Source organism: Herbidospora cretacea (assembly GCF_001570605.1).
GTDB lineage: Bacteria > Actinomycetota > Actinomycetes > Streptosporangiales > Streptosporangiaceae > Herbidospora > Herbidospora cretacea.
Genome location: NZ_BBXG01000003.1, coordinates 335,252 through 449,365, shown reverse-complemented (window position 1 = coordinate 449,365; position 114,114 = coordinate 335,252). Strand labels below are relative to the sequence as shown.

Sequence of the window (114,114 nt, the reverse complement as noted above, 5' to 3'; positions counted from 1 at the left end):
ATGCTGCGCTCCCGGCTGGACACGGCCGTCGCCGACAGCGACGACCTCGCCGCCGCGATCGGCGCGCCCACGCTGGGCGTCATCGGGCGCGACCGGCGGCAGCCCCTGGCCGTCACCGAGGCGTTCCGCGCCCTGCGCACCAACCTGCAGTTCGTGGGGGTGGACGGGCGCCCGCGCTCGCTGCTGGTCACGAGCAGCGGGACCGGCGAGGGCAAGTCGACCCTGGCGATCAACCTGGCGCTGGCCGTCGCCCAGACGGGCCGGCGGGTCGCGCTGGTCGACGCCGACCTGCGGCGGCCCTCGATCGCCCGGTGCCTGGGCCTGGAGCCTGCGATGGGGCTGACCGACGTGCTGGCCGGCTCGGCGCGGCTGCCCGAGGCGCTGCGGCGGTGGCGGGACGTCGACGTCCTGCCGAGCGGCCGGATCCCGCCGAACCCCAGCGAACTGGCGGGTTCGCCGGGGATGCTCCGGGTGATGTCCGACCTGACGGCCGACCACGACCTGGTGATCGTGGACGCGCCCCCGCTGCTGCCGGTGACCGACGCGTCGGTGCTGGCGACGGTGTGCGACGGGGTGCTGCTGGTCGCCCGCGCCGGGCGGACCCGCCGGGACGCGCTCACCCAGGCGACCGGGCAACTCGGGCGGGTCAAGGCGCGGGTGGTCGGCGGGGTGTTGAATTTCGCCCCGGCACGGCCGCGTTCGCCCTACCCCGAGAGCCGGATGACGTTCCGGTGAAGAAGAACTCCACGAGGGCCCGGACGAAAAGCGCGAATATATTCCCGACGGAAATCAACGGCGCATTCTCCGGCCGCGTGGCATGCGGCCGGAGAACGGCGTCTTCGTGGTGCGCCCTGCGTCAGGGAGTGGCCAGGCCGCTGTCGAGCCTGCACCCGTCGGGCGTGCGGCCGTTGTCGCACCTGTTGAGCTGGAGGGCGTCCAGCGCGTAGGCGAACGACTGCCCCGCCGGGCTCACCACCGAGGCCTGCACGCTCGCCGCCCCCGCCGGCGCGACCGCCGACACGTTGTACTCGGCCCAGTCGGGGGTCAGGGCGCTGAGCGCGCCGTCACTGCTCGACAGCGCCACGCCCGCCGCGTTGTACCAGGTCAGCCGTAACTTGACCGAGCCCGAGCCCGTCGTCGTCAGCCGGGCGAAGAACTTGTACCGCCGCCCCGGCGTCACCGCCGGCCTACGGGTGACCGACAGCACCCCGTCAGCCCACGACTGGACGTTCATCGTCAGCGACCGCCGCCCGTCGTAGTAGCGGGCCGACACCGCGTTCTCCGGTCCGGGCGGGGTGACCTGCATCCATCCCCCGCCGGACACGCCGAACCCGGTCGGGTAGGCGTAGGGGGCGTCCGCCTCGACGGTGCGCTCCTGCGCGGTCAGCAGGTCGTTGCTGTAGCCGACGTCGCAGCAGACCGGCGCGGTGAGCATGGACCAGGTCGCCAGGTTGGCCCTGCGCTGGTGCGGATAGCTGCTCGTGTAGAACAGCGCAGTGAGCTCGCTCGGGTCGTAGTAGTTGTTGAACTCCTGGTCCACCGACCAGGTGTGCCAGGGCGTCGACATGACGTCGGCGTCCTCGTGCAGGACCGCCTCCGTCACCTTGGCGTGGTCGACGTCGAACAGGTGGATGAACTCGTGCAGCATGGCGGCGCTGTCCCATTCGTCGGTCACCGCCACGCAGAGCACGTCGCAGTGGGCGACCGCCCCGCCTTGGAAGTCCTCGAAGACCATGTAGGTCCGGTTGCCGGGGTCGTAACCGGCCGCCACCAGGTCCTGCTCGATGACGTGGGCTGGGGTGTCGCCGCCGATCACCGCGTTCTCGATCTTCTCGGGGACGACCAGGGACCGGGCGAAGTCGGCCTGGCCCGACCGGCAGCTCAGCTTGACGTGCTGGTCGTAGTCGGTCGACTGGTCCAGCGACCAGTCGACGCGGTCGACGATCGTGGCGATCCGGTCGGCGAACTGGTCATAGCGGTTGCCGAACTCCTCGCTCCAGGCGTAGACGACCTGGACCGCCGGGGTGCTCCCGGTGGCGACGGCGGGATCGGTCAGGGTGGTGACACAGCCCGGCCGGGGCACCTGCGCGTCGGCCGGCTGGGCGTGGGGGACGAAGGGCTCGTCGGTGACGGGGCTGAAATCGGCATGTGCCGGATTCGCCGTCGATGTGATGGAAATCACCGCCAGGAATGCAACAAACAAATGCATCGCTCGTACGCGCACAGTTTCCTCCCATAACGGAATCGAAGCGCCTCGAAATGAAAGAAAAACAGTCCCCGGTTTCGGCGTCGTTGCGTGTCGATCCTGGTGTTGATTGCGTACCGGCAACCATGGGGCCCGGGCGTTAAAGGGAAATGACGAAAATTGTCCATGTACGACTACGGGCAACCGGCGGGTAAAAGGGCGCGGTACGGGGCTCCGGCAGGGGTCACCGTGCGGGAATGGGGGCGCCGCTCCCGCGAAGGAGACACCGTGAACACCAGATTCAGAGCCGTCTCGCTCGTCATCGCCCTGGCCGCCGGGCTCGTCGTCGCGGGCGCGGGCCCTTCGTCGGCCGACGTCCCCGGCCGCGTCACGGTCAGCGAGGTCAGCGACAGGAATTCCGACGACAAGGGCGCCGAGGTGCACTGCCCGGACGGCACCCATGTGATCGGCACCGGGGCCGAGATCACCAGCGGCGGCGGAGCCGTCGTCATCGACGAGGTCATCCCGACCGCGTACACGGTCAGCGCCTACGGCGTGGAGACCCTGGCCGGCACGAGCGCGGAGTGGACCATCCGGGTGTGGGCCGTGTGCGGGAACCCGCGCACGAACACCTACATCCGCTACCAGACGACCGCGTCACACCCCAACCCCAAGACGCTCGCGCTCGCCTGCCACGAGGGCGACTGGCTGGTCGGCTCCGGCTACCAGCTGGAGGGGGCGCGGGGCAACGTGAGCGTCACCGGGCTGATCCCCACCCTCCACGACGTCTTCGTGGAGACGAAGGAGAACCACCGCGGCTACGGCGGCAACTACTACCTGCGGGTGTTCGCGATCTGCGTCGAGGACGCGCCCTCCGGGCTCCAGGTCGTGTACGAGGAGAGCGACGAGAACTCCGTGGACAAGGGCGCCGTCCGGCCCTGTCCCGAGGGGAAGCAGACGCTGAGCGCGGGATTCTCGATCCCCGGCGCGGCCGGTGAGACCATCCTCACCTATTTCATCCCGACCAACGAGACCGCCATCACGTACGCGCACGAGCTGAGCACCACGAGCCGTGAGTGGAGCGTCCGGGCGTACGCGACCTGCGCGAACGAGTGAGAGAAGGACAGAGCCCGCCCGGCCGAACGGAGGGGGGAAGCCGGCGGGGCGGGCTCTGCCGTTGAAGGGGATGCCGTCAGCGGCCGACGTTGGCCGGGTGGCCGATGGACAGACCGCTCTCGACGTCGAAGAAGTGCAGGTTGTGGGTGTCCACGACCAGTTCGATGTTCTGGCCGGGGCGCACGTGGCTGCGGGCGTTCACGCGGGCGGTCCACAGCGACTTGTCGCCCGAGAGCGGCAGGGTGGCGGCCTCTTCCTCGTCACCGTCGTTGGCGGCCGCGACGGTGTCCTTGTGCTCGACCGGCGGGGCGTCGATGGTGAACAGCACGTTGATCTCGGAGCCGAGCTCCTCGGTCACGTTGGCCTTGACGGGCACGCGGGCCCAGCCGGCGGAGGAGCCGTTCGCGGCGACCGCGTCCTCGAAGTCGGAGGGGCGGATGCCGAGGATGATGCGCTTGCCGATGTAGCGGTCGAGACCGGCCTTCTCGGCGAACGCCGAGTCGGGCACCGGGAGCTTGTAGCCGGCGAAGGCCACGGCCGCGCCCGCGCCGTCGCGGACCAGCTCGGCGTAGGCGAAGTTCATCGACGGGGAGCCCATGAAGCCGGCGACGAACAGGTTGACCGGCTTGTCGAACAGGTTCTGCGGGGTGTCGACCTGCTGGAGGATGCCGTCGCGGAGCACGCAGACCCGGTCGCCGAGGGTCATGGCCTCGACCTGGTCGTGGGTGACGTAGACGGTGGTGACGCCGAGGCGCTCGTGGAGCTGGTTGAGCGAGGCGCGCATCGACACGCGGAGCTTGGCGTCGAGGTTGGACAGCGGCTCGTCCATGAGGAAGGCCTGCGGCTCGCGCACGATGGCGCGGCCCATCGCGACACGCTGGCGCTGACCACCGGAGAGGGCGGCCGGCTTGCGCTTGAGGTACTGCTCCAGGCCCAGCATCTTGGCGGCCTCGTTGACGCGCTTGGCGATCTCGGGCTTGCTCATCTTGCGGAGCTTGAGGCCGAAGGCCAGGTTCTCCTCGACCGTCATGTGCGGGTAGAGGGCGTAGTTCTGGAACACCATCGCGATGTCGCGGTCCTTCGGCGGGAGGTGGTTCACCACCCGGTCGCCGATGACGATCTCGCCGCCGCTGATGTCCTCAAGGCCGGCGATCATGCGGAGGGCGGTGGACTTGCCACAGCCCGAAGGGCCGACGAGAACCATGAACTCGCCGTCCTTGATCTCCAGGTTGAGGCCGTTCACGGCCTTGACCCCGCCCGCGTAGATCTTGTCGACGTTGTTCAGAACGATAGATGCCATGCCCGTCCTTCGCGCTCCGGAAGGCACGCGCGAACCCCGGCGCCGCCTCCCCATTGAGGGAAATGTGGATACGTTTTCATGCATCTCACCCGAACCGGACATCTGTGTCAAGCGACTCGCCCGGTTTCCGCTCGTCATCGAGTGTCGCGTTATCGTTCCGAGACTGGCCGTGACGATGGAATGATGATGGAATCGTTTCCATGAGTACTCCTGGACCGCGCCGGATCACCATCAAGGACGTCGCCGAACTGGCGGGAGTCGGGGTGGCGACGGTGTCGCGGGTGTTGTCGGGCGGGTCGGCCAGCGCGGAGACCCGGGAGCGGGTGCTCGACGCGGCGACCAAGCTCGACTACCGGCCCAGCGCCCTCGGCCGCAACCTCCGCCAGCAGCGCAGCGGCGGGGTCGCGCTGCTCGTCCCCGACATCACCGACGGCTTCTACGCGCGCCTGTGCGACGGCGTGCTGTCGTGCGCCCGGTCCTACCGCGAGCCGGTGACGATCGGGGTGACCGGCGACGACGCCGAGCAGGAGGCCGACCTGGTCGGCGGCCTGCTGGAGCAGAGCATGGACCGGATCATCGCGGTGCCGAGCGGCGACGGCGAGATGTGGGCCAGCGCGGTGCGGGCCGGGCTGAACGTCGTGTTCGCCGACCGCCGCGTGTGGTCGCCCGGCAGCCACGCGCGCACCCTCGACGAGGTCCCGGCCGTGCTGTCCGACGACCGCTCCGGGCTGCGCACCGCCATCGAATACCTGACCGGGCTCGGCCACCGCAAGATCGGCTTCCTGGCCCGGCAGGGCATGAACCAGCGGGTCGCGGCCTTCCGCGAGGCGATGGGCGACCTGCTCGACGAGGACCTGGTGGTCTTCGCGCGGGCCAGCCGCGACTCGGCCTACGCAGCCGCGGCCGGGCTGTTCCAGCGCCGGGCCGACCTGACGGCGGTGATCGCCGGGGGGAACATGCTCGGCGAGGCCGCCGTGCTGGCCGCCCGCGAGCTCTATGTGCGCATCCCGCGCGACCTGTCGCTCATCATGTTCGACGACGTCCCGTGGGCGGAGCTGTGCTCGCCCCCGCTGACCGTGATCGCGCAACCGGCCTCCGACGTGGGCTACCGCGCCGCCGAACTGGTCCTGCGGCACGGCCGCAGGCCCCGGACGGTGTCCCTGCCGACCGAGCTGATCGTCAGGAGCAGCTGCGGTCCCCGTCGCTGACCCCGGCCGTGACACCGGTGGTGATCACGGTCCGCTGCGGCTTGGCCATCGGCTGCTCCGGCACGACCGGCGCGGCCGTGGAGGCGGGCTCGGCGATCCGCAGCTCCAGCGTCCGGGTCGCCCCGGCGGCCAGGTCGAGCGTCGTGGAGAAGACCGGGTGGCCGTGCTCGACCTCCTCCTCCAGGTTCGCGACCTTCCCGTCGAGGTAGGCCTTCTCCAGCCGCGACCCCACCGAGGTGAACACCGAGACCCAGACCTTCCCGTCGCCGTCGCCGTTGCGCAGCGTCGCCGAGACCGTGCTGCCGCACTCCGGGGACACCCGGTACTCGACGGTGCGGTCGAGCCTGCGGCCGATCCCCTCGCCTCCGGCGTCGTTGACGACGACGTACGCGAACGGACCGGGGGCGGGCGTCAGCGTCCCGGCGAGCGGGGTGCGCTCCAGCAGCCGCTGCCGCGCCGGGTCGGACGCCCAGATCCGGATGTGCCCCTGGTCGATGACCCTCATCAGGCCGGGCAGCCCGGCCAGGCCCGACAGCCGAGCGAGCGTGGCCGCGTCGGCGCCGATCACGCCGTCGACCGGCAGCCCGTGGTGGGCGGCCCAGACGCGGGCGGCGTACGGGAAGTGCGGTGACCGGTTCGACGACGCCAGCTCGCGGGTGGCGTCGGTGCCGTAGCGGGCGGCGTAACCGGCCCCGAGGTCGAAGGCCGGGCCGGGGGGCTCGTTGGGGACCTGGCGGACCGGTTCGACGGTCCAGCCGGTCGGCGCGATCGTGACCACCCCGAACCCGCGCACCACTCCCCCGGTCGCGCGGGCCCTGTCGGGGCTCTGCACGGCGACCAGGAACCGGCCGCGCAGCCCGGCCAGCGCGGCCAGCGTGTCGACCCGGCGCAGCGCGGCGACCTGGGGCAGCGCGGCGCGGGCGGCCTGGAGGTGGGTGAGGGCCTGCGGGATCCGGGCCTGGTCGTGCTCCAGCAGCAGTTCCAGGCCCGTGGCCAGGTCGAGCGCGGCCCGCGCGTAGGTCCTGGCCGTCCTCGCCGGCCCGCCGGAGAACGGGAGATGGGCCAGCAGCGCCCAGTCACGGCCGGAGGTGTACCGCATCGCGGCCTCCGCGCTGCCGCGCGCCTCGCGGACCCGGGCGGCGACCTCGGGACCGGGCGGGACCAGCCGGGTGGAGTCGGCGAGCCGCTTGAACGCGGCCCTGGCGTCGGCCAGGTGCCGCCCCGCGCAGACCCCGAGGTAGACGGGCCAGGCCACGCCGATCGTGGTGGCGGTCAGCGCGGTCGCCGCGACGGAGGTCCGCAGCCAGCCCCTGCGCTTCCAGCCGAGGCGGGCCCAGCCGACCCGCGCCCACCTCACGTCAGCCGCCGCACGACGGCCCGCCTGCGGCGGCGCGCCCCGACGGCCAGCAGCACGCCGGTCAGCGCCAGCCCCGACGCGGCGACCCCCAGCGCCTCCAGGGGCGCGCCGGTGAACGGCAGGTCGTCGCTGACGGGGCGGTGGGGGCCCGCCGGAGCGCCCCATCCGTCGAAGAACTCGACCGTCGCCTGGTCACCCGTGACGAACGTGTCGGCCACGTCGTGCCGGACCGGCGCGGCGGCGGCCAGACAGGTCCACAGAAGCCCTGCGCAGGCGAGGGCACGCGCCGCGACCATGGCCCTCCCCCGGAAAGATCAGCGGACTCCGGCCGCTGGGAAGCTGTCCCGAAGAGGTCGGGCCGGTGCTCTCTTCCTACGAGGACGGCCGGGCGGGCCCGCCCGGCGGCGCGCCCGCATGACCGAAACTTGCCGTTCGCCCTACAGGTTCTTCTCGATGGCCGCGACGACCTCGGCCGACTCCGGCTCGATCTGGGGGGCGAACCGGGCGGTCACCTCGCCGTCGGCGTTGATGGTGAACTTCTCGAAGTTCCACTTGATGTCCTCGCCGTCGCCGACGAGCGCGCGGTAGAGGGGGTGGCGGTCCTCGCCGTTGACGTCGGCCTTGTCGAGCAGCGGGAAGTCGACGCCGTAGGTGACGGAGCAGAACTCCTGGATCTCCTCGGCGGTGCCGGGCTCCTGGCCCATGAACTGGTTGCACGGCACGCCGACGACCGTGAAGCCACGGTCGGCGAAGGACTCCTGGAGCCGGACCAGGCCGGTGTACTGCGGGGTCAGGCCACACTTGGACGCCACGTTCACGACCAGTGCCGAACGCCCCTGGAGGAGGTCGCCGAGCGTCGTCGCCCGGCCGTCGAGGGTGGTCACGGGGATGTCGAGATTCGTCATGGGCCGACTCTACCCAGCGTCACATTCGTCCCGGTCACCACGTGGCACCCGCCTGAAACCCCAGGCCGCGGGCATTTCCCCGTCAACGGGACACCTGCCGTGCGACCTGCCGGGCCAGCGCCGGGCCGTGTGATCGCCGGGGCTTGGCACGGGGTCGGCAAACAACCGTCCCCGGAGGGTCGAAGACGCGGCGGCGCGGTCGTCCGGCGTACTTCAATCCGCGCTAGAGAACGAGACGAGGACGGCCGCGGGCCGGTCGCGTCTCGCGTCGTGAATCTGCCTGGAAGCAAACGTCGCGGTGCCCGCCGGGGGTCGGTCTGTTGATCCCGGCCGGGCCGCGCGGACCGGTGCGCGCGAGCCATGGGCGTACCGGAGTCGGGTCTCGAGAGACCCGGAGCCGCACGCGACCCGATGACAAGGACCGATTTGGACAGCATCAGCGCACGTCGCGGCACCCTCGCGGCCATGCTCACGTTCGCCGCGCTCGCCGGGGCCGCCCCCGCCTCCGCCTGTGTCGGCGAGCACGACGGCCACACCTGGAAGAAGCGTGGCTCGACCAAGGCGACCAGCAAGATGTACGCCCACCGGCTGATCACCCGCCGGGACTGGGCGCGCCGGGAGTTCCGCTGCCTCGACAGCCTGTGGACCCGTGAGAGCAACTGGAACCACAGGGCGCGCAACCGCTGGTCGGGCGCGTACGGGATCCCGCAGGCGCTCCCCGGCGACAAGATGGGCCGGGCCGGCTGGGACTGGCGGATCAACCCGAGGACCCAGATCCGCTGGGGCATCGGCTACATCAAGGGCCGTTACGGCTCGCCGTGCGGGGCGTGGGGTCACTTCCAGAGCCACAACTGGTACTAGGGGGTCAACCCCCTGGCCGGGCAGGTGATCACGGCCCAGACTGCCGGGCATGGACGGGATCATCACGGTCTGGCCGAGTCTCGAACTGAGGCGGCGCGGCCGGTCGCTGCTCGTCCTGGCGCTCCTCGTGGCGTTCGGGACCGCCACCGTGCTGACCGCGGTGGCGGGGGCCCGGCGGGGTGACGGCGCGGTCGACCGCCTGCTGGCCGTGACGGCTCCGGCGACCGCCGTCGTGCTGCCCAACCAGGCCGGCTTCGACTGGCCTGGCCTGCGGGCGTTGCCGCGGGTGGAGGCGGTGACGACGTTCCCGGGGTACAGCTCGGTGCCGGTGGCGGAGGACCCGGGCGACGACGCGCCGTCGGCGTTCGTCGCCGCCGACACCGAGGCGATGAGCGCGATCGAGCGCCCGGTCGTCCTGGCCGGGCGGCTGCCCGATCCGTCGAGCCCGAACGAGGCGGTGGTCACCCCGGCCTTCGCTGCCCGGGGCTTCGGGGTGGGCCGCCGGGTCACCGTGCTGCTGCCGGCACCGCGGGACCTGGCGAGCGCGATCGTGGGCGCCCGCCCCGCTCCGCCGGCCGGCCCGCGGGTGCCGGTCACGATCGTCGGGGTGGTCCGCTCGTCCTGGTACGTCGACGAGCCCGGCGGACGAGGCCGTCTCATCCCCTCACCCGGCCTGGTGGCCGCGTACCCGGACGAGATCCTGGGCCCCGAGCGCCAAGTGCCCCTGAACGGGCTGGTCCGGGTGACCGGCGGCGGTCTGCCGGCGCTGCGGGCGTGGCTGGCCGGGCGCGGCGACGTCGAGGTCATCGAGCGCGCGGAGTCGCTGCACCACGTGCGTCAGGTGATCGGGTTCGAGAGCGGCTGCCTCCTGGTCTTCGCCGTCGCGGCGTTCCTCACCGCGACGGTCCTGGTCGGACAGGCCGTCTTCCGGTACGCCACCACGTCCGCCGCCGACCTCCGCGTGCTGACCTCGGTCGGGATGACCCAGCGTCAGGCCGCCACGGCGACGGCCGCGGTCGTCGGCCCCGCCGCGTTCCTGGGTGCCGGGGCCGGGATCGCCGCGGCGATCGTCGCCTCCCAATGGCTGCCCTACGGGACCGCCGCCCTCTACGAGCCCTCCCCCGGCCTCGACCCCGACTGGCTGGTACTGCTCCCGGGCTGGACGCTCGCGACCGCTCTGGTCACGGCGGGCGCGGCGATGGTCACACTCCTGCCCGCGCCGGCGGTGGCACCCCGCCGGTCGGGACTGACCCGGCTCTCCCTGCCCGTGCCGGTGACCACCGGCCTGCGGTTCACGCTCGGACCGGGCAACGGGGTCGCCCTCCTGGGCGCGGTGACCGGTGTGCTCGGCGTGGTCGCGGCGGCCACCTTCGCGGCCGGGGTGGCCGACGCGGGGAGCCGGCCCGAACGCTTCGGCCAGCACTACGCCCTCATGGTGGTGTTCGGCCACGACGGCCGCGACTCCACGCCGTCACGGCCGGCGCTGCGGTCGATCGCGGCCGTGCCGGGAGTGGCCGGGGTGCTCGACCTCCGGGTGGCGGCGGGCCGGTCGGGCCAGGTCAGCGTGGTCTCCCACACCTACGACCCGGTGGGGGCGCCGGTGCCGCTCGTGCTGACACAGGGGGCCGAACCCGTCCACTCCGACGAGGTGGTGCTCGGTCTGACGACCGCCCGCGAGCTCAAGGCCGGCGTCGGCGACCGGATCCCGCTGACCGGCGACTCGGGCACCCGGCTGCTGCGCGTCAGCGGTCTGGGCTTCGCGGTCGAGAGCACCACGAGCGACTACGACACCGGCGCGTGGATCACCCCCGCTGCCTATGACGCGGTCTTCACCGGCTTCAAGGAGCACGGCGGGCTGGTCTTCGTCGAGCCGGGCCGGGACCCCCTGGAGGTGAGCGCCCGGATCGTCGAGTGGTCCGGCGGCCGTCTGCTGGTGTTCCCGCCGTTCGCGCCGCCGCAGCGGGCCGAGATCCGCAACGTCGCGGTGCTGCCGGTCGCCCTGGGCGGGTTCCTGACCGTCCTGGCGCTGGGGGCGACCGCGCACGCCCTGTTCACCGCCGTCCGCCGCCGGGGCCGTGAGCTGGCGGTGCTGCGGGCGCTGGGCATGACGCCGGGCCAGACGCGCGGCGTCGTGGTGGTGCAGGGCGTGGTGACGACGGTGATCGGCCTGGTCGCGGGGGCGCCGCTGGGGCTGGCGCTGGGCCGGGCGCTGTGGCGGCTCGCCGCGGGGATGATGCCGCTGCAGTACGTCCCGCCGTCGGCCGGGCTGGTGTGGCTGGCCCCGGCCGCCCTGGTCGCGGCGCTCGGGCTGGCGCTGTCCCCCGGCCGCCGCGCCGCCCGGCTCCCGCTCGGCGCGGCGCTGCGGGCCGAATGATCAGCCGGTACGACCGGCGAGCCGCCCCGCGATGGCCGCGATCAGCAGGTCGAGCCCGAAGTCGAACTCGGCGTCGTGGTCGCAGGTGGACAGGTGCGGCGCCAGGGCGCCGATCTCGGGGAACAGCTCCGGATCGATGTCGTCGGCCCGGATCGCCCCGTGGACGGGGGCGAACGTCGGGGTCACCCCGACCTCCCGCAGGAGCGACCCGACGACGTACGCGATGAAGACCCGGAAGATCCGCACCGCCTCGTCCTCGCCGAACCCCGCGCCGCGCAGGGTCGACAGGGCCCGTTCGACCGGCAGCATCCCGGCCGCCGACTTGAGCTGGCGGCTCACCACGACCATGGTCGACCGGGGGTGGGAGTGGGCGATCTGGCGGAACGCGCGGGCCTGGAGCCGGACCCGTTCGGTCCACGGCGCGGCCGGGTCGTCGGTGAACTCGATCTCGGACAGGACCGCCTCGGACACCGCGTCGAGCAGCGCCGACTTGTTCGGCACGTGGTTGTAGAGGGACATCACGCCGACCCCGAGGTCGGCGGCGATCCGGCGCATGGAGACCGCGTCGGCCCCCTCGCGTTCGATCAGGTCGATGGCGGCGGCGACGATCCGGTGGCGGCTCAACGGTGGCACCTGACCAGTATTGACCGGCGGTAAGCTGCGTGTCACTGTCGAGACGTACAGCGTACGTACGGGAGGCCCACACGTGTCGACGCACGAGCTCTACACCATCCCCGCGGAACTGCGCACGTGGGACGTCCAGATGGCCGGCTCAGCCCGGTTCACCTGGGAGTACGACGAAGGCCGCGACCGCATGCTGGCCCTTTACCAGAAGGGCAAGGACAAGCAGTGGGACTCGGTGAAGCGCGTCGACTGGGGCCTGGAGGTCGACCCCTACAACGTGCTCGGCCTCCCCGACGAGACCATCGCGATCTACGACTCGCCCCTGTGGCACCGCATGGACGAGCAGACCCGCAAGGAGGTCCGCCGCCACGGGGCCGCCTGGCAGTTCTCCCAGTTCCTCCACGGCGAACAGGGCGCGATGATCTGCTCGGCCCGCATCGTGGAGTCCGTGCCGGACCTGGACTCGAAGTTCTACGCCGCCACCCAGACCATGGACGAGGCCCGCCACGCCGAGACCTACGCCCGGTTCCTCCAGGAGAAGGTCGGCCTGGCCTACCCGATCAACCCCTACCTGAAGTCGCTGCTCGACTCCACGCTGAGCGACTCCCGCTGGGACATGCCCTATCTGGGCATGCAGGTCCTCATCGAGGGCCTGGCCCTGGCCGCCTTCGGCGTCATGCGCGACATGACCACCAAGCCGCTCCCCAAGCAGATCCTCGCCTACGTCATGCAGGACGAGGCCCGCCACGTCGCCTTCGGCCGCATGGCGCTGCGCGACTACTACGCCGGCCTGACCGACGCCGAACGCCGCGAGCGCGAGGACTTCGTGATCGAGGGCTGCTGGCTGATGCGCGACAGGCTGCGCGGCCGGGAGCAGTGGGAGGCCCTGGGCCTGTCGAAGAACGAGGTCGAGGAGGCCCACAAGCTCGTCGACCAGTCGCGCTACCTGCAGATCTTCCGGTCGCTGCTGTTCAGCCGCATCGTCCCGTGCGTGAAGGACATCGGGCTGTGGAGCCCCCGGCTCCAGCAGGCCTACATGGACATGGGCGTTCTCGACATGGCCGGGCAGAACCTCGACGACCTGATGCGCCAGGACGAGGAGATCGCCGAGAAGCTCGACGAGGAACGCTTCGCCAAGGAGGAGGACGAGCGGGCCGTCGAGGTCGCCGAGACGATCGCCGCCGCCACCTCCGACTGACGTCATCGGCTAGCGCGTGACGACGACCTTGCCGACCGCCTTGCCGTCCGCGACGAGTTCGTGGGCCCGGCGGAGCCCGGCCGCGCTGAAGTCGGCGATCTCGGTGCCGAGGGTGGTGCGCAGGCGGCCCTCGTCCAGCAGGCGGGCGGTCTCGTCGAGCAGCCGTCCCTGGGAGGCCATGTCCGGCGTCTGGTAGATCGCGTGGGTGAACATGAGCTCCCAGTGCCAGGCGATGCTCTTCGACTTGAGCGGGAAGACGTCGACGTGGTGGTCGTCGATGGCCACGACGTGCCCGAACGGCTTGACGATCTCGGCGTAGGTCTCGATGTTGCCCTCCGAGAAGGGCGAGAACAGGAAGTCCACCCCGTCGGGCGCGACGTCCTTGACCGACGCGGCCAGCGAACGGTGGTCGACGGTCGCGTCGCCGCCCAGGGCCAGCACCCGCTCGCGGGTCTCGGGGCGGGAGGCCGTGCCGATCACCCGCAGCGACGTGAGCTGCTTGGCGAGCTGCACCAGCATCGACCCGACCCCGCCGGGCGCCCCGACGACGAGGAGGGTGCCGGTCGTGCCGGCGTCGGCCCCGAAGTGGGTGAAGAGCGACTCCCAGGCCGTGATCGTGGTCAGCGGCACGGCGGCGGCCTCGGCCATCGACAGGTTCCCCGGCTTGTGCCCGGCGATCCGCGCGTCGACGGCGTGCAGCTCGGCGTCGGCGCCCTGACGGGTGACGTCCCCGGAGTAGTAGACCTCGTCACCGACGGTGAACCCGGTGACTTCCGGTCCGGCCCGTACGACGGTCCCGGCGGCGTCGAAGCCGAGGATCCGCCGCTCGTCGCCGGCGCTCGCGGCGATCTTCACGTCGACCGGGTTGACCGAGACCGCCTCGACCTGGACGAGGAGGTCGTGTGGGCGGAGCTGGGGCTCGGGCACGTCGACGTCCACGAGCCCGGAGCCGCTGGTGGAGATGGCACGCATATCCAGCAGGCTATGGACCCGACCGTCACCGCCCGGCAAAACGGTCAGAAAACCACGAAAACGATGCCGCCGGCCACCGCGGCCAGCACCCCGAACCACAGGGTCAGCGCGTCGCCGCCGTGCTCGAACGGGCGCTGCTGGTGCAGCGCCTCCTGCACCCGCCGGAACCGCCGTCCCGTACGCAGCAGCGTGACCGCCCCCAGCAGCGCCGCGACCCCGAAGAACGCGACGGCCGCGGCGGGCCCGGAGTCCCGGGCGACCACCCCGGCCCCGCCGAGACCGAAGGTCGCCAGCGCGGTGGCGGTGCGGACCCACGCCAGCCGGGTCCGCTCACTCTGCAGGCCCGGGTCCCAGGTGCCTCTATCCGACAAGGATCAGCACCAGGGCCAGCACGGCGACCCCGGCGACCCCGTAGCCGAACAGGGGCGCGAGCCTCGGCGGCGGGAGGGGTTCGGCGCGGCGCAGGGCCGTCTGGACCCGGCGCCAGCGCGGATACGCGAACGCCGCCGCCACGGCCGACAGCAGCACGAGGACGACGGCGAGCGTGGTGCGGACCCAGGGGACGAAGAGGTGGGGCGGGACCGCCGCCATGGCGACACCTCCCGCGCACAGGGCGAGGGAGGTGCTCAGCCAGGTCAGAAAGGTACGTTCGTTCGCCAGGGTGAACCGGGGGTCCGGTTCGTCTCCGTCCATAGCAAAAAGGATATTTCACAACAATTCCGGCATGAGATGCCGGAATGCTACTCCCCTGAGGTGCAGGCGGCGCTGAGCGTGTCGGCCCACTGGAGGGAGTCGGTGGCGAGTTTCTGGAGAGCGTCGACGGCGTCGTTGGCGTCCTGGACGTCGAACGCGTTGAGCTTCGCGGCGACGTCGTTCGCGGCCTCCTGCAAGGTCGTGTTGGCGGCGTCGTTGGCCAGGGTCTCCAGTTTCTTCGCCCCGTCGGCGAGGGCCGTCTCGACCGCCTGCGGGTCGCTCGCCAGGCCGGTCACCTTCTCCACCGTCTCGGTCACGATGCCGACGGCCTGAATACACTGCTGCGTCTTGTCGATCGCCCCGGTGATCTCGTTGATCTCACCGCAACCGGTGAGCAGAACGAGCGACAGGGGGACCACGGCAAGAGGGAGGAGTCGCATGGCCTGGAGCCTAATGCACGAAATCCTGCCCTAAGCGCCCCATCACAAAGGGGCAGGTCGGATTGTGCCGGATGCGGAGTCGTACGATCAAAAGCATGGGAATGTGTGAACATCTGGAGATCGCGGGCGACCCGGCGCCGACCTCTCCGCAGGGGTGCGAGGAGTGCCTGCGCGAGGGCACCCGCTGGGTCCATCTGCGCAAGTGTCTGGACTGCGGTCATATCGGCTGCTGCGACTCGTCGCCGCGCCGGCACGCCACCGGCCACTTCAAGGACACCTCTCACCCGGTGATGCAGTCGTTCGAACCGGGTGAGACGTGGAAGTGGTGCTTCGTCGACAACGTGATGCACTAGGGGGACGCGTCAGAGGGACGCGCTAGTCGCGTTCGAGGGTCGCCTCTTCGAAGTCGAGCTCCGACATGATCCGGCGCAGCACCTCGTCGTCGATCCTGCGCTGGTCGCGGAGCCGGATAAAGACGGCCCGCTCGGCGGCGAGCATCTCCCGGCGCAGTCGCCGGTAGACGGTCGCGGGCGTCTCCTCGCCCTCGGGCCCGGTGCCGCCGCCGAGCCGCTCCCACGCCATCCGCGCGACCCGTTCGGACCGGTCGCGCAGACCCTGCACGACCTCTTCGTGGATCTCCAGCACGCCCTCGGCCACCAGCTCGTCGAGCCGGGCGGTCGCCGCCGCCGCGGCGGCCTGCTGGGCCGCGGCCTCGGACAGATCGTCTTCGAACCGCTCGCGCTCGTTGGAGATCCCGAGCTTGCGGATCAGCCAGGGGAACGACAGCCCCTGGACGACCAGCGTCCCGATCACCACGGCGAAGGTCAGGAACAGCAGCAGGTCGCGCTGCGGCACGTCGGCCGGCAGCGCGAAGGCCGCCGCCAGTGACACCACGCCCCGCATCCCGGCCCAGCTCAGCGTGACGACGTTCTGCCAGGGCACCTTCTTCTCCCTGGCGCGGATCTTCTTGGACAGGATCCGGGGCAGGTAGATGCCCGGGACCATCCAGATCGCCCGGGCCGCCACCGTCACCAGGAACAGCACGAGCGCGTACATGACGACGGTGGCGGGGTCGTAGCCCTCCAGCCCGGCGATCAGCGGCAGCAGCTGCAGGCCGATCAGGGCGAAGACGATGCCTTCGAGCAGGAAGTCCATGATCCGCCACACGGCGGCCGACAAAAGCCGGGTCCCGTACGAGGTCCGGCTCATCTGGTGGCCCAGGTAGATGCCCACCACGACGACGGAGATCACGCCCGAGGCGTGCACGACCTCGGCCGCCAGGTAGGCGCCCCACGGCACCAGCAGGGAGATCGAGTTGGCCACCAGGGCGTCTTTGATCCGGGTCAGGATCTTGCCCGCGACGAAGGCGATGGCCAGGCCGATGGCCAGGCCGACGCCGGCCGCGAACAGGAACTGCCCGCCCGCGGTGAGGAACGTCACGCCGCCGCCGGCGATCACGCCGATGGCGACCCGGTAGGCGGTCAGCGCGGTGGCGTCGTTGAACAGGCTCTCGCCGATCAGCACGGTCATGACGCGGCGGGGCAGCCCGAGCTTGCGCCCGACGGCGACGGCCGCGACGGCGTCGGGCGGGGCGACGATGGCGCCGAACGCGATGGCCGCCGGGATCGTGAGCTCGGGGACCAGGAGGTAGGTGACCCATCCCACGACGGCGGTCGTGAACAGCACGAGCCCGATCGAGAGCAGCATGACGGGCCGCTGCACGTCGCGGAGCCGCAGGTAGGAGCTGTCGAGGGCGGCCGAGTAGAGCAGGGGAGGCAGGAACACGAAGAGCACGATCTCGGGGCTCAGTTCGTATTCCGGGACGAACGGGAGGATCGACGCGATCAACCCGGCGAGTACGAGGAGGAGGGGAACATTCCAGTCCATCCGCCGGGCGAACGCCGACACGGCGAGCGCCCCTGCGGGGAGGGCCAGCAACTGCAGTACGGTGATCGCTTCCATCAAGCGGTCATCGTATGTCTCCTAGCTCCAATCACGCCTCTCGTCGACCCCGTCGGGACGCACCCGCTCGCCCGTCGCGTACATCTGCGGCGGCTGCTGTCCCTCCACGTAGGGACGCGAGACCGGGCCGAGGCCCAGCGGGTCGTTGGGGTCGACGCCCTGCTGCTGCGGCGGCTGCGGCTGCTGGTAGCGGGGGTCGGCGTACTGCTGCGGCGGGTACTGCTGCGGCGGCGGCTGGAACGAGGGGTCGGTCGAGTAGACGGCGCCCTGGGCGTAGCCCTGGGGATATCCGGGCTGCTCCGACTGCGGGAAGGGCGGCGGGGCCTCGACGAGGTGGGGCCGCTGGGGCTCCGGCGGGAAACCCTGGTACTGCTGCGGCGGCATCGGCGGCACGTGCTGCGGCATCTGCGGCGGCATCTGCTGCTGCGGCGGCATCGGCGGCTGGTAGCTGCCGGTCTGGTAGAGGTTCGCGTCCGGCTGGTAGGGGTCGGCCGCGAAGTGCTGCGGCTCGGGCTCCGACTCCGGCTCGAACTGGTAGGCCGGGCGGCCGGGGATCGGCGACGGGAACTGGTAGACCGGCTCGGCCGGGACGGGGCCGTCGATCGGCGGGAAGTCCTGGGGCGGCGGGGCCTGGCGGCGCGGCCGCTCACGCGGCGGGGCCTGCTGGTCGACGGCCACGAGGCGGTCGCGCGTGGGCGCGCCCCGGGCGACCAGCACGTCGTTGGGGCCCAGCGCGGCCGGCGCCGCCGGGGCGGGCTGGCCGTAGGCGGGGGTGGCCTCGGGGTACTCGGGATAGCCGCCGGTGTCGTAGCCGCCGACGGGCATGGGCTGTTCCTGCGGGAACGGCGGGTACTGCGGCTGCTGGACGGGGGCCGGCTGCTGCTCGGGGGCCGGCGGGCGGGAGTACTGCCCCGTGCCGGGGTATTCGCCCGGGTAGTCGCCGAGGTCGGGAACCGGGAACGGGCCCGTGCCCGGCTGGTCGGGGTGGCCCGACGCCTGCCCGGTGGCCTCGGCGTAGCCGATCTGGAGGGTCTCCAGGAGGCGGCCGACGTCGTCCATGGGCATGCGGAAACTGGCGGTGCACATCTCGCCCCGCCACAGGCTCAGCACGAGGGTCCCCTCGTGCCAGGTCACCCGCAGAACGCGGTCTTGACCTCGGGCGTCAAAGAACACCTCGCCAAAGGATGGCAGCGGGACGACTTCCGACATGACAGACATAGTGCCTTTACCTGCCCTTATCCGTCCACTCGACCTCAAGAAACCCTACTGAAACGCCCGTCTCGGATTGTTCGGATCTACTCCGTTTGCCCGAGGTAGATCGTCTTTGACCCAGCGCCCCGTGGGGCCAGTGTGCCACGGGAACTCCCCTTCGCACCCCCGAACTCCGGGATGTGGTCCGACGGTCACGGTCCGATAACAGCACCCCGTTGTCAGTGGGTGGCGCTAGCCTTCGGGGGTGCCGAAATCCGACCTGCCAACTGTAGAAGAGCTGCTCACGATCGCCGTCACGGAGCTCGGCGGCGCCGAGAGACCCGGGCAGGTCACGATGGCGAAGGCGGTGCAGAAGTCGCTCGACAAGGGCGACCATCTCGCAGTTCAGGCGGGCACCGGCACCGGCAAGTCGCTGGCCTACCTCGTGCCCGCCATCCGCCACGCCGCGATCTCCGACAGCGCCGTCGTCGTGTCCACCGCGACCATCGCGCTCCAGCGCCAGCTCGTCGACCGCGATCTTCCCCGGCTCGCCGACGCCCTCGAAAAAGAACTCCCGCATCGCCCCGATTTCGCCATTCTTAAGGGGCGTCGCAACTATCTGTGTAGATACAAGTCAACTGTCGGCATGCCCGAAGACGAACAGGACCAGCTTTTCGACGCCCGTGAGGTGAGCGCCACGGGCCGCATGGTCCAGCGCATCCAGGAGTGGGCCGAGGAGACCGAGACCGGCGACCGCGACGAGCTCGTGCCGGGCGTCAGCGAGGTCGCCTGGCGCCAGTTCTCAGTGTCGGCGCGCGAGTGCCTGGGGGCCCAGCGCTGCCCGAGCGGCGGCGAGTGCTTCGCCGAGCTGGCCCGCGAACGGGCCGGCATGTCCGACGTGGTGGTCACCAACCACGCGCTGCTGGCCATCGACGCGATGGAGGACTTCGCCGTCCTGCCCGAACACGACGTCGTGGTCGTCGACGAGGCCCACGAGCTGGTCGACCGCGTCACCTCGGTGGTCACCGACGAGCTCTCCGAGGCCACCGTCGGCCTGGCCGCCCGCCGGGCCGGCCGCCTCATCGAGCAGGCCCTCGCCGACCGCCTCCAGGAGGCGGCCGAGGACCTGGGCTCCCTCCTCCTCGCCGCCCCTCCCGGGCGCGTCGACGACCTCCCCCAGTCCCTCGCGATGACCCTCGCGCTCGTACGTGACGCGGCCTTCACCTGCATCACCGCCCTCGGTTCGAGGAACGCCGACAAGGACGACCCCGAGGGGTCGGGCGCGAAGAAGGCGGCGTTCACCGTCCTCGACGACGTCCACGACACCGCGCAGCGCATGCTCGACGCGTTCGGCGCGGAGTCGGAGGTCGACCGGGCCGAGGTGGTCTGGCTCGACGAGGCCAACGGCCGGATCCCGCCGACCCTGCGGGTCGCGCCGCTGTCGGTGGGCGGCATGCTCCGCGACAAGCTCTTCGGCGACCGGACGGTCGTATTGACCTCGGCCACCCTGGCGCTCGGCGGGACCTTCGACGGCATGGCCGCCCAGTGGGGCCTCGGCAAGAACGACGACTGGAGCGGCCTCGACGTCGGCTCCCCCTTCGACCACGCCAGGTCGGGCATCCTCTACGTCGCCAAACACCTCCCCCAGCCCGGCCGCGACGGCCTGCCCGAGGCGTACATCCAGGAGATGGTCGAGCTCGTCGAGGCCGCCGGCGGCCGGACCCTGGGCCTGTTCTCGTCGATGCGCGCCGCCAAGGCCGCGACCGAGGCGCTGCGCGAGCGGCTGTCGGTGCCGCTGCTGTGCCAGGGCGACGACTCGACGTCGCTGCTGGTGAAGCAGTTCGCCGCCGACCCCGAGACCTGCCTGTTCGGCACGCTGTCGCTGTGGCAGGGCGTCGACGTGCCCGGCCCCTCCCTGACCTGCGTCATCATCGACCGCATCCCGTTCCCCCGGCCGGACGACCCGCTGACGTCCTCGCGGCAGCGCCACGTCGCGGCCAAGGGCGGCAACGGTTTCATGTCCGTCGCCGCCACCCACGCCGCGCTGCTGCTGGCGCAGGGGGCCGGGCGGCTGCTGCGGTCGATGGACGACCGGGGCGTGATCGCGGTCCTCGACCCCCGGCTGGCGACGGCCCGCTACAGCGGGTTCCTGCTGAACTCGCTGCCGCCCTACTGGCGGACGACCGACCCTCAGGTGGTGCGGTCGGCGCTCAAGCGCCTGGCGTCGGGGTGACCCGGTCGCCGACGCGCAGTTCGCCGGAGTTCTTGGGGACCAGGCGGATGCCGAACCAGGTCTTGCCGTCCCACCGGTGATGCCTGGCCAGGCTGCGCAGGGGTTCCTTGCCGCGTTCGCGGGTCTCGGGGTCCCAGAGGGTGACGAAGCAGCGGTCGCAGAGTTCGGACACGCGGAAGTCGACGTCGCCGATGCGGACCCACGCCCAGGTCTCCTCCTCGAACGGCTCGAAGCCGTCGACGACCACGTTGGGCCGGAAGCGGGCGACGTCGAGCGGGCCGGGGGGCGCCTCCTGGCGCTGGAGTGCGTCCTCCAGGATCCAGTCGTCGAGACGGCGCAGGGAGTCCTTCGTGACCAGGAGCAGCGGGGCGTCCCAGGCGAAACTGGTCACCTCGCCGGGCAGGCCGTGGTGCTCCTCGACGATGCGGCGGCGGGTGGGGTCGTCCAGCCAGACGAGTCTGGCGGGTTTCCCCAGCAGCTTGGTGAACCATTCATGGGCGGCGTCGTCGGCGAGCATGGCCTCGTCCAGCCCGTGGAAGCCGACGGGGACCAGCGGACCGGCGGCGGGCGGGACATGGAGTTCGTCCAGGCCCGGGGCGGTGAGGATCAGGCCGCCTTCCGGCGTGATGGCGGCCCGGACGGCGAGGTACTGAGGATGCTCGCCTGACCAGTAGACATCTCCCTGCGGGTCGACCACGCCCCAGCGGCGATCGCCTTCGAGACCCCAGGGCAGGACCTTGGCCCGGTCGAGACGGATGCCCGCCACCGATTTGACGGGGTAGATCCGGATGTCGGAGAGCTCCATCGCCTCACCATACGAGAAAGCGCTCTCTCGGGCATCCGGCCAATCACCCGGCGGCCCCCTGACGTCTTCGCCGGACCTCGACCTGCCGGGCCGCCCTGGCCGCCAGCGCATAGTGAATGCGGACAGCCCGATATCGCTCACCTTCTGTAACGTGATCGGGCAGATTCTCCCGGTTCGTCCCCGCGCCCGCCTCCTCCTCGCCGTGGAACTCGACACGGGGATCAGGAGCGACCGTGACCTCGAGATCGTCGGCCTCCACGTCCGCCGACACGACGATGTCGGCCTTCGCGATGTCGTCGTCGTGGGGGCGTCCGGTCACGGGAGCCTCCCCAGCCGCCGCAACCCGGCCAGCAGCACCGCCCGGCGCAGACCCTTCAACGCGTCACCCAGCGACTGACCGGCCCGATCCGGCCGCTCGGGCAGCGCGTCACCGGCCTTCCTCACGATCCGGCCGGCGCCCTTCAGCTTCGCCGCCGTGCCCCCATCTTCCGGCTCCGCAGCCTCGCCTTGTCCGCCTGACTCTTCACCCTCCTGTCCGCCTTCCGGCGCCTCACCTCCTCCGCCATCTCCTTTCGGCTGATCAGACCCACCACCGCTTTTCGACCCCCAAGGCAGGGCCACACCCTTCGACCCCTCAGGCCGATCGACCACCGAACTCTCGGATTCGTCCTTGTCCTCAGACCCGTCAGAGCCCTCGGACCTCTCGGCTCGGTCCTCACCAGGTGCTTCCTCGGACTGGCCCTCACCCACGGGCTTATGAGGCTGCCTCTCACCGACCGACGTCTCGGGCTGTTCCTCACCCACCGACGACTCAGGATGACTTTCACCCGCCCCCGTCTCGGAATGACCCTCATCCGCCTGGGTCTCGGGATGACCCTCATCCGCCTGGGTCTCGGGATGACCTTCACCCACCGGTGACTCAGGAGGATTCTCGTCCGTGGACTTCTTCGGCTCCTCCTCGCCCGTCGGCGTCCCGGGCCGCTCCTCATCTGAGGGTGTCTCTCGGCGATCCTCGCTCCCGAGGCCTTCAGGCTGGTCTCTGTTCTCTGGCTGCTCGGGCTGCTGTTCGCCACTGAATGGCTCTTCGCCCGTAGCACGCTCGGACCGAGCATCTGCGGGTTCTTCTGACCGGCCTTCGGCTTCCGCGCGCTCAGGTTGCTCGCGCTCGTCCTCAGATTCCCCGGATTGGTCCTCATCCGTCGGCTTGCCGGGCCGATCTTCGGCCTCCGGCACCTCGGCCTGAGCGTCGCCCGGGGACGATTCAAGTACCCCTTCGCCCGCAGCCCTCTCGGACCGAGCATCTGCGGGTTCTTCTGACCGGCCTTCGGATTCCGCGCGCTCAAGTTGCTCGCGCTCGTCCTCGGATTTCCCGCATTGGTCCTCATCCGCCGGCTTGTCAGGCCGATCTTCAGCCTCCGGCACCTCACCCTGCGTGTCGCCCTGGGGCGATTCGAGTTCCTCTTCGCCCGTAGTGCTCTCGGACCGAGCATCTGCAGGTTCTTCTGTCCGGTCCTCGGCTTCCGCGCCCTTGGATTGCTCCTGCGTGTCTCCCGGTTCCTCCGATTGGTCGTCATGAGGGGACTCATCACGCCGGGCCCCTGCCTCGGGACCTTCAGGCTGGTCCTCTCCCTGCGGCTGCTCCGTCTCAGCGCTCTCGGGTCGCTCCTCGCCCGTCAGGTTCTCGAGCTGCCGCTCGCTCTCCGGTGTCTCGTCATCCTGCGGTCGAGCGGCCGGGGCTTCGCCCTTCGGCTGCCCCTCGCCTTCTAGCTGATCATGGCCTTCTTCGGCCACACCTCGGCGAGAACTCCGGGGGGCCGCCGCAACCGCGGGCTGGCCGGCTTCTCCGTCCTGGACATCGGCTTTCTCCGGCTCGCCTGGGCCGGTCTCTGAGGGACTCTCGGCTTCGGCGGTTCGGGGAACGCTCTCTCCGTTGACGCCCTTCCCTCGGCCTCCGGTGGGACCGCCAGAGCGCGACCGGTCTTCGACCACTGTGCCGGTGAGCACCTGCCCCTGATCGGGGCCGTCACCTGGCGTCGGCCCTGTATCGGGCTGATCCGTGGCCTGCTGTGCCACCCCATCGGCTTGGTCGTCACCCGCCGCAGCGCCGCCTCGGCCAGCACCTTCACCGGCCTGGTCTGCCGTCTTACGGGCCCCCTCGCCGACCTCTCCGGTAGCCTCGCCGACACCCTGTCCGGCACCTTGACCGACCTCACCGGCCGCCTGACCAGTGCCTTCGCCGACCTCTCTGGCCGCGTCACCGGCACCGGAGCCAACGTCGCCGACCGCCTGACCTGCGCCCTGGCCCACGCCGCTGACGGCGTCGCCCGCGCCTTCCCCGACCTGCCCCACAGCGTGACCGGCTCCCTTGCCCACGTCGCTGACGGCCTCGCCCGCGCCCTCGCCGACCTCGCCGACCGCGTGACCGGCGCCCGAGCCCACGTCGCGGACCGCTTCGCCCGCCCCTGAGCCCACGTCGCTGACCGCGCTGCTGGCGCCCTTGCCCAGTTCGCCGACCGCCTGGCCGGCTCCCGTGCCGATCTGTTCGGTGGCGTTGCCGAGACCTCGGGTCAGGTTCTCCAGGATCTGCGGGTTGTGGTCCAGAGTCTCCAGGACGTCGCCGACGATCTTGGCGACGTTGTCCAGGCGGACCTTCAGCAGGGCCTGGGCCTTGACGCCCTTGATGGACAGGTCGACCTCGCCCAGGGACACGTCCGCCCCGACGTTGAGTTTCAGCAGGTCGAGGACCTCCGCGCTGACGCTGACCCGGGCCTTGAGGTCGGCGACCCGGAGGGTGATCTCGTCGACGCTGAGGTTCGGTACGTCGAGGTAGACGTCGGGGTCCTCGTCAGCCACGTCCGCTCACCTGGCCCTCGGGGACTCTCTCCTCCTCGCTGCCCTCGGGTTCGGGCTCGGTCTCCTCCGGCTCGGCGCTCTCCTCTCCCTCCTTCGGCGCCTCGGGCTCCTCTCCCGAACCGGGCGGGGGCGCTTCCGGGGCTTCGGTGTCCTGCTCGGCCTGCTCCGCCTGCTCGGCCTGCTCCCTTTCGCGCTTCTCCTGCTCGTCCTTCTCCTGGTTGCGCTCCCTCGATCCTTCGACGACCTCGCCGTCGTGGATCTCGCCGCGCCAGCCCTGGAGGTCGTCGGGGGCGCGCAGGAGGGTCTGGGTCATGACGTAGCGGCGGAAGTGCTTGAGCTCCAGCCGGGCGCGGCGGCCCTGGGCGCGCCAGATGTTGCCGGTCTTCTCGAACAGGCCCTGCGGGTGGTACTCCAGCGTGACCAGCACCCGCGTCATGTTGGGGGCCAGGCCGCTGAAGGACACCGCGCCGTCGACGTGGCCCTTGGCGCCGTGGGAGCGCCAGATGATGTGGTCGTCGGGGACCTGGTCGATGATGTCGGCCTGCCAGGTGCGGTGGGACCAGAAGACCTGGGCCTTCCAGGTCATTTTCTGGTCTTCGTCCTGGCGGACGCTCTCGACCTTCTTCATGAAGGACGGGAACTCCTCGAACTGGGTCCACTGGTCGTAGACGGTCCGCAGGGGCGCGCCGACGTCGATGGCCTCGACGATGTTGACGACCTTCCGGCCGCCCTTGCCCTTGCCGCCCTTGCCGGTGATGGCCTTGAAGATCTCCGAGACGCCCTTGATGCCGTGCCCGATGCGCTTGAAGATGCCTTCCTTCTTCTCCTCGCCCTCCTGACCTCCGCCCTTCTTCTCCTTGCCGCCGCCCAGGCCCAGGCCCGCGAGGCCGCCCGTCTCGCCGGTGGCGTAGTTGGTCAGGCGGTCGGTGAGGTCGCCGACCTTGTTCTTCAGTTTTCCGGTGACCTTGCCGGTCAGCTTGTGGACGCCGCGCTTGCCGGCCGCGCCGACCATGCCGCCGACCTCTCGGCCGAGTCTGCCGAGCGGCGACCCCGTCTTCGTGTCCGTCATGAGTCTTCCTCCCCGGTGTCCCCGGTGGGGGTCTTCTCAGCGGTCTTCGTGGACGTCTTCTTGCCGAGCGGGTCGCGCAGCCGCTCCGCCTTGTCGTGGATGCGGTCGCTGAGCTGGTTGATCGGGCCGGTGGTCGCCGCGTTGGCGGCGGCGCGGCCGGCCTCCATGAGGTCGGTCTGCAGCTTCCCGGCGAGCTCTTCCAGTTCGGGCGAGCCGAGGCTCTTGAGGCCCTTGCCCAGCAGCCCCTTGGGCCGGAGAGCTCCGGCGAGACCCCCCACGGCGACGGCGGTGGCGAGCGCGAGCTTGTGGTTGCGGCCGAAGTAGTAGCCGAGAGCGATGCCCACGGCGAGTTTCCCCTGACTTGCCTTCATCACTGTCCCCCTTCGGGAATCCCCCTCCCCGGAAAGCGGACAGTGCACCTCAAGGGCATCTCAAATTAGTCGAAAGGCGACAAATCGGGGCGTTTGGCGGTGATCTCGTCTCCGGACGACCTGCCGCGCAGTCGCCGCATCACCCACGGGGCCAGGTGTTCCCGCAGCCACTCGGCGTCCTCGCGGCGCTTGACCCGGGGGTCGACCTTCTCGCGGGGCGGCCAGCTGTAGCGCCATTCCTGGCCGGGCACGCCCAGGACGTCGAGGACCTTGGCGGCGACCAGACGGTGGCCGTGCTCGTTCATGTGGAGGCGGTCGTCGCTCCAGGCGCGCCAGTCGCGCAGGCCCTGCATCGACCACTGGTCGACCAGGTGGCAGCCGTGCAGGTCGGCGATCGAGCGGACGTGCAGGTAGAACGTGGCGAACGTGCCGCGGGCGCGGCGCATGATCGGGGTGTCGCGGGGGTCGACGCCGGTGAAGACGACCACGTCGGCGCCGGTGGCGCGCAGGCTCTTGACGGCGGCGGCGAAGGTCTTGGCCATCCGGTCGGGGTCGCTGCCGGGGCGCAGCAGGTCGTTGCCGCCGGCGCAGAAACTGATCAGGTCGGGACGCATCTCGATCGCCCTCGGCACCTGCTCGGCCACGACCTGGTCGAGCAGACGGCCGCGGACCGCGAGGTTGGCGTACGCGAACGAGGGGTTCTGACCGGCCAGCGTCTCGGCGACACGGTCGGCCCAGCCACGGTAGGAACCGTTCACGCCCGGGTCGCTGAGGCCCTCGGTGAAACTGTCGCCGAGGGCGACGAACGACCCGTACATCTCACATCTCCGCGATGGCTCGCAAGGCCAGGACATAGGACTGGACGCCGAAACCGGCGATCGTGCCGTTGGCGACGGCCGCCACGACCGAGGTGTGGCGGAACTCCTCCCGGGCGGCCGGGTTGGAGATGTGCACCTCGATCAGCGGCGCGGTGCGCTGGGCGAGGGCGTCGCGCAGGGCGTAGCTGTAGTGGGTGAACGCCGCCGGGTTCAGGACGATCGGGGTGCGGGAGTCGGCCGCGCCGTGGACCCAGCCCACCATCTCGGCCTCGTCGTCGGTCTGCCTGACCTCGACCGCCAGGCCCAGCTCGCGACCTGCGGTCTCGCAGATCACCACCAGGTCCTTGAACGTGGTGGCGCCGTAGACGTCGGGCTCGCGGGTGCCGAGGCGGCCCAGGTTGGGCCCGTTGAGCACCAGGACGTCACGCACGGGGGCCTCCGCTCACCGCCCGGTAGGCGGCCTCCAGCAACTCCTCGGACGGGTCTTCCAGCCGGGACGGCTCGGCCAGCGCGTCGAGCACGACGAACCGGAGCTTGGCCCCCCGGGCCTTCTTGTCGAGCTTCATGTGGTCACGCAACCGCGGCCAGGCGTCTTCACGGTAAACCGTGGGCAGCCCGACGGAGGTCAGAATCGAACGGGTCCGCTCCACCAGGTCGGCCCGGCCGGCGAGGCGGCCCAGCTCGGCGGCGTAGACGAGGCCGATCGAGACGGCCTCGCCGTGGCGGATCGTGTAGTTCTCGACCCGTTCGATGGCGTGGGCCAGGGTGTGGCCGTAGTTGAGGATCTCGCGCAGGCCGCCCTCTTTGAGGTCGGCGCCGACGACGTCGGCCTTGATCCGGATCTTGCGCTCGATCAGCTCGCGGGTGTGGCGGCCCTCGGGGTGGCGGGCCCCTTCGGGGTCGTCCTCGACCAGGCGGAGGATCTCGGGGTCGGCGATGAACCCGCCCTTGATCGTCTCGGCCAGCCCGGCGACGTAGTCGTCACGGGGCACCCCGACCAGCGTCGCGAGGTCGCACAGCACCCCGGCGGGCGGGTGGAACGACCCGACGAGGTTCTTGCCCTCGGGGGTGTTGAGCCCGGTCTTGCCGCCGACGGCCGCGTCGACCATGCCCAGCAGCGTCGTCGGGACCTGGACGACCCGCACGCCCCGCAGCCAGGTCGCGGCGGCGAACCCGGCCAGGTCGGTGGTCGCGCCCCCGCCGACGCCGACGACGACGTCGGTCCGGGTCATGCCGTGGCGGCCGAACGCCGACCACAGCGACGCCAGCACCTGGACGTCCTTGGCCGCCTCGGCGTCGGGCACCGGAAGGGCCACCACGTCGTAACCGGCCTTCTCCAGCACGCCGACAACAGGCCCGGCCAGCTCGGGCAGGGTCACCGGATGGATCACGGCGACGGTTCTGGCCTTCTCGCCCACCAGGCCGGGCAGTTCGCCGAGGACGCCGGTGCCGACGACGACGTCGTAGGGGGCCTCGCCGAAGACGGGGATGCGGGTCACGGTCACTCGGCCGCCTCGGGGGCACCGGGGGCGGCGAGGGCGGCCTCGACCTGGTCGACGACCTCGGGGGCCTCCAGGTCGTCGGTGACGACGGTGATGGTGGCGAGGGCCTCGTACAGGGGCCTGCGCTCCTCCATCAGCTTGCGCATCTGGCTGCGCGGGTTGAGCACCAGGAGCGGGCGGGCGGCGGCGAGCCCGACGCGCTTGATCGCGTGGTCGAGGCCGACCTTCAGGTAGACCACCTTCTGCCCGGCGAGGAGTTCGCGGGTGGCCGGGTCGAGGATCGAGCCGCCCCCGAGCGACAGCACCCCGGGGTGTTCGGCCAGCGCCTTCTCGACCGCGGCGGCCTCGATGGCGCGGAACGCCTCCTCGCCCTCGTCGAAGAAGATCTCGCTGATGGGCTTGCCCGCGACCTGCTCGGCGTCGGTGTCGGTGTCGCGGAAGGCGACGCCGAGGCGTTCGGCCAGCAGTTCGCCGACGGTCGTCTTGCCGGACCCCGGCGGGCCGATCAGCACCACGACAGGCATGGTCGCTCCCCCTACTTGATGATCAGCGAGGACAGGTAGCCCGCGACGTTGCGGGCGACCTCCTCGACGGAGTCTCCGCCGAACTTCTCGGCGGCGGCGTCGGCCAGCACCAGCGCGACCATCGCCTCGGCGACGATCGCGGCGGCCGGGACCGCGCACACGTCGGACCGCTCGTGGTGGGCCTTGGCGGCCTCGCCGGTGATCACGTCGATCGTGGCCAGCGCGCGCGGCACGGTCGAGATCGGCTTCATGGCGGCGCTGACCCGCAGCGGCTCGCCGTTGGTCATGCCGCCCTCGATGCCGCCGGCGCGGTTGGTGACGCGGCGGACGCCGCCGTCGGTGTTCTCGATCTCGTCGTGGGCGCGGGAGCCGGGCCGCCGGGCGGTCTCGAAGCCGTCGCCGACGCCGACGCCCTTGATCGCCTGGATGCCCATGAGGGCGGCGGCGAGGCGCGCGTCGAGGCGGCGGTCCCAGTGGGTGTAGCTGCCGAGGCCCGGCGGCAGGCCGTAGGCGACGACCTCGACGACGCCGCCGAGGGTGTCGCCCTCCTTGTGGGCCTTGTCGATCTCGGCGACCATCGCGGCGCTGCCCTCGGGGTCGAAGCAGCGGACCGGGTCGTCGTCGATGCGGGCCAGGTCGGCGGGGGACGGCAGCTCGATCGACGGGGTCACGGCCGACCCGATCGACACGACGTGGCTGACGATCTCGACGCCGAGGGCCTGCTTGAGGAAGTTCTTGGCGACCTGGCCGAGCGCGACGCGGGCGGCGGTCTCGCGGGCGCTGGCCCGGTCGAGCACCGGCCGGGCGTCGTCGAAGCCGTATTTCTGCATCCCGGCGAGGTCGGCGTGGCCGGGCCGGGGGCGCGACCGGGGCGCGTTGCGCGCGAGCCCTTCGAGGACGGCGGGGTCGACCGGGTCGGCCGCCATCACCTGCTCCCACTTGGGCCATTCGGTGTTGCCGATGCGGATGGCGATCGGCGCGCCGAGCGTGCGGCCGTGGCGGACGCCGCCCGAGATGGTCAGTTCGTCTTGCTCGAACTTCATGCGGGCGCCGCGCCCGTAGCCGAGCCGGCGACGGCGCAGCGCCTCTTCGAGCTCGGGTGTGGTGATCCCCACCCCGGCGGGCAGGCCCTCGAGGATCGCGATGAGTTCGGGGCCGTGGGACTCCCCGGCGGTCAACCAGCGCAGCATGGCCCAAGTCTTTCAGATATGCGATGAAGCTCCCGCCAGCAGTGCCGCCAGCGCGCCCGCGATCATAGCGGGACCGAAGGGGAACTCGCTGGTCCGGGTCCCTTTCCGGGTGATAAGCAGGCCTAATGCCCACAGCCCGCCGAGCAGCTGCCCGCCGACCCCGGCGATGATGACGGCGTCGACGCTGACGGCTCCGGCGACGATCCCGATGAGCCCGGCCAGTTTCACGTCGCCGAACCCCAGCCCGGAGGGCCGCCCGAACCACAGGACGAGGTAGATCCCGGCCAGCGCCAGCCCGCAGGCGGTCGCGACCGGCAGCCGCCCGGTCGGGATCAGGGCGAGGAGCAGGATCGGATACGCCGGCAGCGTCACGACGTCGGGCAGCCGCCGGCAGCGCAGGTCGGTCAGCGTGAGCACCACCCCGGCCCAGGCGGCGATCAGCAGCGCCGGAACCAGCTCAGGGGTCGCGGCGTAACGCCAGGCGAGGACCCCGAAGGCCAGGGCGGTGACGCCCTCGACCACGAACGGCCACTTGGGCAGCGGCACGACCCGCACCGCCCGGGCCAGCGCGGCGCGGGCCTCCTTGCGGGTGTCGTCGGGCTCGGGCCCGAACCCCGCGGCGAGCTCGCGCGCGTAGCGCCCCGCGATCAGGCCCACCAGCGCGAGCAGCCCCCAAGTCAGCACCCGGCCGACCCTAACCGCCGCCGCCGCGCCGGGCGTTACGGAGCTGGAAACTCTTCCCGTACGGCCACCGCGGTCATCCCCCGGGTCAGCGGCGCCACCAGCTCTTCTTCTTCGGGGGCGCGGCCTCGAAGCGGGCCACGGTCACGCCCGGCACGTCGACGTCGAGGTTCTTGAGCGCGGCGGCGTCCTCCAGGGCGGCCATGGCGTGAAGCATGGAACCCTCGACGGCGAAGGGCGCGGGCCCCGCGACGTCGATGACGACCGCCGCCGCCTGCTCGTGGAGGGCGGCCTTGCAGACCTGCGCCGCGGACGCCTGGATGGGCCGCGCGTCGGCCCGCCACCGGCTCAGCGCCTCGACGCTCGTGAACGCGAGCACGGCCATCCGCCCGTCCTGCCCGACGAGCTTGGGCAGGGCCATCTCGCTCTCCTTCTCCCGCTTCAGCCCGTCGGGCCCGACCTCGGCCTCGGTCAGCAGCGCCACGACGGGCACCAGCAGCCGGGCCGGGCCCAGGGCGGTCAGCACGTCGGCGACGGTGGTCGCACCGGTCTGGAAGCCGGCCAGCACCCCGGCGAGGGCGGCGTCGGCCCGCCCGTCGTCGCCGGGCACCAGGGGCTGCGGAATCGAAGGCACGAACGGCGAGGATACCCGGCGGCGGGCTCCCCGGCCGCTACCGCTCGTGGCGTCCGCGCACGGCGGGCAGGGCCAGGGCCGCGCCGACCGCGAGGACGGCGACCGTCGCGCAGAGCCAGAAACTGGTCGTGAACGCGGTGTCGGTGGGCAGGCCCTGCGGGGTGCTGTGGGAGCTGATGACCGCCGCGATGACGGCGGTGCCGATGCTGCTGCCGATGGTCCGCGCGATCGTGTTGACGCTGGTGGCCTCGCCGGTCTGGGTCGCCGGGACGCTCTCGATGATCGCGTTCGACATGCCGGCGAACGCCAGGCCGATGCCGGCGCCGGTGAGCAGGCCGGAGACGAGGACGTGCCAGAGCTCGGCGTGGGTCAGGGCGGGCAGCGCGAACGCGACGACGACCAGGACGGTGCCGAGGAAGAGCGGCGGCCTGGGGCCGTACTTCCGGCTCAGGATGCCGGCGATCGGGCCGAAGACGACCATCATCAGGACGGTCGGCAGCAGGAACAGGCCCGACTCCGACACCGACTTGCCGAAGCCGTAGCCGGTCATCGCCGGGAGCTGGAGCAGCGTCGGGACGAGCAGGAACGTGCCGAACATCGCGAAGCCGAGGATCAGCGCCACCAGGTCGGTCGCCCACACGCCCCGGACCCGCATCAGCCTCATCGAGATGAGCGGCTCCGCGACCCGGAGCTCGACCAGGACGAAGGCGACCAGCGCGGCGACCCCGGCGACGAGCAGCACGACGGTCTTCGCGTCGCCCCAGCCCCACGCCTGGCCCTTGCTGATGGCCAGCAGCAGCGCCACGAGCGCCACCGACAGCACGGCCGCGCCGAGCACGTCGAGACGGCCCGGGGTGCGGACCGGGGACTCCTTCATGCCGAACACCACCCCGAGCAGCGCGACCACGACCAGGCCCAGCGGCAGCCAGAACAGCCAGTGCCAGGACAGGTGCTCGACGATCGGCCCGGCGGCCACGATGCCGACGCCCGCGCCGATGCCGAAGATCGCCGAGAGCAGGCCCACGGTGACGCTGACCTTCTCCTGGGGCAGCTCGTCGCGGACGATGCCGATCGACAGCGGCAGGATCGCGCCGGCCGCGCCCTGCAGCGCGCGGGCGACGATCAGCACCATCAGGTTCGGCGACAGGGCGGCGAGCAGGGTGCCCGCGGCCAGCACGACCAGGACCGCGATGAGGACCTTGCGCTTGCCTGCCATGTCGCCGAGGCGGCCGAGGATGGGCGTCAGGACCGACGCCGAGAGCAGATACGCCGTGATCACCCAGCTGGCGTCGCCGGTCGTGATGCCCAGGTCCCGGCCGATGGTCGACAGGGCGGGCGCCACCAGGGACTGGAGCACGGCGAACGCCAGACCGCCCAGCGACAGGTACAGCACCAGCAGTGAGCCGTTCCGGGCACGGCCGTCCGGGACGGCCCTGCCGGTCTCAAGAGTGCTCTGGATCATGACTTCCCTCAGTTGTTCAGCGGAGGTGCCATGCCGGGCGATCCAGACATTTTCGACACCTGTTGGAAACCCTACACGTGTCGGAAATAGCATGGGCGGGTGACCCTACGCGCCCCAGACCCCCGGCCCGGCCGCTCCCGCGCGGCTCTGGAGAACGCCCTGCGTGAGCTCATCGCCGAGCGCCCGCTGGCGCAGATCTCGGTGGCGGACATCACGAAGAGGGCGTGCGTCAACCGCTCGACGTTCTACGAGCACTACACCGACGTGTCGGACCTCGCGGCCAGCGCCTGCACCGCCGTCTTCGACGAGCTGGTCGCCTCCACCTCGCCCGGCGACCGCGGCCGGACACCCCCGGCGGACCGGCTCGCCCCGCTGTTCGCCCACGTCGCCCAGTACGAGGCGCTCTACCGGGCCCTGCTCGGCGACGACGGCACCGTGCGCGTCCACAACCACCTGCTGCGCGTGCTCAACCGCGCCATCCACACCCAGCGCTCCCGGGGCGGCGACCCCGCCCCCGCCTACGACCCGGCTTCCGCCTTCGTGGCGGGTGCGCTGCTCGGCTCGATCGTCGACTGGCTCGACCACGGCTGCCCGCTCTCCCCGCGGGAGATGAGCGCGACGGTGTCACCGCAGCTGCGCGGCGCCCTCCAGGCGGCCAGGGAACGGGAGGCCGGACACGACACGTGACGGCGCTCGGCATGAGCGGCCGGTGAGCGCCGGGTGGCCGCCCGCCGCCGAGGACGGCGGGCGGCGCCGTGGCAGGCGGAGCCGTAACGGAGCGAAAAAAGCAGGAGCCGTGACAGCGGAGAAAAAGATCAGCCCAGGTCGGCGATGGCGATGACGGGGCCGCCGCCGCTGGGGCCCTGGTGGACCGCCGCGACGCTGACGAAGACGGCCGGGTCGCCGGTCACGCTGGCGGCGACGCCGCCCACGGTCGCCTTGATCTGGCGGTGCCAGTGGACGTCGCTGTCGTCGAGCATGATGTTGCGGCGGCCCCGGACGCTGCCCGTGGGGTCGGCCTCGCACTTCATGAACAGGTTGACCAGGCGGCCCTGGAGGTCGCTCGGGTGGGGGCGTTCGGGCAGGTCGATGCCGCTGTCGCGGATGGCCTCCCAGATGCCGTCGGTGTCGAGGGCGTCCTTCATGACCGAGTGGCCGGCGCGGTAGCGGCCGCCGACGCCGCGCACGTTGCCGACGACGACGATCTGGGCCACGTCGAGCTCCACCCCGCTCGAACACGAGGCGACCGACGAGTAGAGGGACAGGTCGCGGTGGATCTGGTCGGCCGACGGCATCTCGATCTCGCCCAGGGCGACGGCGATGCCGAGGGCGGTCGTGGAGTTGGAGATGTCCATCGAGGGGCCGGTGTCCTCGGTGATCACGTCGTGGCCGCGCGACTTGGCGTCGTTGATGGTCGACAGGGTCAGCAGGGGCGTCTTGGTCTGTACGTAGTGGACGTCGCGCGGGTCGTCGATCCCGGCGATCTTCATGGCCTCGCGCACGCCCGCCGCGACCTTCTCGACCATGGCGGGGCGGCCGATGTCCTCGGGGAGGATGACCTCGCTCATCGCGATGCCGACGCTCAGCCTCGGCTCGTCGCTCTGCGGCGCGGTCGCCGGGTCGACCGTGGCGAAGACGGTCGCGTGCGGCGACAGGACGCCGTCGGTGCCGCCCGACCAGACCAGGGGCACCGACTCGGGCGAGGGGTGGCCCTTGGCCGCCAGGACCTCGCGGAAGGCGCGGTCGGCGAGGATGCGGGTGTAGTCGTTGACGCCGCCGTTGCCCTCGGTCTTGCCGATGACGGCGAGCACGCGGGCCGCCTCGATCACGCCGTCGTCGATCAGCTTCGCGAGCCCGGACGCGTCGGTCACGCTCTCGATGGCGACCTTGCGTACCTCGATGGGGTCCGGCATCTAACTCTCCCGGTGAACCGTTGTACCGATATTTCCTGAAATGGCGGCGGCGATGTTGTCGAGTGACGTGATCACTGACCGTGCGCCGCCCTCCTCGACGAACCGCAGGGCCGCCTCGACCTTGGGGCCCATGCTGCCGCTGGCGAAATGCCCTTCGGCCTGGAGTACCCGCATCTCCTTCGGGGTCACCTGGCCGATCGGGCGGGCGTCCGGGGTGCCGTACCCGGCGATGGCGTGCGGGACGTCGGTCGCGATGACCAGGACGTCCGCCCCCACCGCCTGGGCGAGGGCGCAGGCGGCGTGGTCCTTGTCGATCACCGCCTCCACCCCGTGGAGCCTGCCCTCGTCGTCGCGGACGACCGGGACCCCGCCCCCGCCTGCCGCGACGACGGTGTAACCGGCCTCCATGAGCGCGACCGCGGGGGCCGCGTCGAGGATCTCCACCGGCCGGGGCGAGGCGACCACCCGGCGCCAGCCGCGCTCGAACTCCCGCCACGACTGGCCCAGCGCCTGGAATCGTCTGGCCTCCACGACCGAGAAGTACTGCCCGATCGGCTTGACGGGGTCGTGGAAGGCGGGGTCGCCGGGGTCGACGAGGGTCCGGGTGACGACGGTCGCGCACGGGATGGGGTCGAGGGCGTTCATGATCAGGGCGCCGAGGGTGCCCTGGGTCTGCGCGCCGCACCAGTCGAGCGGCACCGGCGGCACCACGTGGGCGGTGAGCTGGTTCTTCAGGAGGATGTTGCCGACCTGGGGCCCGTTGCCGTGGGTGATCGCCACCCGGTGGCCGTGGGCTATCAGGTCGGCGACGTGGACCATGGCGCGCTCGATCGCGCGCTTCTGGTCGGCCGGGGCGGCGGAGCCGTCCGGCGCGGTCATCGCGTTGCCGCCGAGGGCGATCAGAACCCGCTCACCCGTCACACGGCGAAACTATCCGCAGCTCCCGGTCCGGGCATTGGCGACTCTCGCCGTCGAAGGTCATATCCCTGGGCAACATTCACCAAGTGCGCCGGCCGCAGGGCCCGCCCTCGCTGGCCAGCACCTCGCCCTTCTTCAGGTCGAGCTCGACCGTCGCCAGCGTGATGTGGTCGTCGTCGTGGCCGGCCGCCGTGTGGTGGCAGACGCCGCCGGCGTGCCGGGCCATCACCTTGCGGACGGCCGCCGCGTCGGGCCTGCCGGTGTGCCCGCGCAGGCCGCGCCGCAGCTGGTCGCGGCGGATCAGCGTGCCGGGGTGCTGGCGCGGATAGGGGTCGCTCGGGATCACGCGGGGGTCGAGGAAGTGGTTGGTGTGGACGAGCATGCCGTCGTCCTCGGGAACGATCCACCCGGGCCCGCCGGGATGGAGCTCGGCGGTGATGGCGGCGTTGCCGCCGGGGCCGTGGGACACCAGGTTCAGCGAGGAGGAGGCGGTCACCGGGGCCGTGGTCAGCGTGTAGGCGGCGGAGGTCACGGTGTCGCACTCGTCGAGGACGCGCCGCGCGGCCACGTGGACGGGCAGCCCGATGCCGTCGGCGCCGTCGTCGTCGTGGTGGAGGCGGGTGAACAGCAGCCCCAGGCCGGAGTTGTTGACGCCGATCTTGCCGACCACGCCGTATTCGGTGAGCGTGGTGGTCACCCGGCCGTCGGCGAACGGGATGGTCCAGACGAACCAGCCGGCCGCCATCTGGCGCATCCAGTCCCACGTCTGCACGGCCACCGGGGCGGCGTCCTCGTCGTCGCCCAGCAGGACCACGGCCGAGCACTCGCTCTCCCGGGGTTCGCCGAGATAGGAGAGGATCTCGGTCCGGGCGTTGATGGCGGCGATGTCGGTCACCGGGAGACGGGCGCCTTCCGCCATTCCGGTGATCTCCTCGGCGAGGTCGGGCGCCCACGCCTCGATGGCCTTCATCCCGAGCTTGCCGAGCTCGGCCAGATCCGGCCGGCGCCCCCCTGCCTTCCGCCGGAAAACCTCGGTGTAGACGGCGACGGTCCGGGCGATGTCGGCGGAGTGGGCCTGCCCGAATTCATGGCCGCGGTCGAAGGGATCACTGACGGTAGAGGTATAGGCGCGGGTCACAATATCGAGCATCTCATTCCCGGATCGTTCCATCTGGCTCCGAAATGTGATCCTCATCACGCATGGGAAGTTCTCCGCGCCGGATTGATATGGGGTGTTTCGCTAAGCTCCCCCCAAATTCGCCGCTATATAGGAGCCCTGACATGAACGCTCCGAACGTGGACCCGAACGTCCCGCATCCGGCGCGGGTGTACGACTACTGGCTGGGCGGCAAGGACAACTACGCCGCCGACCGGGCCGTCGCCGAGGCCGTCATGGCCGCCACGCCGGGCGTGGTGACCGGCGCCAGGGAGAACCGGGCCTTCCTCGGGCGGGCCGTGCGGTGGCTCTGCGAGCAGGGCGTCGACCAGTTCCTCGACCTCGGCAGCGGCATCCCGGCGTCGGGCAGCACCCACGAGGTCGCCCAGGGGCTCAACCCGGCGGCGCGGGTGGCCTACGTCGACAACGACCCCGTCGTGCTGGTCCACGCGCGGGCCCTGCTGCGCGGCGCCCCGGAGGGCCGCACCACCTACATCGAGGCCGACCTGCGGCGTCCGCGGACCATCCTGGACAGCCCCGAGGTCCGGGCGACCCTGGACTTCTCCCGCCCGATCGCGGTGATCATCGTCGGCACCCTCACGCACCTCCGCGACGAGGACGACCCGTGGGCGGCCGTCCGCGCCTGCACCGACGCGACCGTCCCCGGCTCCTACCTGGCCCTCACCCACCTGACGGCGGACTTCGAGCTCGCCGACGGCTTCCCCACCGGCCCGCTCCAGGTCACCCACCGCACCGGCGAGCAGGTGCTGCGCTTCTTCGACGGCTTCCAGGTGGTCGAGCCCGGCCTGGTCTGGGCCTCCGACTGGAAGCACCTCGGCGCCCTCCCGACCGGCTCGGTCAGGGGCGCCTACGGGGTGGTCGGCCGGAAGATCTGATTCTTCCGTCACGCCTGGAGGGCGCTCAGCCGTTCGACGGCCGCGTCGATCACCTCGTCGCGCTTGCAGAAGGCGAACCTGACGTAGTGGCGGCCCGCCTCGGTGTGGTCGTAGAAGACCTGCGTGGGGATGGCCACCACCCCGGCGAGCTCGGGCAGCCGGCGGGTCAGCTCCAGCCCGTCGGCGAAGCCGAGCGGCCGGATGTCGGTCTGCACGAAATAGGTCCCCGCCGTTCTCAGCACCTCGAAGCCCGCCCGGGACAGGCCCCGCGACAGCCGGTCGCGTTTGGCCTGGAGCTGGTCGCGCAGGCCGTTCACCCAGCCGAGTTCGTGGCGCAGCGCGTGGGCCACGGCGAGCTGCCACGGAACGGCCGAGGTGTAGGTGAGGAACTGTTTCACCGCCGTCACCGCCGACACGAGTTCCGGCGTGGAACAGATCCAGCCCGTTTTCCAGCCGGTCACCGAGAACGATTTACCGGCGCTGGAAATGCGCACCGTCCGCTCGCGCATTCCGGGGAACGTGGCCAGCGAGACGTGTTTCACGCCGTCGAAGGTCAGGTGTTCGTAGACCTCGTCGGTGATCGCGATCACGTCGTTGTCGCGGCAGAACGCGGCGATGGCCGCCAATTCGTCGTGGGTGAAAACGGTGCCGGTCGGATTGTGCGGCGAATTGACGATGATCGCCTTGGTCCTCGGCGTCGCAGTGAGGTCGGCCGGGTCGAAGGTGAACCGGCCGTCGACCGGCCGCAGCGGGACCGCGCGGCGGGCGCCCCCGGCCAGCGCGATCGCCGCCGGGTAGGAGTCGTAGAACGGCTCGAAGACGATCACCTCGTCGCCCGGTTCGACCAGGGCCAGGACCGCCGCCGCGATCGCCTCGGTCGCGCCGACCGTGACGAGGATCTCGGTGTCGGGGTCGTAGGACAGGCCCTGGGTCTCCTTCGCGTGGTCGGAGACCGCCTGCCGGAGCTCGGGGACGCCCAGGCCGGGCGCGTACTGGTTGCGGCCGCCCAGGATCGCCTCGGTCGCCACGGCGAGCATGGCGGCGGGACCGTCTTCGTCGGGGAACCCCTGGCCCAGGTTGATCGCGCCGGTCCGGACGGCCAACTGCGTCATCTCGGCGAAAATCGTGGGGCCGAATTCCCTCATACGTCCAACTAGCACCCGCACAACCTACTCTGTTCGCATGGCCAGGATCCGGGAGCTGGACGCCCTGAGGGGTTTCGCGGTCTGCGGGATCATGTTGGTCAACACCTGGCAGCACGTCGACCCCCGTCCCGCCGAGGGCGCGCGGTTGATGGGGTTCGCCGAGGGCCGGTTCTACCCGATCTTCGCGTTCCTGTTCGGCGTGAGCTTCGCGCTGTTCCTGCGGGCCCACGACGACCGGCTGATCATGCTGCGGCGGCTGGCCGTGCTGGCGCTGTTCGGCGTCGGCCACTGGTGGCTGACGCCCGGCGAGGTGCTGCTCCCCTACGCGATCTTCGGCGTGGTCGTGCTGCTGCCCGCCAGCTACCTGCCGAAATGGCTCAACCCGGTGCTGGGCGCCGTGGTGGTGGCCTGGGCGATCGTCCAGGGGAGCCCGTGGGTCCTCATCGGCGGCCTGTTCCTGCTGGGCCTGGCCTGCGTCGACCACGGCGGCCCCAGGCCGAGCCTGCCCTTCTTCCTGGGCAGCGTGGTCGTGCTGGTGGCGTTCACGTTCTGGGGCGTCGGCGGCTTCCCGGCCGCGCTGGCCGGGGCGGCGGCGTACGCGTCGGGGTTCCTGCTGCTGAGCCCCCGGGTGTTCGAGCCGCTGGGGCGGATGGCGCTGACCAACTACGTCTCCAGCTCGTTCGTGATCATCGCGGCCGGGGCCGGGTCGTTCGTCTCGGTCGTCGTGGTCACCGCCGTGACGCTGGTCGCGCAGTGGGCGTTCTCCACGTGGTGGCTGTCGAATTTCCGGTACGGCCCCCTGGAGTGGGTCTGGCGGTGCCTCACCTGGATGGAAGTGGTCCCCAACAGGCAGACTGGGGCGGGTGACCGTCGTAGCGCTGGGACAGATCCCGATCGACCACGAGCCGAAGAAGAACCTGGAGGCCGTGCGTGAGGCGCTCGCCTCGACGCCGGCCGACCTGGCCGTCTTCCCCGAAGCCACGCTGAGCCGGTTCGGCCGCCACATCGGCGACGTGGCCGAACCCCTCGACGGGCCGTTCGTCACCGGCCTCCAGGAGGCCGCCCGCGAGTTCGGCACCGCCGTCGTCGCCGGCGTCTGGGAGCCCGACGGGGGGCGCGTCGCCAACACCGCGGTGGCCATCGACGCCGACGGGACGCTGAAGGGGACGTACCGGAAGATCCATCTGTTCGACTCGTTCGGGTCGAGGGAGTCGGAGTTCGTCAGCCCCGGCTCCGAGCCGGTCGTGGCCGAGGTGGCGGGCCTGCGCGTGGGCCTGATCACCTGTTACGACGTGCGCTTCCCCGAGCTCGCGCGGGCCCTGGTCGACCGGGGCGCCGAGGTGTTCGCGGTGATCGCCGCCTGGGCGTCGGGCCCGCTGAAGGAGGACCACTGGACCACCATGGTCCGGGCGCGGGCGATCGAGAACACCACCTGGACCATCGCGGTCGGCCAGCCGCCGCACCACGACGGGTTCGGCGTCGGGCACAGCATGCTCGTCGACCCGATGGGCGTGGTGACCAGGGACCTGGGCCCCGCTCCGGGCGTCGCCACCGGCGTGATCGACGAGGCCAGGGCCGAGGCGGTCCGCACGGCGGTGCCGTCGCTGCAGCACCGCCGATTCACAATCGCGGACATTGCCGGGTGAATCCCTCCTAACAGGAGGTGAGGAAGTCAATCACTCGTAAACTGTCCAGCATGACTGAGCCAGGGCAGAGCACGCGCATGCAGAAGGTGATCCCACCGCGCCTGCTCGTGCCATACCTGGCCGGCCGGCGGACCGTGATTTCCGGTTACGTCTACCGGGTGCAGGACTGCGAGCGGCTGACCACCCCCCGGGCGATCGTCGACGCGCTCGACCTCGCCTTCGAGGGGTCGGAGCTCGTCCCCGGCGTGCCGGAGCTCTACATCCTGCGCTGGCTGGCGCGGGAGATCGACACCTACGTCGTTCCCTACGGCCCCCACATGGGCGGCGACTGGAGCGATTCGCCCCCCTTCGCCGGAAACGGCTTCACCGCCTCGCGGGAGCACGTCGTGCCGCAGTTCCACACCATGCCCATGCCGATCCCGGCGGGCGCCGAGATCGTCCACCTCACCCGCCAGGGCGAACGCCTCTTCGCGGCCTTCGACGGCCTGTCGTGGCGGCCGGCGGCATGAGCGGCGAGATCGAACCCGTGGGGCTGGGGTTCATGGCGACCTACCGGGGGCGCAACTATCCCGCGGCGATCGGCCCCGGGGGCGACGACGTGGTCCTGTTCAGCGAGTCGGCCGAGCGCGGTTTCGAGCGCGGGCGCGGCTACCACCGCCTGGCCGTCACGATCAAGGACCTCGACCGCCTGGTGCTGCTCCGGACGGTCGGCGAGTTCGGCGGCGAGCCCTGCCTGATCCTCGACGAGGACGACGGCGAGGACGGCGGCCTGCACATCGCCTACACGGGCCACAGCGGCCTGAAGGCCGAGGCGCTCGGCTACTGGCTCGTCGACCACGGGGCCTACGAGGTCGTGGTGCCCCGTGAGGAGGTGCACTCGATCAGGGTCGAGCGCGTCGCCATCCCGCTGACCTCGGGCTAGCCGCCGAGCCACGCGCGGAAGGCCGACAGGCCCGCCTCGGGGCCGGCGCGGCCGACCCCGACGCGGAAGCGGTCGGCCGGGGTGGGCGTGAGGTCGGAGCGGTAGACGCTCGCCGGCAGCAGCAGGACGCCGGCCTCCTCCACCAGGCGGGCGCAGAACTCCTCGACCCCCTCGGGGCCGAGATACCGGGGGTAGGCGACGCAGCCACCGTCCGGCGCGCGCCACTCGAACAGGTCCGGGAAGGCGGCGAAGAAGGCGTCGAAGACCGGCAGGTTGCGGGTGATCAGGGCGCGGTTGCGGGCCAGGATCGTGGTGCGGGCCTTGATCGCGATCCGGGCCAGCACCTCGCTGGGGGCCGAGTTGCAGATGGTCGTGTAGTGCTTGGCCCGCTCCAGCCGGGCGAGCAGGGCGCGGTCGCGGCAGGCGAGCCAGCCGATCCGCAGGCCCGGCAGGCCCAAGGACTTCGAGGTCACGTTCAGCGACAGCGCCCGCTCGGACAGGTCGGCGGCCTGCGGCAGGGTGCGGGCCGGGTCGCGTTCCAGGCCCCGGTAGACCTCGTCGCTGAACAGGTGGATCCCGCGCTCGTCGCAGATGCGGGCCAGTTCGGCGAAGTCGGCGGCGGGCAGCACCTTGCCGGTGGGGTTGTTGGGGAAGTTGACCGACACCACCCGGGTGTTCTGCCTGATCGCTTCCCTGATCCGGCCGAGGTCCAGGGCCCAGTCGTCGCCGGGGTCGAGGGCGACGCCGGTGACCTCGCACAGCGCCAGCGGCACGGTCTCGGCCGCCTGGTAGTTCGGCGTCACCACGACCGCGTGGTCCCCGGCGTCGAGCAGGACGTTCATCGCCAGGTAGAGGGCCTCCTCCGCGCCCGCGAAGCAGAGGACGTCGGCGGCGTCCACCCGCTCGTAGGTCGAGGCGATCGCCTCGCGCAGGGCCGGGTCGCCGTGGGTGGTGGTGTAGCCGAGGGACAGGTTCTCGAAGGCGGCCCGGTCGTCGTCGTCGGCCAGGGCGAGCAGGTCGCCGAGCGACATGGTCTGGGCGTCGGAGGCGGTCAGGTGGTGCCGCGCGGTGAACTCCCACCGGGAGAAGTAGGTCTCAAGGCGGAAGTCGGGCAGCCGGGTCATCGGGCGTGGTCCTTCGCGTTCGGTGCTGCTCTGAGCTCGGCCAGCAGGCCGTAGAGGGTGGATCGGGAGACCCGCAGGGCGCGGGCGACGACCGGCGTGGCGCGCCGCACGGCGAACACCTCGGCCTCCTCCAGCCGGGCCAGCACCGCGAGGCGGTCGGCGCGGGTCAGCCGCTCCACCGGCCGGCCGCACTCGCGCACGTAGGAGCCGACGACGTGCTGGACGCGCTCGGTCCAGTCGTGCTCGAACAGCGGCTCCGGCCGGGGGACCACCGGGGCGCCGAAGGCCGACAGCACGGCCGCCGCCTGCTCCAGCGGGGTGCGGTCGAGGTTGACGCACAGCACGACCGAGGCCCCGCCGCCGGCGTCGCGCAGGACCGCGCTGACTGACGACAGCCGCCGTCCGTCGGCGAGCAGTTTCTCGTAGGGCCCGAACACGTCGGGGCCCGAGGGATCGAGGGCGTCGAGCTCGCCCAGCAGCGACGGGTCTCCCGGGCCGCGCGAGCTCATCGGGTTCCAGACGGCCAGGATCCGGTCGGTGGCCGGGTCGTGCAGGACCACCTCGGCGTAGGGGCCGAGCAGCGCCGCCACGGCCCGGCACACCGGCGACCAGGTTCGCACCCGGGGGTCATCGTCCACGACTGGACTCTATGTCCATGTTGGACGATCCGTCCAGTCAGCACTTTATCGAAGGGCTGACAATGGGTGTGAGTTTCCCGTAAGTGAACACCTACGGAAACGTCGATATAAAGCTGTGATATTCGACCGGTGAACCGCGCGCGCCCGTGGGCCGTCAACCACAGGATCCTCTTCAGAAACAGAGGACACGCTGTTTTCATCGGAAGGAATTGCAGTGGCTATCAGGTTGCCGGGCGGACGTACTGTCGGGATTTTGACCGTCGGCGCGCTCGCGGGTTCGATTTTCGCCGTCGGAGGCATGGCGACCGCCTCTTCGGCCGCTGACACCGTCATCCACGCCTGTGTCAACAAGAAGACCCGGTACGCGCGCATCGTCACCGCGACGACGAAGTGCCGCCCCACCGAGACGAAGATCACTTGGGGTGGCCAGGGCGCGCAGGGCCCGGCGGGCCTCCAGGGCATGACCGGCGCCACCGGCCCCCAGGGCCCGAAGGGCCAGACCGGCCCGCAGGGCCCCAAGGGCCAGACCGGCGCCGCCGGACCGCAGGGTGTGAAGGGCGAGACCGGCGCCACCGGTCCGCAGGGGCCCAAGGGCGAGACGGGCCCGGCGGGCCCGGCCGGAGCGAAGGGCGAGAAGGGCGAGACCGGCCCCGCGGGCCCCGCCGGCCCGGCCGGAGCCAAGGGCGCCGACGGCAAAGACGGCCGGGACGGCACCTCGGGCAGCGTCACGCCGGTCATCAAGACCGGCACCGAGACCACAGTCGACAGCAGCTCGGACATCGTCCTGACCTCCTGCGACCCGGGCAAGAAGATCGTCGGTGGCGGCCATGAGGTCACCTACGGCGCCGACTTCGTCAAGAACGTGTCCATGAGCAAGCCGACCGTCAACGGCAACAGCACCGGCTGGGCGGTCCGGGTCACGCTCGACCACAACAGGAGCGCCAAGCTCAAGGTCTACGCCATCTGCGTCTGACCCACCCGGGCGAGCCCTTTCGACCGGAAGGGCTCGCCCGTTCGGATCCGCCGTGAACAGGCAATGCGCCGAGCATCCGCGCGCATTGACGCCATTCATTTCCGTGCAGAAATTCGGAGCGTCAGAATTTCGTCGAGCGGAGATTCGCGACGACTTCGACTGCCCGGGAATCCGCTGAGGCGTTCGTCGGCGCGCGTCGTCGCCTGCCGCACCCGGCACACGCCGCGGAAATCCTCGCGTGCACCGGCCGGATGTGCGTCACCCCGTGACCGTCCCCACCGCTCGATAGCGAGCGATCCGGCGGTTCACGCGGTCTCCGGCGGGCTGGGCCAGGAGGGTGGCGATCTCCTCCTCCAGGGCTCTGGCCACGCGCCGGGTGAAGGCCTGCTGCTCGTAGACGGCGTCGGGGCACTCGGCGATGATCCGGTCGACGATGCCGTCGCGCTGCAGGTCCGCCGCCCTGACCCCCTGCGCCTGGGCGATCTCGGGGGCGAAGTCGACCGTCCGGTAGAGGATGGCCGACGCGCCCTCGGGCGGGAGCGGGGACAGCCAGGCGTGCTGGGCGGCCAGCACCCGGTCGGCGGGCAGCAGGGCCAGGGCCGCCCCGCCCGACCCCTGGCCGAGCAGCAGGCAGACCGTGGGCGCGTCGAGCATGACCAGATCGGCCAGGCAGCGGGCGATCTCCCCCGCCAGGCCGCCCTCCTCGGCCGCCTTCGACAGTTCCGCCCCGGCGGTGTCGATGACGGTGACCAGGGGCAGGCCGAGTTCCTCGGCGAGCTTCATGCCGCGCCGGGCCACCCGCAGCCCGGCCGGGCCGATCTTCAGGCCGGCCCGCGCGCCGCGCCGGTCCTGGCCGAGGACCACGGCGGGCGCGCCGCCGAACCTGGCCAGGGCCAGCAGCAGGCCGGGGTCGCTCTCGCCCGCGCCGGTGCCGTTGAGCGGGGTGACGTCGGCGGCGGCCAGTCTCAGCAGGGTGCGGACGCCGGGGCGGTCGTCGCGGCGGGAGCTGACGATGGCGTCCCAGGCGGGGACGTCGGTCCGCGCGGGCGGGGTGTCCTCGGCGGGCGGGACCGGCGGGTCCTTCGGCGCGCAGAGCACGCCGAGCGCCCTGACGGCCATCTCGCGCGCCTCGGCCGCCGGGACCACCGCGTCGACCAGGCCGTGGGCGAACAGGTTCTCCGACTCCTGTACGCCGCTGGGGAAGCGGTAGCCGTACAGGGACTCGAAGACGCGCGGCCCCAGGAAGCCGATCATCGCGCCCGGTTCGGCGGCGGTGACGTGGCCCAGCGACCCCCATGACGCGAACACGCCCCCGGTGGTCGGGTGGCGCAGGTAGACGACGTAGGGAAGGCCGGACTCCTTGTGGGCGGTGACCGCGGCGGTGATCTTGATCATCTGGACGAACGCCATCGCCCCCTCCTGCATCCGGGTCCCCCCGCTGGCGGGCGCGGCCAGCAGAGGCAGCCGTTCGGCGGTGGCCCGTTCGACGGCGGAGACCAGCCGTTCGGCCGCCGCGACGCCGATCGACCCGGCGAGGAAGGAGAACTCCCCGGCGACGACGGCGACCCGGCGTCCGCCGAGCCGTCCCTCACCGGTGATGACCGATTCGTCGTAGCCGGATCTGCGCCGGGCGGCGGCCAGTTCGGCGGCGTATTCGGAGCCGGGAACGGCCGCCTCGGCGGGCGGACGGTCCCAGGAGACCCACGAGCCGGGGTCGAGCACGACCTCGATCAGGGTGCGCGCGTCGGGTCTCTGGGGGGTCACTGCGCCTCTTTCCCCTTGAGCCAGTCGAGGACGGCCTCGGTGTCGGCGCCGAGGGCGGGCGGGGCGGAGTGGTCGCCCGGGGCGTGGGCGTCGAAGCGGAGCACCGGTCCGGGCAGCTCGATCGGGCCCAGGACGGGGTGGTCGACCTCGACGAGGAGCCCCTGGGAGCGGGTCTGGTCCCAGGCGTAGACCTCGTCGATGGTCCGGATCGACCCGGCCGGGACCCCGGCCTTCGCCAGCGCGCCGAGCCAGTGGCCGCGCGTCTCGGTGGTGAGGACCTTCTCCATCTCGTTGACGAGCTGGTCGCGGTTGGCGAAGCGGTCGCGGTTGGTGGCGTATTCGGGCCGGGCGGCGTCGATGCCGAGGAGCTCGGCGACCTTCTGCCAGTGGCCCTCGGTGCCGGCCGCGATCTGGATCATGCCGTCGCCGCAGCGGAACGCGCCGAAGGGGGCGATGGAGGCGTGGTGGTTGCCGTTGGCCTGGGGGACCTGGCCCGCGACCGTCCACTGGGTGCCGTGGTAGGCGTGCACGCCGACGACCGAGGCCAGCAGCGAGGTCCGCACGACCCCGCCCCTGCCGGTCTTCTCGCGCTCGTAGAGGGCGGCGGCCACGCCGTAGGCGCCGTGGATGCCCGCCAGCAGGTCGGCGATCGAGGGCCCGGCGCGGTGGGGCTGCCCGGGGGGCCCGGTGATCGACATCAGTCCGGCCTCGCCCTGGGCGATCTGGTCGTAGCCGGGCCGTCCGGCCTCGGGGCCGTCGTGCCCGAAACCGGTGATCGAGAGCACGACCATGCGCGGGTTGAGCTCCTCGATCCTCTCGGCGGAGAAGCCGAGCCGGGCCAGCACGCCGGTCCGGAAGTTCTCGATGAGGACGTCGGCGTGGCGGATCAGCCGGGTGAGGGTCTCGCGCCCCTCGTCGGCCTTGAGGTCGAGGGTGATCGACCGCTTGTTGCGGTTGGCCGCCAGGAAGTACGTCGAGATGTCACTGTCCGGGCCGACGTGGGGCCCCCAGCCGCGTGCCTCGTCCCCGCCCGAAGGATTCTCGATCTTGATGACGTGGGCGCCCAGGTCGCCGAGCATCTGGGCGGCGTGAGGGCCGGCCAGCGCCCGGGAGAGGTCGAGCACCACGACACCGCTGAGGGGTCCCTGCACGATCAGTCCTTCCGAAAATCGATGGGGAGCCCGCAGGCTACCCGTAGTGGGCCGGCCTGGCACGATCGGGGCATGCCGACCCTCGCCGACCTGGCCGCCCGCATCACGTCGTCGCGACCGTCGTGTGGCCCGGTGAGGCTGGTGGCGGTCGACGGCCCGGGCGGCTCGGGCAAGACGACCTTCGCCGGCCTGCTGTCCGAGGCGCTGAACGGCGCACCAGTGGTGCACAGCGACGACTTTCCCATCCCCTGGGACCAGGGCCCCGAATCCTGGTTCGGGCATCTGCGCCGGGACGTGCTGGAGCCGCTCGGACGGGGCTCGGCGGCGGTCTTCTCCCGGTACGACTGGCGCCGGGCCGCCTACGCCGAGCCGATCGAGGTGCCCCCGGCCGACGTGGTGATCGTCGAGGGCGTGAGCGTGGCGCGGGCGTCGTGCCCGGCGGCGTTCCGGGTGTGGGTCGAGGCGCCCCGCGAGGTCAGACAAGCGCGGGTCATCGCCCGCGACGGCGTCTGCCACACCGCCGACTGGCTGGTCTGGACGGCGGCCGAGGACGACTGGTTCGCCCGCGAACCGGTCGCCTGGGACGCGCGGGTGGACGGCGGGACGTTCGGGATCAGCTGGGCTTGACGTGGGGCCGCAGCCGGTCGGCCAGTGCCCGCGGGTCTGCGACGGTGACGGTGAGGCCGGGGTGGCGCAGCATCCCGGTCGGCTCGCCGCCCGGGACCGGCCGGTGGAATCGCAGGCAGACGCCCTGCCGGGTGTTCGACCCGAAGGTCAGCCCCCGATCGGCGAGCGAGATGCGCGGGCCGATGGCCTTGGCCGCGCCGTAGGGGCCGGTGACCTCGATGCCCGCCAGGTTGTCGAGGCCGGTCATGACCTGCCACGGGCCGAACCTCACCCGGATGCCCTCTTCGGTGACGATCACCCCGCTGGTCTCCGGGCGGATGCCGAGCACGCCCAGCAGCGGCCGGTAGCGGCGGTCGAAGTCGAAGCCGAAGGTTGCGTTCATACCTTCGGCCTGCCCTCAGCCCGGGGCGGCGAACCTTCTCCTCACGGCACCTCGTCCGGGTCCATCTTGCGGGTGTCGCGCGGGGCGACGTAGGGCTCCCGCGACGCGGGCTCGCCCGCCGCGATGGCGCGGCCCCGGGCGATCTCGGCGTCGAACTCCACGCCGAGCAGGACCGCGATGTTGGTGATCCACAGCCAGACGAGGAAGACGATCACGCCGGCCAGGGTCGCGTAGGTCTTGCTGTAGGTGGCGAAGTTGGCGACGTAGAAGCCGAACCCGGCCGAGGCGGCGATCCAGCAGACGACCGCGACGGTGCTGCCGGGGGTGATCCAGCGGAAGCCGGGGTGCTCGACGTTGGGGGCGAACCAGTAGAGCAGCGCCAGCACGACGATCACGATGACGACCAGGACCGGCCACTTGGCGATGTTCCAGATCGCCAGGCCGGTGTCGCCGATGCCGAGCATCCGCCCGGCCTGCTCGGCGAGGGCGCCGGTGAAGACCACGGCCACCGCCCCGGCCGCCATCATCACGACGAGCACGGCGGTGATCCCGAGCCGCAGCGGCAGGGTCTTCCAGATGGGGCGGCCCTCGGGCATCTCGTACATGACGTTGGCGGCCCGCATGAACGCCCCGACGTAGCCGGAGGCCGACCAGAGCGCGACCACCAGGCCGATGACCGTCGCCACCCCGGCCGCGCCCTGGTTCTCCTGGAGCGACACCAGGACCGTGTCGATGATCTCCTTGGCCGGGCCGGGCGCGACGGCGCTCAGGTTCTCCGAGATCGGCTGGGTCGCCGACTGGCCGAACAGGCCCAGCAGGGAGACCACGGCCAGCAGCGCCGGGAAGATCGACAGGATCGCGTAGTAGGTCAGCGCGGCGGCCCAGTCGGTGATCTTGTCTTCCTGGAACTCCCTGACGGTGCGCTTGAGCACCTGCCACCACGAACGTCGGAGCACTTCGGTCGGGCGGTCGGGGGCCAGGCGCTCGTTCATACCGCCCGGCTACCCCGACGTCCCGGGGGCAAGCGCGACTCAGGGCTGCAGAAGCACCTTCACCGCGCCGTCGCGCTTCTTCTGGAACATCTCGTACGCCTCCGGCGCCTGCGAAAGCGGCATCCGGTGCGTGGTCAGGTCCATGACGCCCAATGGGTCGGCGTCGTCGGCCACGAGCGGCATGAGGTCGTCGATCCAGCGCTTCACGTGGGCCTGGCCCATGCGCAGGGTGACGCCCTTGTCGAACAGCTTCAGCATCGGCATGGGGTCGCTCATGCCGCCGTACACCCCGGAGATGGACACCGTGCCGCCACGCCGGACGGCGTCGAAGGCGGCGTACAGGGCGCTCAGGCGGTCGACCCCGGCGGTGGACATGAGCGGCGCGGCGAGCTTGTCCGGCAGCAGGCCCGTCATGGTCTGGGCCATCTTGGCCATCGGCGAGCCGTGCGCCTCCATGCCGACCGCGTCGATCACCGAGTCGGCGCCCCGGCCCCGGGTCAGGTCCAGGATCGCGGCCTGCACGTTCTCGACCTCTGCGGCGTCGACGGTCTCGACGCCGTGGCGGCGGGCCATCTCCAGCCGCTCGGGCACCCCGTCGACCCCGATCACCCGGTAGCCCTTGTGGACGGCGATGCGGGCCGACATCTGGCCGATCGGGCCGAGGCCGAAGACCGCGACCGAGCCGCCGTCAGGCACGTCGGCGAACGCGACGGCCTGCCAGGCGGTGGGCAGCACGTCGGACAGGAACAGGAACCGCTCGTCGGGCGGCCCCTCGGGCACCTTGACCGGGCCGAACTGGGCCTGCGGCACGCGCAGGTACTCGGCCTGGCCGCCGGGGACCTGGCCGTAGAGCTTGGTGTAGCCGAACAGGGCGGCGCCCTTGCCCTGGTCGCGGACCTGGGTGGTCTCGCACTGGGCGTACAGGCTCTGGTCGCAGGTGTGGCAGTGGCCGCACGCGATGTTGAACGGGATCACCACGCGGTCGCCGGGCTTGATGTGGGTGACCTCGGGGCCGACCTCCTGCACGATCCCCATCGGCTCGTGGCCGAGGATGTCGCCCTCGTCGATGAAGGGGCCGAACAGTTCGTACAGATGGAGGTCGGAACCGCAGATGGCGGTCGAGGTGACCTTGATGATCGCGTCGTTGGGTTCCTTGATGGCCGGGTCGGCGACCTCGTCCACGCGCACGTCGCGCTTGCCGTGCCAGGTGACGGCCTTCATGATCACTCCCTTGGATCGTCTCCCCCGCAGGGGACACGGCTGCCCGGAGGCGGGACCCCTAACCGCTCCGCCTGCCCCGCAGGAACTCCTGCGCCTTGGTCTTCACGCCCTGCGCCACCAGGTGGAAGGCGTCGGGGTCGCCCTTCAGCACGGCCTCGGTCACCGACCTGACCTGGTCGAAGGTCGCGTGGGGCGGGATCGGCGGCACCTCCGGGTCGCAGTGGATGTCGAGCACCGTCGGGACGCCCGACGCGAAGGCCCGGTCCCACGCCTCCCCCAGGCGGTCCGGCTCGGCCACCGTGATCCCCTCCAGTCCGAGGGACCGGGCGAACAGGGCGTAGTCGACGTCGGGCAGGCTCTGCGACGCCTCGAACTTCGGCGCGCCGCCCATGGCCCGCAGCTCCCAGGTCACCTGGTTGAGGTCGTTGTTGTGGAAGACGCAGACGACCAGGCGCGGGTCGCGCCACAGGTGCTGGTAGCGGGCGACGGTGATCAGCTCGGCCAGGCCGTTCATCTGCATGGCCCCGTCGCCGACCAGGGCGACCACCGGCCGGTCGGGGCAGGCGAACTTGGCCCCGATCGCGTAGGGGACGCCGGGCCCCATCGTGGCGAGGGTGCCCGACAGCGACCCTCGCATGCCCTCGCGCATCCGCAGGTTGCGGGCGTACCAGTTGGTGGACGACCCCGAGTCGGCCGTCACGATCGCGTTCCCCGGGACGCGCCGCGACAGCTCCGAGACGATCAGCATCGGGTTGACCGGTTTGGCCGCCACCCGCGCCTCGCGGTCCATGGTGGCCCACCACTCGGCCACGTTCCTCTCGATGGCCTCCCGCCAGGCGTTGTCCGGCTTGGGCCGGACCATCGGCAGCAGCGCGTCGAGCGTGGCGGCGGCGTCGCCGACCAGGTTGACCTCGGTGGGATAGCGCATCCCGATGAACCGGCCGTCGATGTCGATCTGCACCGCCCTGGCCTGCCCGAACTCCGGCAGGAACTGGCTGTACGGGAAGTTCGACCCCACGATGAGCAGGGTGTCGCAGTCGCGCATCATCTCGTAGCTGGGCCGGGTCCCGAGCAGCCCGATCGCCCCGGTGACGTAGGGCAGGTCGTCGGGCAGCACGTCCTTGCCCAGCAGCGCCTTGGCCACCCCCGCGCCGGTGAGGTCGGCCAGCCTGCGCACGTGCTCGGCGGCGTTCCGGGCGCCCTGCCCGACCAGGACGGCGAGCCGCTCCCCCGCGTTGATCACGTCGGCGGCCCTGGCGATGTCCTCGCCGGAGGCGACCGAGTGGGCCCAGGCGGTGCCCGGCGGGCTGGAGGGCACCTGCTTGAAGGCGTGCTCGGGCGCGGCGTACTCCTCCTCCTGGAGGTCCGACGGGATGATCACTGCGGTCGGCGCGCGGGAGGCCTCGGCGGTGCGGATCGCCCGGTCGAGCGCGTTGGGCAGCTGCTCGGCCACGTTGACCTCGACCAGGTATTCGGAGGCGACGTCCTTGAACAGCGCCTGGAGGTCGACCTCCTGCTGGTAGCTGCCGCCCATGGCGCTGCGGGCCGTCTGGCCGACGATGGCCACCACCGGCACGTGGTCGAGCTTGGCGTCGTAGAGGCCGTTCAGCAGGTGGATCGCCCCGGGGCCCGAGGTGGCCATGCAGACGCCGACCCGGCCGCTGAACTTGGCGTACCCGACGGCGGCGAAGGCCGACATCTCCTCGTGCCGGCTCTGCACGAACCTCGGCACGTCGCCCGCGCGGCCCATCGCCGCGAGGATCCCGTTGATTCCGTCCCCTGGATAGGCGAACACCTGCGCCACGCCCCATTCCTGGAGTCGCCGCACCAGGTGGTCACCGACGGTCTGAGCCATGAGCGGCGGCGTACCCCTACGCCTTGCCGCGACACGCCCTTTTCGTCCGATTTGAAGGATTCAGCACCATTTGGACATATAACCATAAATACCGGGATGCCAATTCTTTATGGCCGTCCAAATAATCCCGATATCGAGTTTTTGCGGTGATCATGTTCTGCGGCCCGTATGGTGACACATCACCTATGTCCTGAATGTAAAGACATTGCGAGATCGATATGGACGCCGACGAACTGCACCACGGAACCCTCCTCGACTACCGCGTCAACGGGCCGTGGGGACGCATCCTCCTGGCCGACGGCACCTACGTCTGGTTCCACGAGGAGATCGCCTTCGCGGGCGGCGAGAAAGTCCCGGCGGGCGAGAAAGTGGAGTTCAGGGCTCGCTACCAGAGCAAGTCGGAGGCGTGGCAGGCTCACCGCGTCCGCCGTCACGCCGGTCCCGTGGAACCGGAAGAGAGCTCCTCCGTGCTGGGCAAAGCAAAGTGAACAAGTACAACGGCGAACGCGGTTTCGGGACAATACGTCCAGCCGATCCCCGGCTGCCCGACGTCTTCGTCCACCACTCGAGAATCCTCGGAACCGGGTTCCGTCACCTTCTCCCCGAAGAGCCGGTCGAGTTCGAGATCGAGGAGAACACCGCGAAGAACCGGCTGGAGGCCGTCAACGTCCGACCGCCCGCCCACCGCAAGAAAGGCAGGGTCCGGACGTTCGACCGCCCGAAGGGCTACGGCTTCATCACGCCGGACGACGGCACCGCCGACCTGTTCTTCCACCACACCCGCATCCTGCCGTACAAGAAGAACGGCCGGATGACGGCCGAGGACGGCGAGGTCGTCTGGTTCGAGGAGCAGGCGGGCAAGGACGGCCGGATGGTGGCCGTCCGGGTGAAGCGCCAGGATTCGCGCACGCCGCTGGCCCGGTTCGCCGACATGGGCGCGGAGGACGAGTGGCTGCCCCAGCTCGCCGCGAAGGCCGAGAAGGAGTCGTGGCAGCACAGCGTCCGGGCCGACACCCACACCGACTACCCGATCCTCAGGAGCTACCTCCTCTACACCTTCGCCAGGCTGGAGAAGGAGGACCGCGAGTCCCCCGGCCGGAAGATCGCGATCGGCCGCGACGGCAACCGTCCCGTCGCCTGTTTCAACACGGGCCTGGTCACCCCGAACCAGGAGGAGATCTTCGCCCTGTTCGGCAGCAAGCCGTCCGGCAACGACGGCCGCAACTGGAAACTCGCCGGTTTCCACGCCGCCAGCGACCACCGGATGCTGGGGAAGTTCGAGGTGTTCCCGGAGCTGGTCGACTATTTCGACGACCCCGGCGTCCTCCTCTACGACCGCAGGCGCGAGCTGTACATCGACGTCGACCACGTCCTGGACGACAACATCAGCCGTTTCCCCAAGGAGCTCCAGGACCAGAAGTTCCTGGCCCGGCAGAGCCTGGTGGCGGCCAAGGCGCAGACGCAGCAGCGGGTGTACCGCAACTACAAGACCGCCGTCCCGCAGTTCTACCAGGGGGAGATCCAGTTGCTGCTGCCGCTCTGCCTGCTGCGTCCCGGGGTGGCCGACCTGGCACTGGTGGTCAGCTCGAAGGAGGGCCAGTACCGGGGCGACACGATCCTGACGCTCGACATGGCCTACAGCAACGCCCGCCTGCTGTGCCGCCCCGACAGCGACTGGCTGAAACCCTGACCGGCGGAGGGCCGCCGGAGCGGCGCCGGTGACGGCGCCGCCCCGGTGGGTCCGTCAAAGACGGCGGCGGATGAGGGTGTCGGCGAGGGCGAGCACGCCGGTCAGGAACAGCAGGGCGTCGCCGGCGCATCGGGCGACGGTGAACCAGTCTTCCATGGTGAAACTCCCTGTCTCGGGGGACTTCGGACAGGTCAAGGGCACCATCGAACACCTGTGACGAGCTGTCACGAGTTGCGCGCACGGTCTTCACCACGCGGAACGTCATCGAATTCACGACAATGGCGAGACACCACGTGACAGCGGCGTGACACCCGCGAGAGAGGAAGAGACCGTGGCCCAGCGTAGCGGCGGCCGCCCGACCGACCGCGACGAGTGGCCGGCGGACGGGCCCCATCGCAAGCTCCTGGAACACCTCGACCAGGTGCGGGTCGACAACGGCACCAAGGGCCTGCGGCCGATCGCCAAGGCCATGTCGTTGGACAGCCCGACCCGGGTCAGCGACATCCTCAAGGGCCGGAGTTTGCACACGGGTACCGAGCAGCTCGGACTCCTCGTCAAGGCCCTCGGAGGCGGCACGGACGACGTCAAGGAGGCCCTCCGCCTGGACGAGCTCCGGCTGAAGGCCGGGGCCGCCGGGCCCACCCACCGGGTGCGGGCGCCCGATCGCGCGTCGCTGGAGCCCGAGTGGCTCCCCCTTGTGCCGAGACCCAGCCTGCTGGACTCCGCGTTGGCGACGCGCGACCGGCAGTCCGAGGGAGAACCCCGCCGGCAGGTGCTCGCCTTGGTCGGCGACGGCGGCATCGGCAAGAGCGTCCTGCTCGGCCAGATGCTGAACCGGATCGAGGAGTCGGGGCTGGCGGCGGTGCTGGTGTCGAGCGCCGCCGTCCTCTCGGCCGGGCTGCCGGCGACGCCCCTGGAGGCGGACGCGTTCTTCGGGCAGGCCGTCGAGCCCTACAGCGGACGCGGCCTGGGGGCGATCCTGCACGACCACGCCCGCGAGCACGGACGGGTCACCCTGCTGGTGGACACCCTCGACCTGGTGCTGAACAGGAGCACGGTCATTCCGATCACCACCCTGCTCCAGACCGCGACCGACCACGCCGAGGTCGTCTTCACCTGCCGCGACCAGGAGTTCCACAGCTTCCTGGCCCCTCTGCGGGGGCGTGACCGCCTCGGGAACCGGCTCAGCCAGTTCCCGGTGCCGTCGCTGGATCCCGCCGAGATCGTCGACTGGGCCGAGCGCTACCTCGCCACGCGCCGGGACGTCACCCCGGCCGACCGGGCGGGCTTCCTCGACTCGTTGCGCGGCGGCGTCAGCGGGAACGGCCGGTTACGGACGCTGTGCGCCCTTCCGGTGCGGCTGGCCATGACCTGTGACGTGTTCGGCGCGCACGGCCACGTCCCCGAGGACCTCACGGCCACGCGGCTGTACCAGGCGTACTGGCGCGAGCGGATCTCCCGCCACACCGGGCTGGACGGCACCGACGAGGGCCGGGGCAAGAACGCCGCCGCCCTCGCGCTCGGCGAGCGTTACCTGAACAAGGGCGTCCCGAACCCCCGGGTGCCCAAGGGAGATCTCCCGGAGGACCTCGACTCCGGCCTCCGGCTCCTCGTCAGCGAGGGTGTCGTCCGGGAGCACCTGTACGAGTGGGAGTTCTTCCACCAGAACTTCGCCGAGTTCGCCCACGGGCGGGCCCTGCTCACCCAGGGCGTCGGGTCGGCGGGCGTGCGGCGGCTGGCCGAGGCGGTGCGGCAGGGCGGTTTCGGCGTGTGGTCGGTGGCCACCTCGCTGATGTTGCAGGCCGACGACTCCGCCAAGTACCGGGCGCTGGCCGAGGCGCTGCCCATCGACGGCCCGGCGGGCGCCCAGGCCCATGTGGTGGCGGCGTTGCAGCAGGACGACGGCGCGGCCCTCGACGCCGTGCTGGCCCGGATCCGCCCATGGCCGGACCTCCTGGGGCCGGCCGTCCCGGTGCTGGGCGACGCGCCCCGCCATCAGGTCCCCGCAGCGCACGCCGCCCTCGCCGACGCGGTCACGCGCCATCCCGAGGAGCTCGCCAAGGAGGCGCTCGCGGCGCTGGGGCGTCTCATCCCCCGGGCCGAGCCGGGCGTCCGGGCCGCGCAGCTGACCTCCGCGCTGGAGGCGTGGGCCGCGATGAATCCGCGTCCCCCCGGATGGGACCACCTTCCGGCCCGGCTGCTGACCCCGCTTCAGGGCGACGACTTGGTCGCCGAATGTCTCCAGGTGATGTGCGAGAACCTCGCCCACCTGGGGGTCACCGGCCGGCAGGCGGTGACCCGGGTCCACCTGGCCGCCGCGCTCACCGAGGAGCAGGCCCTGGCATTCGGACGCGCCGCCCTCGCCGTGGACCGGCCGACGCTGGACGAGACCGAGGCCGCCGACGTCGGCCAGCTCCTCTGGGACTGCGCGCCGCTGAGGGCCGAGCGCGGCTGGACGACCTGGCGGGAGTTCCTGGGCGCACCCCTGCGCAGGAACTGGAAGGACACCCAGATGCGGCTGGTCACCCGGTGGACCGGTGACGAGACCGTCAGAGGCGAGGTGGTCGACCACCTCCTCGCCGGGGTCGGCGACGTGGACGAGAGACACGTGGTCGTCCTGAAGAACATCGCCCGCGCGCATCCACACTGGCTGGCCGACCGGCTGCTCGGCTCTCCTCCCCCGGTCAGGCCACGGGCCGGAATCCTCGTCCAGGGCATCGGGCTCGCGGCCCCCCACCTCGACGTGGAGACCCGGGCCCGGTTCACCCGCTGGCTGGGCCCGCTGGGCGGGATCGAGCCCCGGGCCGTGCGGCCCACGCAGGTCGTGCTGGCGGGCGACGCGCTCGACATGCACAGGGACGTGCTGAACGACCTGGCCGGCGCCGCCCGCGCGGTCGTGCGCGGCTCGGCGCAGGCCTGGGCCGAGCACGCCCCGCCGGAGATCCTGGGCACGCTGCGGACCGACCTGCGCGCCCTGCTCCCCGGCCGGGACTCCGACACGATGGAGGTCCGCGCCCGGCTGGAGGGCCGGCTGGCCACGGCCGATCCGCGGGCGCGGGCGTGGCTCACCAGGGCCGTGCTGCGCGGTCCCAGCCCGAAGGTGGCTGGGACCGGCGCCCTGACGCTGTCGGGGGCCGTCGGCAGCGTCCCCGAGAGGCTCGTCACCTGGGTCTTCGCCCTCCTCTTCGGGCCGCATGGAGACGCCACGAAGAACATCGCGAAGATCCTCGCCGACCCCGAGCGGGTCGGCAGGGACGATTTCCGGCGCGTGGCCGGTCACCGGACGAGGATCCTCGCCAGGATCGAGGACTCCGTCGGCCGTGGAGAGGAGGCGACGGTCCTGCGCGAGCTCGTGGAGGTGCTCATCCGGGCCGACCGCGTCCACGGGCTGGATCAGGACCAGGTGCTCAGGGTGTACGCCCTCGCCAGGGACAGGATCGTGGTTCCGCCGCGACGACTGACCGACGACGAGATCACCCAGCTCTCCACGGGGATCGCCACCCTGGCCGCGATCACGGGCGCGCTGCTGCCGGGGCGGGTGCCGCGTGAGCGGATCAGGGAGCTGGCCTCCGAGTTCCTGACGGGCGTCGATCTCGACCGCATCGGCACCAAGATCAGAAAGGTGGCCGAGTCGCTGCTCGTCGGCATCGGCCAGCGTGACCCGCTCGCCGTCGGATGGCTGGTGGACGGCCTCTTCGGCCACCCTGGGCTGGGCGCCGGCGCCCGGATGGCGGTCGCGAACGCCGTCGTCGCCCTGGACAAAACCGAACAGGGCGTCATGGTCGTGGCGTTGCTGAACCATCCCGTGTGCCCGCCCGAGGTGGCCAGAGTCCTCCTCCGCGACCTGCGCAGGCGCGGCTGACGCTATCTGCGGCGTGCGGGGGCGGCGAAGACGTCGGCCAGGTCGTCGACCTCCAGCCCCGGCCCGGCTTCGCCCTGGGCGCGGTGACCGTCAGGGGCCGGTCCCAGTTCTGGTAGCGCGTGGCGTAGTCCGCGCGGAGGAACCGGTCGCGCCCAAGCCCCTTGACCTGCGGCCGGGGGTGGGCGTAGAAGCTCCAGCCGATCATGTACGGCCAGCCGCGGTCGTCGTACATGTACGTCCAGGTCACCACGGAGGCGCCCACCGCCGTGGTGCCCGCGGCCTCGCGGAGGCTCGGGGAGACGCGGACGAGGTCCTTGAGGGCGATCGTCCCGGTCAGGATGGTGATGCGCTGCTTGCGGCCGGTGGCGCGGTCCTTCCTCCAGGGGGAGACGATCTTGCGGTGCTTTGGTGGCGCGCAGCGCGCGCAGGGTCGCCGGTTCCAGGGCGTTGACGAGCTGGTCGCCGAAGGCGGCGGACGCGCCGCTCGCTCTGCCGGTGTCGATCCACGTCTTGCTTTTCGGCGCGAGCTGGTAGTGCCGGCCACCGGCGCTGATCGTGCGCAGCGTGCCCTCGGTGGGGAGTACGCCGGCGAAGTAGGGGTCCCCAGGCGCCGCCTCGACCATCATGAAGCGGTCGCCGATCAGCAGCTTGCGTACCTGTTCCGAGGCGGTCACGCCGGTCGTGCCTTTGACCTTGCCGGTGCCGCTCAGCTTCATGGCGGCCTGGTCGGTGACCCACTGGCCGGTGTCGAGCCGCTGCGTGCGCGCCAGGTCGGTCATGACCGCGCCGTGGAACTCGGTCGTGGCTCCGGCGCCACGGGCGAGCAGCGCCCTCAGGGCCGCCACCGGGTCGGGGTCGGCCGTCCGGGCGTGCGCGGTGGCGGGGCGCCGGCCACGAGGGCTAGGGCGAGGATGAGGGAGCGCATACCGTCCATTCGGGTCGATCTTAAATGGACGGTAATGTAGCGCGCCCGCTCAGCCCCTGACGTCGACCTCCGCGTGCGGAAGACCGCCCGACAGTTTCGGGAAGCCCGGTCCCCGGTCGAAGAACGCCTCATTCGGTACCCGGAGCTCGGCCCGCAGCGCCTCGGTGGCGGCCTCGTCGACCTCGAGACCGTCCACGAGGACGACCCCGTAGTCCTCCCGGGCCGCCTCGCGCGAGACCTTCCCGTCGCGCACGTCGCCGGCGACCCGGGACGGCTCACGGTCGAGCGGGGAGCCCCAGCCGCCGCCCCCGGTCGTCCGTACCCGCACGATCTGGCCTTCGGCCACGGGGAAGTCGTCGACCAGGCCCTCCATCTCGACGCCGTCGACCGTCACCACGAACGGGCGGCCGGCCCGGCCGCCGTTGACGCCCCAGCAGCTGAGGATCGAGCGGTCGGCGATGCTCATGAACGAGGCGTCGCGGAGCAGGCGGATGTGCTTGTCGTAGCCGAGGCCGCCCCGGTAGCGGCCGGGGCCGCCGCTGTCGACGGCCAGGCCCAGGCGCTCGACCCGCAGCGGCCAGCGGGCCTCGGCGAACTCGACGGGGATGTTGCGGGAGTCGGGCACGACGTGGATGGTGTCCTCGCCGTCGGCGTACCAGCGGCCGCCGGAGCCGCCGCCGAGGACCTCGCGCATCAGGTAGTCGTTGCCCGCCGCGTCCTGGCCGTGGACGCCGGTGTAGCGGATGGTCTCCTGGTCGGCGGGCATCCGGCCGCCGGTCGCCTTGGCCAGCACCCCGGCCAGCACGCCCAGCAGGCGCAGGATCACGAAGGTCCGGGCGTTGGTGGGCGCGGGGAAGATCGGGGTGAGCAGGGTGCCCTTCTCCGGGAAGACCATCTTGATCAGCGGCACCACGCCCTCGTTGACGTCGAGCTCGGCCATCCGCTCAGGGGTGTCGGCGAGGTTGCGCAGGACCGGGGCCAGCCACTTCTTCAGGAACACGCCGTCGGCGTAGTCCCCGGCGTGGTTGATCGGGCCCTTGGCCTGCGGCGAGGTGCCGGTGAAGTCGATCACCAGCGGCTCGGGGGCGTGGTGGTCGACCGTCAGGGTGATGCGCTGGGCGTGCAGGCGGGGCTCGTCGACGCCGTCGTGCTCGGCGTAGTCCTCCCAGACGTGCACGCCCTCGGGGATCTTCGCCAGCAGCTCGCGCCGGAAGGTCTCGGTGGTCTTGGTCAGGATCGCGTCGAAGCAGGCCTCCACGGCCGCGCGGCCGTAGCGGTCGAACAGCTCGCCGAGCCGCCGCGCGCCCATCAGGCAGGCCGAGCACTCGGCGTCGAGGTCCCCGGCGAGGGAGTCGGGCATGCGGGAGTTGCGGGTCATGATCCGCAGCGCGGCGTCGTTGGGGACGCCCCGGTCCCACAGCCGGATCGGGGGCACCATCAGGCCCTCCTCGAACACGCTGCGGGCGCCGGACGGCATCGAGCCGGGGCAGGAGCCGCCGATGTCGTCGTGGTGGCCGAACGCCTGGACGAACGCCACCACCTCGCCGTCGTGGAAGACCGGCACCGTCACGCACAGGTCGGGCAGGTGGCCGATGCCGCCCTCGGACAGGTAGACGTCGTTGTGGAAGAAGACGTCGCCCGGGTTCATCGTCTCGACCGGGTAGTCGCGCACGACCGGCTGCACGAGGGCGCTGTAGGAGCGGCCGGTCAGCTTGCGCAGGCGGGCGTCGTGGATGCCCGCCCGGAAGTCGTGCGCGTCGCGGATCATGGGCGAGCGGGCGGTCCGCGCGATGGCGGTCTCCACCTCCATCTCGACCGAGGCCAGGGTGCCCTCGACGATCTCGATCAGGATCGGGTCAGCCAAGCTCACGGCGCACCTCCAGGTTGCCGTAGTCGTCCATCGTCGCGGTGAAGCCGGGGTGCAGCGGGAGCGTGGAGCCGTACTCCTCGATCACCGCCGGGCCGGCCACGACCGCGCCGGCGCCGAGGTCGCGGCGGCGGTAGACGACCGTCCGGGCCCACGTGTCGAAGTGGACGTCGCGGGTGCAGAGCGGGGTGGGTTCCTCGAACTGCTCGTGGCGGCGGGCCAGCGCCGGGCGGGTGATCGGGCCGATGCCGCTCACCCGCAGGTTGACCCACTCGACGGCGTGGCGGGGGTCGTCGCGGTAGCCGTACCCGTAGAGCTTCTGGTGCGCCTCGTGAAACCTCGCCTCGACGTCGCCGTCCGCGGGGACCCGGACCTCGTAGGCCTGGCCGTAGTAGCGCAGGTCGGCGGTGCGGACGTAGACGTGGTCGGTGAAGCCCTCCCGCTCCAGCGCCTCGGCGGCCTGGGCCTCCAGGTCCTGGAAGATCGCCTCGATCTCGTCCGGGACGGGGTCGGTGGTCACGTGGGTGCGGACGTAGTCGTTCTTCACGTCCACCGTGAGCAGCCCGAACGCCGAGACGTTACCGGGGTCGGGCGGCACGATCGCGCTCTTCAGGCCCATCACGTCGAGCAGGCGGCAGACCAGCAGCGGGCCCGACCCGCCGAAGGCGACCATCGGGAAGTCGCGCACGTCCAGGCCGCGCTTGACGGTGATCTGGCGGATGGCGTTCGACTGGTTGAAGGCGCTGATCTCCAGGATGCCGGTCGCGCAGCGCTCGGGGGTGAGGCCGAGTTTGGCGGCCAGCCCTTCGATCCCGGCCCGCGCCGCCGCCGCGTCGAGCGGGATCTCGCCGCCGAGCAGGTGCGGCGGGACCCGGCCGAGGAACACGTGGGCGTCGGTCACGGTGACCTCGGTGCCGCCCTTGCCGTAGCAGATCGGGCCGGGGTCGGCCCCCGCGGAACGGGGGCCGACCTTCAGCGTCCCCTCGGGCGAGATCCACGCGACCGAACCGCCGCCCGCTCCCACGGTCACGATGTCGATCATGGGGATCTTGCAGGGGTAACGCCCGATGGAGCCCTCCGTGGTCTGGGAGGGCTCCCCGTCGACGATGACGGCGACGTCGGTGCTGGTGCCGCCGCCGTCCAGGGTGATCACGCTCGGGTGCCCGGCCGTCCCGGCGATCAGGGCCGCGCCGAGCGCGCCCGCCGCCGGACCGGACAGCACGGTGGTGATGGGCTGGTTGACGACCTCCGCCGCCGACAGCACCCCGCCGTTGCTCTTCATGACCGAGAAGCCGCGCCCGAGGCGCTCGGACAGATTGCCTATGTACGTCCGCATGATCGGCTTCACCGCGGCGTCGACCAGCGTGGTGACCGAGCGCTCGTACTCGCGGTACTCCCGGAGCACGTCGCTCGACAGGGAGACCACGGCCTCGGGGTGCTCACGGGTCAGCACGTCCCGCATCAGCCGCTCGTGCGCGGGGTTGGCGTACGCGTGCAGGAAGCACACGCCGATGGCCGTGACGCCCTGCTCCCGATACCAGCGGGCGACCTCGGCGGCCTCGCCGGCGTCGAACGGGCGCACCTCGGCCCCGGTGTGGTCGAGGCGGCCGTGGACGGTCCTCACCCGGTGCACCGGCACGATGCGGGGCGGCTTCACCCAGAAGTAGGAGTTGCCGTAGCCGTCCGGCACGCTCTGCCGGGCGATCTCCAGGATGAACTCGAAGCCCTCGGTGGTGATGAAGCCCAGGTGGTCCGACCGGTCGGGGCGGTCCTCCAGGAGCTGGTTGGTGGCCACCGTCGTGCCGTGGACCAGCGCCGAGACGCTCGCCAGGTCGACCCCGCCACCGTGCAGCTCCAGGACCTTGGCGACCCCCGCGAGGAACCCGTCGGCCGGATTGGACGGCGTCGACGGGGTCTTGGTCGTCACGATCTGGCCGGTGCGCTCGTCGACGAGCACCACGTCGGTGAACGTGCCACCCGTGTCGACACCGATTCGGACGCTGTACATGCCCCGTTTCTACCGACCTGCCCGACGTGGGGAATCAGCGGGTTGTGCCGAAGAATCCCAAAATACTCGTCACAGCCTGCCCGCCCACGCCGTGAACCCCTCGCTCCGCGACAACGTGTGTCCGCAGGTCACCGCTTCTGTTACCTGACGAGTGTCACCTGACGAGGCAGTAGCCGTCGGCGCAGGCGTCGCCCTGCGGCGCGGAGAGCGGCTCGCGCTGCTCGACCTCGCGCAGCGCCGCGACCAGGGTCTCGACGGGCTGGGCGCCGGAGACGGCGTACTTGTCCTCGAACAGGAACAGCGGCACGCCGGTGATGCCCAGCTCACGGGCCCGGTCGATCTCCGCGCGGACCTCCTCGCCGCCCTCGCCCGTGTCGGCCACCCCCACCTCGACGGCCAGCTTCGCCAGCACGACCGGGTCGCCGACGTCGAGGCCGTCGGTGAAGTGGGCGCGGAACAGCCGCTCGGCCATCTCGGGGGCCCTGCCCTCACGCTGGGCCAGCCAGATCAGCCGGTGGGCCTCCAGCGTGTTGGCGCCGATCGCCTGGTCGTAGCGGAGGTCGAGACCGTCGACGGCCGCCGTGCCGACCACCCGCTCGATCATCTGCAGCGACTGCCTGCCGAAGCGCTTCTCCAGGTACTCCGTGAGCGGGGTGCCGTCGCTGACGGCGTCCGGGGAGAGCTGGAAGGGGCGGTAGGCCACCTGCACGGGCTTGCCGTACTCGCGGACGGCCGCGTGGAAGCGGGTGTGCCCGATGTAACACCACGGGCAGATGACGTCAGAAAAGATCTCAACCTTCACAACGGCTGCAACCCGTGCCGGACGCGCCCGATTCCCGCCTAACGCGCCAAGTCGTGGAGCCGGTCGGTCAGCTGTTCGTCGAGCCCGTCGACCAGCGCGGAGACCGCCCGCCACCAGGCGAACCACTCGGCGCTGCGCCACATCCAGTCGAGCCGCTCGACGGCCGCGACGACGTCGCCCACGGTCTGCCAGGCGGGCCCGGTCTCGTCGGGGGCGGCGCCGTGGCGGAGCGTCCACTCGCGCAGCACGTGGCCGGTCTTCGGGTCGATCTCCTTCGCGTACGGGCTGGGCTCCTCCCCCGGCAGCGGGTGTGGCCCGAGCCCGGCGGCGACGCCCCACGACCACTGGGCCTCGGCCGGGCGGGCGTAGCGCAGGGAGTTGAAGTCGAGGTTGGTGCCGAGCTCGTCGTCGAGGCGGCGCACCACCATCGCGTCGAGACGGCCGCCGGCGTCGAACGCGACGACCAGCTTGCCGCCCGCCTTGGCGCCCGGCGGCACCGGGACACGGTCTTCGGCCTGCCACGAGTTGAGGTCGGCGGTGCCGACGGGCGGGCCCCACAGGGTGTCGGCGACGTCGTCGGAGATCCACGCGGCCAGCGTCTCCAGAACCGTCAGGTCGCCCCACGGCTCGATCGGCCGCGCCTTGACCAGGGCCTCTTCCGGGGCGGGGAGTTTTCCGTCGCGGCTGACCGTCCACCAACCGCCGCCGAGCTCATCGGTCCCGACGAGGAGCGCGGCGACGGCCGCCAGTTCGGCTGAGCGCCGAGTCAGTGGGGCGAGACGGACCAGATCCGCGACGCGGCGGGTGCGTTCACGGCCGAGCACGGCCTGCGCCTCCCGCAGGAGAGTGCCCGCCGTGGGGCGGTCCTCTCCCAGCAGGTCGGTGGTCAGCCTTCGTGCCTCGGCCCGAGCGTCCTCCGCGTGCGACTCCCGCATGCGCACCAACGTACGCCCAAAGATCGCCCGATCGCTACCGTTTCTTCGCACGTCCGAGAAGCCACCCGATGACGGCGCTTCCCAGGGCGATCCCGGCGCCCATCCCGAAAGCGGCCAGGACCGGCCACGCGCGGACACCCTCACGAGGCCGGGGGGGCAGTTCGTCACCTCGGGTGAACACGCCCATGCGCTGCGACGCGATCCCCCGCCGAGGCTCCTCCCCCTCCAAGGGAGACGGCGCGCCGGGGAACACCGCCGGCACGGCCGAGATGTCCTTCTCGACGGCGGCGAAGAACTCCCCCGCCATCTTCTTGGCCACCGAGGTGAGCATGCGCTGCCCGACCCCGCCGACCATCCCGCCCACGACGGCGTCGGCGTCGTAGTCGACCCGGGTCGCGCCGTCCTCCTCGGTCAGCCGCACGTTCACCGTCACGTCGACCGTCCCGGGAGCGCCCTGGCCCCGCCCCTTGAGCACGAACGTCTCGGGCTCCTTCGGCTCGGTCAGCGCGACCTCCCCCTGGTAGACCCCCTTGATGGAGGCCACCCCGGCCGAGACCGTCATCGTGTAGACGTCGTCCCCGACCGCCTCGAGACGCTGACAGCCGGGAATGGTCCGCACCAGCACGGCGGGATCCTGCAGGGCCGTCCAGACCTTCCACCGCTCCGCCCCGATCAGGGCACTGCCCACGACCTTCACGGCCACCTCCCTCGGTTGCCGAGCACACTAGGGAATCCAGGCGATCGGCGAGTACGGCAACATCTGCCGCCCGGGAGCGGGACCAGCGTGCAGAAGTACACGAACCGCGCAGGACGACGATCACAGCGTAAACGCCCGGACCTCACTCAGGCGGGCGGCGTGACCCCGTAACCGAGATCCCGCAACCACCTGACGGCCCCGTCCTCGTCGCACCGGATCGCCGCCCCGAGCTGCTGCCGTTCGTATTCGGCCCGGCTGGAGTCGACCCTCTCCCACCAGCCGTCGCGGCCCTCGCAGATCCCCTCGCGGACGAGGAAGGTGATCACGTCTTCGAGGGTCGGCCGGAACCGACGGCCACCCACCGGAAAATGCAGATTGTCCAGACCTGGATTGACAAGGCGAGGACGCCAGAATATCTCTGCGTCCGATTTGCCATGAATGTGCAGGTGGGCATCGGGATAACCCCGATCTTTGTCCCGCTCGTAATCCCAGTGACACAGCCGGGACCGGTTCTCGTCAGCCGCGCTGATCGCGATCGCACTCGCCACCATGCGCAGCCGGCCCGTGGAGAGGTCGAGGAACATGCGGTAGCTGAGGTCCATGTAGACCCGAGGCCGTCCCGCCACGCTCACCGGAAAGTCCGCGGTGAGCAGTGATTTCCGAGTGACCCCGAAGCCGATGCGCACCATCGGGGCGTCGGCGGCGGAGACGGCCACGCCGAGCTTGACGTTGCTGCAGATGGTGGTGTTGAGCAGCTGTTCGAGCCGGTCGGCGAAGGCCCTGCCGGTGGCCTCGGCCTGCTTGAGCTCAGCCTTCCTTGAAGAAGAGCCAGACCTTCCTGGCCTCGAAGGAGGAGAACCGCCGCTCCCTGGCCTGCTCGGCGAGCTGCTCATAGGTCAGGCCCAGCGAGTCGAGGGCCTGCTGCTTCGCGGCGGCGAACTCCTCGTCGTCGAGGATGAAGCTGCCCGAGTCGTCGTCGACCGGCTCGGGATCGGCCGGCGTGCGCGGACGGACCACCGGTTGCCCCTGCGAATGAACCACTCGCGCGTGTACGACCATGACGGCCTCCTTCGCGGTCTTCCAAGGAACGGTCCAGGCTTTCGTCTACGAGTATGCCCCTGCGATTTCGGATCTCGACAGGGCGGGACGCGTCAAATATTAAAGGTCGCCATTCCCAAAGAAGTGCCCTATCCACGGCATGCTGGAGTTCCAATACGAATCCATAACGCGATATTCCACTATTGGCATGGAGAAATGCATCAGCGCAGAAGTCCGCCGTCAGCAAAGCATCACCCAGGAGCCACGAAGCCGGGGTTCCGATCGGCGGAGGCTAGGATGACGCCCCATGCGCCAGGCCCTAGCGATCATCCTGCCGGCCCTCGTGCTGGGCGCCTGCGCGGCCCCCGGGGCCGCCCCTCCGCCGAAGGCCGCCCCCGCGTCTCCCGCCGTCTCTCCCGCCGCGCCGCCGTCGCCCTCCCCCGCGCCTGCGCCCAGCGGACTGCCCCGGCCCGGCGAGGTCACCCGGATGAAGCGGGGCGGGTTCCCCGTCGTCAGCAGCGTCCCCACGAAGCGCAAAGTCGTCTTCCTGACCATCGACGACGGCTGGGAGCAGGACCCGGGGTTCGCCCGGATCGTCCGCGAGCGCGGGATCCCCATCACCGTCTTCGCCACCCGCGACGCCGTCGAGGCCGAGGAAGTACCGGACTCCGGGCCGGGCTGGAAGTACGTCGGGGCGGGCGGCTGGCCCTACTTCAAGGACCTGGGCGTGGCGATCGAGAACCACACGCTCACCCATCCCGACCTGCGCACGCTCGGCCCGGAGGGGCAGAGGGCGGAGATCTGCGGGGCCTCCAAGGCGATCGGCGGGCACGTCGGCAGGAAGCCCGAGCTGTTCCGGCCGCCCTTCGGGTCGTACAACGCCGCGACGCTGACGGCGGCCGAGAGGTGCGGGCTCAAAGCGCTGGTGCTGTGGACGGCGTCGGTCCAGGCGAACGCCCGGATCGCCTACCAGGTCCCGGACAAGAAGCTCTATCCGGGCGACATCCTGCTCCTGCACTTCCGGCCGCCGCTGGAGCGGGACTTCACCCGGCTGGTGAAGAAGATCGAGAAGCGCGGCTTCACCTTCGGCGACCTCGGCGCCTACCTGGACGAACTCCTCCCCGCCACTTCGTGAGGAACGGCTGGGCGGAGCCGTGAGCGGGACGTCTCATCCGCGCGGGGTACCGGCCGATCAGCCTGACGGCGGACGCCCGGCCCGCCCCGGTTACGCCAGATTGGGTGAGCGAGGAAATCCCGTGAAGACGGGGCGTGCGTCCCTGTCGGCCGGGACACCCGGGGCGGCATTCTCGGAGACGCAACGGGGGTTGTGAGCACCGGGATCCGGAGGTTGGGAGAGCTCCGGATCCCGGTCCCGCCACGTCATGTGACGAAGATCGCAGTACTTCGGGGCTTCGAGCTCTACAACCCGTAGTACTACTAGAAGTAGAACTACACCCTGTAGAGCTCAGGCGTTCCGGAGGGGGACATGGAGGCTTTGGACCTGGCGCGGTGGCAGTTCGGCATCACCACCGTCTACCACTTTCTTTTCGTGCCGCTGACGATCGGGCTCGGGGTGTTCGTCGCCGGTCTGCAGACCGCGTGGTACCGCACGGGCAAAGAGCACTACCTGACGCTGACGAAGTTCTTCGGCAAGCTCTTCCTGATCAACTTCGCCATGGGTGTGGTCACCGGCATCGTGCAGGAGTTCCAGTTCGGCATGAACTGGAGCGAGTACTCGATCTTCGTCGGGGACGTGTTCGGGGCGCCGCTGGCCATGGAGGCGCTGCTGGCGTTCTTCCTGGAGTCGACGTTCCTGGGGCTGTGGATCTTCGGGTGGGACAAGCTGCCGAAGAAGCTCCACCTGGCCACGATCTGGGCGGCGGTCATCGGGTCGAACCTGTCGGCCTATTTCATCCTGGCCGCCAACGCCTGGATGAAGCACCCGGTCGGCTACGAGGTCGTCGACGGCCGGGCCAGGATGACCGACCTGTGGGCGGTGCTGACCAACTCGACCGCGCTCGCGCAGGTCCCCCACGTGGTGGCCGGGTCGTTCGTGGTGGCGGGCGGCTTCGTGCTGGCGGTGGCCGGTTACCGGATCCTGCGGGAGCGCAACGCGACCCTGCGCCCGCGCCGGGACGAGACCGTCCCCATGCGGAGACCCGCGGACATGTGGCGGGCGGCGCTGCGCGGCGCCCTGGTCATGACGGCGATCGCGGGGGCCGTCGTCGCCCTGACCGGGGACATGTCGGGGCAGCTGCTGCACACGCAGCAGCCGATGAAGCTGGCCGCCGCCGAGGGGCTGCGGCACGACACCGCCGGCGCGCCGTTCTCGCCGGTGCCGGGGGTCGAGGTCCCCCACCTGCTGAGCCTGCTCTCCGCGCACGACCCGAACGCCGTCGTCCAGGGCATCGACGACATCAACCAGCGGCTGGTGGCCCAGTTCGGCCCCGGCGACTACACGCCGAACCTGCCGGTCGTCTACCTGTCCTTCCGCGTGATGATCGTGTTCGGCATGGCCACGGTCGGGCTGGCCCTCCTCGGGCTGTTCCTGACCCGTGGACGCGGCCGCAAGGCCCGCCCGGTGCCGAGCTGGTTCGCCCGGCTGTGCGTGCTCGCGCTGCCGCTGCCGATCGCGGCGATCGTCTCCGGGTGGCTGCTGAGCGAGATCGGCCGCCAGCCCTGGACCGTCCAGGGCGAGCTGCTCACCGCGGCGAGCGTGTCCCCCGGCGTCAGCCTGGCCGAGGTCGCGATCTCGCTGGCGCTGTTCACCGTGGTCTACGGCGTGCTGACGGTGGCCGAGATCGTCCTGCTGGTCCGGCACGTCAAGGCCGGCCCGGACGAACCGGTGCCGGCCGTCGTGGCCGGCGAAACCAAGCGCCGCGTCCCGACGATGATGTACTGAGGTGCGCTGACATGACCACGTTCTGGTTCATCGTGATCGCCTTCCTGTGGACGGGCTACTTCGTCCTGGAGGGGTTCGACTTCGGGGTCGGCGCGCTGATGCCCCTCCTGGCCCGCGGCGAGGCCGAGCGCCGCCAGGTCATCCGGACCATCGGCCCGGTCTGGGACGGCAACGAGGTGTGGCTGGTCACCGCGATCGGCGCGATGTTCGCCGCCTTCCCCGCCTGGTACGCCGGGTTCCTCAGCACGTTCTACCTGCCCGCCGTGCTGGTGGTGCTCGGGCTGATCGTGCGCGGCGTCGGGCTGGAGTGGCGCGGCAAGGTGCGCGCCAGGGAGGTCCCGCTGGTCGACGCCGCGATCGTGACCGGGAGCGTGCTGCCGGCCTTCCTGTGGGGGGCGATCTTCGGCAACGTGCTCTTCGGCTCGGCGTTCGCCACCGTCATGGGCGGGCTGCTGTCGCTGGGGCTCGCGCTCGTGCACGGCGCGGTGTTCGTCGCGCTCAAGACGCGGGGCCCGGTGCGGACCCGCGCCCGCGAGACCGCGTGGGTCCTGGGCGTGATCCTCGTCCCGGTCGTCGCGTTCGCCCTGTGGCGGATGGACGCCTGGCCCGCCTACGCGGCGATGGCGGCCTACGCCGCCGGGGTCGCCCTCGTGTGGGCGGGCAGGGAGGCCTGGGCGTTCGCCTGCACCGCCGTCACGATCGTGCTCACCACCGCCGCGCTCTTCCTCGCGCTCCACCCCTCGCCGCTGCCCGGCCTCACGGTCGAGTCGGCCGCCTCGGCGCCCTACACGCTCACGGTCCTCACGTGGATCGGCCTGCTCGCGCTCCCGGGGGTCATCGCCTACCAGGCGTGGACCTACTGGGTGTTCCGCAAGCGGCTGACCGCTCCGGAGGTCCTGCTGGAGTCGCGCAGCGCGTAGAGGTCCGACGGGGAGATCGGCATCCGGTCGATCGCGATCCCCTCGGCGTCCTCCACCGCGCCGGCGATGACGGCGGAGACCGGGATGACCCCGGCCTCGCCCGCCCCTTTGATGCCCAGGGGATTGAGCGGGGACGGGGTCTCCAAATGGTCGGTCTCGATCTTCGGGATCTCGGTGACGTAGGGCATCAGGAAGTCCATGAACGAGGCGTTCAGGAGCTGGCCGTGCTCGTCGTAGACCATCTTCTCGTAGAGGGCCCCGCCGACGCCCTGGGCGACGCCGCCGTGGATCTGCCCCTCGACCAGCATCGGGTTGATCATCTTGCCGCAGTCGTGGACGACGGCGTACCGCAGGATCCTGATCTCGGCCGTGTCGGGGTCGGTCTCGACGATCGCGGCGTGCATGCCCGACGCGAACGTCGAGCGCACCGGCGAGTAGTAGTCCTTGCCCTCCAGGCCCGGCTCCTGGCCCTCGGCGACCGGGGGCCGGTCCATGCTGCCGCCGGTGGCGAACTGGGTGGCGCGCTTGGCCTCCTCGTCGAAGGCGTAGCGCAGCGGGTTCGACAGCACGGCGACGGTGGCCAGCGGGATCGAGGCGTTCGGCGCGCCCACGACGTGCACCATCCCGTCGGTGATCTCCAGGTCGGCGGGGTCGGCCTCCAGCGCGTCGGCGGCGATCCGCAGCGCCTTCTCCTTGACCTTCCGGCAGGCCAGCGCGATGGCGTTGCCGCTCATCACGGCGGCCCGGGAGGCGAACGTGCCGACGGCGTAGCCGAACCGCCGGGTGTCGCCGGTGACGACGGAGACCTTCTCGATCGGCACGCCGAGCTCGGTGGCGGCGATCTGGGCGAACACGGTCTCGTGGCCCTGGCCCTGTGAGGTGAGCCCGGTGGAGACGTGGACCCGCCCGTCGGAGGTCACCTGGACGTGGCCGCCCTCGTAGGGGCCGACGCCGGTGCCCTCGACGTAGCAGCCGATCCCGATGCCCAGGCGGCGGCCCTCCTCCGCGGCCTTCGACCGCATGAGCGGGAACTCGTCCCAGCCGATCAAATCCTTCAGCTTGCGCAGGGACTCGGGGTAGTCGCCGCTGTCGTAGATCAGCGGGCGGCCGTCCTGGAAGATCATCTGCTGGTCGTAGGGGAACTCGTCCGGCTGGATGAAGTTGGCGGCCCGGACGTCGGCGCGGTCCTTGCCGAGGTACTGGGCGATCTTGTCCATCGTGCGTTCCATGCAGAAGACGCCCTGCGGGCGGCCCGCGCCCCGATAGGGGGTGACCTGCACGGTGTTGGTGTAGACGGAGAAGAACTCGACCCGGTAGGAGCCGATCTTGTACGGCCCCAGCAGCTGCGTCGAGGTGATGATCGGCACGATGATGCCGTAGGGCGTGTAGGCGCCGTGGTCGTGCAGGATCTCGACGTCGAGCCCGAGGACGCGGCCCTCGTCGTCGAACCCCACCTTGACGTGCTGCACCTGCGCCCGTTCGTGCGCGGAGGAGATGAAGTGCTCCCGCCGGTCCTCGGTCCACTTGACCTCGCGGTTCAGCAGCCGGGCCGCCCACGGCACGAGGATCTCCTCCGGCCACGGGTGCACGATCTTCACGCCAAACCCGCCGCCGACGTCGGGCGCGATGACCTCGACCTTGGGCAGCGGCAGCCCGAGCTTGGCCGCGATGGCCATCTGGACGCTGGTGGACGTCTGGGTGGAGCTGTAGACGCGCAGGGACCGGTCGTCGGCGTCCCACCGGGCGTACACGCCCCTGCCCTCCATCGGCATGCAGGCCGACCGCTCGACGTCGAGCCGGAACTCCAGCGTGTGGGGCGCGGCGGCGATGACGTCGCGGGTGGCCCGGCCGTCGCGGTGGGCGACCTCCTGGACCATGTGGGCGCCCACGTTGCCGGGCACGTCGTCGTGGACCAGGTGGGGCCCGTCGACGGCGTTCTCCAGGCCGACGACGGGCTTGCGGAACTCGTAGGAGACCCGGATGCGCTCGCAGACGTCCTCGGCGATGTACCGGTCGGTCGCGACGACCATGACGATCGGCTCGCCGACGTGCCGCACGACGTCCTTGGCCAGGCAGTAGGCGGTCCGGCCGTGGGTCAGCGCCGGGTGGGGGATCAGCAGCGGCAGCGGCTCGCGGACGCCGGGCGGCAGGTCCTCCCACGTGTAGATCGCGACCAGGCCCTCGACGTCGATCGCGTCGTCGACGTCGACGCCGGTGATGAGGGCGTGGGCGTGCGGGGACCGCACGAAGGCCACCGCCAGCGCGCCGGCCCCCAGGTCGTCGAGGTAGCGGCCGTCCCCGGCGATCAGCCGGGCGTCCTCCCTGCGGCGGACCGGTTCGCCGAACAGCTTGGTGGTCACGGGCCCTCCTCGGCCAGCAGTTCGGCGGCGCGGTGCACCGACTTCACGATGTTCTGGTAGCCCGTGCACCGGCACAGGTTCCCCGACACCGCCTCGATCACGTCCTCGTCGGAGGGCGCCGGGTTGTCGCGCAGGAAAGCGGTCGCCGTGGTCAGGAAGCCGGGCGTGCAGAACCCGCACTGGAGCCCGTGGCACTCGGCGAAGCCCCGCTGGACGGCGGACGGCTGGCCGTCCCTCGCCAGCCCCTCGACCGTGGTCACCTCCTGGCCCGACACCGAGACCGCGAAGGTCAGGCACGCCCGCACCGGCTGCCCGTCGAGCAGGACCGTGCAGGCCCCGCAGACCCCGTGCTCGCAGCCGACGTGGGTGCCGGTCAGCCCGAGGTCGTGCCGGAGGAAGTCGCTGAGCAGCCGCCGCGCGGGCACCCGCGCGTGGCGCGGCACCCCGTTGACGATCAGAGTGACGTCATGCATCGGCCGCCGCCTTCAGCGCGCGCTCGGTCAGGACTCCGGTGAGGTGCCGTCGGTAGTCGGCGGTGGCGTGGATGTCGGCCTCCGGATCGATCTGTTCCTGGACGAGCCGGGCCGCCCGCCTCCAGTCACCCTCGGCCTCGGTGACGTCCACGACCACGGGCACCGCCCCGACGCTCAGGCAGGCGACCCTCGCGTGATCGGGGGCGACCAGCGCCGCGACCCCGGCCATGGCGTAGTCGCCGTGCCGCCGGGCCATCTCGACGATGGCGGTCCCGCCCTCGCTGGACGGGAAGAACACCGAGACGGCCAGTTCGCCGGTGCGCAGCGACGACTCCATCGGCCCGGTGAAGAACTCGGCGGCCGGGATGTCACGTTCCCCCTCGGCGCCGCGGACCCGGACGGAGCCGTCCAGCAGCGCCAGCACGGCCGGCATCTCGGCGGCCGGGTCGGCGTGCACGATGCTCCCGACGGTGGTCCCCCGGTTCCGCACGGCGGGGTGGGCCACCAGCCGCAGCGCCCGGCGCACGAGGGGCTGTGCGGCGTGGGCCGTCTCGCTGGCCTCGACCTCGGCGTGGCGGGCCAGCGCGCCGACCCGCACTCCCCCGGGCTCGGCGGTGATCCCGGCGAGCCCGGCGACGTGGTTGATGTCGACCAGGTGGCCGGGCGCGGCGAGCCGCATGTTCATGAGCGGGATGAGGCTCTGGCCGCCGGCCAGCACCTTCCCGTCGGCTCCCGCCGCGGCGAGGGCCTCGACGGCCTCGGCCACCGTGGCGGGAGCGTGGTAGACGAACGACGGAGGTTTCACGAAACCGTTCTACTCCCGGAAAGCGCTCTCAAGAGGTGATATCCGCCCAGGACGACGACGGTGCCCAGCGCGATGCCGCCGAGGTCGAAGCCTTCGACGATCCGCATGTTGACCGGGCCGATCGCCAGGATGATGCCCGCGCCGATCGGGACCATGTTGACCGGGTCGGCGAAGTCCACCCGGTTCTCGATCCAGATCTTGGCGCCCAGGAGGCCGATCATGCCGTACAGGATGACCGTGACGCCACCGAGCACGCCGCCGGGGATGGCGTAGACGAGCGCGCCGAACTTGGGCACCAGACCCAGCAGGATCGCGATGACGGCGGCGATGTAGTAGGCCAGCGTCGAGTAGACCCTGGTGGCGGCCATGACGCCGATGTTCTCCGCGTAGGTGGTGGTGGGCGACCCGCCGACCGCCGAGGTGATCACCGTGGCGACGCCGTCGCCGATGATGGCCCTGCCCATGACCGGGTCGACGTCGGCGCCGGTCATCTCGCCGACCGCCTTGACGTGGCCGATGTTCTCGGCGATGAGCGCGATGACCGCAGGGAGCACCACGACGATGGCCGAGAGCCTGAAGTCGGGCGCGTGGAAGTTCGGCAGGCCGAACCAGGAGGCCTGCTCCACCCCGCCGAAGTCGACGCGGAAGTGGCTGGTGACCTGGCCCGCCCCGGTGGGGGCGGTGATCTGGCCGAAGACCACGTCGGCCAGCCACGACAGCACGAAACCGGCGACCAGGCCGATGAGGATGCCGAGCCGCCCGATGAAGCCCTTGAACAGCGCGATGGTGACGAAGGTGACCAGCATCGTGATCAGCGCGATCCACTGGTCCTGCGGCCAGTAGATGTCGGCGACGACGTAGGCGAGGCCGAAGCCGATGAGCATGACGACCGCGCCGGTCACCACCGGCGGGAAGACGCGGTTGATGACCCCGATCCCGAGGAAGTGGATGATCACGCCGCACAGCGCGAGCACCACGCCGGCCACCAGGATGGCGCCCGTGATCTGGGCCGGTCCGCCCCCGGCGGCGGTGATGGCGGCCGCGCCGCCGACGAACGACGCCGACGTGCCGAGATAGCTGGGGATCTTCCCGTTCACGATGAGCAGGAAGATGATCGTGGCGACGCCGCTCATCATCACCGCGACGTTGGGGTCGAGCCCCATCACCACCGGGAAGACGAACGTGGCCCCGAACATCGCGATGACGTGCTGGGCGCCGAATCCGACCATGCGCGGCCACGACAGCCGCTCGTCCGGCTTGACCACCTCACCGGGCGCGAGCGTGCCCTTTTCTCCGTGTACCTTCCAGCCGAAAGCCATGTGTGCCCCTTTGCAACGGGCCGACACCTGGTGGCCACCCCGCGGGCTTCCCAGCGCGGCAATGCGTTCATCAGCCCTCCTACCAGGGCTGTTGCGGGCACATTAGGCCCGTGATCTCTGTAGCACACGGGCAGCATGTGCCAAACAACCGGGCCTAGATGCCGCGCATGTTGAGGACATGGAGCGCCAGCGTGAGGTTGAGGCGCAGGTGGGCGTCCTCGGTGAAGTTGCCGAGCAGGCGTTCGAGCTTTCCGATGCGGTAGCGCAGGGTGTTGTAGTGGAAGTGCAGGCGGCGGGCGGTCTCGGCGACGTTGAGGTTGGTCTCCAGCAGCACGTGGAGGGTGCGCCGCAGGTCGGCGTTCTCGGCGTCGTCGTCGCCGGCCAGCGCGCCGAGGGTCTCCCGGACGAAGGCGTGCAGCTCGGCGGTGTCGTTGACGAGGGACAGCAGCCGGTAGACGCCGAGCTGGTCGAAGTGGGCGACCGCGCCGTTGCCGTGGAGCTGGCGGCCCACCCGGGCGGCCTTGAGCGCCTGCCCGTAGGCGTCGGCGAGCCCCTCCGCGCCGGAGGCGATGCGGCTCATCCCGGTCGAGAAGGTGCACTCGGCGAAGGCCGACTGCGCCGCGGCGGCGAGCCGGGCGGTGTCGACCCCGGCCCCGACGATGACGACCACCTCGTGGGAGAACCCGGCGACCGCGCCGCGCGGGTCGTGCCGCCGGACGGCGGCCTGCCAGACGCCGAGCAGCCGGTCCTGGGCGGTGCGCTCGTCGCTCTCGGGGTCGAGCTCGGCGACCATGACGCTGACGGGGCGCTCCAGGTCCCAGCCGAAGGCCTTGGCGCGTTCGGCGATGCGCCCGCCGCCCCGGCCGGTGAGCACGTCGCGCAGGAAGTCGGCCCGGTACTTGCTCTCGACCGCGTTGACCGCCTCCTGCTTGGTGATGACGAGCGCGGCCACGGTCGCGGCCCGCTCCAGGATGCGGATGTCGCTCTCGCGCAGGGTCCCGGCCTGGCTGAAGGCGACGATCCGGCCGTGGTGGTGGCCTCCGGCCACTATCGGCACCACGGCGTAGTGGCCGTCGGCCCGCACCATCGGCTCGGGCTGGTCGCGGCCCGGACCGCTGACCAGGTAGGCCTCCCGCAGCATGCCGACCTGCTCGGCCCCGCCGGCGGCGGCGAGGGTGGCGCCCGAGACGTCCATGGCGGCGACCGCGACCTCCAGCAGCCCGGCCACCTCGGCGGTCACCTCGCGCATGCCGCCGCCCGCCAGCACGATCTGGACGAGCCCCCGGTGGGCGTCCTCGGCGCGGGCGAGGATGGCGGCCTGCCGGTTGAGGATGTCGGTGAGGACCTGGTTGAGGATGTCGTCGAACCCAACGTCGTTGGGGAGGATGATCAGCGGGAAGCCCAGCCGGTCGGCCTGCTCGATCATCTCGGCGGGCAGTTCGTCGAGGTAGCGGCCCAGCTTGATGGCGAGCGCCGACAGCCCGCGTTCGTCAAGATCCGCCACAAGGCGGCCCAGCGACTGGGGAGTGTTCCTGAGCGGGTAACCGGTCGTGAGCAGCAGCTCGTTCGGCTTCACCCAGGCCAGGATGTCGGGGACCTCCATGACGTTGAGGCGCTGCACGACGCGGTCGAGCCCCGACTTACCGGCGATGAGCCGGGCCCCCGCGAGGGTCGACACGCCCAGGACCTCTCCGACGGTCACTCCGTGAATGATCGTTCCGGTGCTTGCGAGCCGCATCGCGGGTGCAGCTGGATCCGTCGTCATGGTGCGCTCCGGGGGGATTTGTGCGTTCTCAGCAAATTGTGCCTGACTGCGCGACTGTCAGGAAGAGCCAAGCATTTGGCCGACTGTTGGCAGATTTCCCCGTACGGACCCCGGGGGTCCCGTTCTAGCGTCCCTCTTAATGGGGGTTCCGACGATGGAGGACTCGTGGCTGTAGGTACCCGCCCTCGAGGCCGCCGCCCGGTGCAGACGGCGCAACCCGAGGTCACGTACCTGTCCGGGGCCGCCGCCACCAGTCTCCGGCCGCTCCTGGAGGCGCCGCGCCGGCCCGCCCGCGTGCTGGCCGCCTTCCCGCTGGCGGTCTACCTGGAAGTGCGGACCGAGACCGAGCCGCGCGTGCTCGCGCTGGTCACCGGCGAGGCCACCCGCCTGCCCAACGCCGTTGTGCTGACCGGCCCGCTGAAGGGCTTCGCGGCCGGCGACGACGCGTGGGTCGGCGACGGGGTGGTCGAGGCCGGCGGCCGGGCCGTCCGGGTCCGCCGCTGGTGGGACCCGGCTCCCTCGCTCGGTTCCGTCTCCGGTACGGCTCTCGCCGCGACCCTTCCCCTCCTCCACGACATCTGCGCGGCCTCCCCCAGGCGGCCCGGCCTGGAGAGCGGCGGCGCGTCCGCGCTGCTGGCGGCCGGCTGCCACCGGGGCTCGCTCGTCGACGCGATCACCGCGGCCGAGCAGCTCATGGGCCTCGGGCCCGGCCTGACCCCGAGCGGCGACGACATGCTGGCCGGGCTCCTGGTGACGCTGCGGGCCGTCGGCTCGGCGGCCGGGGTCGGCAGGGCCGTGTGGCTGGCCGACTGGCTCGCGGCGGCGGTCACCTTCGACGCCCGTACGCGGACCACTCCCATCTCCGCGACCCTGCTGCACTGCGCGGCGCGCGGCGAGGCGGGCCTGGAGACCATCGCGGTCCTGCGCGGCCTCACCGGCCGCCAGCCGCTGGAACCGGCGGTCCACCGCCTGCTGAGACTCGGCCACACCTCGGGCGCCGACCTGGCCTGGGGCATCCGGACGGGAGCCTCGGCCGTCCTCGAACTGCGCGAGAGGGACGCTCTGTGAACCTGGCTGTGAACCTGGTGGAGATCCGGCCCGGGGTCTATCACGACTCGGTCAGCCTGATGAGGGTCAGCCAGGCGCTGACCGGCCGCCCGGGGGTCGAACTGGCCATCGTGGCCATGGCGACCGCCCTGAACGTGGAACTCGCCCGGGACGCCGGTTTCGACGTCCCCGAGGCGACCCCCGGCGACCTGCTGGTGGCGATCAGGGCGACGTCCGAGGAGGACCTCGGCGGGGCGGCCTCGGCCCTGGAGGAGCAGCTCACGACCCGCGCCGAATCCGCACGCCGGGACGAGGCCCTCCCCCGGACCATCCGCGCCGCCACCCGCCTGGCCGACCCGTCGGCGGTCGTGCTGGTCAGCGTGCCCGGCGAACACGCCTTCACCGAGGCGATGGAGGCGGTCGACGGCGGCCACTCCGTCATGATCTTCAGCGACAACGTGCCGGTCGCGCGCGAGGTGGCCCTGAAGGACCTCGCCCTGGAGCGGGGCGTCCTGGTCATGGGCCCCGACTGCGGCACCGCCGTCGTCGGCGGCGTTGGCCTGGGCTTCGCCAACGTGGTCCGCCCCGGCAGGGTCGGCGTGGTCGCCGCCTCCGGCACCGGCGCCCAGCAGCTCACCTCGCTCCTCGACCTGGCCGGGGTGGGCGTCAGCCACGTCCTCGGCGTGGGCGGGCGCGACCTGTCCGCCGAGGTGGCCGGCCGCTCGACCCTCCAGGCGCTGGCGGCGCTGATCGCCGACCCCGCCACCGAACTGGTCGTCGTCATCTCCAAGCCCCCGGACCCGGCCGTCGCCGCCCGCCTCGCCGAGGCCGTCGCCCGGAGCCCCAAACCGGTCGTCACCGCCCTGCTCGGCGAGGGCCGGCCCGACCTCACCTCGGCGGCGGAGCAGGTCCTGCGCGCGGTCGGCGCGCAGATCCCCTCCTGGCCGAGCTGGCCCGGCAACGCCGAACCCGGCGGCGGCCCCCTGAGGGGCCTCTACTCCGGCGGCACGCTGTGCACCGAGGCCCGCCTGATCGCCGGGACGGGCGAGTTCACCGACTTCGGCGACGACGAGTACACCGTCGGCCGCGCCCACCCCATGATCGACCCCGCCCTCCGCCTGGAGGCCCTCGACGCCGTCACCGAGGGCGTCGCCCTCCTGGACGTGGTCCTGGGCCACGGCTCCGACCCCGACCCGGCCCGCTCCCTCGCGGGCGCCGTCGCGGCGGCCAAGTCCCGCGGCGTCGCCGTCGTGGTCGCTTTGGTCGGCACGGACGGCGACCCCCAGAACCTCCAGGCCCAGGCGGCCCGCCTCTTCGAGTCGGGCGCGGAGGTCTACACCTCCAACGCCCAGGCGGCCCGGAGAGCAGCCACCCTGGCCGGCCTGACCGTCGAGGAGCCCATCAGCGGCGACCTGGCCGCAAGCACGCCGAAGACCGCCCCTCAGGGCGGGTGGGCCGGGCAGCCTTTGGCCATGCTCTCCGCGGAGCCCTCGGTCGTCTCCGTGGGCGCGTCGATCCTGGCCGAGGCCTTGGATCAGCAGGCCGTGGCGCACACGCCCGTCGACTGGCGGCCCCCCGTCGCGGGGGTGGCCGCGGATCTGGCCGCCGTCATGGCCGATCCTCGCCGGAAGGCCGCCAACGAGAAGGCCGTCGGCAGGATGCTGGCCGCAAGGCCGCACCTCGTCGGGGTCAGGCGCGCGGGTGACGTGCTGGACCTGCCGAAGGGCACCTTCTTCCACGCCGGACCGCCCATCGACTGGGAACGCGCCTCCGGCCCGATGAGGGGCGCGCTCATCGGCGGGATGCTGTTCGAGGGGCTCGCCGCCGACGCCGAGGACGCCGAGCGCAGGCTCGCCGCCGGTGAGGTCACGCTCGACTCCTGTCACCACCACCGGACCGTCGGCCCCATGGCGGGCGTCGTGTCGCCGTCCATGTGGATGCTGGAGGTCCACGACGCCGAGAACGGCGGGACCGCCTACTGCTCGCTGAACGAGGGGCTCGGCAAGGTCCTCCGGTACGGCGCCTACGGCCCCGAGGTGATCGAGCGGCTCAGGTGGATGGGCGAGGTGCTCGGCCCGGCGCTGGCCGAGGTCGTGAGGCTGACCGGCCCGCTCGACCTGCGCAACCTGATCGCCCAGGCGCTCCAGATGGGCGACGAGCTGCACAACCGCAACCGCGCCGCCACCTCGCTGCTGGTCAGGGAGCTGGCCCCGGCCATCGTGGACGCCGTCCCCACCAAGGCCGCCGAGGTCCTGCGGTTCGTCAACGGCAACGACCACTTCTTCCTCAACGCCGGCATGGCGGCCGGGAAGGTCGCCGCCGACGCGGCCAGGGACGTCCCGGGCTCCTCGATGGTCGTCGCGATGGCCAGGAACGGCACCGACTTCGGCATCCAGGTCTCCGGCCTGGGCGACCGCTGGTTCACCGGCCCGGCGGGCGTCCCCGACGGCCTCTACCTCGGCGCGTACGGCCCCGCCGACGCCAACCCCGACATCGGCGACTCCACCATCACCGAGACGGTGGGCCTCGGCGGCTTCTCCATGGCCGCCGCCCCGGCGATCGTCCGGTTCGTGGGCGGCGACGTCGCGGACGCGATCGCGGCCACCACGGCCATGTACGAGATCACGCTCGCCGAGCACCCCGTGTACCAGATCCCGGGTCTGGGGTTCCGGGGGACTCCGGCGGGGATCGATGTCACACTGGTCACTCGGACCTCAGTGCTGCCGGTAGTCAATACGGGTATCGCTGGGCGGCTCGCCGGAACAGGGCAGGTCGGAGCGGGTCTGGTGAGCCCTCCGATGGAGGCTTTCACCGCCGCGCTGGCCGCTTTGGCCCGCGTTTAATTCCCTTTGACGCGGGTTTGACCCTAATATCGGGGGCCAACCTCAGAAATCGTGCGGGCTTTTCCGCGCGGCCCGGACGAGGAATGGGGATCCGCCTAATGACGACCGACCGCCTGCTCGGTATGGTCCCCGATGGACAGGGCGGCAACACGCCCGAGGGGCAGGGCAGGCTCGTCGGCCGCCGCTACCGGCTGCTGTCGCCGGTCGGCCGGGGCGGCATGGGAATGGTGTGGCACGCCCACGACGTGCTGCTCGACCGCGACGTCGCGGTCAAGGAGCTGATCCTCCCCTACGGCCTCGACCAGCAGGGCCGCCAGACCGCCCACACCCGCATGCTCCGCGAGGCCCGTTCGGCCGCGCGGCTGAGCCACCCGGGCATCGTGACCGTCCACGACGTCGTCGAGGAGGACGGCCGTCCCTGGATCGTGATGGAGCTGGTCCGCGCCTGGTCGCTGGAGCAGGCGGTGCGCCAGAGCGGGCCGCTGCCGGTCGTCCAGGCCGCCGAGATCGGCATAAGGGTCCTCGACGCGCTGCGCCACGCCCACGCCGCCGGGATCCTCCACCGCGACGTCAAGCCCGGCAACGTGCTGCTGACGGCCGACCGCGTGGTCCTCACCGACTTCGGCATCGCCGCGATCGAGGGCGACGTCTCGATCACCCACCCGGGCCTGCTGATGGGCTCCCCGGCGTACATCCCGCCGGAGCGGCTCCAGGGCCGCCCGATCACGTTCGCGGCCGACCTGTGGTCGTTCGGCGCCACGCTCTACGCCGCCGTGGAGGGCAGGCCCCCCTACGAGGGGCCCGACGCCGTGGCCGTGCTGGGCGCGGTGCTGACCCAGGAGCCCAACCGGCCGGGCCGGGCGGGCGCGCTGATGCCCGTCATCGAGGGGCTGCTGCGCAAGAACCCGGCCGACCGCCTGCCCGCCGCCCAGATCTCCGAGATGCTCGAACACGTGCTGCGCCAGCACGGCGTGGGCGTCCGTCCGGCGGCCCCGCCCGCCCAGCCGCAGGCGCCCTCCCCGGCGCCGATCCCCGCCGACCCGACTCCGGTGCAGATGCTTCCTCCGCTCGACCCGCCCTCCGGCCCGATGCCCTCGCGCATCATCGAGACCCCGTCGGGTCCGGTGCGGGTGCCGTACGACCCCAACAGCCCGTCCGGCGGCTACCCCGCCGGCGCGCCGAAGCCCGACCCGCTGAGCAGCCCCACCGGCGACATCACGACCACGGGCGGCGTCTCGTTCTTCGCCCCGATCACCCCGTCGAAGCCGGGCGGCCCGAGCCGCACCGCGCCCCCGTCCCCCCTGTCGCCGGGGTCCTCGGGCGGCTGGCCGGCGCCCGAGCAGAAGGACCTGCCCGACGTCTCGGAGCTGGCCAGGGAGATGCGGGCGGGGGCGGCCTTCGACCGGCCCGCCGAGCGGAAGACGGCCCCCGAGCGGCCCGCCGCGCCGCGCCCGTCCCGCCGCCGCAAGGACCCCGACGACGGGGGCGGCGGCCGGAGCAGCCTGCTCGCGGTGGTCGCGGCCGTCGCCGTGATCGCGGTGGTCGTGCTGGTGCTGCTGATCATGGTGCCGGGCGACGGGACGCCGTCGGAGCCGCAGGGCCAGCCGGCCGCGACCGGCCGCTCCGACACCGGCGCGCCCGCTGTGCCCGCCTCCCCCGAGGGCGAGCTGCCCGAGGGCTTCCGCAACCACACCGCCGGCAACGTCACCGTGGCCGTCCCGGACACCTGGAAGGTCGCCGCCCAGGACGGCGCGGTCGTGCTGACCGGCCCGAAGGACAGCGGCCAGAGCGGCCTGATCGAGGAGATCCCCGACGGCGGCCTGGAGGCGCTGAAGGCGACCGAGGCCAAGGCCTCCTTCGAGGAGTACACCCAGCTCGCCCTGGCCGAGGTCGACTACCGCTGGCCGGCCGCCGAATGGGAGTACACCCACCGCGACGCGGCGAACGTGACCGTCCACACGGCCGTCCGCTACATCTCGATCGACAACCGGGCCTACGCGGTGACCTTCACCGCGCCCGACTACGACTGGACCGAGAGCGCCGCGGCCGTCCGCACGACCCTGTGGAACTCGTTCAGCCCGGCGTAAAACCCGCTTTAAGCCCTGTCATGAGTCATGCCAAACTTCGCGCATGACAGCGATCCCCCTCGCATCCCACCAGAAGGTGCAGCGCCGGACCCTCGGAGTGCTCTCGGCGGTCCAGATCGTCTCCGGCGTGGGGATCGCCGTGATGCTCGCGCTGAGCTCCCTCACCGTGTACGAGCTCTCCGGCTCCGAGGCGATCAGCGGCCTGGCCGGCACCGCCAGCGTCCTGGGCACGGCGCTGATGGCGATCCCGGCCGCCAGGGCCGCCGACGGCGGCGGCCGGAGGGCGGGCCTGACCCTCGCCTACGGCACGGCGTTCCTCGGCTGCCTCGCCGCCGTGGCGTCGATCGAGCTGGTGTCGTGGCCGCTGCTGCTGCTCTCGCTGGTCCTGGTCGGCGCGGGCAGCGCCGGGAACCTGTCGGCCCGCTACGCCGCCACCGACCTGGCCCCGCCCGGCCGGACCGCCCGCCACCTGTCGCTGGTCGTCTGGGCGGCCACGATCGGCAGCGTCGCGGGCCCCAACCTGGCCGACCCGGCCGACCGGCTCGGCATGGACCTGGGGCTGAGCCACTCGGCCGGGCCGTTCGCGCTGGCCGCCGTCGCGTTCGTGGTCTCCCTCGCGGTGCTCAACGCGGGGCTGCGGCCCGACCCGCTGCTGCTGGCCCGCCAGGGCCGTGAGGTGACGGTCGCACGCAAGCGGCAGCCTCTGCGTGCGGCGGTGGAGACGGTGAAGGCGATCCCGGCGGCCCGGGTCGGGCTGCTGACGATCGCGGCCGGGCACACCGCGATGGTGTCGGTGATGTCGATGACGCCGGTCCACCTCGACCACGGCCACGCCGGCATCGCGGTCATCGGCATGGTGCTGAGCCTGCACATCGCCGGGATGTTCATGTTCTCGCCGCTGGTCGGCTGGGCCGCCGACCGGTTCGGCCGGGCGCTGGTCGCCGTGACGGGCATGGGCGTCCTGGTGGCGGCGGGGCTGCTGGCCGCGTTCGGCGGGCACAACGTGCCGGTGATCACGGCGGGGCTGATCCTGCTGGGGCTCGGCTGGTCGTGCGCGCTGGTGGCGGGGTCGGCGCTGCTGACCGAGGCGGTGGAGCTGGAGCGCCGCCCGGCCGTGCAGGGCCTGTCGGACCTGACGATGAACGTCTGCGGCGCGGCCGGCGCGCTGGTCGCCGGGGCGATCGTCGGGGTGGTGTCCTACATGGCCCTCGGCGTGGTCACGGCGGTGCTGACCGGGGTCACCGGGGTGGTCATTTGGCGTCGGCGTAACACGTCACCGGCACCGCGGCCATCGGGAACCTGACCGGCGTCGCGCCGAACAGCAGGCGGGTGGCCTCCTCGGCGCTCACCCTGATCGCCTCGGCCACCTCGGCGGCCTGGCCGGCCGGGCAGTGCACCATGACCTCGTCGTGCTGGAAGAACACCAGCCTGGCGGGGCCGGTCAGCCGCCCGCGCAGGACCGCCATCAGCGTGAGGGCCCACTCGGCGGCGGTGCCCTGGACGACGAAGTTGCGGGTGAAGCGCCCCCGGTCGCGGGCCGCCCTGCCGCCGTCGGGGCCGGAGACCAGCGCCCGCCAGCGGTCGGAGGGCGGCGGGCTGGTGCGGCCAAGCCACGAGCGGACCACCCGGCCCTCCTCCCCGGCGCGGGCGGCGTCTTCGACGAACTGGTAGGCCTGCGGGAAGCGGTTGCGCATCACGGCCAGCAGTTTGGGGGCGTCGCCGCTGGTGCCGCCGTACATGGCCGAGAGCATGGCGATCTTGGCGGTGTCGCGCTGGCCGCCGAACGCGGTCGCGAGGGCGGCGTAGAGGTCCTCCTCGCCGGCGGCGCGGGCCAGCCCCCGGTCTCCGGCCATCGCGGCCAGCACGCGCGGTTCGAGCTGGGCCGCGTCGGCGACCACCAGCGTCCACCCCTCGTCGGCCACCACCGCCCGGCGCATCACCTTCGGGATCTGGAGCGCCCCTCCCCCGCTGGTCGCCCACCGGCCGCTGACGACGCCGCCCACGACGTATTCGGTCCGGAAGCGGTCGCCCCTCACCCACTGGTCGGCCCAGACCCAGCCGTGGAAACTGAACAGCCGGGCCAGTTCCTTGTACGCCAGCAACGGCGCCACCCCCGGATGGTCGACCTCCTTCAGCACGTGGGAGCGGGTCGACGGCACCGCCACCCCGGCCGCCTTGAACGCCTTGACGATCTGCTGCGGCGAGTCGGGGTTGAACGGGGTCCCGAACGCGGCCGACACCTGGTCGGCGAGCGCCTGGAGCTTGGCCGGGCGCATGCCGTGGGCGGGCCGGGGCCCGAGCAGCTCGGTCAGCAGCGCCTGGTGGACCGACTCGCGCCACGGCATGCCGTCGTGGCCCATCTCGGCGGCGATCAGCCCCCCGGCCGACTCGGCGGCCACCAGCAGCCGGAACCGCCCGGGTTCGGGCAGCGCGGCGATCCGGGCGGCCTGCGCGGCGGCCACCTCCTCCACCAGCGCGACCCCCGGCTCGGCGGGCGGCGGCTCGGGGTCGAACAGCGACCCCTGGGCGGCCTCGGGCGCGTCGTGGCGGTCTTCGGGCACCGGCAGGCCGTGGAGCCGGGCGTGGGCGGCCTCGGCCGACCGGGGCTCGCCGTAGCGCCCCTCGGCGGCCAGCAGCAGGTTCTCGGTCAGCGCGACGTCGTGGCAGCGGGCCACCCGCACGCCCCGGACCAGCAGACCGGGATAGATCCGCCGCGTGTCGGCCCACACCCACCGGGGCGTCTCACGCGCCTCGACCTCCCGGACGCCTTCGGCCAGATCGCTCACGGCGCCACCCGGCCGCAGCTCGCCGCTGCCGTCTTTCGCCCCGGAAACCACAACCTGCACGGTTCCACCCTGCCAGCCGCCACCGACAGTTCGTCTGCCACGCCCGCCCCGTGGAGTCGAGGCGCCCGGGAAAAGGCGGGAGCCGTGACAGAAACCGGCATGAGCGGACCCGAGCCGATCAGACCAGCGGGATGATCACCTCGTCCTCGACGGGCGGTTCGAGCTCCTGGGCCAGGCAGCCGGTCGCGGCGAAGCAGCGGATGCGCAGTTCGCCGGGTGAGACCGAGACGTGCAGGAAGCTCTTGAAGAACGGCGGGGTGTCCCAGTCGGTCAGCTCGGAGATCCAGCGGTGGAAGAACCGGCCGACCGGCAGGTGGAACGGCATCGGCCAGCCGCCGAGCAGCCGGGCCGCCCACTTCATCCGCGCGGTGATCCGCACGGCCGGGGTGGTCCGCACCGGCTCGTTGCCGATCTGCCGCGACATCAGCGTCACGGCCTCCTCGGGCGTGAGATAGAGCCACTTCATCCGCAGCTTGCGCGAGTAGAGGAGGCTGTAGAACGACAGCGAGTCGCCGCGCAGCGGATAGCAGCGGAAGGCGTCCTCGTGGACCCTGTCGACGCGCGGGATGGTGTGGGTGGCGTGCATGAACGCGCCGCCGCCGCCCGCGACCAGGTACTGGATCACCCGGCCGTCGACGTCGACCGGGAACCGCTGGTAGTTGTGCACGTCGCCGCCGATCGCGGCCACGTAGTTGTGCGCCGGGTCCCGGACGATCTCGTCGACGGTGCCGCCGCCCTCGATGGGGCAGGGCTTGTAGTCGTTGCGCACGTAGATCGGCTTGCCGGTGATGAGCACCTTGGGCCGGGCGTCGGCCGAGGAGACGTGGCGCAGCCACTCGCCCTGTTCGCGGTCGAGCGAGCCGGTGATCCCGGTGTCGATGCCGACCAGCACGAGCTCGCCGAGGTCGAGCACCCAGTAGGGCGCGGGCTGCCGGGCCTCCTGGGACGGCCGGCCGCGCATCTTCCACGCCTCGGCGAGGGCGGCCTCGTCGATCGGCTCGGGCTTCTTCCAGAGCAGGCCGCGCAGCCCGGCCGGGGAGAGCCGGAAGCCCTCGCGCTCGACCTTGAGCGGCTTGGCCCCGCAGAACACCCGCATGAAGCCGCCGAGGCCGTCGTACCAGTCGTGGTTGCCGGGGATGGCGTAGATGGGGGCGTCGTAGTCCTTGAAAGGGCGGAAGAACTTGTCGCAGTAGTCGCTCGCCGCGCCGGTCGGGTAGATCACGTCGCTGGCGATGACCGCGAAGTCGGTCTTGTCACCCATCTTGAGCAGGCCAGGGACGACGGCGTACTGCGAGGCGTCGCCCTCGCCGGTGTCGCCGATGACGACGAAGGAGTATTCGGGGCCGGGCCGGCGGACCATCCGGAAGTCGGGGTCGGCGCCGTTCTCCCGCATCGAGGCGACCCAGCGGCGGCGCACCTCGGCGGACGGGTCGCCCAGCAGCCCGGCGAGGATCTCGTTGCGCGAGCGCCACAGGGTCTTCGGATGCAGCCAGGTGAAGGTGTTGGTGTTGGGACGCAGCGCCTGGAAGGTCCCGATCTCCTGGCAGTGCCACCCGGCGCCCTTTTCCGAGACCCGGGAGGAGACCTGCTTCCCGCGCGCGGCCGCAGCCTCGACGCCGATGTCCGCCATGCTCTCAATCTTGCTCGGTTTCAGGGGATCAGGACACCGGGGTTGAGAATCCCGGCCGGATCGAGACTTTTCTTGATCGCCCGCATGATCCCGACGCCCACGGGGCCGATCTCGGCGGCGTAGGCGGCCCGGTGGTCGCGGCCGACGCCGTGGTGGTGGGAGATGGTGCCCCCGGCGAGCCCGATCGCCTCGCTGACCTTGGTCTTGGCGGCGTCCCAGCGGGCCAGCGGGTCGTCTCCCGAGGCGGTGGCGACGGTGAAGTAGAGCGACGCGCCGGTCTCGTAGACGTGGGACACGTGGCACATCACGATCGCCCGGCCCAGCGCGGCCTCCAGAGCGAGCCTGACGGCCTCGTAGAGCCGGGGCAGGCCCGACCAGTGGGCCGCGGTCTCCAGCGTCTCCACGGTCGCTCCCGCCCCGAGAAGCGCGTCGCGCAGATAGGGGGCGGCGAAGCGGCCGTCGGCCCAGCGCTCGGCGGGCGCGGCGCCCAGGTGCTCGGCGCCGGGGAATCTGGGCGGGTCGCCCTGTTCGTACCCGATGACCATCAGGCAGCCCGTCCCGCCGTTGATCATGGTCTCGGTCTCGTCGGACAGCCGGATCACCGAGGGAAGCCGCCGTTCCTGGGCCAGCGCGCGCATCGCGTCGCGGCCCGCCTGGAACGACGGGAAGCGCCAGGCGTCCCAGCGCCGCTCGGCGGGCAGGCGGCGCACCCGCAGCCGCATCGAGGTGATCACCCCGAACGCGCCCTCCGAGCCCAGGATGAGCTGGCGCAGGTCCGGCCCGGCGGCCGAGCGCGGCGCGCGGCCGAGCTCCAGGTCACCGGCCGGCGTCGCCACGGTCAGCCCCTCGACCATGTCGTCGAAGCGCCCGTATCCGGCCGAGGCCTGCCCCGAGGAGCGGGCGGCGGCGAACCCGCCGAGGGTGGCGTACTCCCACGACTGCGGGAAGTGCCCCAGCGTGAGGCCGTGCCCGTTGAGCAGCTCCTCGGCCTGCGGCCCGCGCAGCCCCGGCTGGAGCTCGGCCAGCATCGACTCCTCGTCGACCGACACCAGCCGGTCGAGCCGCCGCAGGTCGAGCGCGACGACCCCGGCGAAACCGGCCCGGTCGGCCACGACTCCCCCGACGACGGACGTGCCGCCGCCGAACGGCACCACCGCGACCCTCTCGGCGGTGCAGACGCTCAGCAGCCCGGCGATCTCGTGGTGCGACGCGGGCAGCACGACGGCGTCTGGGGCGTCGGAACCGTCTCCCATGCGCATCTTCAGCAGGTCTGGTGTGGATTTGCCTCTGGTGTGGCGAATACGAGCATCGGCATCGGTACGCACCTGCTCCGCGCCTACGATGGACCGCAACGAGTCCAGCACGAACGGTGACAGTTCGGTCGCGGGGAGCCGCACGTCGCCGAAGCCCGCCGGTTCACCGGCGGGCGGGACGACCCCCAGCGACTCCGCGAGCAGCTCCCGCACGGCGGGGTCGAGGCCGGTCGCCTTGCCGGGATCGCCCCAGCCCGACCAGAGAACGGGCTGCACGGGGGTTCTCGGAGTCTCCACAGGATGCCGACCTCTCGCTAGGTTACCCAAGGGTAAAGCCCGACCCGATCAAGGAACCTCATGGAGTCTTCGCTCAACGCCGCCCGCCGCGCCCACGACCTCGACGCCGCGCGGCGGGAGGTCGCCGACCTCCTCGTCGTGGGCCTGGGCGCCACGGGGGCGGGCGTGGCGCTCGACGCCGCCGCGCGCGGGCTGTCGGTGGTCGCGGTCGACGCCCACGACCTGGCGTTCGGCACGTCCCGCTGGAGCTCGAAACTCATCCACGGCGGCCTGCGCTACCTGGCGTCCGGCAAGATCGGGCTGGCCAGGGAGAGCGCGGCCGAACGCGACGTGCTGCTCCGCCACACCGCGCCCCACCTGGTGAAGGCTCAGCCGTTCCTGCTGCCGCTCACTCCGGCGGTGACGGCGGCGACGGCCCGCAAGCTGATGACGGGCTACCGGCTCGGCGACGTGCTGCGGGCGGCGGCCGGCACCCCGAGGAAGCTCGTGCCCGGCCCGTCGCGGCTCGACCCGGCCGGGGCGCTCGACCTGGTCCCGGCGCTGGCCGCCGACGGGCTGCGGGGCGCGCTGCGCTCCTACGACGGCCGGGTCGTCGACGACGCGCGGCTGGTGGTCGCGCTGGCCCGCACGGCCGCCGGGCACGGCGCGCGGGTGCTGACCCGCTGCCGGGCGCTCGGCCTGGCCGGTGACGGCGCGGAGCTGCGCGACGAGCTGACCGGCGACGCCTTCACGGTCAGGGCCAGGGCGGTGGTCAACGCCACCGGCGTGTGGGCGGCCGGGCTGGCCCCCGAGATCACGCTGCGGCCCTCGCGCGGCACCCACCTGGTGCTCAGGGAGGGCACGCTGGGGCCGCTGAAGGCCGCCATGCATGTGCCGATCCCGGGCGAGTCGAACAGGTTCCTGCTGGTCCTGCCGCAGAGCGACGGGCACGTCCTGGTGGGGCTGACCGACGAGCCGGTCGAGGGGCCGGTGCCCGACGTGGCCGACGTACCGGACGCCGACGTGGACTTCCTGCTCGGCACGCTCAACGGCGTGCTGGCCGAGCCGGTCTCCCGCGACCAGGTCGCCGGGGCCCACGCGGGGCTGCGCCCGCTGCTGGACACGGGCGCCGGCCGCACCGCCGACCTGTCCCGGCGCCACGCGGTGCTGAGGGGCGAGGACGGCGTGGTCACCGTGGTCGGCGGCAAGCTCACCACCTACCGGCGGATGGCCGAGGACGCCGTCGACGCCGCCTGCCCGCACGCCCGGCGCAGCACGACCGCGCGGCTCCCCCTCGTCGGCGCCACGCGGCGTGGCGTCCGGGCGCCCTGGCGGCTGGTCGAGCGCTACGGCTCGGAGGCCGAGGACATCGCCGCCCTGATCGAGTCGAACCGGGCGCTGGGCGCGAAGGTCATCCCCGGTGGCGCCACGACATGGGCCGAGCTCGTCTGGGCAGTGCGCCACGAAGGAGCCCTGGACGAAGACGACATGCTGGACCGGCGTACCCGGATCGGGCTGATCGCGGAAGACCGCCGATCGGCGCTGAAGGTGGCACACCACGTTCTGTCACTCGAGGCCTGAACGTTTGACAGTATCGTCTAAGGTTAGGGTTACCTAACGCGAGATGATCGCGAAGAACGGATCGGGGCAGATGAGCAAGGGGTGCGACCACGCCGGTGGGGCGATGCACACGGGCGAGGCGCCCGTGCTCGCCAGTGCCACGGTGGGCGCCCGCCGCTGGCTCCTCATCGAGCACAACGGCCCCTGGGCCGCCTACCTGCCCGAATGCCGTCTTCCCGAGAGCGTGCTCGCGCTGATCGACCGGGCCACCGCGCTCGGCGTCCGGTCGCAGCTCATCCGCCGCCCCGACCGCGAGACCACTCAGGGCCCCCGCGCGCTGCACGTTTTCGTCGGTTCCTCCACCGGGAACGACCCCTGGCTGGCAGAGGCATGGCTCGATCACCCAGACGATCTTGACCTGGGCGCACTTGTGGACGGAGCGCTTCCGGAGTCCTGCATACTTGTCAGTGAGCCGGTATTTCTGGTCTGCACGCACGCCAAGCGCAACGCGTGTTGCGCCCGCTTTGGTCTCCCGATCGCGAGATCACTCTCCCGGATAGAGCCCGGGAATGTGTGGGAAACCACACATGTCGGCGGCGATCGATACGCCGCCAACCTCGTGTGCTTGCCACACGGGCTTTACTACGGCAGCATGTCTGAGGCTGCCGCGATCGTGGCAGCAAACGCCTACCGTGACGGCAAGATCGTTCTTGACCGTTTCCGGGGGCGCGCGGGTCTCCCTGAGCCATCGCAAGCCGCCGAGCACTTCGTCCGGTCACACACGGGCGAGCTCTCGGTCGGCGGAGTGGCCGTGGAATCCTCCCGGTCGGAAGGTGACTCCACCGTGTGCGTTGTGCAAACCAACGCGCCTGGTGGAACGTCCCGTTTTCGGGTAGTGGTCGAGCCTTCGGTGTTCGCGGCACCGTGTGGGTTCGCCTGCGCCGAAGAGATCACGACCTACAGGTTGGCCGAGCTCACGCAGCTCACCCCAGTGCTGACCTGAGGCTTCGAAAGAAGCTGGGAACACCACGGACGCTCCTCGCGTTGCAAAAGAGGAACCCATAAGCGTCCATTGCGGCACAAACACTGAAATACCTCTTCTCACCAAAGGTGGTTTCTCATGTCTCAGGTACGTCGGCAGCTCGCCCGCCCCCGCCCCAGCTGGGGTTGGCAGGATGATGCCGCGTGCCGGGGAGAGGACCTCGTGCTGTTCTTCGGCCCCGACGGGGAGCGCCAGCCGGAGCGTGACATCCGCGAACGCAAGGCGAAGGCGATCTGCGCCGGTTGCCCGGTCCGCGCGGAGTGCCTTGACTACGCGCTTTCCCGCCCTGAGAAGTACGGCACCTGGGGTGGCCTGAACGAAGACGAGCGCGCCTCCGAGCGCCGCCGCCGGATGCGTCGCGCCGCGAGCGCCGGCATCAGCGCCGTCGCCTAGCATCTCCACCCTCCCCGGCAAATCGCCACATTTTCCCTGGTCAGTGACCCACTGGGATGTTCCGCACACCGATGCGGCGGCGGAACACCCAGTAGGTCCACGACTGGTAGAGCAGCACCAGCGGCAGGAACACGACCGCGACCCACGTCATGATCTGCAAGGTCTTCGGCGTGGACGCGGCGTTTTCTATGTTCAGGCTGTTCTCCGAACTCACCGTCGACGGCAGCACATCGGGATAGAGCGCCGCGAAGAGGCTGACCGTCGCCGCACCGATCGCGGCGGCCGAGCCGAGGAACGCCCAGCCCTCCCGGCCGAAGAAGTTGGCCGCCATCCCGGCCCCCCAGGCGGCGATCGCTCCCGCCGCGAGCAGGATGCTCGCCCATGAACCTTCCATGACCTGCGTCCAGGTCAGGAACCCGATGACCAGAACCGCCGCGATGACCCCGGCTCGGTCGGCCGTGTCCTTCGCCTTCCGGCGGATCCTCCCCCGCGTCTTCAGCGCCAGGAACACCGCGCCGTGGGTGACGAACAGGGCGAGCGTGGTCAGACCGCCGAGCAGCGCGAACGGGTTCAGCAGCCCCCAGACCGCGCCGACGAACTCGTGGCGCTCGTCGAGGGCCACCCCGCGCACGATGTTGCCGAACACCACGCCCCACAGGAACGCCGGCACCAGCGAACCCCAGAACAGGCAGCGGTCCCAGTTGCGCCGCCACCGCTTCGAGCGGTGTTTGCCCCGGTATTCGAAGGCCACCCCGCGCACGATGAGCGCCAGCAGGATGACCAGCAGCGGCAGGTAGAAACCGCTGAACAGGCTGGCGTACCACTCGGGGAAGGCGGCGAACAGCGCGCCTCCGGCGGTGATGAGCCAGACCTCGTTGCCGTCCCACACGGGCCCGATCGTGCCGACCATCACCTGGCGCTCCCGCTCGTCCTTGGGGAGGTACGCCAGCAGCACCCCCACCCCGAAGTCGAAGCCCTCCAGCACGAAGTAGCCGACGAAGAGCACCGCGATGGCGGCGAACCAGATGTCGTTGAGCGTCACGGAGTCACCTCAGTAGGCCAGGGCGGGTTCTTTGACGGGTTCGGGCTCGTCGCTGGGCGGGTCGGCGGTGCCGAACACGTACATCAGCCGGATCTCGACGACGGCGAGGGCGCCGTACAGGAGCGTGAAAGCGGTCAGTGAGGCGGTGATGTGCCCGAGCCCGATGGTCGGCGAGACGGCGTCGGCGGTCTTGAGCTGGGTGAACACGATCCAGGGCTGACGCCCCATCTCGGTGAAAACCCACCCGGCGCTGTTGGCCAGGAACGGCAGCACGACCGACCACGTGGCCACCCGCCACACCCACCGCCTGCGGGGCAGCCGGCCTCTCCTGGTCAGCCAGAGCAGGCACAGCGCGACGAACGCGGCCAGCAGGCCGAACCCGATCATCAGCCGGAAGCCCCAGTAGGCGATCGGCACGTAGGGCGCGTAGTCCCCGGGTCCGTACTTCTGCCGGTATTCGGCCTGAAGGTCGTCGATGCCCTGGACGCGCCCGTCGACGTCACCGGTGGCCAGGAACGACAGCAAACCGGGGATGTCGACGGAGAACAGCGGCTCGGTGCCGCTCAGGTTGCCGATCGTGAACAGCGAGAACGGCGCGGGCTGGGCCGTCTCGTAGAGCGCCTCGGCTGCGGCGATCTTCATCGGCTGGGTCTGCGTCATCACCTTGGCGAGCGCGTCGCCGGTCCAGGCCAGGCCCGCGCCCGCGATCACCGTGGTCACCAGCGCCAGCCGCAGCGACGGCCGGAACACCTCGACGTTGCGGCTCCGCTCCAGGTGGTAGGCGCTGAAGCACATCATCACGACCCCGGCGGTCAGCCAGCTCGCCATCAGGACGTGGGGGAAGGTGGCCACCGCGACCTTGTTGGTGAGCACCGCGCCGAAGTCGGTCATCTCAGCGCGGACACCGGTGTTGACGAACCCGACGGGCCACTGCATGAACGAGTTGGCCGCCAGGATGAAGTAGGCCGACGCGGCGCTGCCGACCGCCACCGCCCACATGCACAGCACGTGCACGACCTTGTTCAGGCGCTCCCACCCGAAGATCCACAGCCCGAGGAAGGTGGACTCCAGGAAGAACGCCAGCAGCGCCTCGATGGCGAGCGGCGCGCCGAACACGTCGCCGACGAACCGCGAGTAGGTGCTCCAGGACATCCCGAACTGGAACTCCTGGACGATCCCCGTCACCAGGCCGAGCGCGAAGTTGATCAGGAAGAGCCGGCCCCAGAACCTCGTCGCGGTCAGATAGACGAGCTTCCCGGTCCGGACCCAGGCCGTCTCCATGAGGGCGACCAGAAGGGACAGGCCGATCGTGAGAGGGACGAAAAGGAAGTGGTAGAGCGTGGTGATGCCGAACTGCCACCGCGCCAGGTCCACAACGTCCACCCAGTCACCGTAAGTGACCCTTGATCACACCGAGCGAAGGCACGCCCGGGTTTCGTCGTCGGTGAGCTGCTCGAACCGTTCGTACCAGCTCCCCACGGAACCGAACTCCTCGGGCGCGGCGACCGTGACGACCTCGTCCGCCTCCCTTTGGAGCATCCTGACCGCCGCCGCCGCGCCGACCGGCACAGCCAGCGTGAGGTGGTGCGGCTTCCGGGCCCGCACCGCGCGCAGGGCGGCGCGGGCGGTGCCGCCGGTGGCCAGCCCGTCGTCGACCACGATCACGTCGCGTCCGCCCAGGTCGGGAAGGGCCTTCTCGCCCCGGTACGCCGCCACCCGCCGCGCCAGCTCGGCGCGTTCGGCCGCCACGACGTCGGCGAGGTCGCGCTCGCGGATGCCGGTGCGGCGCAGCATCGTGTGGTCGTAGACCGGGTCGCCGCCCTCGGCGATGGCGCCCAGGCCCAGCTCGGGCTGCATCGGGTGGCCCAGCTTGCGGGTCACCAGGACGTCGAGGGGCACCCCGAGCGCCCTGGCGACCACGGCGCCCACGGCCACCCCGCCGCGCGGCAGGGCGAGCACGATGTCGGCGGGCACGTCCGCCAGCGCCTCCGCGAGGAGAGCGCCGGCGGTCGAGCGATCCGGAAAGGAGTACACCCTGTGGGGTGTACCCGGACGATCAGGGACGGCTGCGGCCCCGCATGCCCTTGTGGATGATTTTCCACTTCCGGGTCTCCTCGGCCTGGAGCCGGGCGTCGCTGCGCCGGGCCATCCAGGCCGCCTCGCGCTGGAGTTTGCGCCAGCTCTCCAGCCGCCGCTCGGGCAGCTCGCCGCTCTCCAGCGCCGCCATGACCGCGCACCCCGGCTCGGCCTCGTGGGAGCAGTCGCCGAAGCGGCACTGCCCGGCCAGGTCCTCGATCTCCGAGAAGACCCGGTCGACGCCGTCGGAGATGTCGTACAGGCCGACCCGGCGGATGCCGGGGGTGTCGATGACGATGCCGCCGCCGGGCAGCGGGATCAGCTCCCGGTGCACGGTGGTGTGGCGGCCCCGGCCGTCACCGGCCCTGACCTGCTGGGTCTCCATGACCTGGCCGCCCGCCAGGGCGTTGACCAGGCTCGACTTGCCCGCGCCGGAGGCGCCCAGGATCACGGCGGTCCGGGAGCCCTCCAGGTAGGAGCGGACGACGTCGACCCCGTCGCCGGTGAACGACGACACGGCGTGCACGTCGACGCCCGGGGCGGCGGTCCTGACGTCCTTCAGCAGGTCGTCGAGGCCCTGGTCGAACAGGTCGGCCTTGGTGATCACGACGACCGGGGTGCCGCCGCTCTCCCAGGCCAGCGCGGTCAGCCGCTCGATCCGGCCGAGGTCGGCGAAGTCGGAGGCGTGCATGGCCGGTTCGGCGACGAACACGATGTCGACGTTGGCGGCCAGCACCTGGCCCTGCCCGTCGCCGGACAGGCCGCCGCGCGAGTCGCGGGACACCCCGCCCCGGACGAACGCGGTGGCGCGGGGCAGCACCTCGTCGAGCTCGTGGCGGCCCTCGGCGAGCAGCCGCAGCGCCACCCAGTCGCCCACGCAGGGCAGCCGGGTCGGGTCGGCGGCGGACTCACGGCGCACCCGGGCGCCGTAGTGGACCTGGAACTGGCCCTGTTCGGTGATGACCTCGGCCGCGCCGCGGTGCACCTGGGAGACCCGGCCGGGGATCGTGTCCACGGGGAGCGAGCGCGTGTCGTCCCAGCCGAGAAGAGAAAGATCGAAGAACACTTTGGGTGGAACCCTTCAGGATGAAACAGGCCCCGCGTGCGTCAGCGGGCGGCCCGGAGATGGATGGACGGCAGGCTCAGGAGAAAGACCCGCATGTGTCGCCACCTCCCTGAAGGAAAAGGACCGGTCGATCCGGCTGCGCTGAACCTTACGCGGCGGCGGAAAGACCCCGCAACGCCTTTTTCACGCCGACGACGCGCCGCCCACCTCGCTGACGCGGCTGACGACGTACTCGACGGCGTCGCCCCCCGGGATCGCGCGCGGCCGGAACCGCGCGCCCGTCGGCACGTGCGCGACCATGCGGTCGACGCGGAAGATCCGCCAGTCGTCGCGGTCGAGGTCCCAGGCGAGCAGGTACCAGAGCGTCCCCCAGCTCACCAGCCGGTGCGGTTCGGCGTGGCGGGCCCCCGGGACTCCCCCGGGCTTGGTGTATCCGAACCGGAGCCGCTCGTGGCCGCGGACCGCGGCGGCGACCGCGCCGAGGACCGAGGGCTCGAGCCCCCGCCCGGCCACCGGGACGACGCTCGTCGCCTCGCGTACCGCCTCGACGCGCCGGCGCAGGCGCGCGGGAAGGACCTGCTCCAGTTTCGCGAGCGCGGTGAGCGAGGTCTCCTCGATCCCGAGCCGCTGGGTGGCGACCACGCCCAGCCCGACCGCGACGGCGACGGCCTCGTCGTCGTCGAGCAGCAGCGGGGGCATCGCCGTCCCGGCGGCCAGCCGGTATCCGCCCGCGACGCCGGGGCGCGCGTCCACGGGGTAGCCGATCGACCTCAGCCTGGCGATGTCGGCCCGCACCGTCCGGGTGCTCACGCCGAGGCGGGCGGCGAGCTCGGAGCTCGTCCAGTCGCGCTTGAGCTGGAGCAGGGACAGCAGTTCGAGCAGGCGGACCGACGTCTCCAACATGTCTTCGATCATTCCAGCGATCGCGGAAGCTGATCTGCCGCATTGCCTGGAAGCGTCCATGTCATGACACCGTTCCGCATCGACATCCCCCAGTCCGACCTCGACGACCTGCGCGACCGGCTGGCCCGCACGCGCCGGCCGTTCCCCGTGCCGGGCCGCGACGACCGCACCGACTTCAGCCGCGGCATCCCGCAGGCCTACCTGGACGAGCTCGCCGAATACTGGCGCGACGGATTCGACTGGCGGGCGCAGGAGGCCAGGCTCAACGAGTACGACCAGCTCACCACGGTCGTCGACGGCCAGAGGTTCCACGTCGTCCACGTGCGGTCGGCGAACCCGCAGGCCGTGCCGCTGATGCTGAACCACGGCTGGCCGGGCTCGTTCGTCGACTACCAGCGGCTCGTCCCGCTGCTGACCGGCGACTTCCATGTGATCATCCCGTCGCTGCCCGGCTTCGGGTTCTCCACCCCGCTGTCGGGGACCGGCTGGGAGCTGGCGCGGACGACGGACGCCTACGCCGAGATCATGACGCGTCTCGGCTACGAGAGGTTCGGGGCCCACGGCACCGACGTCGGCTCGGGCACCACCGGCCGCCTCGCGGCCCGCTACCCGGAGCGGGTCATCGGCACGCACATCGGCGCCGACCCCCGGCTGCTCGGGCTGCTCGGCGAGAAGTTCCCCTTCCCCGAGGGCCTGTCCGACGACGAGATCGCCCAGATCGACGCGGTGCGCGCCGAGGACGCCGCCGACCGCGGGTATCTCCTGATGCAGGACCACCGTCCCGACACGATCGGCGCGGCGCTCACCGACTCACCGGTCGGCCTGCTCGCGTGGATCGCCGAGAAGTTCCGGACCAGGACGGGAGACGGCGGCTACCGGACGCCGGAGGAGTCGGTCGACCGCGACCAGCTCCTCACGAACATCAGCCTCTACTGGTTCACCCGCAGCGGGGAGTCGAGCGCGCAGTTCTACTGGGAGGCGGAGCACTCGGAGCTCGACCTGGTCATGGGCGCGGGGGTGCCATCGGGGTGGGCGGTGTTCGACACCCACCCGCTCATGCGCCGCGCGGTGGACCCGTGGAAGGCGATCGGCCACTGGAGCGAGTTCACCGAAGGCGGCCACTTCCCGGCGATGGAGGTGCCCGAGCTGCTCGCGGGCGACATCCGCGCCTTCTTCAAGGGCCTGTCCTGACCCCGCGTCCCGGCGGAGGCGGGGTCGGGAGGTAGCTCCTAGCTGAGGCCGGGGGCCGGGAAGTGGGTGGTCAGCTCGCGGACCTCGGCGTGGACGCGGACGATGGTGTGCTTGGCCTCGTCTTCACCCTTGGCCAGGGCCGAGACGACCTGGTCGATCCAGGCGCCGATCTGGCGCATCTCGGCGACGCCCATGCCCCGGCTGGTGACGCCGGCGGTGCCGATGCGGATGCCCGACGGGTCGAACGGCTTGCGGGTGTCGAACGGCACCGAGTTGTAGTTGGTCTCCAGCCCGGCCTTGTCGAGGGCCTGGGCGGCCGGCTTGCCGCCGACGCCCTTGGGCGTCAGGTCCATCAGGATCAGGTGGTTGTCGGTGCCGCCCGAGACCAGGTCGAAGCCCCGGCCGAGCAGCTCCTCGGCCAGGGCCCGGCTGTTGACGACGATCTGGCGCGCGTAGTCCTTGAAGTCGTCGGTGGCGGCCTCGCGCAGCGCCACCGCGATGGCGGCGGTGGTGTGGTTGTGGGGGCCGCCCTGCAGGCCCGGGAAGACGGCCTTGTTGAGGGCGGTGGCGTGCTCATCGGAGGTGGCCATGAGCATCGCGCCACGCGGCCCGCGCAGGGTCTTGTGGGTCGTGGTCGAGATCACGTCGGCGTGGCCGACCGGCGTGGGGTGGGCGCCGCCGGCGACCAGGCCCGCGATGTGGGCGATGTCGGCCGCCAGGACCGCGCCGACCTCCTTGGCGATCGCGGCGAAGGCCGGGAAGTCGATCGTGCGGGGGATGGCGGTGCCGCCGCAGAAGATCAGCTTCGGGCGCTCCTTGAGGGCGATCTCGCGGACCTCGTCCATGTCGACCATGCCGGTGTCGCGGCGGACGCCGTAGCGGACCGGGTTGAACCACTTGCCGGTGGCGCTGACCGACCAGCCGTGGGTCAGGTGGCCGCCGAACGGCAGGCCCATGCCCATGACGGTGTCGCCGGGCTGGGCGAACGCCAGGTAGACCGCGAGGTTGGCGGGCGAGCCGGAGTAGGGCTGGACGTTGGCGTGGTTGACGCCGAACAGCGACTTGGCCCGCTCGATCGCCAGGGTCTCGATCTGGTCGATGACCTGCTGGCCCTCGTAGTAGCGCTTGCCGGGGTAGCCCTCGGAGTACTTGTTGGTGAGGACGGTGCCGGTCGCCTGGAGGACCGCCTTGGAGACGTAGTTCTCCGAGGCGATGAGCTTGATCGTGTCGATCTGGCGGCGTTCTTCGGCCGTGATCAGCTCGGCGATCTCGGGGTCGACGGAGTTGAGCGTGTTCTCAGACATTGAGCGCCTTCCTCGGAACTCGACGACTGCGTCGACCCAGGCGCACGGCCGACGCGGTTTCCGCTCCCCGGTGGTGCCCCACCTCATAGCGCCAGTAGCGAGAAACCCACCTTATCGGCTCTCGGCGTGGGAGCGGGCGTTGCCCGGCAGCGGCCACAGCCGGTCGATCTCGGCGTTGAGGGTGGCCCCGATGAGCACCGCCAGGGCCGTGATGTAGAGCCAGAGCAGCACCGCGATCGGCGCGGCGAGCGAGCCGTAGATCGACAGCGGGTCGAACCAGGCGGCCAGCACCTCGCGCAGCACGGCCGCGCAGATGATCCAGATCAGCAGCGCCAGCAGCGCGCCGGGCACCTCGCGCCACCATTTCGTCCGGGTCGGCACGCTCACGTGGTAGAGCAGCGTGAGCATCAGCACCGACCCCGCCACCACGACCGGCCAGTAGAAGATCGAGATGAGCGGCTCGTAGCCCGGCAGCGCGGTCGCCAGCAGGGTCGGCCCGACGACCAGGATCGGCATCACGACCAGGCCGATCAGCAGGGCGGCCAGATAGAGGCCGAAGCTGAAGATCCGGGTGCGGATGATGCCGCGGGTCTCGCCCAGGCCGTAGGCGATGGAGATCAGGTCGACGTAGACGAACAGGGCGCGGGACCCCGACCACAGCGAGAGCAGGAAGCCCACCGAGATCAGCGAGACCTCGCCGCCGTTGAAGACGTTGTCGATCAGCGGCTCGACCACCCGCTGGACGGCGTCGGGCGTGAACAGCAGGTCGGCGTGTTCGATCACCGACGTCTTGATGCTGGCGATGGTGTCGGGGCCGAGCAAACCGGAGAGGTGACCGAGGACGCCCAGCAGGCCGAGCACGAACGGCGGCAGCGACAGCAGCGCGAAGAACGCCGCCTCGCCCGCCAGGCCGGTGACCCGGTAGTTGACCCCCGCCATGGTGGTGGCCTTGACCAGCGCCCAGGTGCCGGTTCCGGCGAAGCGCTCCATGCCTATCCGGGCGCGCGCCATGCCGGCCCGGGAGTGGTGCCCGAACCAGTGGCGACGCGCCCGGCGCCGGGGTGCGTTGGCGGAGGTCATCGCCGTTAACATTACGGGACCTCCGGTGGCTCTCCGTGTGTCTCATCGGGTGTCTCATCGGGCGTCCCACACTCTGGACGCAAACTTGGACATCAACTACCCGCGAGGTATTGTTACGGACATGCCAGTGGACCCGATGCTCGTCGTGCGCCGTCACGTCGACCTTCAGCGCGTCCGCAGCGCCATCTGTATCGACGCCCGTTGATCGCCGCCCCTTCTTTCTGTTAAGGGCGCGTGACAGGCGTCTTTTCTTATGCCCCCGCACTCAGAGCCGAGGCGGGAGGAAAAGCCTGACGCGCGCGATGACCACTGGAAAGGTCCCGCATGAGCACCCCGGCCCGCCCGGCGAACCGCCACCACAGACGCCCGCGTGGCGAAGGTCAGTGGGCTCTCGGCTATCGCGAGCCCCTGAACAAGAACGAGGAGAACAAGAAGAACGACGACGGGCTCAACGTCCGTCAGCGGATCATCGACGTCTACTCCAAGCGCGGCTTCGACTCGATCGACCCCGCCGACCTGCGCGGACGCATGCGCTGGTACGGCCTCTACACCCAGCGCAAGCCCGGGATCGACGGCGGCAAGACGGCGATCCTGGAGCCCGAGGAGCTCGACGACAGCTACTTCATGCTCCGGATCCGCATCGACGGCGGCCAGCTCGACCTGCGCCAGCTCCGCGTCATCGCCGATATTTCGAATGATTTCGGCCGCGGCACCGCCGACATCACCGACCGGCAGAACGTCCAGCTGCACTGGGTCGAGATCGAGTCGGTCCCGGAGATCTGGGAGCGGCTCGAGGCGGTCGGCCTGTCCACGACCGAGGCCTGTGGCGACACCCCGCGCGTGATCCTCGGCTGCCCGCTGGCCGGCATCGACGCCGACGAGGTCATCGACGGCCGCGAGCAGATCCGCGAGGTCTACGACCGGTTCATCGGCGACAAGGCGTTCTCGAACCTGCCCCGCAAGTTCAAGTCGGCCATCAGCGGCTGCTCGGCCCACTGCACCGTCCACGAGATCAACGACGTGGCGTTCGTGGGCGTGGTCAACGAGGCCGGCGAGGCCGGGTTCGACGTCTGGGTGGGCGGCGGGCTGTCGACCAACCCGATGATCGGCAAGCGGCTCGGCGCGTTCGTCCGGCCCGACCAGGTCGGCGACGTCTACGGCGGCGTGATCGGCATCTTCCGCGACTACGGCTACCGGCGGCTGCGCCACCGGGCCCGCATCAAGTTCTTGGTCAACGACTGGGGCGCGGAGAAGTTCCGGCAGATCCTCCAGGACGAGTACCTCGGCTACGCCCTGCCCGACGGCCCCGCCCCCGCGCTGGCCGACGAGACGCGCCGCGACCACGTGGGCGTCCGCAGGCAGAAGGACGGCAAGTTCTACGTCGGCTTCGCGCCCAAGGTCGGCCGGGTCGACGGCGACACCCTGCACAAGGTCGCCGACCTCGCCGAGGCCCACGGGTCCGGCCGGGTCGCGATGACGGTCGAGCAGAAGATGGTCATCCTCGACGTGCCCGAGGAGCGGGTCGAGTCGCTGGTCGAGGGGCTCGACGCGATCGGCCTGAAGGTGCGCCCCTCGACGTTCCGCCGCCAGACGATGGCCTGCACCGGCATCGAATACTGCAAGCTGGCGATCGTCGAGACCAAGGCGACCGCGACGACGCTCATCCACGAGCTGGAGAACCGCCTCCCCGACTTCGAGCACCCCCTCACGATCAACGTGAACGGCTGCCCGAACTCGTGCGCGCGCATCCAGGTCGCCGACATCGGCCTCAAGGGTCAGCTCGTCGTCAACGAGGCGGGCGAGCAGGTCGAGGGCTTCCAGATCCACCTGGGCGGCTCCCTGGGCGCGACCCCGGGCTTCGGCCGCAAGGTCCGCGGCCTCAAGACCACCGCCGAGGACCTGCCCGACTACGTCGAGCGGGTCGCCTCCAACTTCGCCAAGCAGCGCCACGACGACGAGACCTTCGCCACATGGGTCCAGCGCGCGGACGAGGCGGACCTCAAATGAGCCCTGTCTATGGCCGTGCTCCGCACGGCGTGCGAAAGCCGCTGGGATCCGGTGTCTTCCCTCGTCGCTCTGGTCGCTGCGCTCCCGGCGCTCCTCAGTCCAGACACCGGCGCGGCTTTCGCGCTGTGGCCGGGCACCGTGATCAGGCTTCGCAGGGGCGTGCGGAGCTGAGCTCATGAGTGAACGCGCGGCGCCGTACTACTGCCCGTACTGCGGTGATGAAGATCTTGAACCGTATGTCTCCGAAGAGGAGCCCTACGGCTGGTACTGCCGGAGCTGCGCCCGGGCCTTCCGGGTGAAGTTCCTGGGGATAGGCGTTCGATCGTGACCCCCCGTGAGGAGAGCGTGATGACCCTGGTGGACATTGAGGCCGATCTTGAGCGCCGGCGCGGCGTGCTCGACCTCCAGAGCATCGTCGAGTCGGCGGCCGAGTTCCTTGAGGACGCCCCCGCCCGAGAGATCATCCGGTGGGCGGCGGCGACCTTCGGCGACCGCCTGTGTCTCACGTCCTCGATGTCGGATGCCCTGCTGATCGACCTGGTCAGCCGGGTCAAGCCGGGCGTCGACGTGCTGTTCATCGACACGGGCTACCACTTCGCCGAGACGATCGGCACGCGGGACGCCGTCGAGGCGGTCTACGACGTCAACCTGATCAACATCACCCCGTCGCGCACCGTCGCCGAGCAGGACCGCGACCTCGGTCCGCGCCTGTTCGGCCGCAACCCCGACCTGTGCTGCTTCCTGCGCAAGGTCGAGCCGCTGAACCGGGCGCTGGAGCCCTACCTGGCGTGGATCTCCGGCATCCGCCGTGACGAGTCGCCGTCCCGCACCGGCACCAAGGTCGTCGAGTGGGACGCCAAGCGCCAGATGGTCAAGGTCAACCCGATCGCGCGGTGGACCCAGGAGGACGTCGACAACTACATCGCCGACAACGGCGTCCTGATCAACCCGCTCCACTACGACAACTACCCTTCGATCGGCTGCTCCCCCTGCACCCGCCAGGTCGCCGAGGGCGAGGACGCGCGGTCGGGCCGCTGGGCCGGGCTGGGCAAGGTCGAGTGCGGTATCCACCTTTGACGCCTCTCGTGGCGGTCGCGCACGGGTCCCGTGACCCGCGCGCCGCCGCCGTGGCCGAGGCCCTGCTCCATCGGGTACGCCTGGCGCGTCCCGGTCTCGACGTCCGGGTCAGCTACCTCGACCACGTGAGACCGGCCCTGACCACCGCCCTGGCCCCGCTCGACCGGGCGGTGGTGGTGCCGCTGCTGCTGACGGCCGCCTACCACAGCAAGGTCGACATCCCGGGCGCCCTGGCCGGTCTCCGCACCCGGGTGGAGGTCAGCCCCACGCTGGGGCCCGACCCGCTGCTGACGGCCGCCCTGGAGCGCCGGCTGGCCGAGGCCGGGGCCGTGATCGGCGATCCCGGGACGGCGGTCGTGCTGGTGTCGGCCGGGTCGAGCGACCCGACCGCCAACGCGACGGTCCGGCGGGTGGCCCGCGACTGGGCCCGCTCGCGGTCGTGGCGGGCGGTCACGACGGCGTTCGCCAGTGCTTCGGGCCCCCGTCCGGCCGAGGCGGTGGCGATGCTGCGGCGGTCCGGCGCGCGCCGGATCGTGGTCGCGCCCTACCTGCTGGCGCCGGGCCACTTCGCCGACAAGGTGGCCCGGGAGTCCCTGGCGGCCGGCGCCGACCTGGTGGCCGACAGCCTGGGGCCCGCGCCGGAGCTGGTCCGGATCGTGCTCGACCGCTACGACGCGGCGAGCTCACTCACAGTTGACCGGCTGGAGCGTCTCGGAGCCTGAGGGGCGTTCGACCACGAGCGGCTGCGCGCAGTCGGCAGGCGCCGGGACGAACAGCCCGGGATAGCGGTAGATCTGCGCGATGACGCCCATCCGGTAGTCCTTCGCCTGCTCCGCCCGCTCCAGCAGGTCGGCCTCGGTGAGCGTGCCGCCCTCGGTGTAGGGGAAGGCGCGGACCCGCACCTTGACCGAGCCGTCCTCGTCGCTGGGCCGGTCGGGGTCGTTCTTGTCGTTCCAGCGCAGTTCGGTGATCGGGCCGCAGGAGCCCTGGGTGACCAGTTCGTCGTTGACCCACACCCCGGCGTGGGCCTGGAATCCCGGGCACTGCACGAAGATCTGCACCGGGCCCTGGCCCGCCGGGTAGTGCATGTCGTCGAGGGTGCCGGGCGTGGCCACCGACCGTTCGGCCAGCATGTAGACGGTCGACCCGGGCGTCGGGATCACGGGCTGGGCCATGGTGGCGTCGGGGGCGAGGGCCGTCGCGCCGGGCAGCGTGACGAACCCGGCGACCGCCACGGCGGCGGCCAGGGCCGCGGCGCCCCACGCGGTGCGGCGCCGCCGGATGCGCGTGGCCCGGCGGTCGATCTCCCGCAGGGAGATCCTGTGCACGGGCGCGTTGAGGGTGTCTTCCTCGAAGAGGTCGCGGATCATCGCCTGCTCCAGTCCATGGCGGGGTCGACGCGCAGCTTCGCCAGGGCGCGACTGGCCTGGCTCCGTACGGTGCCCTCCGCGCAGCCGAGGATCACGGCGATCTCGGCGTCGGAGAGGTCCTCGAAGTACCGCAGCACCAGCACCGCCCGCATCTTGGGCGGCAGGCCGTCGAGCGCCGCCCGCAGCTCGTCCCGTTCGTCGAGGGAGTCCACGACGGCGGGGTCGGACAGGTCGGGCAGCGAGTCGGTGGGCACCTCGCGCCGCCACATGCGGCGCCACCAGGTGTTGTGGGTGTTGACGAGGATGCGGTAGACGTACGCGTCGGGGTTGTCACCCACCCGCCGCCAGGCCAGCCAGGCCTTGGCCAGCGCGGTCTGCGTCAGGTCCTCGGCCGTGGCCCAGTCGCGGCATAACAGGTAGGCCATGCGCAGCAGCCGGGCCGACCGCTGCCCGACGTACCGCTCGAAGTCGGCCCGGTCGCGCATGTCGGGGTCCTCACCGTCGGAGAATTCATGTCACCGACGACTACGCCCCGGCCCCCCGGATCTGTTGCACCGGTCAGTAGTCGTCGTCGCGCCGCCGGCGCGTGCCGTGCCGACGGGCCGTCCTGGCGTCCCTGAGGGCCTCGCGGACCGACTCGTTCACCAGGCGGTTGGCGTCGCGGACCGACTCGTTGACGGCCTGGTTGACGGCCCGGTGCACCGCGTGGTGGCCGAGGCCGCGGCGGCTGAGCCACCAGTCGGTCCAGGCGGCCATGTTGCGCTTGATGGGGGCGGCGTGGGAGTCACCGATGACCTTGATGTCGCCCATGACGACGTAGCCGCGGACCCGGACCACCGGGGCGTGCTGGCCGGGCGGCGCCTCGACCACGCGGACCTTCTTGTCACCCATGATCGTGACCCCGCTGAGCTGCACGTCGACCCCGTCGGGCACGATGATCTTGATGTCGCCCATCACGCAGGTCGCCACGATGTCGATCTCGTTCGACCGGACCTCGGCCTCGCGCAGGTCGATGGTCACGTCGCCCATGACGGCGACCGCGCCGATCTCGCTCTCGATCCGCCACTTGCCCTTGCGCTTGGTGTCGCCCATCACGGCCACGAACCACTGCCGGGCCTTGCCCATCGGCTTGGCGGGGGAAGGGGCGTAGGCGGGGATGGGGGCGCCGCCGGGCAGGTCGGCGGTGATCTGGGCGAGTTCGCCCTGGGTCTGGGCGAGGTAGGCGGCCTCGGTGCGGTCGGTCAGTTCCGCGAGAGTCAGCCGGCCCTCGGTGGAGGCGATTCGCAGGCGCTCGACGACGGCCTCGCGCTCGCTGTCGGACGCGCGCATGCCGGCTGGTTCGGTCATGCCCACGAACATAACGCCCCAGGAGCTCCTGCTCGATCCTCCCTGGGGACGATTCCTCCCTCCCCCTGGCGATACCTCCAGCATTTCCGACATTTCGCCCGAAAGGTACTCTGGAGGAGTGACGATCAGTGAGCTGATGCTCGCCGTGGCGCACGACGACCTGGACCGCGCCCGCGACGCGCTGCGGCGCGCCCCCGACCTCAACCGGGGCCGGGGCACCCTCCCGCTCTACCGGGCGGCCCAGAAGGGCAACGCCGCGATGGTGACGCTGCTGCTGGAGCACGGCGCCGACCCGAACCTGGCCTCCCACGGCGAGGACGAGGGCCTGCCGCTCTGCGCGGCCGCCTGCTGGGACCACGAGGAGGCGCTGCGCGCCCTGCTCGACGCCGGAGCCGACCCCGACCTGCCCGAGTGCGCGGGCTGGACCCCCCTGATGTGGGCCGCGACGCTCGGCCACCTGGCCGCCGCCGACCTGCTGCTCGACTTCGGCGCCGACCCCGACCTGGAGTCCCCTCTCATCGCCGCCGCCCGCTTCGGCGCCTACGGAGTGGTCTGGACGCTGCTGGAGCACGGCGCCACCCCCCTGCCCGAGGCCCTGGAGATCGCCCGCACCCTCGCCGCCGCCGACCTCGCGGAGATGACCGCCGGACCCGAGGTCGTCGTCTCCCGCGCCGCCGACGGCACCACCGTGGCGTCGCGGCCCTCCCCCGAGGGCGACGAGGTCTCCCAGCGGGGACACGCCGCCATCGCGACCCTCCTGGAGGACGCGCTCGGCGAACGGCCGCCCGTGGAGGAGCTGATGCGCCGGGCGGTGCCCTACCGCGACGTCGACGAGGACGGCGAGACCTGGTGGGCCGCGGTCCACGCCATCCAGCGCCGCGCCGACGACGACACCTTCGCCGCGGCCGTCGCGCTCGTCGACCGGCCCGACCCGATGGAGCGCGACTTCGGCGTGGACGTCCTGTCCCAGTTCGGCTTCACCGCCGGGACCCGCCCCTACCTCGACCGGACGCTCCCGGTCCTGCGCGACCTGGCCGGGCGGGAGGAGGACCCCCGGGTGATCGACTCGATCCTGCGGGCGCTGGGCCAGCAGGGCGACCCCCGGGTGCTGCCCGACGTGCTGGCGCTGATCGACCGCCCCGGGCGGGTCCACACCGTGCGGGACCCCGTCGCGCTGGCGGCGGTGCTGCCGGGCGGGGACGGCGACGGCCTAGCGGCTCTCATCGCGCTGTCGCGGGACCGCTCGCCCGAGGTGCGGGACTACGCGACGTTCGGCCTGGCCGCCCTCGACGAGGACAACGGCGAGATCCGCGCCGCCCTGGCCGACCGCCTGACCGACTGCGACCTGACCACGGCGGCCGAGGCGACGCGGGGGCTGGCGATCCGGGGCGACGACCGGGCGGTCCGGGGCGTGCACCGGGTGCTGTGCGAGAGCGACGACGTGTACGCCCGGGACCTCGTGCTCCAGGCGGCGGGGACGCTGGGGCTGGACCTCTAGGGACCCGACAGCGCGTCGGCCAGCCGTCGCAGGGCCAGCCGGAGGCGGGATTTGGCGGTTCCCTCCGGCACGCCGATCTCCACCGCCACCTCGCGGTAGGTCCGGCCTCCGTAGTAGGCGAGCTCGATCACCTGGCGCAGCCCGTCGGGCAGGGCGCGGACCGCCTCCCGCACGCGGACGATCTCGTCGGCGGCGACCACGCCCTCCTCCAGGTCGGCGGGGCGCTCGAACAGCCGAGGGCCCAGCGCGCCGACCCGGCGCCGCTCCTCCGACCGCACGTGGTCGACGGCGCGGCGGTGGGCGATGGTGGCCAGCCACGTCCGCAGGCTGCCCCGGCCGGGGTCGAAACCAAGGGGGCGTTCCCAATATGTCGCGAAGACCTCCTGGGTGATGTCCTCGGCCGCGACCCGGTCGCGGGTCACCCGCAGCGCCAGACCGTGGAGCAGGGCGGAGAAGCAGTCGTACAGCTCCCCCAGAGCGGACTCGTCGCCGCTCACGACCCGGCGGTGGAACAGGTGGTCGTCCACGCGCGCCTCCCACTCGTCGACCCGAGCATCGCATTGTTCGCGAAGGATGGTCAGATGGAGGGCATGAGCCATGAAGTGATGAACCAGGTGCCGGCTCTGTCCGGTCACGACGTGGCGGCCGACCCGGCCCTGGCGGCGGCGCTGGTGCGGGAGGGGGCCGACTGGGCGGAGGGCGAGCTGCGGCAGCTCGGCGTGCTGGCCGGGACGCCGAAGGCGCAGGAGTGGGGGCGGCTGGCCAACGAGCACCCGCCGGTCCTGCGGACGCACGACCGCTACGGCCACCGGATCGACGAGGTGGAGTTCCACCCGGCGTGGCACGAGCTGATGACGGTCGCCGTCGAGCACGGCCTGCACGCCGCGCCCTGGACGATGGCCCGGCCGGGCGCCCACGTGGCGCGGGCGGCCAAGTTCTACGTGTGGTCCCAGGTCGAGGCGGGGCACGGCTGCCCGATCTCGATGACCTACGCCGCCGTCGCCGCGCTGCGGCACGCCCCGGCGCTGGCGGCCGAGTGGGAACCGGCGCTGGCCTCCCGGACCTACGACCCGGGGCTGCGGCCCCTTGCCGACAAGCGCGGGGTGCTCGCCGGGATGGCCATGACCGAGAAGCAGGGCGGCAGCGACGTGCGGGCGAACGCGACCACCGCCGAGCCGCTCGGCGACGGGACCTATCTCCTCAACGGTCACAAGTGGTTCAACTCGGCCCCGATGTGCGACGTGTTCCTGGTGCTCGCGCAGGCGCCGGGCGGGCTGTCCTGCTTCCTGCTGCCCCGCGTCCTGCCCGACGGCTCCCGCAACGCCCTGCGGCTGATGCGGCTCAAGGACAAGCTCGGCAACCGGTCGAACGCCTCGGCCGAGGTCGAGTACGACAACGCGGTGGCCTTCCTCGTCGGCGAGGAGGGGCGCGGGGTCCGGACGATCATCGAGATGGTCAACATGACCAGGCTCGACTGCGTGATCGGATCGGCGGCCGGGATGCGGCTGGGGCTGACCCAGGCCGTCCACCACGCCCGGCACCGCTCGGCCTTCGGCAGGCCGCTGATCGACCAGCCGCTCATGCGCAACGTGCTGGCCGACCTCGCGCTGGAGTCCGAGGCGGCCACCGTGCTGATGATGCGGCTGGCCGGGGCGACCGACCGGGCCCTGGCCGGGCGGGCGCAGGAGGGGCTGTTCCGCCGGATCGCGCTGGCGGCCGGGAAGTACTGGGTCTGCAAGCGCGCCGCCGGCCACGCCGCCGAGGCGCTCGAATGCCTGGGCGGCAACGGCTACGTCGAGGAGTCGGGGATGCCCCGGCTGTTCCGCGAGTCGCCGCTGAACGGGATCTGGGAGGGGTCGGGGAACGTCGCGGCGCTCGACCTGATGCGGGCGCTCACCCGCGACGCCGAGGCCGGGGAGGCGTTCTTCGCCGAGGTCGAGCTGGCCGCCGACCCCCGGGTGTCGGAGGCCGTCAGCCGGGTCCGCAAGACGCTCGCGCACGCCACCGAGGCCGACGCCCGGCGGCTGGCCGAGGAGATGGCGCTGGTCCTCCAGGCGTCGCTGCTGATCAGGTTCGCCCCCTCCGGCGTCGCCGACGCGTTCTGCGCCTCCCGGCTGGGCGGCTCGGGCCGCGCCTACGGCGCGCTGGGGCCCGGCCGGGACCTCGACGCGATCCTCGACCGGGTCTGAGTCACCCGACCGCTACTCGCCGGAAACACGGAGGAAATCGACCGGCGCTCTCATGAAGGGGACTCACCCGGAGGGTGAGGCGCACCTAGGGTTCCGCTCCCCCGGGAGGCTGGTCCGAGAGGTGCAGGCGGCCGCCAGGCCGTTCCACGGCGGGGGAAAAGCCCGGGAGACAGTCACGACGGCTGCCTCTCGACCTGAGGCTTTTCCCGAATAAGGAGTGCCCGTGGGACACCTCCACAACAACTACGGCCCCGAGGCCCGTTCGGCCGTGGAGCGCGAGGCCGCGCTGCCCACCACGATGCACGAGCGCGAGATCGCCCGGGGCCTGGAGCTCGGCCTCCAGGGCGCCGACTCGATCGTCGACCGGACCATCCCCACCTTCTCCCGCGGCGAGCTGCCGCACTTCGCCGGGATCAACACCTTCCTCAAGGCCCCGTACGTGGAGGACGTCCGCCTCTGCGGCAACTACGACGTGGCGGTGATCGGGGCGCCGTTCGACGGCGGGACCACCTACCGGTCAGGCACCAGGTTCGGCCCGCAGGGCATCCGCAAGATCAGCGCCCTCTACGGCCCCTACAGCTTCGAGCTCGGCGTCGACCTGCGGGAATCCATCACGATCTGCGACCTGGGCGACATCTTCACCATCCCGGCCAACATCGAGAAGACCTTCGACCAGATCTCCAAGGGCGTCTCCCACGTCTACGCGTCGGGGGCGTTCCCGGTCGTGCTGGGCGGGGACCACTCGATCGGCTATCCGACCGTGCGGGCGGTGGCCGAGCACCATGCCGGGAACATCGGGATCATCCACTTCGACCGCCACGTCGACACCCAGGAGACCGACCTCGACGAGCGGATGCACACCACGCCCTGGTTCCACGCCACGGATCTGCCGAACGTGCCGCCCAAGAACCTCGTGCAGATCGGGATCGGGGGCTGGCAGGCGCCGAGACCGGGAGTGAAGGTCGGCCGCGAGCGCGGCACCACGATCATGACCGTCACCGACTGCGTGGAGATGGGCATCGAGGCCGCCGCCGAGCGCGCCCTGGAAGTGGCCTGGGACGGCGCCGAGGCGGTCTGGCTCTCCTTCGACGTCGACTGCCTGGACGCCGCGTTCGTGCCCGGCACCGGCTGGCCCGAGCCCGGCGGGTTCCTGCCGCGCGAGGTGCTGAAGTTCATCCAGCTCATCGCCGACGCCCGGCCGCTGGCCGGCATCGAGGTGGTCGAGTGCGCGCCGCCCTACGACAACGCCGACATCACCTCCCTCATCGCCACCCGCGTGATCTGCGACACCCTCGGGTGCCTGGTCCGCGCGGGTCACCTCCCCAAGAAGAAGGGAGCGGCGTGATGTTCCGTCGCCTGCTCGTGATCCTTTTGGTCTGTACGGCCTGCGGCGCCGCTCCGGCCGAGTCCCCCGCCGCCGCCCCGAAGATCACCCTGGGCTTCAGCGCCTGGCCGGGCTGGTTCCCCTGGCAGGTCGCCCAGGAACAGGGCCTGTTCGAGAAGAACGGCGTGTCGGTCGAGCTGAAGTACTTCGACAGCTACACCGACTCCCTGAACGCCCTGGCGACCGGCACGATCGACGCCAACAGCCAGACGCTCAACGACACCCTGGCGTCGGTGGCGGGCGGCGCGAAGCAGAGCATCGTCCTGGTCAACGACAACTCGACCGGCAACGACCAGATCATCGCCGCGCCCGAGATCAAGACCCTCGCCGACCTGCGCGGGAAGACGGTCGCCGCCGAACAGGGCACCGTCGACCACTACCTGCTGCTGCTCGCCCTGAAGAAGGCGGGCCTCACCGAGGCCGACGTGAAGTTCACCCCGATGCTCACCGACGCGGCCGCCGCCGCCTTCGTGGCGGGCCAGGTCGACGCGGTCGGCGCGTTCGCCCCCTTCACCTCCACCGCCCTGGAACGCCAGGGCAGCACGGCCGTCGCGACCTCGGCCGACTTCCCCGGCGCGATCCCCGACCACCTCGTGGTGACCCGGGACCTGCTGGCCAAGGACGAGAAGGCGGTCCAGGGCCTGGTCGACACGTGGTTCGACACGATCGAGTGGATCCAGGCGAACCGCCCGGCGGCCGTGGACATCATGGCCAAGCGCGGCGGCGTCACGCCCGCCGAGTACGAGACCTACGACAAGGGCACCACGATCTTCACCCTCGACCAGAACCGCGCCGCGTTCACGGGCGAACTCGAGGGGCAGGCCAAGCTCATTTCCGAATTCCTCGTCTCGACCGGGCTCGTGGACGCGGCGCCGCCGCTGGAGGGCCTGTTCGAGCCCAAGTTCGTGGAGGCCGTCCAGCCATGACCCTCGCCAACCGCCACCGCGTCCGCATCGCCTCACCCGCCCGCCGCCCCCAGGAGACCGACGCGCCCACCGGCGGGACGACTCTCGCGGGCGGGGACCGCAGCCGGATCGCCGCCCTGGCCGATGCCCTGGCCGAGGTCCCGGCGGTCGTCCACGAGTTCGCCGAAGCGCTTCCGGCCGGCCCGGTGGCCAACGCGGGCCGGCGGGTGGTCGTGGCGGTCGCCGACGGGACCTGGCAGGTCGAGGCGGCCGGGGACGGCCCGTTCTCACCGCCGCACCGGGGTGACTGAGCCATGGTGAGCGTGGAGTCTCCCCCGGTGGAGAAGGCCGCGACGCCCGCCCCCCGGGTCAGGCTGCTCAAGACCGAGGTGTCCCGGCGGACCGCCTGGATCCTGCGGACCGCCTCGGTCGCGGTGCCGTTCGCCGGGTGGTGGCTGCTGAGCGTCTCGGGGCTGGTCTCCGACCGGTTCCTGCCCGCGCCGCCCGAGGTGTGGGCGGCGTTCACGGAGATGGCCGCCAGCGGCGACCTGCAGGGCGACCTGCTGGCCAGCCTCGGCCGTATCGGGGCCGGGCTCGGGCTGGCGATCCTGATCTCCGTCCCGCTCGGGTTCCTGATGGGGACCGTCGGGTGGGCGCAGCCGCTCTGCGAGCCGATCATCGGGATCCTGCGGTACCTCCCGGCCTCGGCGTTCATCCCGCTGCTGATCATCTGGCTCGGCATCGGGGAGACGTCCAAGATCGCGCTGCTGGTCATCGGCGTGGTGTTCTTCAACACGCTGATGACCGCCGACGTCGTCCGGCAGGTCCCGCGCAGGCTGCTCGACGTGTCGGCCACGCTCGGGGCCGGGCGGGCGCGGGTGGCCGCGCGGGTCGTGTTCCCCTACTCCCTTCCCGGCATCCTGGACGCCCTGCGGGTCAACGCCGCCGTGGCCTGGAACCTCGTCGTCGTGGCCGAGCTGATCGCGGCGACCTCCGGCCTCGGCTACCGGATCACCCGGGCCCAGCGGTTCCTCCAGACCGACCGGATCTTCGCCATCCTCATCGTGATCGGCCTCATCGGCCTGACCATCGACATCACCCTCAGGATCCTGCGGGCCCGCGTCGGCAGGTGGTCGGTGTGAGCCTGCGCTTCGAGAACGTGTCGATGGAGTACCAGAAGGACAGGCCGGTCCTGGAGCGGATCGACCTGGAGGTCCCCGCCGGGGAGTTCGTCACCGTCGTCGGGGCCAGCGGATCGGGGAAGTCGACCCTGCTGTCGCTGGTCGCGGGGCTGGTCCGGGCCACGAGAGGCCGGATCACCCTCGACGGCCAGACGATCGAGGGGCCCGGCCCCGACCGTGGGATGGCCTTCCAGTCGCCCTCGCTCTACCCGTGGCGGACGGTCGCCCAGAACGTCGCCTTCGGCCTGGAGACGCGGGGTTTCTCCCGCCAGGCGCGCAAGGAGCGGGTCGAGTGGCTCCTGGAGGAGGTCGGGCTGACCGAGCACGCGCACAAGCTGCCCGGCAGCCTCTCCGGCGGCCAGCAGCAGCGGGTCTCGATCGCGCGGGCGCTGGCCCGCTCCCCCAAGGTCCTGCTCCTCGACGAGCCGTTCGGGGCGCTGGACGTCCAGACGAAAGAGGACATGCAACTGTTCATCCGCCAGGTCTGGCAGGACCTCGGCACCACCGTCGTCATGGTCACCCACGACGTCGAGGAGGCCGTCTTCCTGGGGCGGCGGGTGCTGGTGCTGGCGAGCGACCCCGGCCGGGTGGCCCGCGACCTGCGGGTCGAGCTGCCCGGAACCGGGCTCGAGGTGAAGCGAACCGCCGAATTCCTCACCCTCCGGGCGCAGGTCGAGGACCTGGTGCGCCGCGAACACCGTGCCCACCTGGCGGGCGCGCGGGCCTGAGGCGTTATGTTCGTCGGTGGCATCACCGTTATCGAAGGGATATCGCTATGGCGACCACTCGTACCGCGACGACCCAGTGGAAGGGCGCGCTCCTCGACGGCTCCGGCACCGTGTCGCTGGACTCGTCCGGCGTCGGCACGTTCGACGTCAACTGGCCGTCGCGCGCCGAGGCGGCCAACGGCAAGACCAGCCCCGAGGAGCTCATCGCGGCTGCCCACTCGTCCTGCTTCTCGATGGCGCTGTCGCACGGCCTCGCCCAGGCCGGCACCCCGCCGCAGTCCGTCGAGACCAAGGCCGACGTGACCTTCCAGCCCGGCCAGGGCATCACCGGCATCGTCCTGTCGGTCAAGGCGCAGGTCCCCGGCCTCACCGCCGAGGAGTTCCAGGCCGCCGCCGAGAACGCCAAGGCCAACTGCCCGGTCAGCAAGGCCCTCACCGGCACCGAGATCACCCTGAACGCCGAGCTCCTCAGCTAAGAGCCCGCTGGTGACGGCCCCCGCCCACAAGGCAGGGGCCGTTCCCCTTTTTCAGGCCTTCTCCGTTACGGCTCCGCCCGCCCCGGCCCCCGCC

At 71.6% G+C, this 114,114-nt stretch carries 106 protein-coding genes, 1 pseudogene and 2 riboswitches (1 of these 109 running past the window's edge); of the genes and pseudogenes, 43 read left to right on the top strand and 64 right to left on the bottom strand.

All coding sequences use genetic code 11. The features are described from left to right. On the top strand, positions 1–735 hold the 3' portion of the coding sequence (locus tag AW270_RS07875; protein WP_082801382.1) for a tyrosine-protein kinase domain-containing protein. It extends 516 nt beyond the left edge of the window; the window shows 735 of its 1,251 coding nt (coding positions 517–1,251); its start codon lies beyond the left edge, outside the window; the stop codon is at positions 733–735. A 121-nt stretch (positions 736–856) separates the two neighbouring features. Here the strand turns inward: AW270_RS07875 and AW270_RS07870 are convergent, their stop codons facing one another. After that, positions 857–2,182 (bottom strand): hypothetical protein, encoded by a 1,326-nt coding sequence (locus tag AW270_RS07870; RefSeq protein WP_061292270.1) that lies wholly within the window; start codon positions 2,180–2,182, stop codon positions 857–859. Positions 2,183–2,473: 291 nt separating this feature from the next. Here AW270_RS07870 and AW270_RS07865 point away from each other — a divergent pair, with 291 nt between their 5' ends. Next, complete coding sequence (locus AW270_RS07865; RefSeq protein WP_061292268.1) at positions 2,474–3,301, top strand: hypothetical protein; 828 nt, start codon at positions 2,474–2,476, stop codon at positions 3,299–3,301. Between the two features lie 76 nt (positions 3,302–3,377). Here the strand turns inward: AW270_RS07865 and AW270_RS07860 are convergent, their stop codons facing one another. After that, positions 3,378–4,601: an ABC transporter ATP-binding protein gene (locus AW270_RS07860; protein ID WP_061292266.1), complete on the bottom strand. Its 1,224-nt coding sequence runs from the start codon at positions 4,599–4,601 to the stop codon at positions 3,378–3,380. 200 nt (positions 4,602–4,801) lie between these two features. Here AW270_RS07860 and AW270_RS07855 point away from each other — a divergent pair, with 200 nt between their 5' ends. Next, a complete protein-coding gene (locus AW270_RS07855) occupies positions 4,802–5,809 on the top strand; it encodes a LacI family DNA-binding transcriptional regulator (protein WP_061292264.1) in 1,008 nt (335 codons plus the stop codon). Here the strand turns inward: AW270_RS07855 and AW270_RS07850 are convergent. The 3 genes from AW270_RS07850 to AW270_RS07840 form a co-directional block, all read right to left on the bottom strand. Continuing rightward, positions 5,781–7,166 (bottom strand): DUF4012 domain-containing protein, encoded by a 1,386-nt coding sequence (locus AW270_RS07850; protein ID WP_061292263.1) that lies wholly within the window; start codon positions 7,164–7,166, stop codon positions 5,781–5,783. The genes AW270_RS07855 and AW270_RS07850 overlap by 29 nt on opposite strands. Further along, positions 7,163–7,462 carry a hypothetical protein gene (locus AW270_RS07845; RefSeq protein WP_061292261.1) on the bottom strand — a complete coding sequence of 100 codons (300 nt, stop codon included), beginning with the start codon at positions 7,460–7,462 and terminating at the stop codon, positions 7,163–7,165. The genes AW270_RS07850 and AW270_RS07845 overlap by 4 nt, the downstream gene beginning before the upstream one ends. Positions 7,463–7,603: 141 nt before the next feature. After that, entirely contained in the window at positions 7,604–8,071 is a 468-nt protein-coding gene (locus AW270_RS07840) for a glutathione peroxidase (RefSeq protein WP_061292258.1), read from the bottom strand. Between the two features lie 465 nt (positions 8,072–8,536). Here AW270_RS07840 and AW270_RS42275 point away from each other — a divergent pair, with 465 nt between their 5' ends. Together AW270_RS42275 and AW270_RS07830 are read left to right on the top strand one after the other, a co-directional pair. Then, on the top strand, positions 8,537–8,932 hold the full coding sequence (locus AW270_RS42275) for an aggregation-promoting factor C-terminal-like domain-containing protein (RefSeq protein ID WP_439649043.1): 396 nt from the start codon (positions 8,537–8,539) through the stop codon (positions 8,930–8,932). 49 nt (positions 8,933–8,981) lie between these two features. After that, on the top strand, positions 8,982–11,306 hold the full coding sequence (locus tag AW270_RS07830) for an ABC transporter permease (protein ID WP_061292256.1): 2,325 nt from the start codon (positions 8,982–8,984) through the stop codon (positions 11,304–11,306). On the opposite strand, the gene AW270_RS07825 is transcribed toward AW270_RS07830, so the two are convergent. Further along, positions 11,307–11,939, bottom strand: a complete 633-nt coding sequence (locus tag AW270_RS07825; RefSeq protein ID WP_061292254.1) for a TetR/AcrR family transcriptional regulator — start codon at positions 11,937–11,939, stop codon at positions 11,307–11,309. Positions 11,940–12,012: 73 nt separating this feature from the next. Between AW270_RS07825 and AW270_RS07820 the strand changes: the two genes are divergently transcribed. Continuing rightward, on the top strand, positions 12,013–13,128 hold the full coding sequence (locus AW270_RS07820; RefSeq protein WP_061292252.1) for a ferritin-like domain-containing protein: 1,116 nt from the start codon (positions 12,013–12,015) through the stop codon (positions 13,126–13,128). A gap of 9 nt (positions 13,129–13,137) precedes the next feature. On the opposite strand, the gene AW270_RS07815 is transcribed toward AW270_RS07820, so the two are convergent. Genes AW270_RS07815 through AW270_RS07800 form a run of 4 tightly spaced genes read right to left on the bottom strand, consistent with a single transcriptional unit; the run spans position 13,138 to position 15,233 of the window. Continuing rightward, positions 13,138–14,100 carry a zinc-binding alcohol dehydrogenase family protein gene (locus AW270_RS07815; protein WP_061292250.1) on the bottom strand — a complete coding sequence of 321 codons (963 nt, stop codon included), beginning with the start codon at positions 14,098–14,100 and terminating at the stop codon, positions 13,138–13,140. Positions 14,101–14,144: 44 nt separating this feature from the next. Continuing rightward, the gene (locus AW270_RS07810) at positions 14,145–14,471 is read right to left on the bottom strand and encodes a DUF202 domain-containing protein (protein ID WP_061292248.1); all 327 of its coding nucleotides are present in this window, start codon (positions 14,469–14,471) and stop codon (positions 14,145–14,147) included. Continuing rightward, positions 14,461–14,793, bottom strand: coding sequence for a YidH family protein (locus tag AW270_RS07805; RefSeq protein WP_061292246.1), 333 nt, complete (start codon positions 14,791–14,793; stop codon positions 14,461–14,463). Before AW270_RS07805 ends, AW270_RS07810 begins: the two co-directional genes overlap by 11 nt. A gap of 47 nt (positions 14,794–14,840) precedes the next feature. Next, positions 14,841–15,233, bottom strand: coding sequence for a DUF8711 family protein (locus tag AW270_RS07800; protein WP_061292244.1), 393 nt, complete (start codon positions 15,231–15,233; stop codon positions 14,841–14,843). Positions 15,234–15,328: 95 nt separating this feature from the next. Here AW270_RS07800 and AW270_RS07795 point away from each other — a divergent pair, with 95 nt between their 5' ends. Beyond that, positions 15,329–15,586: a ubiquitin carboxyl-terminal hydrolase 14 gene (locus tag AW270_RS07795; RefSeq protein ID WP_061292239.1), complete on the top strand. Its 258-nt coding sequence runs from the start codon at positions 15,329–15,331 to the stop codon at positions 15,584–15,586. Positions 15,587–15,608: 22 nt separating this feature from the next. Here AW270_RS07795 and AW270_RS07790 read toward each other — a convergent pair whose 3' ends face one another. Continuing rightward, the gene (locus AW270_RS07790) at positions 15,609–17,195 is read right to left on the bottom strand and encodes a Na+/H+ antiporter (protein WP_061292236.1); all 1,587 of its coding nucleotides are present in this window, start codon (positions 17,193–17,195) and stop codon (positions 15,609–15,611) included. A gap of 21 nt (positions 17,196–17,216) precedes the next feature. Further along, positions 17,217–18,329, bottom strand: coding sequence for a hypothetical protein (locus AW270_RS07785; protein WP_061292234.1), 1,113 nt, complete (start codon positions 18,327–18,329; stop codon positions 17,217–17,219). Between the two features lie 322 nt (positions 18,330–18,651). Between AW270_RS07785 and AW270_RS07780 the strand changes: the two genes are divergently transcribed. Then, positions 18,652–20,619, top strand: a complete 1,968-nt coding sequence (locus tag AW270_RS07780) for an ATP-dependent DNA helicase (protein ID WP_061292232.1) — start codon at positions 18,652–18,654, stop codon at positions 20,617–20,619. Here the strand turns inward: AW270_RS07780 and AW270_RS07775 are convergent. From AW270_RS07775 to AW270_RS07705, 13 genes are all read right to left on the bottom strand, one after another. Then, positions 20,597–21,424 (bottom strand): MOSC domain-containing protein, encoded by an 828-nt coding sequence (locus AW270_RS07775; RefSeq protein WP_061292229.1) that lies wholly within the window; start codon positions 21,422–21,424, stop codon positions 20,597–20,599. The two genes, AW270_RS07780 and AW270_RS07775, sit on opposite strands and share 23 nt — an antisense overlap. 43 nt (positions 21,425–21,467) lie before the next feature. Further along, positions 21,468–21,743 carry a hypothetical protein gene (locus AW270_RS07770; protein WP_061292225.1) on the bottom strand — a complete coding sequence of 92 codons (276 nt, stop codon included), beginning with the start codon at positions 21,741–21,743 and terminating at the stop codon, positions 21,468–21,470. Further along, positions 21,740–24,277, bottom strand: a complete 2,538-nt coding sequence (locus AW270_RS37570; RefSeq protein ID WP_157521753.1) for a hypothetical protein — start codon at positions 24,275–24,277, stop codon at positions 21,740–21,742. The genes AW270_RS07770 and AW270_RS37570 overlap by 4 nt, the downstream gene beginning before the upstream one ends. Beyond that, on the bottom strand, positions 24,270–25,346 hold the full coding sequence (locus AW270_RS38560; RefSeq protein WP_061292212.1) for an SRPBCC family protein: 1,077 nt from the start codon (positions 25,344–25,346) through the stop codon (positions 24,270–24,272). The genes AW270_RS37570 and AW270_RS38560 overlap by 8 nt, the downstream gene beginning before the upstream one ends. Further along, positions 25,343–25,717 carry a hypothetical protein gene (locus AW270_RS07745; RefSeq protein WP_157521752.1) on the bottom strand — a complete coding sequence of 125 codons (375 nt, stop codon included), beginning with the start codon at positions 25,715–25,717 and terminating at the stop codon, positions 25,343–25,345. Before AW270_RS07745 ends, AW270_RS38560 begins: the two co-directional genes overlap by 4 nt. 65 nt (positions 25,718–25,782) lie before the next feature. Continuing rightward, the gene (locus AW270_RS07740) at positions 25,783–26,535 is read right to left on the bottom strand and encodes an SGNH/GDSL hydrolase family protein (protein ID WP_061292204.1); all 753 of its coding nucleotides are present in this window, start codon (positions 26,533–26,535) and stop codon (positions 25,783–25,785) included. Between the two features lies 1 nt (position 26,536). Beyond that, the gene (gene aroQ, locus AW270_RS07735; RefSeq protein ID WP_061292201.1) at positions 26,537–26,965 is read right to left on the bottom strand and encodes a type II 3-dehydroquinate dehydratase; all 429 of its coding nucleotides are present in this window, start codon (positions 26,963–26,965) and stop codon (positions 26,537–26,539) included. Beyond that, positions 26,958–28,040 carry a 3-dehydroquinate synthase gene (gene aroB, locus AW270_RS07730; protein ID WP_061292198.1) on the bottom strand — a complete coding sequence of 361 codons (1,083 nt, stop codon included), beginning with the start codon at positions 28,038–28,040 and terminating at the stop codon, positions 26,958–26,960. Before aroB ends, aroQ begins: the two co-directional genes overlap by 8 nt. Beyond that, complete coding sequence (locus AW270_RS07725) at positions 28,037–28,561, bottom strand: shikimate kinase (protein WP_061292195.1); 525 nt, start codon at positions 28,559–28,561, stop codon at positions 28,037–28,039. The genes aroB and AW270_RS07725 overlap by 4 nt, the downstream gene beginning before the upstream one ends. An 11-nt stretch (positions 28,562–28,572) precedes the next feature. Then, a complete protein-coding gene (gene aroC, locus AW270_RS07720; RefSeq protein ID WP_061292192.1) occupies positions 28,573–29,751 on the bottom strand; it encodes a chorismate synthase in 1,179 nt (392 codons plus the stop codon). Positions 29,752–29,763: 12 nt separating this feature from the next. Then, positions 29,764–30,435 carry a prepilin peptidase gene (locus AW270_RS07715; RefSeq protein ID WP_061292189.1) on the bottom strand — a complete coding sequence of 224 codons (672 nt, stop codon included), beginning with the start codon at positions 30,433–30,435 and terminating at the stop codon, positions 29,764–29,766. Positions 30,436–30,520: 85 nt separating this feature from the next. After that, on the bottom strand, positions 30,521–31,066 hold the full coding sequence (locus AW270_RS07710) for an SseB family protein (protein WP_061292186.1): 546 nt from the start codon (positions 31,064–31,066) through the stop codon (positions 30,521–30,523). A 37-nt stretch (positions 31,067–31,103) separates the two neighbouring features. Next, a complete protein-coding gene (locus tag AW270_RS07705; protein WP_061292183.1) occupies positions 31,104–32,528 on the bottom strand; it encodes an MFS transporter in 1,425 nt (474 codons plus the stop codon). Between the two features lie 99 nt (positions 32,529–32,627). Here AW270_RS07705 and AW270_RS07700 point away from each other — a divergent pair, with 99 nt between their 5' ends. Continuing rightward, positions 32,628–33,215, top strand: coding sequence for a TetR/AcrR family transcriptional regulator (locus AW270_RS07700; RefSeq protein WP_061292179.1), 588 nt, complete (start codon positions 32,628–32,630; stop codon positions 33,213–33,215). Between the two features lie 128 nt (positions 33,216–33,343). On the opposite strand, the gene bar is transcribed toward AW270_RS07700, so the two are convergent. From bar to AW270_RS07685, 3 genes are all read right to left on the bottom strand, one after another. Next, positions 33,344–34,441, bottom strand: a complete 1,098-nt coding sequence (bar, locus tag AW270_RS07695; RefSeq protein WP_061292176.1) for a barbiturase — start codon at positions 34,439–34,441, stop codon at positions 33,344–33,346. Next, positions 34,442–35,362, bottom strand: a complete 921-nt coding sequence (locus AW270_RS07690) for a carbamate kinase (RefSeq protein WP_245674605.1) — start codon at positions 35,360–35,362, stop codon at positions 34,442–34,444. Between the two features lie 76 nt (positions 35,363–35,438). Continuing rightward, on the bottom strand, positions 35,439–36,497 hold the full coding sequence (locus tag AW270_RS07685) for a C45 family autoproteolytic acyltransferase/hydrolase (protein ID WP_061292173.1): 1,059 nt from the start codon (positions 36,495–36,497) through the stop codon (positions 35,439–35,441). A gap of 143 nt (positions 36,498–36,640) precedes the next feature. Between AW270_RS07685 and AW270_RS07680 the strand changes: the two genes are divergently transcribed. After that, positions 36,641–37,411 carry an SAM-dependent methyltransferase gene (locus AW270_RS07680; RefSeq protein WP_061292170.1) on the top strand — a complete coding sequence of 257 codons (771 nt, stop codon included), beginning with the start codon at positions 36,641–36,643 and terminating at the stop codon, positions 37,409–37,411. An 8-nt stretch (positions 37,412–37,419) separates the two neighbouring features. Here the strand turns inward: AW270_RS07680 and AW270_RS07675 are convergent, their stop codons facing one another. Further along, positions 37,420–38,577, bottom strand: a complete 1,158-nt coding sequence (locus tag AW270_RS07675) for a pyridoxal phosphate-dependent aminotransferase (RefSeq protein ID WP_275477748.1) — start codon at positions 38,575–38,577, stop codon at positions 37,420–37,422. A 16-nt stretch (positions 38,578–38,593) separates the two neighbouring features. On the opposite strand from AW270_RS07675, the gene AW270_RS07670 reads away from it, so the two are divergent. From AW270_RS07670 to AW270_RS07655, 4 genes are read left to right on the top strand one after another with little or no spacing between them, the layout of a single operon-like run. Next, entirely contained in the window at positions 38,594–39,490 is an 897-nt protein-coding gene (locus tag AW270_RS07670; RefSeq protein WP_061292164.1) for a DUF418 domain-containing protein, read from the top strand. Further along, the gene (locus AW270_RS07665) at positions 39,420–40,202 is read left to right on the top strand and encodes a carbon-nitrogen hydrolase family protein (RefSeq protein ID WP_061292159.1); all 783 of its coding nucleotides are present in this window, start codon (positions 39,420–39,422) and stop codon (positions 40,200–40,202) included. Before AW270_RS07670 ends, AW270_RS07665 begins: the two co-directional genes overlap by 71 nt. Before the next feature lie 50 nt (positions 40,203–40,252). Next, entirely contained in the window at positions 40,253–40,711 is a 459-nt protein-coding gene (locus AW270_RS07660) for a hypothetical protein (protein ID WP_061292156.1), read from the top strand. Then, positions 40,708–41,124 carry a hypothetical protein gene (locus tag AW270_RS07655; protein WP_061292432.1) on the top strand — a complete coding sequence of 139 codons (417 nt, stop codon included), beginning with the start codon at positions 40,708–40,710 and terminating at the stop codon, positions 41,122–41,124. Before AW270_RS07660 ends, AW270_RS07655 begins: the two co-directional genes overlap by 4 nt. Here the strand turns inward: AW270_RS07655 and AW270_RS07650 are convergent. Together AW270_RS07650 and AW270_RS07645 are read right to left on the bottom strand one after the other, a co-directional pair. Then, entirely contained in the window at positions 41,121–42,248 is a 1,128-nt protein-coding gene (locus AW270_RS07650; protein WP_061292153.1) for an aminotransferase class I/II-fold pyridoxal phosphate-dependent enzyme, read from the bottom strand. The genes AW270_RS07655 and AW270_RS07650 overlap by 4 nt on opposite strands. Then, positions 42,245–42,886 (bottom strand): helix-turn-helix transcriptional regulator, encoded by a 642-nt coding sequence (locus AW270_RS07645; protein ID WP_061292150.1) that lies wholly within the window; start codon positions 42,884–42,886, stop codon positions 42,245–42,247. The genes AW270_RS07650 and AW270_RS07645 overlap by 4 nt, the downstream gene beginning before the upstream one ends. Before the next feature lie 298 nt (positions 42,887–43,184). On the opposite strand from AW270_RS07645, the gene AW270_RS41740 reads away from it, so the two are divergent. Next, positions 43,185–43,859: a collagen-like domain-containing protein gene (locus AW270_RS41740; protein ID WP_082801402.1), complete on the top strand. Its 675-nt coding sequence runs from the start codon at positions 43,185–43,187 to the stop codon at positions 43,857–43,859. A 258-nt stretch (positions 43,860–44,117) separates the two neighbouring features. Here AW270_RS41740 and AW270_RS07635 read toward each other — a convergent pair whose 3' ends face one another. Both AW270_RS07635 and AW270_RS07630 read right to left on the bottom strand, forming a co-directional pair. Further along, the gene (locus AW270_RS07635; RefSeq protein ID WP_061292145.1) at positions 44,118–45,623 is read right to left on the bottom strand and encodes a carboxyl transferase domain-containing protein; all 1,506 of its coding nucleotides are present in this window, start codon (positions 45,621–45,623) and stop codon (positions 44,118–44,120) included. Next, positions 45,620–46,774: a CaiB/BaiF CoA transferase family protein gene (locus tag AW270_RS07630; RefSeq protein WP_061292142.1), complete on the bottom strand. Its 1,155-nt coding sequence runs from the start codon at positions 46,772–46,774 to the stop codon at positions 45,620–45,622. The genes AW270_RS07635 and AW270_RS07630 overlap by 4 nt, the downstream gene beginning before the upstream one ends. A 72-nt stretch (positions 46,775–46,846) precedes the next feature. On the opposite strand from AW270_RS07630, the gene AW270_RS07625 reads away from it, so the two are divergent. Further along, positions 46,847–47,401, top strand: coding sequence for a uridine kinase family protein (locus AW270_RS07625; protein WP_061292139.1), 555 nt, complete (start codon positions 46,847–46,849; stop codon positions 47,399–47,401). On the opposite strand, the gene AW270_RS07620 is transcribed toward AW270_RS07625, so the two are convergent. From AW270_RS07620 to AW270_RS07605, 4 genes are read right to left on the bottom strand one after another with little or no spacing between them, the layout of a single operon-like run. Then, positions 47,388–47,783, bottom strand: coding sequence for a hypothetical protein (locus tag AW270_RS07620; protein ID WP_061292137.1), 396 nt, complete (start codon positions 47,781–47,783; stop codon positions 47,388–47,390). The genes AW270_RS07625 and AW270_RS07620 overlap by 14 nt on opposite strands. Before the next feature lie 41 nt (positions 47,784–47,824). Continuing rightward, positions 47,825–48,775: a YihY/virulence factor BrkB family protein gene (locus AW270_RS07615; protein ID WP_061292134.1), complete on the bottom strand. Its 951-nt coding sequence runs from the start codon at positions 48,773–48,775 to the stop codon at positions 47,825–47,827. Positions 48,776–48,814: 39 nt separating this feature from the next. After that, positions 48,815–49,996, bottom strand: coding sequence for a zinc-dependent alcohol dehydrogenase (locus AW270_RS07610; protein WP_061292431.1), 1,182 nt, complete (start codon positions 49,994–49,996; stop codon positions 48,815–48,817). A 58-nt stretch (positions 49,997–50,054) separates the two neighbouring features. Further along, a complete protein-coding gene (locus AW270_RS07605; protein WP_061292132.1) occupies positions 50,055–51,851 on the bottom strand; it encodes a thiamine pyrophosphate-requiring protein in 1,797 nt (598 codons plus the stop codon). Between the two features lie 218 nt (positions 51,852–52,069). Between AW270_RS07605 and AW270_RS38555 the strand changes: the two genes are divergently transcribed. The 3 genes from AW270_RS38555 (at position 52,070) to AW270_RS07590 (ending at position 57,403) form a co-directional block, all read left to right on the top strand. After that, entirely contained in the window at positions 52,070–52,339 is a 270-nt protein-coding gene (locus AW270_RS38555; protein ID WP_061292129.1) for a hypothetical protein, read from the top strand. After that, complete coding sequence (locus AW270_RS07595; protein ID WP_061292126.1) at positions 52,336–53,541, top strand: DUF3825 domain-containing protein; 1,206 nt, start codon at positions 52,336–52,338, stop codon at positions 53,539–53,541. The genes AW270_RS38555 and AW270_RS07595 overlap by 4 nt, the downstream gene beginning before the upstream one ends. 331 nt (positions 53,542–53,872) lie before the next feature. Further along, complete coding sequence (locus tag AW270_RS07590; RefSeq protein ID WP_061292122.1) at positions 53,873–57,403, top strand: NACHT domain-containing protein; 3,531 nt, start codon at positions 53,873–53,875, stop codon at positions 57,401–57,403. A gap of 2 nt (positions 57,404–57,405) precedes the next feature. On the opposite strand, the gene AW270_RS38550 is transcribed toward AW270_RS07590, so the two are convergent. The 8 genes from AW270_RS38550 to AW270_RS07550 all read right to left on the bottom strand — a co-directional run bounded on the left by AW270_RS38550 (position 57,406) and on the right by AW270_RS07550 (position 65,654). Continuing rightward, complete coding sequence (locus tag AW270_RS38550) at positions 57,406–58,248, bottom strand: hypothetical protein (RefSeq protein ID WP_157521750.1); 843 nt, start codon at positions 58,246–58,248, stop codon at positions 57,406–57,408. A 129-nt stretch (positions 58,249–58,377) separates the two neighbouring features. After that, positions 58,378–60,198, bottom strand: a complete 1,821-nt coding sequence (locus tag AW270_RS07580) for a hydantoinase B/oxoprolinase family protein (RefSeq protein ID WP_082801377.1) — start codon at positions 60,196–60,198, stop codon at positions 58,378–58,380. After that, positions 60,185–62,203 carry a hydantoinase/oxoprolinase family protein gene (locus AW270_RS07575; protein ID WP_061292113.1) on the bottom strand — a complete coding sequence of 673 codons (2,019 nt, stop codon included), beginning with the start codon at positions 62,201–62,203 and terminating at the stop codon, positions 60,185–60,187. Before AW270_RS07575 ends, AW270_RS07580 begins: the two co-directional genes overlap by 14 nt. Positions 62,204–62,357: 154 nt before the next feature. Further along, a complete protein-coding gene (locus tag AW270_RS07570; RefSeq protein ID WP_063819125.1) occupies positions 62,358–63,005 on the bottom strand; it encodes a DsbA family oxidoreductase in 648 nt (215 codons plus the stop codon). Between the two features lie 38 nt (positions 63,006–63,043). Then, entirely contained in the window at positions 63,044–63,940 is an 897-nt protein-coding gene (locus tag AW270_RS07565; RefSeq protein WP_061292110.1) for a hypothetical protein, read from the bottom strand. Positions 63,941–63,974: 34 nt separating this feature from the next. Further along, positions 63,975–64,637 (bottom strand): SRPBCC family protein, encoded by a 663-nt coding sequence (locus AW270_RS07560; protein WP_061292428.1) that lies wholly within the window; start codon positions 64,635–64,637, stop codon positions 63,975–63,977. 146 nt (positions 64,638–64,783) lie between these two features. Continuing rightward, positions 64,784–65,353: a hypothetical protein gene (locus AW270_RS07555; protein WP_061292107.1), complete on the bottom strand. Its 570-nt coding sequence runs from the start codon at positions 65,351–65,353 to the stop codon at positions 64,784–64,786. A 91-nt stretch (positions 65,354–65,444) separates the two neighbouring features. Further along, positions 65,445–65,654, bottom strand: a complete 210-nt coding sequence (locus tag AW270_RS07550; protein ID WP_061292104.1) for a hypothetical protein — start codon at positions 65,652–65,654, stop codon at positions 65,445–65,447. 328 nt (positions 65,655–65,982) lie between these two features. Here AW270_RS07550 and AW270_RS07545 point away from each other — a divergent pair, with 328 nt between their 5' ends. From AW270_RS07545 to cydB (AW270_RS07535), 3 genes are all read left to right on the top strand, one after another. Continuing rightward, entirely contained in the window at positions 65,983–66,810 is an 828-nt protein-coding gene (locus tag AW270_RS07545; RefSeq protein ID WP_061292101.1) for a polysaccharide deacetylase family protein, read from the top strand. A 351-nt stretch (positions 66,811–67,161) separates the two neighbouring features. Then, entirely contained in the window at positions 67,162–68,577 is a 1,416-nt protein-coding gene (locus tag AW270_RS07540; RefSeq protein WP_061292097.1) for a cytochrome ubiquinol oxidase subunit I, read from the top strand. A gap of 11 nt (positions 68,578–68,588) precedes the next feature. Beyond that, the gene (gene cydB / locus AW270_RS07535; protein WP_061292094.1) at positions 68,589–69,497 is read left to right on the top strand and encodes a cytochrome d ubiquinol oxidase subunit II; all 909 of its coding nucleotides are present in this window, start codon (positions 68,589–68,591) and stop codon (positions 69,495–69,497) included. Here the strand turns inward: cydB (AW270_RS07535) and cutA are convergent. From cutA to AW270_RS07510, 5 genes are all read right to left on the bottom strand, one after another. Next, positions 69,434–71,857 (bottom strand): aerobic carbon-monoxide dehydrogenase large subunit, encoded by a 2,424-nt coding sequence (cutA, locus tag AW270_RS07530; RefSeq protein ID WP_061292091.1) that lies wholly within the window; start codon positions 71,855–71,857, stop codon positions 69,434–69,436. The genes cydB (AW270_RS07535) and cutA overlap by 64 nt on opposite strands. Beyond that, positions 71,854–72,330 (bottom strand): (2Fe-2S)-binding protein, encoded by a 477-nt coding sequence (locus AW270_RS07525; RefSeq protein WP_061292088.1) that lies wholly within the window; start codon positions 72,328–72,330, stop codon positions 71,854–71,856. The genes cutA and AW270_RS07525 overlap by 4 nt, the downstream gene beginning before the upstream one ends. Continuing rightward, positions 72,323–73,135, bottom strand: coding sequence for an FAD binding domain-containing protein (locus AW270_RS07520; protein ID WP_061292080.1), 813 nt, complete (start codon positions 73,133–73,135; stop codon positions 72,323–72,325). Before AW270_RS07520 ends, AW270_RS07525 begins: the two co-directional genes overlap by 8 nt. After that, the gene (locus tag AW270_RS07515; RefSeq protein ID WP_061292078.1) at positions 73,132–74,454 is read right to left on the bottom strand and encodes a uracil-xanthine permease family protein; all 1,323 of its coding nucleotides are present in this window, start codon (positions 74,452–74,454) and stop codon (positions 73,132–73,134) included. The genes AW270_RS07520 and AW270_RS07515 overlap by 4 nt, the downstream gene beginning before the upstream one ends. 154 nt (positions 74,455–74,608) lie before the next feature. Beyond that, complete coding sequence (locus AW270_RS07510) at positions 74,609–76,219, bottom strand: PucR family transcriptional regulator (protein ID WP_082801376.1); 1,611 nt, start codon at positions 76,217–76,219, stop codon at positions 74,609–74,611. Positions 76,220–76,384: 165 nt separating this feature from the next. Here AW270_RS07510 and AW270_RS07505 point away from each other — a divergent pair, with 165 nt between their 5' ends. The 4 genes from AW270_RS07505 to AW270_RS07485 all read left to right on the top strand — a co-directional run bounded on the left by AW270_RS07505 (position 76,385) and on the right by AW270_RS07485 (position 83,499). Then, positions 76,385–77,287, top strand: a complete 903-nt coding sequence (locus AW270_RS07505) for an oxamate carbamoyltransferase subunit AllH family protein (protein WP_061292072.1) — start codon at positions 76,385–76,387, stop codon at positions 77,285–77,287. Then, positions 77,284–80,109 carry a bifunctional FdrA/YlbE family protein gene (locus AW270_RS41050; protein WP_245674603.1) on the top strand — a complete coding sequence of 942 codons (2,826 nt, stop codon included), beginning with the start codon at positions 77,284–77,286 and terminating at the stop codon, positions 80,107–80,109. Before AW270_RS07505 ends, AW270_RS41050 begins: the two co-directional genes overlap by 4 nt. Before the next feature lie 98 nt (positions 80,110–80,207). Next, positions 80,208–82,196, top strand: coding sequence for a serine/threonine-protein kinase (locus AW270_RS40475; RefSeq protein ID WP_061292069.1), 1,989 nt, complete (start codon positions 80,208–80,210; stop codon positions 82,194–82,196). 43 nt (positions 82,197–82,239) lie between these two features. Then, positions 82,240–83,499 carry an MFS transporter gene (locus tag AW270_RS07485; RefSeq protein WP_061292066.1) on the top strand — a complete coding sequence of 420 codons (1,260 nt, stop codon included), beginning with the start codon at positions 82,240–82,242 and terminating at the stop codon, positions 83,497–83,499. On the opposite strand, the gene AW270_RS07480 is transcribed toward AW270_RS07485, so the two are convergent. The 3 genes from AW270_RS07480 to AW270_RS07470 all read right to left on the bottom strand — a co-directional run bounded on the left by AW270_RS07480 (position 83,447) and on the right by AW270_RS07470 (position 88,222). Further along, the gene (locus AW270_RS07480) at positions 83,447–85,042 is read right to left on the bottom strand and encodes a bifunctional 3'-5' exonuclease/DNA polymerase (protein ID WP_061292064.1); all 1,596 of its coding nucleotides are present in this window, start codon (positions 85,040–85,042) and stop codon (positions 83,447–83,449) included. The two genes, AW270_RS07485 and AW270_RS07480, sit on opposite strands and share 53 nt — an antisense overlap. 118 nt (positions 85,043–85,160) lie before the next feature. Beyond that, a complete protein-coding gene (locus AW270_RS07475; RefSeq protein WP_061292061.1) occupies positions 85,161–86,672 on the bottom strand; it encodes a metallophosphoesterase family protein in 1,512 nt (503 codons plus the stop codon). A gap of 20 nt (positions 86,673–86,692) precedes the next feature. Beyond that, positions 86,693–88,222 carry an FAD-binding oxidoreductase gene (locus AW270_RS07470; protein WP_082801375.1) on the bottom strand — a complete coding sequence of 510 codons (1,530 nt, stop codon included), beginning with the start codon at positions 88,220–88,222 and terminating at the stop codon, positions 86,693–86,695. 60 nt (positions 88,223–88,282) lie between these two features. On the opposite strand from AW270_RS07470, the gene AW270_RS07465 reads away from it, so the two are divergent. The 3 genes from AW270_RS07465 (at position 88,283) to AW270_RS07455 (ending at position 91,196) form a co-directional block, all read left to right on the top strand. Continuing rightward, a complete protein-coding gene (locus AW270_RS07465) occupies positions 88,283–89,782 on the top strand; it encodes a glycerol-3-phosphate dehydrogenase/oxidase (protein ID WP_061292056.1) in 1,500 nt (499 codons plus the stop codon). Between the two features lie 43 nt (positions 89,783–89,825). Next, positions 89,826–90,764 carry a ferredoxin family protein gene (locus AW270_RS07460; RefSeq protein WP_245674602.1) on the top strand — a complete coding sequence of 313 codons (939 nt, stop codon included), beginning with the start codon at positions 89,826–89,828 and terminating at the stop codon, positions 90,762–90,764. Between the two features lie 117 nt (positions 90,765–90,881). After that, positions 90,882–91,196: a WhiB family transcriptional regulator gene (locus tag AW270_RS07455; protein ID WP_081898622.1), complete on the top strand. Its 315-nt coding sequence runs from the start codon at positions 90,882–90,884 to the stop codon at positions 91,194–91,196. A gap of 40 nt (positions 91,197–91,236) precedes the next feature. Here the strand turns inward: AW270_RS07455 and cydB (AW270_RS07450) are convergent, their stop codons facing one another. The 5 genes and pseudogenes from cydB (AW270_RS07450) to AW270_RS07430 all read right to left on the bottom strand — a co-directional run. After that, entirely contained in the window at positions 91,237–92,238 is a 1,002-nt protein-coding gene (gene cydB / locus AW270_RS07450) for a cytochrome d ubiquinol oxidase subunit II (protein WP_061292053.1), read from the bottom strand. Positions 92,239–92,247: 9 nt separating this feature from the next. Continuing rightward, positions 92,248–93,621 carry a cytochrome ubiquinol oxidase subunit I gene (locus AW270_RS07445; RefSeq protein WP_061292050.1) on the bottom strand — a complete coding sequence of 458 codons (1,374 nt, stop codon included), beginning with the start codon at positions 93,619–93,621 and terminating at the stop codon, positions 92,248–92,250. Positions 93,622–93,645: 24 nt separating this feature from the next. Next, positions 93,646–94,272: a phosphoribosyltransferase gene (locus tag AW270_RS07440; RefSeq protein WP_061292046.1), complete on the bottom strand. Its 627-nt coding sequence runs from the start codon at positions 94,270–94,272 to the stop codon at positions 93,646–93,648. A gap of 22 nt (positions 94,273–94,294) precedes the next feature. Next, entirely contained in the window at positions 94,295–95,380 is a 1,086-nt protein-coding gene (gene rsgA, locus AW270_RS07435) for a ribosome small subunit-dependent GTPase A (RefSeq protein ID WP_061292043.1), read from the bottom strand. A 210-nt stretch (positions 95,381–95,590) separates the two neighbouring features. Next, positions 95,591–96,283, bottom strand: a pseudogene (locus tag AW270_RS07430) (helix-turn-helix transcriptional regulator); the annotation flags it as partial. Positions 96,284–96,346: 63 nt separating this feature from the next. Here AW270_RS07430 and AW270_RS07425 point away from each other — a divergent pair. Continuing rightward, on the top strand, positions 96,347–97,474 hold the full coding sequence (locus tag AW270_RS07425) for an epoxide hydrolase family protein (protein ID WP_061292039.1): 1,128 nt from the start codon (positions 96,347–96,349) through the stop codon (positions 97,472–97,474). Positions 97,475–97,512: 38 nt separating this feature from the next. Here the strand turns inward: AW270_RS07425 and glyA are convergent, their stop codons facing one another. After that, positions 97,513–98,778 (bottom strand): serine hydroxymethyltransferase, encoded by a 1,266-nt coding sequence (glyA, locus tag AW270_RS07420; protein WP_061292036.1) that lies wholly within the window; start codon positions 98,776–98,778, stop codon positions 97,513–97,515. 27 nt (positions 98,779–98,805) lie between these two features. Further along, positions 98,806–98,887: riboswitch (ZMP/ZTP riboswitch) on the bottom strand. Positions 98,888–98,889: 2 nt separating this feature from the next. Next, positions 98,890–99,858 carry a YihY/virulence factor BrkB family protein gene (locus AW270_RS07415; RefSeq protein WP_157521749.1) on the bottom strand — a complete coding sequence of 323 codons (969 nt, stop codon included), beginning with the start codon at positions 99,856–99,858 and terminating at the stop codon, positions 98,890–98,892. Here AW270_RS07415 and AW270_RS42090 point away from each other — a divergent pair. From AW270_RS42090 to AW270_RS07400, 5 genes are all read left to right on the top strand, one after another. Beyond that, positions 99,767–100,063, top strand: a complete 297-nt coding sequence (locus tag AW270_RS42090) for a putative leader peptide (RefSeq protein ID WP_369408978.1) — start codon at positions 99,767–99,769, stop codon at positions 100,061–100,063. The two genes, AW270_RS07415 and AW270_RS42090, sit on opposite strands and share 92 nt — an antisense overlap. Positions 100,064–100,182: 119 nt before the next feature. Beyond that, positions 100,183–101,865 (top strand): nitrite/sulfite reductase, encoded by a 1,683-nt coding sequence (locus AW270_RS07410; protein ID WP_061292032.1) that lies wholly within the window; start codon positions 100,183–100,185, stop codon positions 101,863–101,865. Positions 101,866–102,040: 175 nt separating this feature from the next. Further along, positions 102,041–102,193 (top strand): Insertion element protein, encoded by a 153-nt coding sequence (locus AW270_RS37555; protein WP_082801373.1) that lies wholly within the window; start codon positions 102,041–102,043, stop codon positions 102,191–102,193. 20 nt (positions 102,194–102,213) lie between these two features. After that, the gene (locus AW270_RS07405; RefSeq protein ID WP_061292030.1) at positions 102,214–102,942 is read left to right on the top strand and encodes a phosphoadenylyl-sulfate reductase; all 729 of its coding nucleotides are present in this window, start codon (positions 102,214–102,216) and stop codon (positions 102,940–102,942) included. Further along, a complete protein-coding gene (locus AW270_RS07400) occupies positions 102,939–103,664 on the top strand; it encodes a sirohydrochlorin chelatase (RefSeq protein WP_245674601.1) in 726 nt (241 codons plus the stop codon). The genes AW270_RS07405 and AW270_RS07400 overlap by 4 nt, the downstream gene beginning before the upstream one ends. On the opposite strand, the gene AW270_RS07395 is transcribed toward AW270_RS07400, so the two are convergent. The 3 genes from AW270_RS07395 to AW270_RS07385 form a co-directional block, all read right to left on the bottom strand. Next, a complete protein-coding gene (locus AW270_RS07395) occupies positions 103,626–104,312 on the bottom strand; it encodes a hypothetical protein (RefSeq protein WP_061292024.1) in 687 nt (228 codons plus the stop codon). The genes AW270_RS07400 and AW270_RS07395 overlap by 39 nt on opposite strands. Continuing rightward, positions 104,309–104,797 carry a SigE family RNA polymerase sigma factor gene (locus AW270_RS07390; RefSeq protein ID WP_061292021.1) on the bottom strand — a complete coding sequence of 163 codons (489 nt, stop codon included), beginning with the start codon at positions 104,795–104,797 and terminating at the stop codon, positions 104,309–104,311. The genes AW270_RS07395 and AW270_RS07390 overlap by 4 nt, the downstream gene beginning before the upstream one ends. 73 nt (positions 104,798–104,870) lie before the next feature. After that, the gene (locus AW270_RS07385) at positions 104,871–105,659 is read right to left on the bottom strand and encodes a DUF1707 SHOCT-like domain-containing protein (RefSeq protein ID WP_082801400.1); all 789 of its coding nucleotides are present in this window, start codon (positions 105,657–105,659) and stop codon (positions 104,871–104,873) included. A gap of 118 nt (positions 105,660–105,777) precedes the next feature. Between AW270_RS07385 and AW270_RS07380 the strand changes: the two genes are divergently transcribed. Beyond that, positions 105,778–107,157, top strand: coding sequence for an ankyrin repeat domain-containing protein (locus tag AW270_RS07380; protein WP_169807269.1), 1,380 nt, complete (start codon positions 105,778–105,780; stop codon positions 107,155–107,157). Here the strand turns inward: AW270_RS07380 and AW270_RS07375 are convergent. Further along, positions 107,154–107,684 carry a sigma-70 family RNA polymerase sigma factor gene (locus AW270_RS07375; RefSeq protein WP_061292019.1) on the bottom strand — a complete coding sequence of 177 codons (531 nt, stop codon included), beginning with the start codon at positions 107,682–107,684 and terminating at the stop codon, positions 107,154–107,156. The genes AW270_RS07380 and AW270_RS07375 overlap by 4 nt on opposite strands. 63 nt (positions 107,685–107,747) lie before the next feature. On the opposite strand from AW270_RS07375, the gene AW270_RS07370 reads away from it, so the two are divergent. From AW270_RS07370 to AW270_RS07340, 7 genes are all read left to right on the top strand, one after another. Then, complete coding sequence (locus AW270_RS07370; protein WP_061292421.1) at positions 107,748–109,346, top strand: isovaleryl-CoA dehydrogenase; 1,599 nt, start codon at positions 107,748–107,750, stop codon at positions 109,344–109,346. A 74-nt stretch (positions 109,347–109,420) separates the two neighbouring features. Continuing rightward, positions 109,421–109,517: riboswitch (guanidine-I (ykkC/yxkD leader) on the top strand. A 52-nt stretch (positions 109,518–109,569) separates the two neighbouring features. After that, on the top strand, positions 109,570–110,691 hold the full coding sequence (locus AW270_RS07365) for an agmatinase family protein (RefSeq protein ID WP_218009117.1): 1,122 nt from the start codon (positions 109,570–109,572) through the stop codon (positions 110,689–110,691). Next, a complete protein-coding gene (locus tag AW270_RS07360) occupies positions 110,691–111,656 on the top strand; it encodes an ABC transporter substrate-binding protein (RefSeq protein WP_061292015.1) in 966 nt (321 codons plus the stop codon). The genes AW270_RS07365 and AW270_RS07360 overlap by 1 nt, the downstream gene beginning before the upstream one ends. Then, complete coding sequence (locus AW270_RS07355) at positions 111,653–111,946, top strand: hypothetical protein (RefSeq protein WP_061292013.1); 294 nt, start codon at positions 111,653–111,655, stop codon at positions 111,944–111,946. Before AW270_RS07360 ends, AW270_RS07355 begins: the two co-directional genes overlap by 4 nt. A 3-nt stretch (positions 111,947–111,949) precedes the next feature. Then, complete coding sequence (locus AW270_RS07350; protein WP_082801371.1) at positions 111,950–112,777, top strand: ABC transporter permease; 828 nt, start codon at positions 111,950–111,952, stop codon at positions 112,775–112,777. Then, positions 112,774–113,544: an ABC transporter ATP-binding protein gene (locus tag AW270_RS07345; protein ID WP_061292419.1), complete on the top strand. Its 771-nt coding sequence runs from the start codon at positions 112,774–112,776 to the stop codon at positions 113,542–113,544. The genes AW270_RS07350 and AW270_RS07345 overlap by 4 nt, the downstream gene beginning before the upstream one ends. 47 nt (positions 113,545–113,591) lie before the next feature. After that, a complete protein-coding gene (locus AW270_RS07340; RefSeq protein WP_061292010.1) occupies positions 113,592–114,020 on the top strand; it encodes an OsmC family protein in 429 nt (142 codons plus the stop codon). The last annotated feature ends 94 nt before the right edge of the window (positions 114,021–114,114 follow it).

Coding starts and splice junctions, on each gene's coding strand:
- AW270_RS07860 (WP_061292266.1), bottom strand. CDS start 4,601: ATGGCATCTATCGTTCTGAACAACGTCGACAAGATCTACGCGGGCGGG.
- AW270_RS07855 (WP_061292264.1), top strand. CDS start 4,802: ATGAGTACTCCTGGACCGCGCCGGATCACCATCAAGGACGTCGCCGAA.
- AW270_RS07845 (WP_061292261.1), bottom strand. CDS start 7,462: ATGGTCGCGGCGCGTGCCCTCGCCTGCGCAGGGCTTCTGTGGACCTGT.
- AW270_RS07840 (WP_061292258.1), bottom strand. CDS start 8,071: ATGACGAATCTCGACATCCCCGTGACCACCCTCGACGGCCGGGCGACG.
- AW270_RS42275 (WP_439649043.1), top strand. CDS start 8,537: ATGCTCACGTTCGCCGCGCTCGCCGGGGCCGCCCCCGCCTCCGCCTGT.
- AW270_RS07830 (WP_061292256.1), top strand. CDS start 8,982: ATGGACGGGATCATCACGGTCTGGCCGAGTCTCGAACTGAGGCGGCGC.
- AW270_RS07815 (WP_061292250.1), bottom strand. CDS start 14,100: ATGCGTGCCATCTCCACCAGCGGCTCCGGGCTCGTGGACGTCGACGTG.
- AW270_RS07805 (WP_061292246.1), bottom strand. CDS start 14,793: ATGGACGGAGACGAACCGGACCCCCGGTTCACCCTGGCGAACGAACGT.
- AW270_RS07800 (WP_061292244.1), bottom strand. CDS start 15,233: ATGCGACTCCTCCCTCTTGCCGTGGTCCCCCTGTCGCTCGTTCTGCTC.
- AW270_RS07795 (WP_061292239.1), top strand. CDS start 15,329: ATGGGAATGTGTGAACATCTGGAGATCGCGGGCGACCCGGCGCCGACC.
- AW270_RS07790 (WP_061292236.1), bottom strand. CDS start 17,195: ATGGAAGCGATCACCGTACTGCAGTTGCTGGCCCTCCCCGCAGGGGCG.
- AW270_RS07775 (WP_061292229.1), bottom strand. CDS start 21,424: ATGGAGCTCTCCGACATCCGGATCTACCCCGTCAAATCGGTGGCGGGC.
- AW270_RS38560 (WP_061292212.1), bottom strand. CDS start 25,346: ATGACGGACACGAAGACGGGGTCGCCGCTCGGCAGACTCGGCCGAGAG.
- AW270_RS07745 (WP_157521752.1), bottom strand. CDS start 25,717: ATGAAGGCAAGTCAGGGGAAACTCGCCGTGGGCATCGCTCTCGGCTAC.
- AW270_RS07740 (WP_061292204.1), bottom strand. CDS start 26,535: ATGTACGGGTCGTTCGTCGCCCTCGGCGACAGTTTCACCGAGGGCCTC.
- AW270_RS07725 (WP_061292195.1), bottom strand. CDS start 28,561: ATGCCTGTCGTGGTGCTGATCGGCCCGCCGGGGTCCGGCAAGACGACC.
- aroC (WP_061292192.1), bottom strand. CDS start 29,751: ATGCTGCGCTGGTTGACCGCCGGGGAGTCCCACGGCCCCGAACTCATC.
- AW270_RS07705 (WP_061292183.1), bottom strand. CDS start 32,528: ATGATCCAGAGCACTCTTGAGACCGGCAGGGCCGTCCCGGACGGCCGT.
- bar (WP_061292176.1), bottom strand. CDS start 34,441: ATGCCGGACCCCATCGAGGTACGCAAGGTCGCCATCGAGAGCGTGACC.
- AW270_RS07680 (WP_061292170.1), top strand. CDS start 36,641: ATGAACGCTCCGAACGTGGACCCGAACGTCCCGCATCCGGCGCGGGTG.
- AW270_RS07670 (WP_061292164.1), top strand. CDS start 38,594: ATGGCCAGGATCCGGGAGCTGGACGCCCTGAGGGGTTTCGCGGTCTGC.
- AW270_RS07660 (WP_061292156.1), top strand. CDS start 40,253: ATGACTGAGCCAGGGCAGAGCACGCGCATGCAGAAGGTGATCCCACCG.
- AW270_RS07655 (WP_061292432.1), top strand. CDS start 40,708: ATGAGCGGCGAGATCGAACCCGTGGGGCTGGGGTTCATGGCGACCTAC.
- AW270_RS07650 (WP_061292153.1), bottom strand. CDS start 42,248: ATGACCCGGCTGCCCGACTTCCGCCTTGAGACCTACTTCTCCCGGTGG.
- AW270_RS41740 (WP_082801402.1), top strand. CDS start 43,185: ATGGCGACCGCCTCTTCGGCCGCTGACACCGTCATCCACGCCTGTGTC.
- AW270_RS07625 (WP_061292139.1), top strand. CDS start 46,847: ATGCCGACCCTCGCCGACCTGGCCGCCCGCATCACGTCGTCGCGACCG.
- AW270_RS07620 (WP_061292137.1), bottom strand. CDS start 47,783: ATGAACGCAACCTTCGGCTTCGACTTCGACCGCCGCTACCGGCCGCTG.
- AW270_RS07615 (WP_061292134.1), bottom strand. CDS start 48,775: ATGAACGAGCGCCTGGCCCCCGACCGCCCGACCGAAGTGCTCCGACGT.
- AW270_RS07610 (WP_061292431.1), bottom strand. CDS start 49,996: ATGAAGGCCGTCACCTGGCACGGCAAGCGCGACGTGCGCGTGGACGAG.
- AW270_RS07605 (WP_061292132.1), bottom strand. CDS start 51,851: ATGGCTCAGACCGTCGGTGACCACCTGGTGCGGCGACTCCAGGAATGG.
- AW270_RS38555 (WP_061292129.1), top strand. CDS start 52,070: ATGGACGCCGACGAACTGCACCACGGAACCCTCCTCGACTACCGCGTC.
- AW270_RS07575 (WP_061292113.1), bottom strand. CDS start 62,203: ATGTACAGCGTCCGAATCGGTGTCGACACGGGTGGCACGTTCACCGAC.
- AW270_RS07565 (WP_061292110.1), bottom strand. CDS start 63,940: ATGCGGGAGTCGCACGCGGAGGACGCTCGGGCCGAGGCACGAAGGCTG.
- AW270_RS07545 (WP_061292101.1), top strand. CDS start 65,983: ATGCGCCAGGCCCTAGCGATCATCCTGCCGGCCCTCGTGCTGGGCGCC.
- AW270_RS07540 (WP_061292097.1), top strand. CDS start 67,162: ATGGAGGCTTTGGACCTGGCGCGGTGGCAGTTCGGCATCACCACCGTC.
- cydB (WP_061292094.1), top strand. CDS start 68,589: ATGACCACGTTCTGGTTCATCGTGATCGCCTTCCTGTGGACGGGCTAC.
- AW270_RS07525 (WP_061292088.1), bottom strand. CDS start 72,330: ATGCATGACGTCACTCTGATCGTCAACGGGGTGCCGCGCCACGCGCGG.
- AW270_RS07515 (WP_061292078.1), bottom strand. CDS start 74,454: ATGGCTTTCGGCTGGAAGGTACACGGAGAAAAGGGCACGCTCGCGCCC.
- AW270_RS07510 (WP_082801376.1), bottom strand. CDS start 76,219: ATGACGACGGATCCAGCTGCACCCGCGATGCGGCTCGCAAGCACCGGA.
- AW270_RS40475 (WP_061292069.1), top strand. CDS start 80,208: ATGACGACCGACCGCCTGCTCGGTATGGTCCCCGATGGACAGGGCGGC.
- AW270_RS07485 (WP_061292066.1), top strand. CDS start 82,240: ATGACAGCGATCCCCCTCGCATCCCACCAGAAGGTGCAGCGCCGGACC.
- AW270_RS07475 (WP_061292061.1), bottom strand. CDS start 86,672: ATGGCGGACATCGGCGTCGAGGCTGCGGCCGCGCGCGGGAAGCAGGTC.
- AW270_RS07465 (WP_061292056.1), top strand. CDS start 88,283: ATGGAGTCTTCGCTCAACGCCGCCCGCCGCGCCCACGACCTCGACGCC.
- AW270_RS07460 (WP_245674602.1), top strand. CDS start 89,826: ATGATCGCGAAGAACGGATCGGGGCAGATGAGCAAGGGGTGCGACCAC.
- AW270_RS07455 (WP_081898622.1), top strand. CDS start 90,882: ATGTCTCAGGTACGTCGGCAGCTCGCCCGCCCCCGCCCCAGCTGGGGT.
- AW270_RS07425 (WP_061292039.1), top strand. CDS start 96,347: ATGACACCGTTCCGCATCGACATCCCCCAGTCCGACCTCGACGACCTG.
- glyA (WP_061292036.1), bottom strand. CDS start 98,778: ATGTCTGAGAACACGCTCAACTCCGTCGACCCCGAGATCGCCGAGCTG.
- AW270_RS42090 (WP_369408978.1), top strand. CDS start 99,767: ATGCCTATCCGGGCGCGCGCCATGCCGGCCCGGGAGTGGTGCCCGAAC.
- AW270_RS07415 (WP_157521749.1), bottom strand. CDS start 99,858: ATGACCTCCGCCAACGCACCCCGGCGCCGGGCGCGTCGCCACTGGTTC.
- AW270_RS07410 (WP_061292032.1), top strand. CDS start 100,183: ATGAGCACCCCGGCCCGCCCGGCGAACCGCCACCACAGACGCCCGCGT.
- AW270_RS37555 (WP_082801373.1), top strand. CDS start 102,041: ATGAGTGAACGCGCGGCGCCGTACTACTGCCCGTACTGCGGTGATGAA.
- AW270_RS07405 (WP_061292030.1), top strand. CDS start 102,214: ATGACCCTGGTGGACATTGAGGCCGATCTTGAGCGCCGGCGCGGCGTG.
- AW270_RS07395 (WP_061292024.1), bottom strand. CDS start 104,312: ATGATCCGCGACCTCTTCGAGGAAGACACCCTCAACGCGCCCGTGCAC.
- AW270_RS07390 (WP_061292021.1), bottom strand. CDS start 104,797: ATGCGCGACCGGGCCGACTTCGAGCGGTACGTCGGGCAGCGGTCGGCC.
- AW270_RS07385 (WP_082801400.1), bottom strand. CDS start 105,659: ATGACCGAACCAGCCGGCATGCGCGCGTCCGACAGCGAGCGCGAGGCC.
- AW270_RS07370 (WP_061292421.1), top strand. CDS start 107,748: ATGAGCCATGAAGTGATGAACCAGGTGCCGGCTCTGTCCGGTCACGAC.
- AW270_RS07360 (WP_061292015.1), top strand. CDS start 110,691: ATGTTCCGTCGCCTGCTCGTGATCCTTTTGGTCTGTACGGCCTGCGGC.
- AW270_RS07355 (WP_061292013.1), top strand. CDS start 111,653: ATGACCCTCGCCAACCGCCACCGCGTCCGCATCGCCTCACCCGCCCGC.
- AW270_RS07350 (WP_082801371.1), top strand. CDS start 111,950: ATGGTGAGCGTGGAGTCTCCCCCGGTGGAGAAGGCCGCGACGCCCGCC.
- AW270_RS07340 (WP_061292010.1), top strand. CDS start 113,592: ATGGCGACCACTCGTACCGCGACGACCCAGTGGAAGGGCGCGCTCCTC.